The sequence below is a fragment of the Roseobacter sp. HKCCA2468 genome (assembly GCF_037805105.1).
Classification (GTDB): domain Bacteria; phylum Pseudomonadota; class Alphaproteobacteria; order Rhodobacterales; family Rhodobacteraceae; genus M30B80.
Genome location: NZ_JBBLYN010000001.1, coordinates 505275 through 620617 on the forward strand (window position 1 = coordinate 505275; position 115343 = coordinate 620617).

110 protein-coding genes, 2 tRNA genes and 1 pseudogene (1 of these 113 only partly in view) are annotated in these 115343 nt (G+C 55.6%); 69 read left to right on the forward strand and 44 right to left on the reverse strand.

Annotated elements, in window-relative coordinates; all coding sequences use genetic code 11:
* Positions 1-252: 252 nt before the first annotated feature.
* The 4 genes from AAC620_RS02585 (at position 253) to AAC620_RS02600 (ending at position 3458) form a co-directional block, all read left to right on the forward strand.
* Complete coding sequence (locus AAC620_RS02585; RefSeq protein WP_340242679.1) at positions 253-924, forward strand: hypothetical protein; 672 nt, start codon at positions 253-255, stop codon at positions 922-924.
* Between the two features lie 13 nt (positions 925-937).
* Positions 938-2302: a PQQ-like beta-propeller repeat protein gene (locus AAC620_RS02590; RefSeq protein ID WP_340242680.1), complete on the forward strand. Its 1365-nt coding sequence runs from the start codon at positions 938-940 to the stop codon at positions 2300-2302.
* A 74-nt stretch (positions 2303-2376) separates the two neighbouring features.
* Positions 2377-2988 carry a holin-associated N-acetylmuramidase gene (locus AAC620_RS02595; protein ID WP_340242681.1) on the forward strand — a complete coding sequence of 204 codons (612 nt, stop codon included), beginning with the start codon at positions 2377-2379 and terminating at the stop codon, positions 2986-2988.
* Complete coding sequence (locus AAC620_RS02600) at positions 2979-3458, forward strand: holin family protein (RefSeq protein WP_340242682.1); 480 nt, start codon at positions 2979-2981, stop codon at positions 3456-3458. The genes AAC620_RS02595 and AAC620_RS02600 overlap by 10 nt, the downstream gene beginning before the upstream one ends.
* Here AAC620_RS02600 and AAC620_RS02605 read toward each other — a convergent pair.
* From AAC620_RS02605 to AAC620_RS02615, 3 genes are all read right to left on the reverse strand, one after another.
* Entirely contained in the window at positions 3455-5875 is a 2421-nt protein-coding gene (locus tag AAC620_RS02605) for a GcvT family protein (protein ID WP_340242683.1), read from the reverse strand. The genes AAC620_RS02600 and AAC620_RS02605 overlap by 4 nt on opposite strands.
* Before the next feature lie 130 nt (positions 5876-6005).
* Complete coding sequence (xth, locus tag AAC620_RS02610) at positions 6006-6785, reverse strand: exodeoxyribonuclease III (RefSeq protein WP_340242684.1); 780 nt, start codon at positions 6783-6785, stop codon at positions 6006-6008.
* A gap of 26 nt (positions 6786-6811) precedes the next feature.
* Positions 6812-7150: a HesB/IscA family protein gene (locus tag AAC620_RS02615; RefSeq protein ID WP_340243585.1), complete on the reverse strand. Its 339-nt coding sequence runs from the start codon at positions 7148-7150 to the stop codon at positions 6812-6814.
* A 94-nt stretch (positions 7151-7244) separates the two neighbouring features.
* Between AAC620_RS02615 and AAC620_RS02620 the strand changes: the two genes are divergently transcribed.
* From AAC620_RS02620 to AAC620_RS02650, 7 genes are all read left to right on the forward strand, one after another.
* Positions 7245-8408 (forward strand): deoxyguanosinetriphosphate triphosphohydrolase, encoded by a 1164-nt coding sequence (locus tag AAC620_RS02620; RefSeq protein WP_340242685.1) that lies wholly within the window; start codon positions 7245-7247, stop codon positions 8406-8408.
* A 70-nt stretch (positions 8409-8478) separates the two neighbouring features.
* Positions 8479-10206: an arginine--tRNA ligase gene (gene argS / locus AAC620_RS02625; protein WP_340242686.1), complete on the forward strand. Its 1728-nt coding sequence runs from the start codon at positions 8479-8481 to the stop codon at positions 10204-10206.
* A 188-nt stretch (positions 10207-10394) separates the two neighbouring features.
* The gene (locus AAC620_RS02630) at positions 10395-11459 is read left to right on the forward strand and encodes an SPOR domain-containing protein (RefSeq protein WP_340242687.1); all 1065 of its coding nucleotides are present in this window, start codon (positions 10395-10397) and stop codon (positions 11457-11459) included.
* A gap of 12 nt (positions 11460-11471) precedes the next feature.
* Positions 11472-12485, forward strand: a complete 1014-nt coding sequence (locus AAC620_RS02635) for a glycoside hydrolase family 3 N-terminal domain-containing protein (protein ID WP_340242688.1) — start codon at positions 11472-11474, stop codon at positions 12483-12485.
* Complete coding sequence (locus tag AAC620_RS02640; RefSeq protein WP_340242689.1) at positions 12482-13312, forward strand: segregation and condensation protein A; 831 nt, start codon at positions 12482-12484, stop codon at positions 13310-13312. The genes AAC620_RS02635 and AAC620_RS02640 overlap by 4 nt, the downstream gene beginning before the upstream one ends.
* Positions 13309-14046 carry an SMC-Scp complex subunit ScpB gene (gene scpB / locus AAC620_RS02645; RefSeq protein WP_340242690.1) on the forward strand — a complete coding sequence of 246 codons (738 nt, stop codon included), beginning with the start codon at positions 13309-13311 and terminating at the stop codon, positions 14044-14046. Before AAC620_RS02640 ends, scpB begins: the two co-directional genes overlap by 4 nt.
* Before the next feature lie 80 nt (positions 14047-14126).
* Positions 14127-14309, forward strand: a complete 183-nt coding sequence (locus AAC620_RS02650; protein ID WP_317654670.1) for a hypothetical protein — start codon at positions 14127-14129, stop codon at positions 14307-14309.
* Positions 14310-14361: 52 nt separating this feature from the next.
* Here AAC620_RS02650 and glnA read toward each other — a convergent pair whose 3' ends face one another.
* The 3 genes from glnA to AAC620_RS02665 all read right to left on the reverse strand — a co-directional run bounded on the left by glnA (position 14362) and on the right by AAC620_RS02665 (position 16835).
* Positions 14362-15768, reverse strand: coding sequence for a type I glutamate--ammonia ligase (glnA, locus tag AAC620_RS02655; RefSeq protein WP_340242691.1), 1407 nt, complete (start codon positions 15766-15768; stop codon positions 14362-14364).
* 77 nt (positions 15769-15845) lie between these two features.
* Positions 15846-16184 carry a P-II family nitrogen regulator gene (locus AAC620_RS02660; protein ID WP_317654668.1) on the reverse strand — a complete coding sequence of 113 codons (339 nt, stop codon included), beginning with the start codon at positions 16182-16184 and terminating at the stop codon, positions 15846-15848.
* 165 nt (positions 16185-16349) lie between these two features.
* Positions 16350-16835 carry a hypothetical protein gene (locus tag AAC620_RS02665; RefSeq protein WP_340242692.1) on the reverse strand — a complete coding sequence of 162 codons (486 nt, stop codon included), beginning with the start codon at positions 16833-16835 and terminating at the stop codon, positions 16350-16352.
* 184 nt (positions 16836-17019) lie between these two features.
* On the opposite strand from AAC620_RS02665, the gene AAC620_RS02670 reads away from it, so the two are divergent.
* Positions 17020-17104: transfer RNA gene (locus AAC620_RS02670), tRNA-Leu, on the forward strand.
* A 189-nt stretch (positions 17105-17293) separates the two neighbouring features.
* Here AAC620_RS02670 and AAC620_RS02675 read toward each other — a convergent pair.
* Entirely contained in the window at positions 17294-18988 is a 1695-nt protein-coding gene (locus AAC620_RS02675) for a peptidoglycan-binding domain-containing protein (protein ID WP_340242693.1), read from the reverse strand.
* A gap of 162 nt (positions 18989-19150) precedes the next feature.
* Complete coding sequence (locus AAC620_RS02680) at positions 19151-20095, reverse strand: GlxA family transcriptional regulator (protein ID WP_340242694.1); 945 nt, start codon at positions 20093-20095, stop codon at positions 19151-19153.
* 83 nt (positions 20096-20178) lie between these two features.
* Between AAC620_RS02680 and AAC620_RS02685 the strand changes: the two genes are divergently transcribed.
* The 4 genes from AAC620_RS02685 to AAC620_RS02700 are packed head-to-tail and all read left to right on the forward strand — an operon-like array spanning position 20179 to position 24641.
* Complete coding sequence (locus tag AAC620_RS02685) at positions 20179-20880, forward strand: GntR family transcriptional regulator (RefSeq protein WP_340242695.1); 702 nt, start codon at positions 20179-20181, stop codon at positions 20878-20880.
* A 10-nt stretch (positions 20881-20890) separates the two neighbouring features.
* The gene (locus tag AAC620_RS02690) at positions 20891-21811 is read left to right on the forward strand and encodes a dihydrodipicolinate synthase family protein (RefSeq protein WP_340242696.1); all 921 of its coding nucleotides are present in this window, start codon (positions 20891-20893) and stop codon (positions 21809-21811) included.
* On the forward strand, positions 21808-23304 hold the full coding sequence (locus tag AAC620_RS02695) for an aldehyde dehydrogenase (protein WP_340242697.1): 1497 nt from the start codon (positions 21808-21810) through the stop codon (positions 23302-23304). Before AAC620_RS02690 ends, AAC620_RS02695 begins: the two co-directional genes overlap by 4 nt.
* Positions 23301-24641 (forward strand): NAD(P)/FAD-dependent oxidoreductase, encoded by a 1341-nt coding sequence (locus tag AAC620_RS02700; protein WP_340242698.1) that lies wholly within the window; start codon positions 23301-23303, stop codon positions 24639-24641. Before AAC620_RS02695 ends, AAC620_RS02700 begins: the two co-directional genes overlap by 4 nt.
* 864 nt (positions 24642-25505) lie before the next feature.
* Here the strand turns inward: AAC620_RS02700 and AAC620_RS02705 are convergent.
* From AAC620_RS02705 to AAC620_RS02715, 3 genes are all read right to left on the reverse strand, one after another.
* Complete coding sequence (locus tag AAC620_RS02705; protein ID WP_340242699.1) at positions 25506-26087, reverse strand: hypothetical protein; 582 nt, start codon at positions 26085-26087, stop codon at positions 25506-25508.
* 5 nt (positions 26088-26092) lie between these two features.
* Entirely contained in the window at positions 26093-26824 is a 732-nt protein-coding gene (locus AAC620_RS02710) for a hypothetical protein (RefSeq protein ID WP_340242700.1), read from the reverse strand.
* Positions 26825-27096: 272 nt separating this feature from the next.
* Entirely contained in the window at positions 27097-27501 is a 405-nt protein-coding gene (locus AAC620_RS02715) for a hypothetical protein (protein ID WP_340242702.1), read from the reverse strand.
* Between the two features lie 152 nt (positions 27502-27653).
* Between AAC620_RS02715 and AAC620_RS02720 the strand changes: the two genes are divergently transcribed.
* Positions 27654-28160 carry a helix-turn-helix transcriptional regulator gene (locus AAC620_RS02720; protein WP_340242703.1) on the forward strand — a complete coding sequence of 169 codons (507 nt, stop codon included), beginning with the start codon at positions 27654-27656 and terminating at the stop codon, positions 28158-28160.
* A 101-nt stretch (positions 28161-28261) separates the two neighbouring features.
* On the opposite strand, the gene AAC620_RS02725 is transcribed toward AAC620_RS02720, so the two are convergent.
* Positions 28262-28717: a c-type cytochrome gene (locus AAC620_RS02725; protein ID WP_340242705.1), complete on the reverse strand. Its 456-nt coding sequence runs from the start codon at positions 28715-28717 to the stop codon at positions 28262-28264.
* A gap of 176 nt (positions 28718-28893) precedes the next feature.
* On the opposite strand from AAC620_RS02725, the gene AAC620_RS02730 reads away from it, so the two are divergent.
* From AAC620_RS02730 to AAC620_RS02745, 4 genes are all read left to right on the forward strand, one after another.
* Positions 28894-30423, forward strand: coding sequence for an aldehyde dehydrogenase (NADP(+)) (locus tag AAC620_RS02730; RefSeq protein ID WP_340242706.1), 1530 nt, complete (start codon positions 28894-28896; stop codon positions 30421-30423).
* A 9-nt stretch (positions 30424-30432) separates the two neighbouring features.
* Positions 30433-31290 (forward strand): SMP-30/gluconolactonase/LRE family protein, encoded by an 858-nt coding sequence (locus AAC620_RS02735; RefSeq protein WP_340242707.1) that lies wholly within the window; start codon positions 30433-30435, stop codon positions 31288-31290.
* A 141-nt stretch (positions 31291-31431) separates the two neighbouring features.
* Positions 31432-32757 (forward strand): trigger factor, encoded by a 1326-nt coding sequence (gene tig / locus AAC620_RS02740; protein ID WP_340242708.1) that lies wholly within the window; start codon positions 31432-31434, stop codon positions 32755-32757.
* A 170-nt stretch (positions 32758-32927) separates the two neighbouring features.
* Positions 32928-33818 (forward strand): hypothetical protein, encoded by an 891-nt coding sequence (locus tag AAC620_RS02745; RefSeq protein ID WP_340242709.1) that lies wholly within the window; start codon positions 32928-32930, stop codon positions 33816-33818.
* Positions 33819-33898: 80 nt separating this feature from the next.
* Here the strand turns inward: AAC620_RS02745 and rplI are convergent, their stop codons facing one another.
* From rplI to rpsF, 3 genes are read right to left on the reverse strand one after another with little or no spacing between them, the layout of a single operon-like run.
* Complete coding sequence (gene rplI / locus AAC620_RS02750; protein WP_340242710.1) at positions 33899-34525, reverse strand: 50S ribosomal protein L9; 627 nt, start codon at positions 34523-34525, stop codon at positions 33899-33901.
* Between the two features lie 12 nt (positions 34526-34537).
* Entirely contained in the window at positions 34538-34765 is a 228-nt protein-coding gene (gene rpsR, locus AAC620_RS02755; RefSeq protein ID WP_213675305.1) for a 30S ribosomal protein S18, read from the reverse strand.
* Between the two features lie 20 nt (positions 34766-34785).
* On the reverse strand, positions 34786-35139 hold the full coding sequence (rpsF, locus tag AAC620_RS02760) for a 30S ribosomal protein S6 (RefSeq protein WP_340242711.1): 354 nt from the start codon (positions 35137-35139) through the stop codon (positions 34786-34788).
* Between the two features lie 247 nt (positions 35140-35386).
* Here rpsF and fabD point away from each other — a divergent pair, with 247 nt between their 5' ends.
* From fabD to mltG, 5 genes are all read left to right on the forward strand, one after another.
* Positions 35387-36319 (forward strand): ACP S-malonyltransferase, encoded by a 933-nt coding sequence (gene fabD / locus AAC620_RS02765; RefSeq protein ID WP_340242712.1) that lies wholly within the window; start codon positions 35387-35389, stop codon positions 36317-36319.
* Positions 36320-36330: 11 nt separating this feature from the next.
* On the forward strand, positions 36331-37068 hold the full coding sequence (gene fabG / locus AAC620_RS02770) for a 3-oxoacyl-[acyl-carrier-protein] reductase (protein ID WP_317654653.1): 738 nt from the start codon (positions 36331-36333) through the stop codon (positions 37066-37068).
* Positions 37069-37281: 213 nt separating this feature from the next.
* On the forward strand, positions 37282-37515 hold the full coding sequence (locus AAC620_RS02775; RefSeq protein WP_317654652.1) for an acyl carrier protein: 234 nt from the start codon (positions 37282-37284) through the stop codon (positions 37513-37515).
* A gap of 189 nt (positions 37516-37704) precedes the next feature.
* Complete coding sequence (gene fabF, locus AAC620_RS02780; protein ID WP_340242713.1) at positions 37705-38961, forward strand: beta-ketoacyl-ACP synthase II; 1257 nt, start codon at positions 37705-37707, stop codon at positions 38959-38961.
* A 3-nt stretch (positions 38962-38964) separates the two neighbouring features.
* Positions 38965-40131, forward strand: coding sequence for an endolytic transglycosylase MltG (mltG, locus tag AAC620_RS02785; RefSeq protein WP_340242714.1), 1167 nt, complete (start codon positions 38965-38967; stop codon positions 40129-40131).
* Here mltG and bchJ read toward each other — a convergent pair.
* The 3 genes from bchJ to AAC620_RS02800 all read right to left on the reverse strand — a co-directional run bounded on the left by bchJ (position 40128) and on the right by AAC620_RS02800 (position 42630).
* Positions 40128-40700 (reverse strand): bacteriochlorophyll 4-vinyl reductase, encoded by a 573-nt coding sequence (bchJ, locus tag AAC620_RS02790; protein WP_340242715.1) that lies wholly within the window; start codon positions 40698-40700, stop codon positions 40128-40130. The genes mltG and bchJ overlap by 4 nt on opposite strands.
* Positions 40701-42311, reverse strand: coding sequence for a magnesium-protoporphyrin IX monomethyl ester anaerobic oxidative cyclase (gene bchE, locus AAC620_RS02795; protein ID WP_340242716.1), 1611 nt, complete (start codon positions 42309-42311; stop codon positions 40701-40703).
* A 106-nt stretch (positions 42312-42417) separates the two neighbouring features.
* Positions 42418-42630, reverse strand: coding sequence for a hypothetical protein (locus AAC620_RS02800; RefSeq protein ID WP_340242717.1), 213 nt, complete (start codon positions 42628-42630; stop codon positions 42418-42420).
* Positions 42631-42820: 190 nt separating this feature from the next.
* Between AAC620_RS02800 and cysE the strand changes: the two genes are divergently transcribed.
* Positions 42821-43636: a serine O-acetyltransferase gene (gene cysE / locus AAC620_RS02805; protein ID WP_340242718.1), complete on the forward strand. Its 816-nt coding sequence runs from the start codon at positions 42821-42823 to the stop codon at positions 43634-43636.
* A gap of 36 nt (positions 43637-43672) precedes the next feature.
* Here cysE and typA read toward each other — a convergent pair whose 3' ends face one another.
* Both typA and AAC620_RS02815 read right to left on the reverse strand, forming a co-directional pair.
* A complete protein-coding gene (typA, locus tag AAC620_RS02810) occupies positions 43673-45490 on the reverse strand; it encodes a translational GTPase TypA (RefSeq protein WP_340242719.1) in 1818 nt (605 codons plus the stop codon).
* Between the two features lie 107 nt (positions 45491-45597).
* Positions 45598-45687 (reverse strand) — tRNA-Ser (locus AAC620_RS02815).
* Positions 45688-46009: 322 nt separating this feature from the next.
* Here AAC620_RS02815 and rplU point away from each other — a divergent pair.
* The 7 genes from rplU to AAC620_RS02850 all read left to right on the forward strand — a co-directional run bounded on the left by rplU (position 46010) and on the right by AAC620_RS02850 (position 52255).
* Positions 46010-46645, forward strand: coding sequence for a 50S ribosomal protein L21 (rplU, locus tag AAC620_RS02820; RefSeq protein WP_340242720.1), 636 nt, complete (start codon positions 46010-46012; stop codon positions 46643-46645).
* 12 nt (positions 46646-46657) lie between these two features.
* Entirely contained in the window at positions 46658-46927 is a 270-nt protein-coding gene (gene rpmA / locus AAC620_RS02825) for a 50S ribosomal protein L27 (RefSeq protein WP_340242721.1), read from the forward strand.
* A gap of 96 nt (positions 46928-47023) precedes the next feature.
* Positions 47024-47563, forward strand: a complete 540-nt coding sequence (locus AAC620_RS02830; protein ID WP_340242722.1) for a GNAT family N-acetyltransferase — start codon at positions 47024-47026, stop codon at positions 47561-47563.
* Positions 47564-47634: 71 nt separating this feature from the next.
* A complete protein-coding gene (obgE, locus tag AAC620_RS02835; protein ID WP_317654642.1) occupies positions 47635-48675 on the forward strand; it encodes a GTPase ObgE in 1041 nt (346 codons plus the stop codon).
* A 17-nt stretch (positions 48676-48692) separates the two neighbouring features.
* Positions 48693-49799 carry a glutamate 5-kinase gene (proB, locus tag AAC620_RS02840; protein WP_340243587.1) on the forward strand — a complete coding sequence of 369 codons (1107 nt, stop codon included), beginning with the start codon at positions 48693-48695 and terminating at the stop codon, positions 49797-49799.
* A 39-nt stretch (positions 49800-49838) separates the two neighbouring features.
* Positions 49839-51074 (forward strand): glutamate-5-semialdehyde dehydrogenase, encoded by a 1236-nt coding sequence (locus AAC620_RS02845; RefSeq protein WP_340243589.1) that lies wholly within the window; start codon positions 49839-49841, stop codon positions 51072-51074.
* Positions 51071-52255, forward strand: coding sequence for a trans-sulfuration enzyme family protein (locus AAC620_RS02850; protein WP_445322423.1), 1185 nt, complete (start codon positions 51071-51073; stop codon positions 52253-52255). The genes AAC620_RS02845 and AAC620_RS02850 overlap by 4 nt, the downstream gene beginning before the upstream one ends.
* 8 nt (positions 52256-52263) lie before the next feature.
* On the opposite strand, the gene AAC620_RS02855 is transcribed toward AAC620_RS02850, so the two are convergent.
* Positions 52264-52638, reverse strand: coding sequence for a hypothetical protein (locus AAC620_RS02855; protein WP_317654641.1), 375 nt, complete (start codon positions 52636-52638; stop codon positions 52264-52266).
* A 188-nt stretch (positions 52639-52826) separates the two neighbouring features.
* Between AAC620_RS02855 and AAC620_RS02860 the strand changes: the two genes are divergently transcribed.
* From AAC620_RS02860 to AAC620_RS02895, 8 genes are all read left to right on the forward strand, one after another.
* Entirely contained in the window at positions 52827-53882 is a 1056-nt protein-coding gene (locus AAC620_RS02860; protein ID WP_340242723.1) for an ATP-binding protein, read from the forward strand.
* A 209-nt stretch (positions 53883-54091) separates the two neighbouring features.
* Entirely contained in the window at positions 54092-55111 is a 1020-nt protein-coding gene (locus AAC620_RS02865; RefSeq protein WP_340242724.1) for a PstS family phosphate ABC transporter substrate-binding protein, read from the forward strand.
* A 96-nt stretch (positions 55112-55207) separates the two neighbouring features.
* A complete protein-coding gene (pstC, locus tag AAC620_RS02870) occupies positions 55208-56776 on the forward strand; it encodes a phosphate ABC transporter permease subunit PstC (RefSeq protein ID WP_340242725.1) in 1569 nt (522 codons plus the stop codon).
* Complete coding sequence (gene pstA / locus AAC620_RS02875) at positions 56776-58545, forward strand: phosphate ABC transporter permease PstA (RefSeq protein ID WP_340242726.1); 1770 nt, start codon at positions 56776-56778, stop codon at positions 58543-58545. The genes pstC and pstA overlap by 1 nt, the downstream gene beginning before the upstream one ends.
* 3 nt (positions 58546-58548) lie before the next feature.
* Positions 58549-59358: a phosphate ABC transporter ATP-binding protein PstB gene (gene pstB, locus AAC620_RS02880; protein ID WP_445322424.1), complete on the forward strand. Its 810-nt coding sequence runs from the start codon at positions 58549-58551 to the stop codon at positions 59356-59358.
* A gap of 22 nt (positions 59359-59380) precedes the next feature.
* Positions 59381-60094: a phosphate signaling complex protein PhoU gene (phoU, locus tag AAC620_RS02885; protein ID WP_340242727.1), complete on the forward strand. Its 714-nt coding sequence runs from the start codon at positions 59381-59383 to the stop codon at positions 60092-60094.
* A 22-nt stretch (positions 60095-60116) separates the two neighbouring features.
* Positions 60117-60803 carry a phosphate regulon transcriptional regulator PhoB gene (gene phoB / locus AAC620_RS02890; RefSeq protein WP_317654635.1) on the forward strand — a complete coding sequence of 229 codons (687 nt, stop codon included), beginning with the start codon at positions 60117-60119 and terminating at the stop codon, positions 60801-60803.
* Positions 60804-60996: 193 nt separating this feature from the next.
* A complete protein-coding gene (locus tag AAC620_RS02895) occupies positions 60997-61746 on the forward strand; it encodes an autoinducer binding domain-containing protein (RefSeq protein WP_340242728.1) in 750 nt (249 codons plus the stop codon).
* Between the two features lie 310 nt (positions 61747-62056).
* Here AAC620_RS02895 and tsf read toward each other — a convergent pair whose 3' ends face one another.
* On the reverse strand, positions 62057-62932 hold the full coding sequence (tsf, locus tag AAC620_RS02900) for a translation elongation factor Ts (RefSeq protein ID WP_340242729.1): 876 nt from the start codon (positions 62930-62932) through the stop codon (positions 62057-62059).
* 109 nt (positions 62933-63041) lie between these two features.
* Complete coding sequence (gene rpsB / locus AAC620_RS02905; RefSeq protein WP_340242730.1) at positions 63042-63833, reverse strand: 30S ribosomal protein S2; 792 nt, start codon at positions 63831-63833, stop codon at positions 63042-63044.
* A gap of 220 nt (positions 63834-64053) precedes the next feature.
* On the opposite strand from rpsB, the gene AAC620_RS02910 reads away from it, so the two are divergent.
* The 3 genes from AAC620_RS02910 (at position 64054) to AAC620_RS02920 (ending at position 66666) form a co-directional block, all read left to right on the forward strand.
* A complete protein-coding gene (locus tag AAC620_RS02910) occupies positions 64054-64944 on the forward strand; it encodes a PfkB family carbohydrate kinase (RefSeq protein WP_340242731.1) in 891 nt (296 codons plus the stop codon).
* A 2-nt stretch (positions 64945-64946) separates the two neighbouring features.
* Entirely contained in the window at positions 64947-65858 is a 912-nt protein-coding gene (locus tag AAC620_RS02915) for a pseudouridine-5'-phosphate glycosidase (protein ID WP_340242732.1), read from the forward strand.
* A gap of 94 nt (positions 65859-65952) precedes the next feature.
* A complete protein-coding gene (locus AAC620_RS02920; RefSeq protein ID WP_340242733.1) occupies positions 65953-66666 on the forward strand; it encodes a DUF502 domain-containing protein in 714 nt (237 codons plus the stop codon).
* A 62-nt stretch (positions 66667-66728) separates the two neighbouring features.
* On the opposite strand, the gene AAC620_RS02925 is transcribed toward AAC620_RS02920, so the two are convergent.
* Positions 66729-68540, reverse strand: coding sequence for an extracellular solute-binding protein (locus tag AAC620_RS02925; RefSeq protein WP_340242734.1), 1812 nt, complete (start codon positions 68538-68540; stop codon positions 66729-66731).
* 256 nt (positions 68541-68796) lie between these two features.
* Here AAC620_RS02925 and AAC620_RS02930 point away from each other — a divergent pair, with 256 nt between their 5' ends.
* The 3 genes from AAC620_RS02930 to AAC620_RS02940 are packed head-to-tail and all read left to right on the forward strand — an operon-like array spanning position 68797 to position 71440.
* On the forward strand, positions 68797-69582 hold the full coding sequence (locus tag AAC620_RS02930) for a 3-hydroxybutyrate dehydrogenase (protein WP_340242735.1): 786 nt from the start codon (positions 68797-68799) through the stop codon (positions 69580-69582).
* Entirely contained in the window at positions 69579-70232 is a 654-nt protein-coding gene (locus tag AAC620_RS02935; protein ID WP_340242736.1) for a DsbA family oxidoreductase, read from the forward strand. Before AAC620_RS02930 ends, AAC620_RS02935 begins: the two co-directional genes overlap by 4 nt.
* A complete protein-coding gene (locus AAC620_RS02940; RefSeq protein ID WP_340242737.1) occupies positions 70229-71440 on the forward strand; it encodes a multidrug effflux MFS transporter in 1212 nt (403 codons plus the stop codon). The genes AAC620_RS02935 and AAC620_RS02940 overlap by 4 nt, the downstream gene beginning before the upstream one ends.
* Here the strand turns inward: AAC620_RS02940 and mfd are convergent.
* Both mfd and AAC620_RS02950 read right to left on the reverse strand, forming a co-directional pair.
* Positions 71437-74892 (reverse strand): transcription-repair coupling factor, encoded by a 3456-nt coding sequence (mfd, locus tag AAC620_RS02945; protein WP_340242738.1) that lies wholly within the window; start codon positions 74890-74892, stop codon positions 71437-71439. The genes AAC620_RS02940 and mfd overlap by 4 nt on opposite strands.
* A 38-nt stretch (positions 74893-74930) precedes the next feature.
* The gene (locus AAC620_RS02950; RefSeq protein ID WP_340242739.1) at positions 74931-75452 is read right to left on the reverse strand and encodes a hypothetical protein; all 522 of its coding nucleotides are present in this window, start codon (positions 75450-75452) and stop codon (positions 74931-74933) included.
* A gap of 119 nt (positions 75453-75571) precedes the next feature.
* Here AAC620_RS02950 and hemB point away from each other — a divergent pair, with 119 nt between their 5' ends.
* From hemB to AAC620_RS02965, 3 genes are all read left to right on the forward strand, one after another.
* Positions 75572-76570, forward strand: a complete 999-nt coding sequence (gene hemB / locus AAC620_RS02955; RefSeq protein ID WP_340243595.1) for a porphobilinogen synthase — start codon at positions 75572-75574, stop codon at positions 76568-76570.
* A 114-nt stretch (positions 76571-76684) separates the two neighbouring features.
* On the forward strand, positions 76685-77272 hold the full coding sequence (locus AAC620_RS02960; protein ID WP_340242740.1) for a lipid-binding SYLF domain-containing protein: 588 nt from the start codon (positions 76685-76687) through the stop codon (positions 77270-77272).
* Positions 77273-77283: 11 nt separating this feature from the next.
* Complete coding sequence (locus tag AAC620_RS02965) at positions 77284-79758, forward strand: penicillin acylase family protein (RefSeq protein ID WP_340242741.1); 2475 nt, start codon at positions 77284-77286, stop codon at positions 79756-79758.
* Here the strand turns inward: AAC620_RS02965 and hflX are convergent.
* The 9 genes from hflX to dusB form a co-directional block, all read right to left on the reverse strand.
* On the reverse strand, positions 79755-81005 hold the full coding sequence (hflX, locus tag AAC620_RS02970; protein WP_340243597.1) for a GTPase HflX: 1251 nt from the start codon (positions 81003-81005) through the stop codon (positions 79755-79757). The two genes, AAC620_RS02965 and hflX, sit on opposite strands and share 4 nt — an antisense overlap.
* A gap of 44 nt (positions 81006-81049) precedes the next feature.
* The gene (gene hfq, locus AAC620_RS02975; protein WP_317654620.1) at positions 81050-81283 is read right to left on the reverse strand and encodes an RNA chaperone Hfq; all 234 of its coding nucleotides are present in this window, start codon (positions 81281-81283) and stop codon (positions 81050-81052) included.
* 132 nt (positions 81284-81415) lie between these two features.
* Positions 81416-82924, reverse strand: coding sequence for a TrkH family potassium uptake protein (locus AAC620_RS02980; protein ID WP_340242742.1), 1509 nt, complete (start codon positions 82922-82924; stop codon positions 81416-81418).
* A 59-nt stretch (positions 82925-82983) separates the two neighbouring features.
* Entirely contained in the window at positions 82984-84360 is a 1377-nt protein-coding gene (trkA, locus tag AAC620_RS02985) for a Trk system potassium transporter TrkA (RefSeq protein WP_317654618.1), read from the reverse strand.
* Positions 84361-84468: 108 nt separating this feature from the next.
* Positions 84469-85857 (reverse strand): nitrogen assimilation response regulator NtrX, encoded by a 1389-nt coding sequence (gene ntrX / locus AAC620_RS02990; RefSeq protein WP_340242743.1) that lies wholly within the window; start codon positions 85855-85857, stop codon positions 84469-84471.
* 13 nt (positions 85858-85870) lie between these two features.
* The gene (locus tag AAC620_RS02995) at positions 85871-88123 is read right to left on the reverse strand and encodes an ATP-binding protein (RefSeq protein WP_445322425.1); all 2253 of its coding nucleotides are present in this window, start codon (positions 88121-88123) and stop codon (positions 85871-85873) included.
* A gap of 96 nt (positions 88124-88219) precedes the next feature.
* Positions 88220-89614, reverse strand: a complete 1395-nt coding sequence (locus AAC620_RS03000; RefSeq protein WP_340242744.1) for a response regulator — start codon at positions 89612-89614, stop codon at positions 88220-88222.
* A 15-nt stretch (positions 89615-89629) separates the two neighbouring features.
* Complete coding sequence (locus AAC620_RS03005) at positions 89630-90697, reverse strand: two-component system sensor histidine kinase NtrB (RefSeq protein WP_340242745.1); 1068 nt, start codon at positions 90695-90697, stop codon at positions 89630-89632.
* Positions 90694-91698, reverse strand: coding sequence for a tRNA dihydrouridine synthase DusB (gene dusB / locus AAC620_RS03010; RefSeq protein ID WP_340242746.1), 1005 nt, complete (start codon positions 91696-91698; stop codon positions 90694-90696). Before dusB ends, AAC620_RS03005 begins: the two co-directional genes overlap by 4 nt.
* Before the next feature lie 192 nt (positions 91699-91890).
* Here dusB and AAC620_RS03015 point away from each other — a divergent pair, with 192 nt between their 5' ends.
* The 4 genes from AAC620_RS03015 to AAC620_RS03030 all read left to right on the forward strand — a co-directional run bounded on the left by AAC620_RS03015 (position 91891) and on the right by AAC620_RS03030 (position 95373).
* On the forward strand, positions 91891-93090 hold the full coding sequence (locus AAC620_RS03015) for a bifunctional 2-C-methyl-D-erythritol 4-phosphate cytidylyltransferase/2-C-methyl-D-erythritol 2,4-cyclodiphosphate synthase (protein WP_340242747.1): 1200 nt from the start codon (positions 91891-91893) through the stop codon (positions 93088-93090).
* The gene (locus AAC620_RS03020; RefSeq protein WP_340242748.1) at positions 93087-93575 is read left to right on the forward strand and encodes a phosphatidylglycerophosphatase A family protein; all 489 of its coding nucleotides are present in this window, start codon (positions 93087-93089) and stop codon (positions 93573-93575) included. Before AAC620_RS03015 ends, AAC620_RS03020 begins: the two co-directional genes overlap by 4 nt.
* On the forward strand, positions 93563-94042 hold the full coding sequence (locus tag AAC620_RS03025; protein ID WP_340242749.1) for a CinA family protein: 480 nt from the start codon (positions 93563-93565) through the stop codon (positions 94040-94042). Before AAC620_RS03020 ends, AAC620_RS03025 begins: the two co-directional genes overlap by 13 nt.
* Before the next feature lie 149 nt (positions 94043-94191).
* Positions 94192-95373, forward strand: coding sequence for an ammonium transporter (locus AAC620_RS03030; protein WP_340242750.1), 1182 nt, complete (start codon positions 94192-94194; stop codon positions 95371-95373).
* 48 nt (positions 95374-95421) lie between these two features.
* Here AAC620_RS03030 and AAC620_RS03035 read toward each other — a convergent pair whose 3' ends face one another.
* Positions 95422-95874, reverse strand: a complete 453-nt coding sequence (locus AAC620_RS03035) for a type II toxin-antitoxin system RatA family toxin (RefSeq protein ID WP_317654608.1) — start codon at positions 95872-95874, stop codon at positions 95422-95424.
* 78 nt (positions 95875-95952) lie between these two features.
* Between AAC620_RS03035 and hpt the strand changes: the two genes are divergently transcribed.
* From hpt to AAC620_RS03055, 4 genes are all read left to right on the forward strand, one after another.
* The gene (gene hpt, locus AAC620_RS03040; RefSeq protein WP_340242751.1) at positions 95953-96489 is read left to right on the forward strand and encodes a hypoxanthine phosphoribosyltransferase; all 537 of its coding nucleotides are present in this window, start codon (positions 95953-95955) and stop codon (positions 96487-96489) included.
* 66 nt (positions 96490-96555) lie between these two features.
* A complete protein-coding gene (locus tag AAC620_RS03045) occupies positions 96556-96717 on the forward strand; it encodes a hypothetical protein (RefSeq protein ID WP_317654606.1) in 162 nt (53 codons plus the stop codon).
* A gap of 185 nt (positions 96718-96902) precedes the next feature.
* Entirely contained in the window at positions 96903-97370 is a 468-nt protein-coding gene (locus AAC620_RS03050; protein ID WP_340242752.1) for a c-type cytochrome, read from the forward strand.
* 22 nt (positions 97371-97392) lie between these two features.
* The gene (locus AAC620_RS03055; RefSeq protein ID WP_340242753.1) at positions 97393-98280 is read left to right on the forward strand and encodes a cytochrome c; all 888 of its coding nucleotides are present in this window, start codon (positions 97393-97395) and stop codon (positions 98278-98280) included.
* Here AAC620_RS03055 and lipA read toward each other — a convergent pair.
* Positions 98277-99227, reverse strand: a complete 951-nt coding sequence (gene lipA / locus AAC620_RS03060; RefSeq protein WP_317654603.1) for a lipoyl synthase — start codon at positions 99225-99227, stop codon at positions 98277-98279. The genes AAC620_RS03055 and lipA overlap by 4 nt on opposite strands.
* A gap of 76 nt (positions 99228-99303) precedes the next feature.
* The gene (locus AAC620_RS03065; protein ID WP_340242754.1) at positions 99304-100437 is read right to left on the reverse strand and encodes a DUF6456 domain-containing protein; all 1134 of its coding nucleotides are present in this window, start codon (positions 100435-100437) and stop codon (positions 99304-99306) included.
* 231 nt (positions 100438-100668) lie between these two features.
* Here AAC620_RS03065 and AAC620_RS03070 point away from each other — a divergent pair, with 231 nt between their 5' ends.
* Entirely contained in the window at positions 100669-101007 is a 339-nt protein-coding gene (locus tag AAC620_RS03070) for a DUF6477 family protein (RefSeq protein ID WP_340242755.1), read from the forward strand.
* Here the strand turns inward: AAC620_RS03070 and AAC620_RS03075 are convergent.
* The gene (locus tag AAC620_RS03075) at positions 100962-102509 is read right to left on the reverse strand and encodes a trimethylamine methyltransferase family protein (RefSeq protein WP_340242756.1); all 1548 of its coding nucleotides are present in this window, start codon (positions 102507-102509) and stop codon (positions 100962-100964) included. The genes AAC620_RS03070 and AAC620_RS03075 overlap by 46 nt on opposite strands.
* Before the next feature lie 173 nt (positions 102510-102682).
* Here AAC620_RS03075 and guaA point away from each other — a divergent pair, with 173 nt between their 5' ends.
* Complete coding sequence (gene guaA / locus AAC620_RS03080) at positions 102683-104266, forward strand: glutamine-hydrolyzing GMP synthase (RefSeq protein ID WP_340242757.1); 1584 nt, start codon at positions 102683-102685, stop codon at positions 104264-104266.
* 10 nt (positions 104267-104276) lie between these two features.
* Here the strand turns inward: guaA and ccmE are convergent, their stop codons facing one another.
* Genes ccmE through speB form a run of 5 tightly spaced genes read right to left on the reverse strand, consistent with a single transcriptional unit; the run spans position 104277 to position 108513 of the window.
* Entirely contained in the window at positions 104277-104720 is a 444-nt protein-coding gene (ccmE, locus tag AAC620_RS03085; RefSeq protein WP_340242758.1) for a cytochrome c maturation protein CcmE, read from the reverse strand.
* Between the two features lie 39 nt (positions 104721-104759).
* Positions 104760-105788, reverse strand: a complete 1029-nt coding sequence (gene argC, locus AAC620_RS03090) for an N-acetyl-gamma-glutamyl-phosphate reductase (protein ID WP_340242759.1) — start codon at positions 105786-105788, stop codon at positions 104760-104762.
* A 10-nt stretch (positions 105789-105798) separates the two neighbouring features.
* Positions 105799-106626: a glutamate racemase gene (locus AAC620_RS03095; protein WP_340242760.1), complete on the reverse strand. Its 828-nt coding sequence runs from the start codon at positions 106624-106626 to the stop codon at positions 105799-105801.
* The gene (locus AAC620_RS03100) at positions 106607-107545 is read right to left on the reverse strand and encodes a lysophospholipid acyltransferase family protein (RefSeq protein ID WP_340242761.1); all 939 of its coding nucleotides are present in this window, start codon (positions 107543-107545) and stop codon (positions 106607-106609) included. Before AAC620_RS03100 ends, AAC620_RS03095 begins: the two co-directional genes overlap by 20 nt.
* Positions 107542-108513: an agmatinase gene (gene speB, locus AAC620_RS03105; RefSeq protein WP_340242762.1), complete on the reverse strand. Its 972-nt coding sequence runs from the start codon at positions 108511-108513 to the stop codon at positions 107542-107544. The genes AAC620_RS03100 and speB overlap by 4 nt, the downstream gene beginning before the upstream one ends.
* A gap of 136 nt (positions 108514-108649) precedes the next feature.
* Between speB and AAC620_RS03110 the strand changes: the two genes are divergently transcribed.
* The 8 genes and pseudogenes from AAC620_RS03110 to AAC620_RS03145 all read left to right on the forward strand — a co-directional run.
* Positions 108650-109177, forward strand: a complete 528-nt coding sequence (locus AAC620_RS03110; RefSeq protein WP_340242763.1) for a flavin reductase family protein — start codon at positions 108650-108652, stop codon at positions 109175-109177.
* A gap of 11 nt (positions 109178-109188) precedes the next feature.
* Positions 109189-110001 carry a nucleoside triphosphate pyrophosphohydrolase gene (gene mazG / locus AAC620_RS03115; RefSeq protein WP_340242764.1) on the forward strand — a complete coding sequence of 271 codons (813 nt, stop codon included), beginning with the start codon at positions 109189-109191 and terminating at the stop codon, positions 109999-110001.
* A gap of 87 nt (positions 110002-110088) precedes the next feature.
* A complete protein-coding gene (locus tag AAC620_RS03120; protein ID WP_340242765.1) occupies positions 110089-110985 on the forward strand; it encodes a DMT family transporter in 897 nt (298 codons plus the stop codon).
* 93 nt (positions 110986-111078) lie between these two features.
* Positions 111079-112212 carry an outer membrane protein transport protein gene (locus tag AAC620_RS03125; RefSeq protein WP_340242766.1) on the forward strand — a complete coding sequence of 378 codons (1134 nt, stop codon included), beginning with the start codon at positions 111079-111081 and terminating at the stop codon, positions 112210-112212.
* Positions 112213-112304: 92 nt separating this feature from the next.
* Positions 112305-113177, forward strand: coding sequence for an ATPase (locus AAC620_RS03130; protein WP_340243600.1), 873 nt, complete (start codon positions 112305-112307; stop codon positions 113175-113177).
* 34 nt (positions 113178-113211) lie between these two features.
* On the forward strand, positions 113212-114159 hold the full coding sequence (locus AAC620_RS03135; RefSeq protein ID WP_317654589.1) for a homoserine O-succinyltransferase: 948 nt from the start codon (positions 113212-113214) through the stop codon (positions 114157-114159).
* Positions 114160-114216: 57 nt separating this feature from the next.
* Positions 114217-115107 (forward strand): annotated as a pseudogene (gene ppk2 / locus AAC620_RS03140) (polyphosphate kinase 2).
* On the forward strand, positions 115100-115343 hold the 5' portion of the coding sequence (locus tag AAC620_RS03145) for a TetR/AcrR family transcriptional regulator (protein WP_317654587.1). 371 nt of this gene lie beyond the right edge of the window; 244 of the gene's 615 nt are visible here — the first part of the coding sequence; the start codon lies at positions 115100-115102; its stop codon lies beyond the right edge, outside the window. Before ppk2 ends, AAC620_RS03145 begins: the two are co-directional and overlap by 8 nt.

Here is a 115343-nt window from a genome sequence, read left to right on the forward strand (position 1 = left end):
CCGCTGATCTTTTGTGTTCTGCGTTTGGTTGGGTAACGCTTTGTGACTCATACGAGTGAACTGTTGCGTTTAGATTAGTCTTTTATACCTACGTCCGCAAGAATGAACGGAATGGTTTAGTTTTTATTTTGTGACAGAATTTGACCATCTGTTGCGAATACACCGTTTGGGTGCGGTTGCACTTGGCAAAGCTCTGTGCTTCGCGTTAAGTGAGGCACGTGGGTTTTGATTTCAAAGAGAGAACGGCACAGCATGAGCCAAAGCGACAGTTTCATTGATGAAGTCACCGAAGAATTGCGCCGCGATCAGCTGTTTCGCGCGTTTAAAAGGTGGGGCTGGATTGGCGTTTTGGCTGTTGTCGCATTGGTCGGGGCCGCGACCTATCGCGAGATCAGCACAAATCGCGACCTTGCGGCAGCGCGTGATTTTGGGGATGCGGTGATTGCCGCCCTTGATCTGCCCGATGCAGAGGCTCGCGCTGCGGCCCTCGCTGAGATCACCCCAAGCCGCAGCAATCAAGAGGTTCTGCTGGCTTTCATTCGTGCCTCAGACCTCAGCGAAAGCGACCCGGTGGCCGCTGCAGCGGCGTTGCGCGCGATTGCAGATGCACCCGATCTCTTGCCACGTTATCGCGATCTGGCCCTGTTACGCGCCCATATCCTTGCCCCCTTGGAGGATCAGGGATTGGTCGATGCAACATTGGCGCGTTTGGCTGAGGATGGTGCGCCTTTCGCAGGCATCGCGCGTGAAATGCAGGCGCTGGAACTCTTGAAGGCGGGCGATAAAGAGGGGGCGATTGAAGCACTTGAGGCCTTGTCTGAACAATCGGTTGTGACCCTGTCACAGCGTCAGCGGATCAGCGCCTTGATTTTCGCGCTGCAAAGTGGCGCTACGATCACGGGCCAAAGCGCGTCATCTGAATAAAGGGACAGGTTTCATGCACAATACCGTTTCTTACGCAAAACCTGTGGCGCGGCTCTGCGGTGTCAGCTTCATTGCATTGGCCCTTTTTGCGGGCTGTGAGCGCGAGCCGATCTTGCAAGGTGAACGGTTCGGGACACGCGTGCCTTTGGCGCAAACCCTGCCAAGCGAGGAAGGGGTGGATGCCACCGCTGAGGCGGCGGATGCGGCCTTCGTGCCTTTCGCGCAACCAACAGCGCAGCGTTTGACGGATTGGCCATTGCGCGGTGCGAATGCCGCCAATGCGATCCCTGCGCTTGGGTTCTCGCAATCAGCAAGCCTGCTGTGGTCAACGGATATTGGCCAAGGCAATGGCAGACGCACCCGTCTGACCGCGGACCCAATTTTTACAAATGGCGCGATTTTTACGCTTGATAGTGATGCAGGGCTTCAGGCGACTTCGCCCGAGGGGGCCGTGATTTGGCGCATTGATTTGACCCCTGCAAGCGAACGTGACGGCGGTGTCTCTGGTGGCGGGATTGGCGCCGCAGGGGATCAGATTTTTGCAACCACTGGCTATGGTGAATTGCTGGCCATTGATGCAGCAAGCGGTGCTATTTCATGGCGTCAACGTCTTGGGGCAACGCTTGGCGCACCGACTGTGGCGGGCGGTGTTGTTTATGTGACGGGCCGTGATGATCAGGCCTATGCCGTGGATGCGGCCACGGGGCGTGTGCGGTGGGAAATCCCCGCAACTGGGGCCGCCGCGGTCTTGTCAGGCAGCCCATCCCCTGCGCTGACCTCGCGCTTGGTCGTGTTTCCCTTTGGCTCGGGCGAGTTGACGGGTGTTTTGCGCCAATCGGGCGTGCGGGTCTGGTCGGGTGCCATCGCGGGCGAGCGGATCGGTGTGGCTTATAATTATATCAACGATATCACCTCAGACCCCGTTGTGGTGGGGGGCAGGCTTTATGCAGGCAATCTGTCTGGCCGCGTTGTCGCGATCGATGCGGGATCGGGCGAGCGTCTTTGGACAGCGACAGAAGGGGCCTATTCGGGCCTGATCGTTGCAGGAAATTCCGTGTTTTTCGTATCTGACCGCAATGCATTGATCCGTCTTGATCAAGCGACTGGTGAGATGATTTGGGAAACCGAATTGCCCCTTTACGAGGCCCGCCGCGAGCGCCGCCGCAAGGCCGTGTTTACCTATTACGGGCCGATTTTGGCAGGTGGTCATTTGATCTTGGCCACGGGCGATGGGGAAATTCTGCGTTTTGACCCTGAAACAGGTGCCGCGCTTGATGGCAGCCTTACCCTGCGGGGCGGGGCGGCAAGCCAACCCATCGTGGTCAATGACACGCTTTATGTGGTCAGCGCAGATGGTCGCCTGCATGCCTATCGTTGAGCCGTTAAGCCTGTTTTAACCATAGTCTGATAGACCCTCCCCGTCATTAACCGCAGAGCAGGGAGGGCGTGCCCATGCTTTCGCTTCGGGCGATTTCACACCAGATCCTAAGCCATGAGGGCGGCTTTTCCGATGATCCCGATGATCCGGGCGGCCCCACAAATTTTGGCATCACCTTGGCCGCCCTGCGAAATGCAGGGCGCGATTTAGATGGCGATGGTGATATCGACCGTGATGATATCCTGCGCCTCACACGCGCTATTGCCATCGAAATCTTCGAAGAAGATTACTATCGCGCCCCGCGCATATATTTGCTGCCTGAGGCGTTGCAGCCTGTGGTTTACGATATGCAGGTGAATGCGGGGGCGCAGGCGATCATTTTGCTGCAACGACTGCTGCGCGATATGGGGTTTGATATCGCGGTTTATGGGGTGATTGGCCCCATCACCGCACGGGCGGCTCAGGCCGCAAGCAGCCGAAATGAGCGCGCGTTGATTGGTGCCTATGCCATTGCGCGGCGCAATTTCTATTACAGCTTGGGGGAGAGACGCCCCAGTTTGCGGAAATTTGCGCGCAAGCGCGATGGGGGAAAGGGCGGTTGGATCACGCGGGCAGAAACATTCTTGTCGCCCAAATATCATTTAAGCGCGGCAGAGCATAACGAAAGGGTTAAATCATGGCGGTGATTGGGGCGCTTGGCGGGCTCACGGCCCTTGGCCAGACTGTTGAAAATATATCAGAGGTCTTTGCCGGCAATGCGGCCGCGCGCGAGGCCGCAGATGCAGAATTTCGCGCAGAAATCTTGCGCAGCTATGCGGCCGAATTCACCCATAGTGGCAGCACGGGGTTTGACCGCGCGATTAATGGGCTAAACCGCCTGCCGCGTCCTTTGATGGCGCTGTCGGTCATTGGCCTATTCGCCTTTGCCATGATCGACCCTGTGGCTTTTGCCGCGCGCATGACGGGTTTGGCGGCCATCCCCGAGCCGCTTTGGTGGCTTTTGGGGGCGGTGGTGAGTTTCTATTTCGGCGCGCGCGAAATGTATTATGCCCGCATACCCGACACACCGCCGCAAAGATCAGCACGCCGATGGTGGCCCTTTGGCCAAAGCCGCAGTCGCGAAAATCCCGCGCTTGAGGAATGGCGCGCCAATTAAGGCGCGCGCATCACTTTGGCCTCTGGATCGAACAGGGGCTGGGGCAGGGGCGTGGCCTTTAGGGCATGGCCCAAAACCTCGATGGTGAAGCCATCCGCCTGATCGGCATATTCCTTCGGCACATATCCCATCGCAACCGATGTCGCGCTGGCATGGGCATAGCCGCCAGATGTAACCCAACCGATGGTTTTCCCCTGAAAATCAATTGGCTCATCCCCGATCACATCGGCATCATGTGCGTCAATCGCGAAACTCATTAGGCGTAAAGCGCCGCCCGTCTCCCGCTCGGCCAAGGCTGCGGCTTTGCCGATAAAATCAGCGGGTTTATTATAAGCCACAAACCGATCAAGACGGGCCTCAAGCGGGCCATAGACAGGGCGATATTCGCGCGCCCATCCGCCAAAGTTCTTTTCCAAACGCAAAGAATTGAGCGCCCGCAGACCAATAGGACGCAGCCCGTGATCCGCTCCAACGCGCAACAAGGCCTCAAAAACTTGGCGCTGGAATTCTGGGCGCATCCAAATCTCATAGCCCAAATCCCCCGTAAAGCTGACCCGCCCAACATAGGCGGGGGCCATGGACACATCCATTTTCGCAAAATCCATGAAGCGCATCTTCGCCATATCAGGGGCAATTTGCGCAAGGATGTCGCGCGCCTTTGGCCCTGCAATATGCAGCCCGCAAAGGCCTAACCCGATCACCTCAATGGTGACGTCTTCGGTGCTCAATTTTTGGGCCTCGAACCAACGGGCATAGAAATTTTCAGCCATGCCAGAGCCAAACAGCATATAAGTCTCAGGATCTAGGCAGGCGCAGGTGAGATCACCTTGCAGCTTGCCATTTTCCTTTAACATTGGCGCCAACGTCATCCGACCAGGTTTGGGCAGGGCACAGGCCAAAACGCGGTCAAGAAACGCCCCTGCATCCGCGCCCGCGATCCGAAATTTCGAATAGCCTGAGATTTCCAACAGGCCCGCAGCCTCGCGCAGGTTGCGCGCCTCGGCCCCAACATGGGCAAAATCACTGGACCGCCGCCATGAGAATTGATCCCGCACGCCTTCGGGCGCGAACCAAAGCGGCACTTCAAGCCCCCAAGATTCACCCATCTGCGCGCCAAGCCCGACCATGCGATCATAAATTGGCGTGGTCTTATGGGGGCGGGCGGCCTGCAATTCCTCGTTCGGAAATTTGATGGAGAAGCGGCGCGAATAGTTTTCTTGCACTTTCGGGTTGGTGTAGCTGAGTGTCGTCCAATCGCCATAGCGCGCCACATCCATGGCCCATACGTCAAAGCCAGGATCCCCTTGGGTGATCCAATTGGCCAGCGCCAGACCGACACCGCCCCCTTGGCTGAAGCCCGCCATAACCCCGCAGGCTGACCACATCCCCTCAACCCCACGGATAGGTCCGATCAGCGGGTTGCCATCGGGGGCAAAGGTGAAGGGGCCATTGATGATTTGTTTGATGCCCGCATTGGCAAAGGCGGGGAAATGTTCAAACCCCACCTCAAGGCTTGGCGCGATGCGGTCAATATCGGGTTGCAGTAACTCATGCCCGAATTCCCACGGCGTGTTGCGGGTCGACCATGGAACACAGGCCTTCTCATAGGTGCCCATAAGCATCCCGCCACGTTCTTGGCGCAAATACAGCTCGCCATCGAAATCGACCGCATGGATCACTTCGCGACCTGTTTTCGCGTTGATCTCGGCCACTTCGGGCATGTCTTCGGTGATCAGATACATATGTTCCATCGCCAAGATGGGCAGTTCTAGGCCCACCATACGCCCCACTTCGCGCGCCCAAAGACCGCCTGCATTGACCACGTGTTCGCAGGCGATATCGCCTTTGTCGGTTTGCACGATCCAACCACCATCGCGCGCACGCAGGATGCCCGTCACCATGCGGTGGGTCTGATAGCTCGCCCCAAGAATTTTGGCAGATTTGGCATAGGCATAGGTCACACCCGAAGGGTCAAGATGGCCATCGACAACGGTGCGCAGAGCGCCCTTAAATTGCCTCGGATCCAGAAGCGGCATCAGCTCATGCGCCTCTTCGGGGGTGATCACTTCGGTTTCAATGCCCTGATAGCGCCCTTTGGCAGAGATGGATTTCAACCAATCAAACCGCTCAGGCGTAGAGGCCAACATCACCCCACCTGTCATGTGAAAGCCTGTGGCCTGACCTGACAGCTCCTCAATTTCTTTATAAAGATCAATCGTGTATTTCTGAAGCTTGGCAACATTTGGATCACCGTTGATGGTGTGGCACCCGCCCGCTGCGTGCCATGTGCTGCCCGAGGTCAGTTCAGACCGTTCGATCAAAAGGCTATCTGTCCAACCCGCTTTGGCGAGGTGGTAGAGAACGGATGCCCCCACAACACCACCCCCGATAATCACGACCCGCGTTGTTTCAGACATCCATACCTCCCGTTGAGATGATCTTCACCTTGACCAAACCTAGACCGCCAAATGGCGGCTGAGGTGCTTAAATTCGACCAAATTGGGGGGGCAAATGCCGCGAATAGGCTAAATCGCGGGGCGTGGGAAATCAGGCGGCCAGTTCAACCCAAACCGGCACGTGATCTGATGGTTTTTCACGCGCGCGGATTTCGCGATCTATTCCAACATCTTGCAAAAGATCAGCCGCGTAGGGGCACAGCAAAATGTGATCAATGCGGATCCCATCATTGCGGTTCCACGCCCCCGCTTGGTAATCCCAGAACGAATAATTGTCGCCACCTTGCACCCGTGCGCGAAACGCATCCGTCAGGCCAAGGTTCACGATTTTGCGAAACGCCTCGCGACTGGTTTGACGCGCCAATGCATCCTCACGCCATGCATCGGGGCGGGCGGCATCTTCGTCTTGGGGGATGATATTGTAATCCCCCGCAAACAAAACGGGGGTTTCTTCCGCCAAAAGTTCGGCAACACGCGCCTGCATCCGCGCCATCCACGCCAATTTATACTCATATTTCGGGCCGGGGCAGGGATTTCCATTGGGCAGATAAAGCCCGCAAATCCGCAGCGCCTTTTGACCGACCACTGTGGCCTCAATCCAACGTGCCTGCTCATCCTCTGCGTCACCGGGTAGGCCACGGATCACATCTTCGAGCGGATATTTTGACAAAATGGCCACGCCGTTGAAACTTTTTTGACCATGGGTTTCCACGTTATACCCCCGCTCCTGGAAAATTTCGCGGGGGAAGGCCTCGTCAACCGATTTGATCTCTTGCAATAGCGCCACGTCAGGGGCCGCCTCATCCAACCATTGCGGCAGGGCATCTATGCGCGCTTTGATCCCATTGATGTTGAATGTGGCTATTTTCATAAGCGCAGGCCTTTTTAATCAATGGGTTAAAGAGAAAAGCTAATCCCGCAGCCGCAGGATGACGCGGCATTTGGATTGTCGATCACAAAGCGCGCGCCGATCAATTCTTCGGAAAAATCAATCACGGCATTGGCCAAAAACGGCAGCGAGGTTTCATCAACCACAACCTTTTGGCCTGCATCCTCCAAGATCAGATCACCATCGGCGGGATCATCAAGCCGAATATCATATTGAAAGCCAGAACACCCGCCCCCCTCAACGGCCACGCGCAGCGCCTTCGGGGCAGGTGTATCTGCGTTAATCTCAGCCAGACGCGCAAAGGCGCGGGGGGTTACTTTGGGAGGTAGGTTCAAATCCATCGCCATCTCGCTTGGGCAAAAATTGCTGTGATTGCGGGCTGTTAGAACAGTGTTTTTTCCAATATAAGACTGCCAAATTGAAACGGCAAGGATAGGGATCATGCCCGCAAACTATGCCTGCACTCCGAGCGACAGTCGCGGCAGGCTCTACCCCGAGGCGGAAAGTGGGCACAGGTCTTGCTTTCAACGTGACCGCGACCGCATCATCCATGCCTCTAGTTTTCGCCGCCTCAAGCATAAAACTCAAGTTTTTGTCGAGCATGAGGGCGATTATTTTCGCACCCGTCTGACCCATTCAATCGAGGTCGCGCAAGTGGCCCGCACGATTGCCCGCGCCCTTGGGGCGAACGAGGATTTGACCGAGGCGATTGCGCTGGCCCATGATCTGGGCCACACGCCCTTTGGCCATACGGGCGAGGATGCGCTTTGCGATTTGATGGCGCCCTATGGCGGGTTCGATCATAATGCGCAGGCCATTCGCATCGTCACCAATCTCGAACGCCATTATGCCGATTTTAACGGGCTAAACCTGACATGGGAAAGCCTTGAGGGGATTGCGAAACATAACGGGCCCGTGGCCGCCCCATATCCTTGGGCCTTGGCCGAATATAATGCGCGCCATGATCTAGAATTGACCACCTATGCCAGCCTTGAGGCGCAGATTGCTGCAATTGCGGATGATATCGCCTATAATCACCATGATCTGCATGATGGGCTAAGGGCAGGGCTATTTGAGGTGGCCGATATTATGGCGCTGCCCCTTGTGGGCCCGTGTTTTGGCGAGGTGGATACGGCCTATCCCGATATTGACCCAACCCGCCGCAGGCACGAGGCGCTGCGCCGCTTTTTCGGGGTATTGGTTGAGGATGTGATTGCCTATGCCACCACAGCCCTCGGCGCGCTTGATCCTGCTTCGCCGCAAGATATCCGCCACGCAGGGCGCTCAATGGTGCGGTTTTCGGACCAGGTTTTTGCTGATCTCAAAGAGGTGCGCGCGTTTTTGTTCACCCGCATGTATCGTGCGCCGAGGGTGGTCGAGACACGCGCAATCGTCACGAATGTCGTGAATGATTTATTCCCGCATATGATGGCCCACCCTGAGCAACTGCCCCGCCAATGGCAGGCCGAAGTGCGCGCAGCGCAAGATGACACCACGCTTGCGCGCTTGGTTTGCGATTATATCGCGGGCATGACGGATCGGTTCGCACTGCAAACCCATCGGCGTATCTTCAACCGTGATTTGGGTCTGGGGGCCGTCTTCTAAGGGCCCTGCGGCATTGACCTTGCCCTGCAACCTGATAGAGCAGGGCGCAAGACAATCAGGATGATAAAACATGATGCTTTTTGCCGATATTCGCGCCTTGGTGATTGACGCTTTGGGTCAGATGGAGGCCGCAGGCACGTTGCCCGCAGGGCTTGATTTCGCCAATGTCGCGGTTGAACCCCCGCGCGATGCCGCCCATGGCGATATGGCAACGAATGCGGCCATGGTTCTGGCAAAACCTGCAGGACTAAAGCCACGTGATATCGCCGATGCATTGGCCCCGATCCTGATGGCCGACCCGCGGATTGAGACTGCCGATGTGGCGGGGCCAGGCTTTCTGAACCTTCGCCTTTCTGCGCAGACATGGCGCGAGATGCTGCGCGGCATTGCGCAGGCGCGCGCTGCCTATGGCCGCGTCAATATCGGGCAGGGGCGTAAGGTGAATATCGAATATGTGTCGGCCAACCCGACAGGGCCCTTGCATGTGGGGCATACGCGCGGCGCGGTCTTTGGCGATGCTTTGGCCAGCCTGTTGGATTACGCAGGATATGACGTGACGCGCGAATATTACATCAATGATGGCGGGGCGCAGGTCGATGTTTTGGCGCGTTCTGTGTATTTGCGCTATCTCGAGGCGCATGGTCAGGCTGTGTCCTTTGAGGATGGCACCTATCCAGGCGATTACCTGATCGAGGTGGGTCAGGCCCTTAAATCCGAGGTTGGAGATGCATATCTTGGTCGCCCCGAGGGGGAATGGCTTGCCCCCGTGCGTGAGTTCGCCATCGCGGCCATGATGCAGCTGATTGAGGCTGATCTCGATAGTCTTGGCGTGAAAATGGATCACTTCTTTAGTGAAAAATCCCTCTATGGCACGGGGCGGATTGAAGCCGCGATTGAAGACCTCAAGGGTAAGGGCCTGATTTATCGCGGTGTGTTAGAGCCACCAAAGGGCAAAACCCCAGAGGATTGGGAGCCGCGCGAACAAACCTTGTTCAAATCCACCGAGCATGGCGATGATGTGGATCGCCCGATTATGAAATCGGATGGCGCATGGACATATTTTGCCCCGGACATCGCCTATCATTATGACAAGGTCACTCGTGGCTATGATGAATTGATTGACGTCTTTGGCGCCGATCATGGCGGCTATGTCAAACGGATGAAGGCCGCCGTGGCGGCGCTGTCTGAAAACAAGGTGCCGCTTGATATTAAGCTGACGCAATTGGTGCGCCTCTTCAAAGGCGGCGAGCCGTTTAAGATGTCAAAACGCGCAGGCACGTTCGTCATGTTGTCTGATGTGGTCGAGGCGGTCGGGCGCGATGTTACGCGCTTTATCATGCTGACCCGCAAGAACGATGCGCCTTTGGATTTTGATATCGACAAGGTTTTAGAGCAATCCAAAGACAACCCCGTCTTCTATGTTCAATACGCCCATGCCCGCATTCAATCGGTGCTGCGCAAGGCGGGTGAATTGGGCATCGGGATAGATCACAAAAATCTGGACGCGATCAACGATCCGGCTGAATTCGCGCTTGTGGCAAAACTCGCGGAATGGCCGCGTGTGGTCGAGATCGCGGCACAATCGCACGAGCCGCATCGCATTGCGTTTTTCCTCTATGATCTGGCCGCTGAATTCCACGCTCTGTGGAATAAGGGCAATGCCGCACCCCATCTGCGCTTTTTGCAAGAAGATGATTTGGCCACGACTTCGGCAAAATTGGCCCTTATTGATGCAGTAGCCGTTGTTATTTCCAACGGTCTTGGTATCTTAGGGGTAACACCTGCGGATAAAATGTAGGGCGATAAACGTCTTCACCCTCCGCAGGCCAGAGGCAGAGCAGGATAGTGTCGTGACATAAGCCCATAAAACAAAGGGCATCACGGCGGAAAAGGGCAGGCATGGCGGCTTATGAAAAAGAACCTCCCGCGCAAAGACCGTTTCAGCGCATAGCGAACTCTGCGCAGGCCAGACGGCCTGTCGGGGGGATGGCGGTTGATCCGGCGCGTCTTTTTGCCAACCCGCCGCAAAGATTTGATCCCCCATCCGCGCGCGCGCCACAGATGCCGCAGGCGGGGTGGGATCCTCTCATCGCCACAGCCGCGCCCGACCTTCAGGCCTCCGCCGATCAGATCACCGCGAGCCTTGCCGAGGTCGAACGCACGCAGTCCGTGCGCAAACTCGGTCTTGGGGTCATGGGGCTGATGTCGGTCGCCATGGTGGCGCTTGGGGGGTATTGGGGATATGAGGCGCTGAAGCGGCAAACCCTCGGTGTGCCCGTGATTGCCGCACCATCCGAGCCGTTTCGCGTGCCGCCAGATGACCCGGGCGGGGTTGAGGCGGATCATATGGGCCTTGCCGTGAATGAGATCGCCGCAGGGCGTGAGGCGGGGCCAGCAGCCGCGCAAATCATCCTGGCGCCGCCGCCTGTTGAATTGATCGAGGATGTGACCCTTTTGGTAACGCCTGAGGCTGAAATGCCCCAAGCCGCGCCGGAAGTGGACATTATCGCGCCTGACAGTTTTGACTTGATCGGGCCGCCTGCGCCGCCTGTCGCGGAGGTCCCGCAGGCGACCGAAGATTTGATCACCGCCCTTTTAGCAGAGGCTTTGGGGGAAAGCCCGAATGCGCCTCAGCCTGATCTTACGCCTGAGGTCGACAGAATTCCTGCCTCTGTCGCGGGCGTGGCTGTATCACTTATTCCAACGCCGCGACCCTTTACGATGGATCTGAGCCTTGCACAGGTGCCCAGTGATGCTAGCCGTGGTGACGCCATTGAAATTGATCCTTCAACCCTTGCTGCGGGGGACATGGTTGTGCAGCTTGGCGCCTTTGACAGCCCCGATGCGGCGCGGCGTGAATGGGATCGGCTTGCTGCGCAATATGATGGCTTTTTCGAAGGGCGTGGCCGCGTGATTATGGCGGCCAGTTCGGGCGGTCAGGAATTCTTCCGTCTGCGCGTTGCGGGGTTTGACGGGGTGGATGATGCACGCCGTTTCTGCACGGCGCTCTTGGCATTGGGTCAGGCCTGTATCCCTGCGACCATTCGGTGAGGGGGCAGGGCTATGTCTATCCCTTATTCTGCCACAATCCTTGGCCTACAGGGCTTAAGTTTGTCGGCGGATGAGGCGCAGTTTTTTCGTGCAGCCAACCCTTGGGGATTTATTCTTTTTGCGCGCAACATCGATACCCCCGACCAACTGCGGGCCTTAACCGATAGCTTGCGCGATTGTGTTGGGTGGGATGCGCCGATTTTGATTGACCAAGAGGGCGGGCGTGTGCAGCGCATGGGGCCACCGTATTGGCGGCACTGGACACCGCCCCTTGATATGATCGCAGGCCGTGATCCGCACTCGGCTGCGCGCGCCTTATATTTGCGCGCGGCCTATATTGGGCTTGAAATGCGCGCCGTGGGGCTTGACGTTAATTGCGCGCCTTTGGCGGATGTCGCGCGGCCTGAAACCCATGCAGTGTTAAAAAATCGCCTTTACGGGTTTGAGCCTGACACAGTTGCAACCTTTGCCCGCGCCTATGCCCAAGGGTTGATGGATGCGGGCGTGGCCCCGATTTTGAAACATCTGCCCGGATATGGTCTTGGTCAGGTGGATAGCCATCTCATCTGCCCCCGTGTCAATGCCGCGCGCAGTGAATTGGAGGCGGTTGATTTTGCGGCCTTTCGGCCCCTGATTGATCTGCCAATGGGGATGAGCGCGCATATCATTTATAAGGCAGTTGACCCCGACCTGCCTGCATCCCTGTCGCCTTTTCTGATGCGGATGATCCGCGAGGATATCGGGTATCAAGGGTTGATGATGACCGATGATATCTCGATGGGGGCGCTTGGGGGCAGTTTGGCAGAACGCAGCACGCAGGCCCGCGCGGCGGGCTGTGATGTGATTTTGCATTGCAACGGCAAGCTGCCCGAAATGGAGGAGGTCGTTGCCCATTCTGGTCAGTTGGACGGGATCGCGGCAAAACGCGCGCAGGCGGCACTTTTGGCCCGCAAATCCGCGACATCGCTTGACTTATATGCGATAGATGCCGAACTTCGCAGCCTAAGCGAAAAAGGCCCAATATGAGCGATACACCTGCGCTGCCCCCTGAGGCGGCAAATGACAATCTTCTCGCCGATCCCGGTGAATGGGATAGCGTGGCCGAACGCCGCGCGGCCGAGGCGTTGATTGTCGATGTCGATGGGTTTGAAGGGCCGCTTGACCTATTGCTGACATTGTCGCGCACGCAAAAGGTGGATTTGCGCAAAATATCGGTTTTGCGATTGGCCGAACAATATTTGGCCTTCGTGGAAGAAGCGCGCAAATTGCGGATTGAATTGGCAGCGGATTACTTGGTTATGGCCGCATGGTTGGCCTATCTCAAATCGCGCCTCTTATTGCCGCCTGATCCCGAAGAAGAGGGCCCCTCAGGCGAAGAATTGGCGGCGCATTTGGCCTTCCAGTTGGAGCGATTAAGCGCCATGCGTGAATGCGCGGCCAAGTTGATGGCGCGGGATCGTTTGGGACGGGATCGTTTCGTGCGTGGCATTCCCGAGGCCGTTACCCATGCCCGCAAGGTCAAATATACCGCAAACCTTCTTGATTTGATGCAAGGTTATGCGCGGATAAGAACCCGTGATGATTTTCGCCCCTTTGTCATGGATCGCGACAGCGTCTTTACCATGGAGCAAGCCCTAGAGCGGATGCGCGGCCTGATCGGATATGCGGGCGAGTGGACGGATATCTTGACCTATCTGCCCGATGGGTGGGGCATGGATCCAAAAAAACGCCGCTCGGCCACTGCGGCCACATTTGCGGCGAGTTTGGAATTGGTAAAGGCGGGAAAATTGGTCATTCGCCAAGCGGAAACATTCGCGCCAATTGAAGTGAAACGAAGGGATGATGAAAGATGAGCGGCGTGGCGGATACACCTGAAACTTCCCCCGAAACACCTGCTGAAGCACCCTCAAGCACGCCTGAGAAGAGCCTGTTTCAAGCGCCCCCTTTGGCAGAACAGGAACGCATGATTGAGGCCTTGCTTTTTGCCAGTGCCGAGCCTGTCTCGATCCGCGAGATGGAAGCACGCCTTCCGCATGGTTGTGATCCTGCTGAAGCCTTGCAACTGCTGCGCCGCCGCTATGAGGGGCGCGGTGTGAATGTGGTCAAAGTGGGGGATGCATGGGCGATGCGCACCAGTGCTGATCTGGGCTTTCTGATGAGTCGCGAAACGGTCGAGACACGGAAACTGTCCCGCGCGGCAATCGAAACCTTGGCAATCGTAGCCTATCATCAACCTGTGACACGCGCCGAGATTGAAGAAATCCGCGGCGTGTCGGTCAATCGGGGCACGATTGATCAATTGATTGAAATGGAATGGATCAAATTTGGCCGCCGCAAGATGACGCCCGGGCGGCCCGTCACATTCGTGGTAACGCCCGCATTTTTGGATCATTTCGGTTTGGAATCTGCCCGCGATTTGCCGGGCGTGAAGGAATTGCGCGATGCAGGGCTGCTCGACAATCGCCCGCGCGGCTTGAACCTGTCTGAGGAGGGCGCAGAAGCCCCAGAGGAGGAGGAGGGCGGTCTTCCCTTCGATATGGATGACGCAGATGAGGATGGCGCCTTGTTCGAGGATGACGCGCCCTGATTTTGCCCCAATATCCTGTTATCTTCTCACATGGCCCGCGTTCTGCGGGTCTTGTTTTATGGGCTGCAATTGAGGGTGAGATGAGTAACCTTATTTCGGCACTGATCCGTATGGTGATAAGGCGGATGGTTTGGCGTGGGGTGAATAAAGCAACCGACCATGTCGCGCGGCGGGGCGCGCGCGGTGATCCTGCACAGGCCCGCGCGACTGAGCGCCGTCTGCGCCAGACTACGGGTCTTATGCGGCGGTTTATGCGGTTTTGAATAAAAAAAGGCGCAAGCAATGCTTGCGCCTTTCTTGTTTGATTTCTGCTGCTTAGCAGGAGAAATACATCTTGTATTCCACAGGGTGTGGGGTGTGTTCGAAGGCATAGACCTCCTGCCACTTAAGCGCGGCATAGGCATCGATTTGATCCTTCGTGAACACATCGCCTTTGAGCAGGAAGTCGTGATCTTTTTCCAGCTCTTCCAATGCCTCGCGCAAGGATGCGCAAACAGTTGGGATTTCGGCCAATTCTTCTGGGGGCAGATCGTACAGATCTTTGTCAGAAGGCTCACCTGGGTGGATTTTGTTCTGAATGCCGTCCAGACCCGCCATCAACAAGGCCGAGAAGGCCAAGTAGGGGTTTGCGGATGGATCGGGGAAGCGGGCCTCAACGCGCTTGGCTTTGGGGCTTTCTGTCCATGGAATACGCACGCAGCCCGAACGGTTCCGTGCAGAATAAGCGCGCAGAACGGGGGCTTCGAAGCCAGGGATCAGACGCTTATAGCTGTTGGTCGATGGGTTGGTGAACGCGTTCAACGCTTTGGCGTGCTTGAGGATGCCGCCGATGAAGTAAAGCGCCTCATCTGACAGATCCGCGTATTTGTCGCCTGCAAACAAGGGCTTGCCATCTTTCCAGATCGACATGTTCACATGCATCCCCGTGCCGTTATCGCCTGCCATAGGCTTGGGCATGAAGGTGGCTGTTTTGCCATAGGCATGGGCCACGTTCTGGATGATGTATTTATATTTCAGGATGTTGTCGCCCTGTTCGGTCAATGTCCCGAAAATCAGGCCCAATTCATGCTGACAGGTCGCCACTTCGTGGTGATGCTTGTCCACTTTCATCCCGATGGATTTCATGGTCGACAGCATTTCAGACCGCAGGTCTTGGGCTTCGTCAATTGGGTTCACAGGGAAGTAGCCGCCCTTGTGGCCCGCGCGATGGCCCATATTGCCCATCTCGAACTCAGCATCGGTGTTCCATGCGGCTGCGACCGCGTCAATTTCGTAGCCCACTTTGTTCGGGGCGACCGAGTAACGCACATCATCAAAGATGAAGAATTCGGCCTCTGGGCCGAAATAGGCCACATCGCCAATCCCTGTGGATTTCAGATAGGCCTCTGCCTTAACGGCGGTGCCGCGTGGGTCACGCTCGTAAGGCTCGCCCGTGTCAGGCTCGACCACGTTACAATGCACGCACAGGGTTTTCTCTGCGTAGAACGGATCAATATAAGCGCTGTCTGTGTCTACCATCAATTTCATGTCGGAGGCTTCGATGCCTTTCCAACCAGAAATTGAGGAGCCGTCAAACATGAAGCCCTCATCGAGGAAATCTTCATCAACCAGATCAGACATCACGGTAACGTGCTGGATCTTGCCGCGCGGGTCTGTGAAACGAATATCGACATATGCGATGTCTTCGTCTTTGATCAGTTTAAGAACCTTGTCTTTGCTCATCGTGACCTTCCCTTACATTTTGGTCTTTGGGGAGTGAGATAGGGCCAAAGCGACCCTGGCTATTTTGGCCTCATGCCTTAGAGCGCGTCTTCACCAGACTCGCCTGTGCGGATGCGGATCGCTTGCTCGATGGTGGAGACGAAAATCTTACCGTCCCCAATCTTATCGGTCTTCGCCGCGTCAATGATCGCCTCAATCGCGCCATCGACCATATCATCGGAAAGAACAACTTCGATTTTCACCTTAGGCAAGAAATCAACCACATATTCCGCGCCGCGATAAAGCTCTGTATGACCTTTTTGACGGCCAAACCCTTTGACTTCGGTCACCGACAAACCTTGAATGCCGATTTCCTGAAGCGCTTCTTTAACTTCATCAAGCTTGAATGGTTTGATGATCGCTTCGATTTTTTTCATGTGGCCCTCGCCTTCCTGCGTGCATTGCGCCTTTCTGACACCATGTTGTGCGGGGCGGGGCAATCTGATTGCCCGCTCGCGCTGCTCTCTCTCAAGGGAAATTTGGGGACTTGCAACATATTTGTGCGCTGCGCACAAAATTTAATCAGTTTGAAAACTGTGACTTTAGGCTGCGGCCTGATCGACTGAACGGGCCGCCTGTAGGATCAGCCCATTGGCAAAAATCTGGACATCGCGCACAAAATGCAAGGTCAACAAGCGCGCCTGTGGCAGATTGCGATACCTCACGCCCCGCTGCCCGATGAAATCCCGCGCAAAGGCCATGTCTCCTTGGCGCGTTTTCAACAATTGACTGGGAAAGAGATCACAAGGCTGCGTCTGGTCAGAGCCAAGCGCATAGGCCTCAAGATGCACCACGCGCAGGGGTTGGGCGATATACACAGGCATCAGCGCCTGAAGGGGCAGGGCGCCAATACTGGTGACGACACGATCCCCCACATAGAGATGTTCTGCGGGCAAGGCCCCCTCAAGGGTGAGAATGGGCAAATCTGCCATAATGAGCTGCGTCTCCAACGCGGGCTTTGCGTCAATTGGGCTTTGCACCAAATCGCGCAACCCCATAAACAGCGCAGGGCTAATGGGAATTGTCATTTGTTTTGCTCGCATTTGACGCGGGTCTTTGCCCGCTTTTGCCTCTGTGGTGAGGTAACATCAGAAATAAGGCGAAATTGTGGCGCAGCCTTTGGTGCAGGGCGATGCGGCCTCTGAGAAATTGCAAAAAGGGTAATTTTCCCCCTCGCACTCCGCAAAAGCCTCTGCTAAGGACAGCGCCGTTGCGGGTGTGGCGAAATTGGTAGACGCACCAGATTTAGGTTCTGGCGCCGCAAGGCGTGGGGGTTCAAGTCCCTCCACCCGCACCAAATCATGATAAATTTATAATAAATATCATTTTCTTAGCGACTGATGTACGCGGGCCATCCACCCTATTATCCACCTTTTTTGTTGCGCGTCCCACGCGCGCGTGGCTGCGTGTTTGCTCCCGCGCGCGCGCGCGTTGCTCCCGCTGGTCTGAACAGTTTAGACCTGCAACATCCATATTTAGGCCGAATTTATCTGAGGGTATGAAGGTAGAAATTGGCACCCCATGTTTGATGCGGTTGCTGATTGTATCTGCCATGAAGATCGTGGCTGATTACCGCTGGCTCACCTGACGGCCCAAAATTCCCTGCTATTGGGCCGCGGAAGTTGTAATCTCTACCGCCAGAAACCCATCGAGGATCGAGTGGACGAAAAAAACCATTTCCTATGTTGATAGCGATTTGGGCAATCGCATCATCAAGATTGGAAGACATCATAGCTGGATTGAGCGAGCGAGTTACTAAATCCAAATCTCCATCGCCATCTAAGTCGATAACCTCCGTTTCATCAGCGAATGCAATGTTGTTCTGAGGCGTTCTGTATCCTTGGTTCCACATGCGTGATGCAGTTTGATCGACAAACACACCGGGGTCTGTTTGCATTAAGATTTGCAAGAAATGGCCTTGCCACATTCCATCGCGAGTGGATTGGGTGAGTATAAGGTCTACAAGGCCGTTGCCATCTAAATCAATGCCGTCAGCATCGTTTGTGAAGGTGTAGTAATCCCACCTATTGGTGGGCAAATCCGTTGGAGTGCCGCCGTTAAAAGTTCCGTTGCCTTCGTTCCATAGGATGTGACTGAAAGTGTTCGCATTGTTTTGTTGTTGGTCGCAGCGAAGCAAAAGTAACTCAGGGGCATCGTCATTGTTTAGATCAATCAACCGTAAGCTTGAGTATTGGTTGTATGCTCTGTTTCGGTATAGATGTATAAGGTTCGGGTTAGTGATGTAATCAGCGAGTTCGCGTTTTTCAAAAACGCCCTGCCCATTATTCAGAAGCACATAGGGTTCGTACTGATTAGAAGACCTATGGGTGGAAACGACGATATCTATGTCTCCGTCATTATCAATATCGCCCCCATCAGCCCCGTGAGACATGTCATCTATTTGGGGGATATTCGTCTCGGTGACATCGATTGGGCCGATAGGGCTGGATAGTACGAGCATGTTTTGCGCGCCAGGAAACGGATTTCGATCCAAACCATGATCGGCGATAAAAAAGTCGTCTATTCCGTCACCGTTGAAGTCTGCTATCACGGCTTCCCTTTCGTGTACCCCGGCCAGGTTATGGGGGCCATTTGCGAACTCAAGCTCGGTAACTACGCCCGGCTGATCAGACAGGTCCAAAATCAAGAGCCGAGAGTTCTGCTCGACGGCAAAACCGTTGTTCGAAAGGTCAATAATATGTTGACCCACTATCACTTCATCGATGTTGTCATTATCAAAATCGCCTGCCCCCAGTACCATTGACACGACGCCTGTGCATTCAGGGCAATCGTAATTGGAGCCACGTATATCGCTCGTGAATATTCTGCGTGTGTTTAAGGTATTGGGTGGAGTGATAATCTGAGTTTGATCATAGAATGGGTCACCAAACCAGCTTTCCTCAACCTCCTGCATTAGGGCAAGCAATGTTTGGACAGATTTTTGTTCATCCGGATTTGCGTACTGATTAAAAAAAGCGTCAATTGCGCCTTCAGTTCGGCGACCCCATAATCCATCAGCTGCACCCGCGTTGAAACCGAGGTTGTTTAATTGCGATTGCACATTCTGTGTAAGTCCTCGGTCGGCTCTGAAGTCCGCGGACAAATCTTGTGTATGCGATGCAGACGCCATTGAACAAAAAAAGGCGGCTAAAGTAAGCCTATGGAGCGTGTAGGTAGGCATCGCGTTTCCCTCGCCCAATGTTGGAATAATTGTTGGATTAAAGCATCACAGTTTAGCCTGTGTCAAATTATGGTGGCCCAACGTTTTGCGCGCGTGGCTGCGTGTTTGCTCCCGCGCGCGTGCGCGTTGCTGCCTTGATGATACAAAAGTTAATTTGGAGATTTACATTGCCCGCTGTTCACGCGGAGCAATTCCAAAAGATCGACGATACAACCGCGCAAAATGGCTTGTGTTTTCGAAACCACAAGCAAGCGTGATTTCCGTGACAGACATCTCTGTCTGTTGCAGCAGCTGTCGCGCTTTGGCCAATCTTACGCCAAGCAAGTGCTTTTTGGGCGTCGTGTTTAGATACCGCTTAAATAATCGTTCGAGCTGGCGGCTCGAGATGCCAGCGTATTGGCATATTTCTGCCACTGATTTGATTTCGTCAGGTTTCTCTTCGATGGCTGATATCGCGCGGGCGAGCTTATCGCTTCGCACGCCATATCTTGCTTGTATCGATATGCGCTGTAGGGAGGCCTCAGTGCGAACTGAGTTATACAACATTTGATCTGACACGCTTGTTGCAAGCTCCTGTCCGTGTTCCCGCCGCAGCAGGTCCAGAACAAGATCCGCTGATGCATGGCCCCCAGCTGCCGTCATTACTGTGCCATCGCGGACATAAACACCTGAGGCCAGATGCACCTTTGGATAAGCTTCGCGGAACGGAACGTGGAATTCCCAATGCAGCGCAGCGTCTTGATCATCAAGAAAACCCGCAGCTGCGAAAGCAAATGCCCCTGAGCAAAAAGTGGCCATTTGCGCACCGCTGACGCGCGCTTTGCGCAGGAAGGCTAATAATTGCCGATCTATATGTTCTCGAACATCATTTCCTGTGATGAGGAACAAAAGGTCGAATTTTGGTAAGTCGGCGTAGCATGTGTCGACCATCATTCTTGCGCCATTGGATGCAACTACTGGCGCGCCGTCTCTAGATGCAAAGGTCCATGTGTAAAGATCGCGCTCGGTGAGGCGATTGGCAAGCCGCAGTGGCTCAATCGCATTCGAAAACGCGAGATGCGTAAATTCGCCCACAAATGCGAACAAAACGTGTTGAGGTCGATCCATTCTGCAACTTTCGCTTTACATCAAGCTCGATTGTATTCTATTAAAATACAAATTGTATTTCAACTGTATTATTGGGAAGCATAATGACTGCTCGCGATCGTAAGGCCGCACTTGTTGCGCATATCAAAGAGGCGGTAATGACATGTCTCTATGCACCTGGTGCAGATTTGGATGAGGTCGCGCTGTGCGAGGAATTCAGCTTGTCTCGCACGCCCGTGAGGGAAGTGTTTCGTGAGCTTGATGGCGAAGGCTACTTGAATTGGCGAGATGGCCGCGGTGTTCGAGTATCTGAGTTGTCACATAAAACCCTGCGCGATTTTTTCTTGGCCGCACCGATGATATACGGAGCCGTCTTACGCCTGGCCGCGATGAATGCGCTGCCACAGCAAATTGAACGCTTAAAATTAGCTCAGTCGCGGTATCGCGAAGCGCTAAAGACAGGCTCACCCGCTGAGCGAAGCTTGGCAAACAACAATTTCCACTTGGTAACGGGCGAAATGGCGGCAAACACTTATTTAATGCCATCTTTCCAGCGTCTCCTGATAGACCATGCGCGCATTGGGATGACGTTTTATCAGCCTACAAACAACCTCATGGCGGCGAATGTATCAGAAGCGGCTGACCAACACGATGAGATGATTTCCGCGATTATTGCACGTGATTGCGAACTTGCAGCAGGTTTGGCTGAAGCTCATTGGGAACTTTCTCGCAAGCAAATTGAAACCTTCGTAATGCCCGCATCATTGGATGTGCCGCTGGGGCAAATTGCACCTCAAGCCTCGTAAAGGACCGCCAATGACTGTTTTTACTTTCAAGGGAATTTACACGCCCCTTGTCACCCCTCTTAATGATGATGGCTCCGTTCGCTGGGACGGTTTGGCAGACGTTATTGAATATCTCATTTCAAAAAACGTTCATGGCCTGATTACTGGCGGGTCAACTGGTGAAAACTATGCGCAAACCGTTGCTGAGCGTGTCGAGATTGCGCAGTTTACGAAAGACCGAATAAACGGACGGCTTCCTTTAGTGGTTGGCACAGGCGCAATGCTCACAAGCGACAGCATTGCCCTTGCAACGGCAGCTCGCGATATGAAAGCTGACTGTATCTTGCTTGCAAGTCCACCATACTCCGTTCCAACTGATCGTGAAAATGCCTTGAATGCGCTGGCCATCGATAAGGCCGCAAACCTACCAATCATGTTGTATAACTACCCCCACCGCACTGGCACTATGATGGGGGAGGAATTTCTGGATAGGGTTTGCCGCAGTCGGAATTTCTGCGGCATCAAAGAAAGCTCTGGTGACATCAATCGAGTTCACCTTCTTGCACGCGATTATCCGCATATCCAGCTCGGCTGCGGAATGGATGATCAGGCTTTAGAATTTTTTGCGTGGGGCGCGCCATTCTGGGTATGTGGCGGGTCCAATTTCCTGCCTGAAGAGCATGTGGCTCTCTATGACGCATGCGTGGTGGAGGGCGACTTTGCAAAAGGTCGCCGCATCATGAACGCCATGATGCCGCTTATGCGCGTTTTGGAGCAGGGTGGAAAATTCATTCAGACCATTAAACATGGCGTTACAATGAACGGCATTGAAGCCAGCCATGTGCGTGAGCCTTTAAGGCCTTTGAACAAGGACGATAAGCGAGAACTAGAGCAAGTTGTGCGTGTGCTGCGTAAAACAATTGCTGACATTCAGGCGGAGACAAAATCATGAACTTGCTCACAACTCAAGAATATCACGCGATCGCCAACGGATTGGATTTACCAACGCAAGCCTTCATTGACGGCTCCTTTCGGCCAGCCATCTCAGGGGCAACTTTTCAGACGCTCAACCCTGCGACTGGCGAAGTGCTGGCAGAGATTTCTGCTTGTAAGGTAGAGGACGTCGACTTTGCTGTTCAAAAAGCACGGGACGCTTTCGAAGATGGGCGTTGGTCGCGTCTGCATCCCTCCGAACGTAAGGCTGTATTGATTAAGCTCGCCAAGTTGATAAAGCGAAATGCCCGCGAACTTGCTGTTATGGAAAGTCTCGATAGTGGTAAAACTATTTATGATTGTGAAGGCGTTGACGTCCCAGAAACGATCCATTGCCTGACATGGCACGCAGAGTTGATTGATAAAATATATGATCAGACATCACCTATGTCTGATGACCACATCGCGATGATTGTGCGTGAGCCTGTCGGAGTAGTCGGTCTTGTGCTGCCTTGGAATTTTCCTCTGCTGATGTTGGCGTGGAAAATTGGTCCCGCTTTGGCAGCAGGATGCTCTGTCATTGTAAAACCTGCCGAAGAGACAACACTGACTGCGCTACGTATCGCTGAGCTTGCTTACGAGGCTGGTGTGCCTGCAGGCGTGCTTAATGTTGTTACAGGCTCAGGTCCAGATGTCGGGGAGCCATTAGGGCGGCACATGGATGTTGATGCAATCTCATTTACAGGCTCAACAGCAACAGGCCGAAAATTTCTTGAATATGCGGCGGCGTCAAACCTCAAAGAAGTGACGTTGGAAATGGGCGGTAAAAACCCTGCAATCGTATTGAACGATGTAGAAAACCTCGACCGTGTTGCAGCGCATGTTGTTAACGGCGCATTTTGGAACATGGGGCAAAACTGTTCGGCCACTTCGCGCTTGATTGTGCAGTCGGGAGTAAAAGACGAATTGCTCGGTCGCATCATATCACACGCGCGCGAATGGCCTATGGGCGACCCGCTCGATCCTCATAATCGGGTGGGGGCTTTGGTTTCCACTGCGCATTACAAAAAAGTTTGTGGCTATCTGAAAGATGACGTCAAAATATTAATGGGCGGCAAGTATGAAGGCGGCTTTGTTGAGCCAACCATTATCGATTTGGACAATCCCGCCATGGTTCAGGCGCGCGATGAAATTTTTGGGCCAATATTGTCTGTTTTGACCGTTGATAGCTACGATGAAGCTATCGCGATAGCCAATAACACCGAATATGGTTTGGCAGCCTCAATCTTTACATCGGATATAAAGCGCGCTTTGCGTGGTGCTAAAGCACTGCGTGCAGGCACGGTGACCGTCAATAGCTTTGGTGAGGGCGATAGCTCGACACCCTTTGGGGGTTACAAGGCAAGTGGGTTTGGGGGTCGTGACAACGGCATTCATGCACATGACCAATACACGCAGACTAAAACCATTTGGGTCGATCTTTCTGATGATGCCGATGAGGCTGTTGCTTGACCGTCTACAAGGCACACACTTTTCCACAACTTGCTGGCCCTGCCGCTTGGAATGTAATTCTTGGCGATCCACCCTCATATCCAAAACTTGAGGGGGCGTATAAGGCCGATTTGGTTATTGTCGGCGGTGGCTTTGCGGGACTTTCGGCAGCGCGGAGATATTTGCAACTCAACCCAAATGCCAAAGTGATTGTGCTAGAGGCTCAAGGCATTGCGGATGGATCGTCTGGACGCAACTCTGGCTTTATGATCGATCTGCCACATGATCTGTCCTCCGATGATTACGCAGGAAGTGGAGATGATCGAGCCATCATCGACCTAAATCGAGCTGCGATCAAATTTGGAGGAGAGAGTGTAGCGGAATACGGCATCGACCCAAATTATTTTGACCCAGTAGGCAAGATAAACGGGGCCGCCAGTGAAGCTGCATTATCACACAACAAATCCTACGCTCAGCATCTGACGAGCTTGGGAGAAAAAAGTGAACTCCTTGACCAACAACAAATGCGCGCCATCACTGGCTCCAATCACTATTTGGGCGGATTATTTTGCCCTGGCACTGTCATGTTGCAACCTGCGGGATACATTCGCGGTCTTGCGCGCGGTCTTTCATCCCAAGGGATCAAGATATTTGAACACAGCGCGGTGCATCTGTTCGAAAAAATAGGATCTTCATGGAATGTTGAAACCCATGGGGGGCGGGTCTCAACTTCGCAGGTGATTTTGACTGTGAACGGCCATCTAGAGAGCTTTGGATTTTCAAAAAATCGTCTCATGCAGGTCTTTTTGTATGCCGTCATGACGCCTCAGTTGACGCCAGATCAAATTGTAAAATTGGGCGGCAGAGGCAGATGGGGTGTTACGCCATCTGATCCAATGGGGACGACGGTTAGACGAATTGACAACTCCCAAGGCGGCAACCGTATTGTTACTCGCACCTGTGCCACATTGAAGCCCAACATGAAGATTACCGCAGGTCATTTGGCGCGGGCTAAGCGGGTCATGCAAAAGAAATTTGACCAACGTTTTCCTCAACTCTGCGGTATGCAGATGGAATATGCTTGGGCAGGTCATTTGTGCCTCACCCAAAATGGTGTTTCAGTCGCTCAAAAACTTGATGATGGATTGTTCTCTGGTTGTGTGCAGAACGGCCTTGGGACAACTCGAGGCACCCTCACGGGCATAGCAGCAGCCGAACTGGCGTCTGGTGTCAAAAGTCAGATTTCATCTTTTTTTGAACATGAGGCGGAACCTAAATTATTACCGCCGCAACCATTCCGTGAGGTCGGGGCGAATTTAATCCTTAATTACAAAGAGTGGCGAGCAAAAGCTGATTGAGTGCAATTAACCGATACTGCAATTGCATCGAACTCGCACTGATCGTCTATGCGATGTTAGGGTCGAGCAGTCTCTACACATTTTCGCCATAGTGGTGGCTGGAGGAAGAACTGCTTTCCAATTGCTTCAGAATACCCTTTAATACCAATGAGTTGCAACGCTTCAGAAAAAGCCATGTAAAAGCACGACTGGCTCTACCGTTTCTGCCGAATAGCAAAAATACGCCGTGGCAGAGGGTTGCTCGACCACGGAGCGAGGGGTGTTGACCTTCATCTGCGATACTTAATGCATCACTATTGGGTATGTATCTTTTTGCCAACCTAAGAGATATTTCTGCAGAATATCCTGGGGTTAGAATAACCCTACATTGCCGACATCGGTTAAGAACCTTGCTCCTGCTCCGCGGCTGTCTTGATGTCCATAAAAACCATCCCTTGGACAGTCCTGTGCTTTTCAATGCCATGCCGCTCGACCCGTTGGCTAAATGTCTTGAGCGTTGGCGTCTTCAACAGCTCCACAGAGGCGGACAGCTGTAGAAGGCGCCGCTGCAAGGCTTTACAATGTAGGAGACCCGATTCACCGCGTTTCCGACTTGGTGAGCGAGTATAGTTTCGCCTACCTCGTATGAGGCATCAGTTTGGTCGGTTAGCCAAGTGCGAAGGGTAGAGCGAAAGCCATCGGGGCGTGCTTCGAGTTCGCGCTGTTCCATGAGCCGAGACATTGTCGCATCGCTGATGACACCCTTGCGCGTGCCAGGAAACAGATAGCCGTCCCGCGCAAATTGCGTGGCTCTCTGCCACACAGAAAGGGCTTCGTTCGACATGGGGATGTGAAAGTCACGTGCTTTGCCAATATTGGCGCAGCTCACTTTGGCCAAAGGCCACCCAAAGCGCGCAAGTAGCGCTTGTGCCGTGGGAAGCCCCAGATAAACAAACCTGAAAATCCAAAAATAATCAGCGCCCAAGCAGTTATATCCGCTAAAATTGTGCCAAAGCGTGTATCGACCCAACCCAGATTGTGAAAGGTTGATAAAAATCGACCCCAATAGATTTTGCGATGCAATCGGGTGCCATCAGGCGCAAAGGTTGTGCGGGTGAGGCGGGTTTTGTGGTAGAAATGCGCTGTATCAGCGGCGACAATCACCTGTTCCCGGTCACCCAAAAACTGATAAGCGCGAAAGCCATGATAGGTGGTTTGCTTGGCATCTGTGATGACAAGATCGGGAAAGTGATCTTCCACCACGGCCAGCGCCTGCGCCGCTGATAGCGGTGCGTCAAGCATGGCTTCGGAGAGGGCGGTCTCGTCATATCCACCCGAGGGCAGCATATTTAACACCGCTTGTTGGTGATTGAAATAAAACCCCGAAAACCCAAACAAGATGATCCACGGCAAAATCAGCAACCCAAGCCAACTGTGTAGAGTTCGAATGAAGCGAAAAACGCGCATTGGATTTACCCCTCTAGGGTTTCAGAGTGGAAATTCGTCAGCGATTTCGAGATTGAAAAGGCTTTGATCCGCGTCAAGAGTTGCGTCAAGGGAACCGGCGCAGGGGTCGGGGTCAGTTCGACAATTTCATCGGGGAAAAAGGCGAAGCCTGCAGGCGCGATGTCAAAAGCATCCCGCCGCGAATAGGCGGTGGATTTGCCCGCGATGAAGCGCTGCCCAAGATCAGTGTCGAGCTTGGGCAGGGGGCGGCGCATCCTGAGCGGCAGACCAAGACAAATGAAGCGATTTTTGCGGCGATCCCAGAGCAGGAGATCATCCGCGAATATGCGATCCCCGCGATAGGCGTGGTGAAAGGATAGGGTGGATTTACCAACGCCCTTTTTGCCGAATGCGATTTGCGTTGTCCCCTTTGTCCCAAATGCGGCGCAATGCAGAAGCGTGGCGTTTGAGGATTGCGCGGCACAGCAATAGGCAAGGTCTAAACAAAGATAATTCAGCGCATCAATCGGGTCTGAGCTTTGGCTGATGATCGTCTGGGTGCGACCAGAAATCTTAAGCACCGCATCACTCTCGGTCACAATGATGTCCAGTCGCGGTGGATTTGTCGCCTCCACGATCTGCCAACCCGTAAGGCAGGTTTCAATTAACTGTAAGAAGGGGGCAGGGCAGCGCAAGTAAAGGCAAAAATCCCCGCCTTTGAGTTGCGCTGTCCTTATCGTGCCCCAGTCTAGTGTCACGGCAGATTATCTCCACTCGCCGCCGCGGATCTTGCAGAAACTTTCGGTGTGAAAGCGGCCTTCCGTTTCGACATTGACAACACGGCAGAGGCGGCGCCCATCTGTTCGCGTGGACACAATCTCAAAGCGTCCCGCGCCTGATGCGAGGGCCCCGCTATAGCCATCAAGTTGGCTGTCCAATGCACTATATAAATTAGGCGTGGCGCCGCGATTAAATGTCGTTGCGACACATGCTGACAGAAGCGCCGCGCCGAGGATCAGAACAGCTGCCCTCATTGGAAATCCGCCAAGACATTGGCCAGATTATCCATCGAAACGGGTTCTAGCCCGTCATCATTTAGGGACTGGTCAATATTTTGCGTCTGTTGAAGGCGCAGAAGATCGTCATTGGACGAACTGCCGCTCAGCGTGTCATCAGGGCCAGAGGGGCTATTTGGCGATGAACCGCCGTTTGAGCCATTGCTGCTGCCCGATGTGCCGTTATCATCATTGCCGCCGAAGCTGCCTGATGAGCTGTTATCATCATTGCCGCCGAAGCTGCCTGACGAACTGCTGTCATTGCCGCCAGAACCGCCGCCGTCATTCGAACTTGCGCGGGCTTGGCCTGCAAGCATGGCGGTCATAGGCAAGGCTGCTGCGCCGCCCAAGAGAAGTTGTAAAGCTGTGCGTCTGATCATTTTGATACCTTGTAAATTGCGTGCCTCGCGGCAAATTGACAGGTATCGAGTTAGAACCCATGTTGAATTTTGTCGTTAAACTTTAGTTCAATGGCGTCTAACTTGGGTTTACTCTAAGCGGAAAAGATCAGCGTGTAATAAGGACGGAACTGATGCAAAGTAGAAAAAGCTTCATTGTCGTATCTTTGGGGCTGATGCTTGTCAGCAGCATCTTTTTCATTTTCGATGTTGCGGCTGATTTGAGTGAGCATTTGGCGGCGGGTGTTTCCTACTCGCAAGTCGAACTGGTGCATCTGGTTTTTGAATTAACCGCGGTTTTGGCCCTCATTCTAGGGATGGTTCAAATGGTGATGCATCTTCGTGGCTTGGAGCGTCTCAGCGATGCGCAAGCGGCCTCTCTCCATCATCTGCGCGAAGATTTTGACGCGTTGATCCGCCAGAAATTTGGCGATTGGGGTCTGTCAAAAACAGAGGCGGATATTGGTCTTTTGATCGTGCGCGGATTGAACAATGAAGAGATCGCAAAGATGCGTGGTGTAAAGTTGGGCACGATCAAGTCACAGACCCATTCGCTGATGGGAAAGGCGGGGGTAAAATCACGCGTTGAGCTGCTTTCGCTGTTTGTGGATGAGTTCATTGACATTGGCGCCACCAAGTAAGCAGCGCCCTAAGATGGCCATCAAGCCATGCGTTACTTTCACGCTTTGAGTTTATCTCGCGCGGATGGCTAAAAGACCATGCCGCGCGAGAATGTTTGGCGTTACTCGGTCGCCAAGGATTGCAGATAGGCGTAAAGGTTGCGGGCATCTTCCTCGCCACGCACACGGAACGACATCGCGCTGCGCGCGCCATTGTCGCCAAGCGCCTCGCGTAGATATGCGGTTGGGTCTTGGACATAGGCCACAAAGGCCTCTTCATCCCAAACATTGCCTGCCTCACCATAGGCTGCAAGGCTGGCGGAATAGCGGAACCCTTCGGCCGCCCCTGCAGGGCCGCCTGCCACGCCGTATAGGTTTGGCCCTGTGCGCCCATTACGCCCCGCAAGCGTGTCGCCTGCTGCGTTTTTAACAACATGGCACGCCACGCATTGGTTGAACGCGCGTTCACCCGCAGCGGCATCACCGCTTGCCCATGCTGCCCCGCCCGAAACTGCAAAAGCCAAGGCTGCGGCCAGTCCGATTTTTTGCGTCAAATCACTTACTCCCTTGTCAGTCATTATTGGCACGAATGACTGAAAATGACGCCGTCACAAGGCTAGTTTTGGCGTTGATTGATCTGATTTCAAGTCAGCCTTGCGCGACAAATCCCCGCAAACCCTGACGCCCCTCCCTTGCAGCATAGCTTGCAGGTCTTTAACGATAGCGCCAACAACAAGTGATAAGGGAGCGCGTTATGGGATCTGAGCCAAAATTTCACCCGCATGGACAGCATTTGATTGCAGGCCACTGGCGTGCCGGAGAGGGGCAGTTTACCTCGGCCCCTGTGGATGGTCAGGGTCACGTGGTTTCAAAGGGCAGCACCGCTTTGGTGGATCAGGCCGTTCAGGCCGCTGAAACTGCATTTTGGGATTATAGCGCCACATCCCGCGCTGCGCGCGCTGCCTTTCTCAACAAAATCGCGGATGAGATTGAATCGCGCGGCGCGATGATCACCGATATTGGAACGCGCGAAACGGGCCTGCCTGCCGCGCGCCTTGAGGGGGAGCGCGGTCGCACCACGGGCCAGTTGCGGATGTTTGCGGCGCATATCCTGAAAAACGACTATCTTGATTTGCGCCATGATGCAGCCCTGCCTGATCGCGCGCCCTTGCCGCGCCCTGATTTGCGCATGATGCAGCGCCCTGTTGGCCCCGTGGCCGTGTTTGGCGCCTCGAATTTCCCACTCGCCTTTTCAACGGCTGGGGGCGATACGGCCAGCGCGTTGGCGGCAGGCTGCCCCGTGGTGGTCAAGGCGCATGAGGCGCATCCAGGAACGGCTGAAATCATCGCTGAAGCTATCTTGGCCGCGATCCGCGCCTGCGAAATGCCTGAGGGCGTGTTCAGCATGATTCATGGCGGGGCCTATGAGGTGGGCGGCGCGCTTGTGCAACATCCATTGATCAGTGCGGTTGGCTTTACGGGATCGCTCAAAGGCGGTCGCGCCTTGTTTGATCTTTGCGCAGCACGCCCAACCCCAATTCCATTTTTTGGCGAATTGGGCAGCGTGAACCCTATGTTCTTGATGCCTGCCGCGATGGCCGCGCGTGGCGCGGCGATTGGCACGGCGTGGGCGGGGTCCTTGACCATGGGCGTGGGGCAGTTTTGCACTAATCCAGGGATCGCCGTGGTAATTGACGGGGCTGAGGCCGATGCATTTGTTGTGGCCGCAAGTGAGGCGCTCACTGCAACCGCGCCGCAGGTGATGCTAACCACAGGCATTGCCGAGGCCTATCGTAATGGGGTCAAAACCATCGGCGCCCAAAACGCAGTGCGTGAGGTTTTGGGAACCATGTGCGACAACCGCGATGCAGCTCCCTATCTCTACGAGGTGAGCGGTGCAGATTGGTTGGCCAATGATGCGCTTGGTCACGAGGTATTTGGCCCAATGGGGATGGTTGTGCGCGCCCGTGATCTTGCACAGATGCGCGAAATTGCCCTCAGTCTTGAGGGGCAGTTGACCTGCACGTTGCATATGGATGACGGCGATCTGGCAGAGGCCCGCGCGTTCTTACCGATCCTTGAGCGCAAAGCAGGTCGCGTTTTGGCCAATGGTTTCCCCACTGGGGTCGAGGTCTGCGATGCCATGGTGCATGGCGGGCCTTATCCTGCTTCTACAAATTTTGGGGCGACATCCGTGGGTTCTTTGGCAATCCGCCGCTTTTTGCGGCCTGTCTGCTATCAAAACATGCCTGAGGGTCTGTTGCCCAGTGAATTGGCCGAGTGAGGTTAGATCATGGGTGTGCATGCAAGCGCGATAACGACACAGCCTAATTTTCTAGGTGAGGGGCCTTTGTGGCATCCGTTGCGTGGCGAATTGCTGTGGTTCGATATTATGAACAAAACCCTTTTTGCGCTGAAAGATGGCGCTCAGCGCGAATATGGGTTCCCAGATTTGGTTTCGGCGGCGGGATGGGTTGATGAGACCCGTATCGTCATCGCCTCTGAACGCGCGCTGTTTGTGTTTGATTTGGACACAGGCACCGCCACGCCATTGTGTGATCTTGAGGCGGATAACCACGTGACACGATCAAATGATGGCCGCGCGGATCATCAGGGCGGGTTCTGGATTGGGACGATGGGCAAGAAGTTCGAAGAGGGGGCAGGAGCGATTTATCGCTACTATAAGGGTGAATTGCGTAAATTATTCGCCGTCGTGACCATACCCAATTCGATTTGCTTTTCGCCTGATGGCAAGATCGCCTATTTCTGCTCGACCCCAGATCAGCAGATTATGCAGGTCGGCCTTAATGCCGATGGATGGCCCGATGGGCCAATTTCGGTGTTTCTTGACCTGCGGGGGGAAGATTTGAACCCTGACGGGTCTGTGGTGGATGCTGAAGGCTATGTTTGGAATGCGCAATGGGGCAGGGGCCGTGTTGCGCGTTATGCCCCCGATGGCAGGCTTGAGCGCGTGGTCACGCTTGACGGGCGGCATTCCAGTTGTCCCGCCTTTGGGGGCCGTGATCTTCAAGACCTCTACATCACCTCCGCACAGGAGGGGATGGACGTGCCAGATGCGCCGCAAGGATTGCTCTATCATGCACGACTGGAGGTCAAAGGCGTGGCTGAACCACGGGTTATTTTGCCCTAATTTATGTGAATGCAGGGGCCAAGCGCCGCTTGGCCCGCATTTCGGGGTTGAACGCCCCCCTGCCTGTCAATAGTAAGGCGCAAATTCCCTTTTTGCGGGTCGCCTTTGGGTGACCACCGTTTTCGATTGCGAGGAAAGCAGATGAACGTCACGGAAACCCTAAACGAAGGCCTAAAGCGCGCCTATGAGATCACCATCACGGGTGCGGAACTCGAAGCCAAGGTCAATGAGAAACTGGCCAAAGCGCAGCCTGAGATTGAGATGAAAGGCTTTCGCAAGGGGAAAGTGCCGATGGCGCTTTTGAAAAAGCAATTCGGCCCCCGTGTCATGGGCGAAGCGATGCAAGACGCTGTTGATAGCGCAATGCAAAACCACCTTGGAACATCTGGCGACCGCCCTGCGATGCAGCCTGAGGTCAAGATGGTGAACGAGGATTGGAAAGAAGGCGATGATGTCATCGTCTCGATGTCCTATGAGCGTCTGCCAGAAATCCCTGACGTGGATTACAAGAAACTGAAGCTTGAGCGCATGGTTGTGCCTGCATCAGACAAAGAGATTGACGAGACACTGGCGAAACTGGCTGAGACAGCCCAGAATTTCGAAACCAAGAAGGGTAAAGCCGCCAAAGATGATCAGGTCGTCTTTGATTTCGTGGGCAAGGTCGATGGCGAGGCGTTTGAAGGCGGCAGCGCCGAAGATTACCCACTGGTTTTGGGCTCGAATAGCTTTATCCCCGGGTTCGAAGATCAGTTGATCGGCGTAAAAGCAGGCGAAGAAAAGCAGGTTTCTGTCACCTTCCCTGAGGAATACGGCGCAGAGCATCTGGCAGGGAAAGCAGCAACCTTTGATTGCACAATCAAAGAGGTCAAAAAGCCCGTTCCTGCGGCAATTGATGATGAGCTTGCCAAGAAATACGGCGCAGAAAGCCTTGAGGCCCTGAAGGGTCAAGTGTCGGAGCGTTTGCAGGCCGAATATGCGGGGGCCGCGCGCCAGATCACCAAGCGCGCTTTGCTCGATCAGTTGGACAAGCAAGTTAAGTTTGATCTGCCCCCAAGCCTTGTCGAGGCAGAAGCCGCGCAGATCGCGCATCAGCTTTGGCATGAAGAAAACCCTGAGCATCAGGGTCACGACCATGGTGAGATCAAACCAACCAAAGAGCACACAAAACTGGCCGAGCGCCGTGTGAAGTTGGGCTTGCTCTTGGCGGAATTGGGTCAGAAGAACGAGGTTCAAGTGACCGATGCGGAGTTTACCCAAGCGGTCATGAACCAAGCGCGTCAATACCCTGGTCAAGAGCGCGCCTTCTTTGAATTCATTCAGAAAAATCAACAAGCGCAGCAGCAGCTTCGCGCACCATTGTTCGAGGATAAGGTCGTTGACTATATCTTTGAGCAAGCTGAAGTGAAGGATGTTGAAACCACCAAAGCCAAGCTTGAAAAAGCTGTTGAGGCCTTGGACGAAGAGTAATCTTCGAAAGACTTATTACAGCATTACGAAAGGCCCCCAATGAAGATTGGGGGCTTTTTTTGTGGTGTTTTGGGGATTTCGGCGTAAGCTAGAGGCGGGGTGAAATGCACATATGGGTCGCGCGTGCCATTCGCGACTTGGGGATAAACCAAAAAATGAGGGACTAAGTCATGCTACGCGTTTTACTATCAGCCTGTGCCGTGTTGTTTGTGTCTGTGGTCACGGCAGCCGCCTGTCCAACCTTTGCCAAAAGCGGCACTTATCTGAGTTTTACCGGAGATCAGCTTTATTCACCGCAAAGCTATTCGACCATGGCAACAGGCGGGGCGATGCTCAGCAGTTGCGGCATATCGGGTGCAGGATCGGTCTCGGCAAGCCCGCAATATACGCTAAACCTGTCAGGAATGCAGGGTTATGATCTTGAGATCCAAGTGAACAGCAGTTGCGATGCTACGCTACTGGTGAATTCAGCGAATGGAATTTGGTATTTTGACGATGACAGCAACGGCAATCTTGATCCGATGCTGCGTATGTCGGGCAGTGATGCGCTGAATGGGCAAGTGGATGTCTGGGTTGGCACCTTAGGATCAAATTGTTCGGCTACGATTGAATTTGAAACATGGACGGCGAGCACCGCAGCGCCTAGCAATTCGGGCAATTGTCCGACCATCGGCCTGACGGGGCCAAGCTATGATTTGAACGGGCCGCAGCTATATTCACCCACCAATTTCTCAGCATCGGCCTATGGCAGCGGCGAGATTTCTGGATGTGGTTTGCCGGGTCATGGCTGGTTCACGCCTGCACCGCAATTTTCCTTCAACCTCAGCCAGATGCAGGGGTATCGGTTGGAATTGCAGGTCAATGCGAGTTGCGACACCGTGATGTTGGTCAATACTGCGGATGGAACATGGCTGTTTGATGATGACAGCAATGGCAACCTTGATCCTTTGATCAATGTCTATGGCCCATCGGCGCTAAACGGGCGTGTTGATGTTTGGCTTGGCACATATAATGGTCAAAGCTGTCCCGCCAATTTGGAATTGGAGACTTGGACGAACTGATCCAAGCGAGGGTGGTAAACAGAAAAAACCGCGCCCTGTTTGGGGCGCGGTTTTCTTTTGGTTTGCAGTCTGAGAAACGCTTATGCGTTTTCTTCACCTTCTTCTGCTGCCTCAGCCGCAGGGGCAGGGGCGTCTTCGTCATCGTCCAGCTGGGCTGCGCCGATATCGTCAAAGAGTTCTGCAATTTCGAATTCTGCAGCAGCTTCTTCTTCGGCGGCCAGTTCTTGGATTGACTTACCAGAGGCTTGCAATTCTGCCTCTTCGGTCGAACGTGCCACGTTGAGGGTGATGGTCACATCCACCTCAGGGTGCAGAACGACAGACACAACGTGAAGGCCAAGCTCTTTGATCGGCGCGGTCAGTGCAACCTGCTTGCGATCAATGCTGAACCCTGCATCGGTGGCCGCATCAGCCGCGTCACGGGTGGTGACGGAGCCGTAAAGCGCACCAGAATCAGAGGCCGAGCGGATCACAACGAATTGCTGACCACCCAAGCGGGCTGCCAAATCCTCGGCTTCTTTCTTTGTCTCAAGGTTGCGCGCTTCAAGCTGGGCTTTTTGCGCTTCGAAGGCCTTGAGGTTGTTGTCATTCGCACGCATCGCCTTGCGCTGTGGCAAGAGATAGTTGCGCGCATAGCCGTCTTTTACCGAAACGACATCGCCCATCTGGCCAAGTTTGGCCACGCGTTCAAGAAGGATCACATCCATATCGGTTTCTCCTTACTTCACTGCATAGGGCAACAGCGCGAGGAAACGAGCGCGCTTGATGGCCTGTGCCAGCTTGCGCTGGTTTTTTGCGGATACGGCAGTGATACGTGCAGGCACGATCTTGCCACGCTCAGAGATGTAACGCTGAAGCAAGCGCACATCTTTGTAATCGATTTTTGGCGCGTCTTCCCCGTCAAACGGGTCGGACTTGCGGCGGCGGAAAAACGGTTTTGCTGCCATGATTCTATCCTTCCCTTAAATTAACGGCGCTCGCGGCGTTCGCCGCGTTCTTCGCGTTTTTGCATTTGAACCGAAGGGCCTTCTTCGTGAGCGTCCACCTTGATGGTCAAGACGCGCATCACGTCATCATGCAAGCGCATCAAACGCTCCATCTCATGCACGGCGGCCGAGGGGGCATCGCTGCGCAAGAACGCATAATGGCCTTTGCGGTTCTTGTTAATTTTGTAGGCCATGGTCTTGATACCCCAATATTCGGCATCAACCACGGAACCACCATTGTCCTTGAGGACGGTGCTGAAATGCTCGATCAAGCTTTCAGCTTGCGCGTTGGACAAGTCCTGACGCGAGATCATAACATGCTCGTAAAGGGGCATGTGAACTCCGATACTGTTCGGGCGCGTTTCAAAGACCGATGCGTTCCACTTTCGCCCCATCAGTCACGAGGGATCACGCCGTTGCATTTATATTAGGCGAAAGTTGCCTGCCTTATACACAGATCACGGCAGGGTGCAAGCTGTAGCGGGCTTGCCGTAAAATCAGGGCAAAATTGCGGTTATGAATTGCCCTTGCCCCCTATATCTTGTAGCCATAAACCCAAGACAAACAAGTGGGAGAGGCAATATGAGCCGTGCTTTTATCTTTCCAGGCCAAGGGGCGCAGACCATTGGAATGGGCCGTGATTTGGCTGACAGCTATGCCGCGGCGCGCGCGGTGTTTGAAGAGGTGGATGAAGCACTGGGTCAAAACCTGTCGCATTTGATTTGGGAGGGGGATCAGGACGAATTGACCCTGACCGCCAATGCGCAACCTGCGTTGATGGCAACGTCAATGGCGGCCGTGCGCGCGCTTGAGGCCGAAGGGTTTGTCCTTAAAGATTACGCGAGTTTTGTGGCGGGACATTCCTTGGGCGAATATTCCGCGCTTTGTGCGGCAGGTAGCCTGTCGGTGGCGGATACGGCCAAGTTGTTGCGCATTCGTGGCGATGCAATGCAAAAAGCTACGCCAAAAGGGCAGGGCGCGATGGCCGCAATCTTGGGCCTAGATTTTGATACGGTGACGGATTTGGCCTCTGAAGCGGCTGCAGGGGATGTTTGCCAAGCGGCCAATGACAATGACCCCGCGCAAGTTGTGATTTCGGGTCATGCGGCGGCGGTAGAGCGCGCCGTTGAGCTTGCCAAAGCACGCGGGGCCAAGCGCGCTGTGATGCTGCCTGTCTCTGCCCCCTTTCATTGCGCATTGATGCAACCTGCGGCTGATGCAATGGCGGAGGCCTTGGCCGCCGTCACCTTGAACGCGCCGGTTGTGCCACTGGTCGGCAACGTGATGGCGGGCCCAAGCGATGACCCTGCGCTGATCCGCGGCAATCTGATCACGCAGGTCACAGGCCGCGTGCGGTGGCGCGAATCCGTGATGTGGATGGCGCAAAATGATGTAACCGAGGCGTGGGAGGTTGGCGCGGGCAAAGCGCTGTCTGGGATGGTCAAGCGCATTGCGCGCGAGATGGAGACAAAAGCAATCGGAACGGCCGCGGATATTGCCGCGCTTAAGGGATAAGGACGGGCTTTATGTTTGATTTGACAGGAAAATCTGCGCTTGTGACGGGCGCATCTGGGGGGATTGGGGCGGATATTGCACGCGCGCTGCACAGCGCGGGGGCGGTGGTTGCCCTATCTGGCACGCGGGTTGAGCCGCTTGAGGCCCTCGCCGCTGAACTGGGTGAGCGCAGCCATGTTCTGCCGTGTAATTTGTCCGATGCTGAGGCGGTTGAAGCCCTGCCAAAACAAGCCATCGAGGCCATGGGTGCGATGGATATTTTGGTCAATAATGCGGGCATTACACGCGATAATCTGTTCATGCGCATGTCAGACGAGGAATGGGCGCAGGTGTTGGAGGTTAATCTGACCTCAACCATGCGGCTGTGCCGCGGCGCGTTGCGCGGTATGATGAAATCGCGCTGGGGTCGGATCATCAATATCAGCTCTATCGTGGGGGCAACGGGCAATCCAGGGCAGGGGAATTATGCAGCCGCGAAAGCGGGCATGGTGGGTATGTCAAAAAGCCTTGCCTATGAGGTGGCGAGCCGTGGCGTGACTGTGAACTGTGTCGCGCCAGGTTTCATTGCAACACCGATGACAGATAAGCTGAATGATGATCAAAAAGCGGCCATCAATGTCAAAATCCCCGCAGGGCGGATGGGAACGCCCGAGGAGATCGCGGCAGCCGTGCTGTATCTGGCATCAAATGAAGCGGGATATGTTACTGGGGCCACGTTGCATGTGAATGGCGGCATGGCGATGCTGTAACAGTTGTGCCGTTATGGTGGGATTGAGGCATTGCCTTATTTCGCAAACATGCTATAGCGGCGCTGATTTTCACCGAAAGGCTTTGCTTTTCGGCGGCTCTGGTTCTGACATTTCTCTGGTTGAGTCGGTTAGGATCGGGATTGAGCGGCCAAAATCGGCCCAGTGAAACAGTGCAGGGGATAAACCCACGCACGAAACGGATGAGGAAAGAACATGAGCGATATCGCAGGTCGCGTGAAGAAAATTGTTGTCGAGCATCTGAGCGTAGATGAAGACAAAGTGACTGAAAACGCGTCTTTCATTGACGATCTGGGCGCGGATTCGCTCGATACAGTCGAGTTGGTAATGGCGTTCGAGGAAGAATTTGGCATCGAGATCCCCGATGATGCGGCGGAAACGATCCAGACTTTCGGCGATGCGGTCAAGTTCATCACTGACGCGCAATAAGTCATTCCCCCACAGTCCGCCTAGTGGCTGAGGGATAGGTTATGAAAACGGCATCGTTGCGGCGGTGCCGTTTTTTTGTGCCAAAATGGCAAGGGAATCTGCCTGATTTCTGCGAGAGGGATTGCCCATCTTGGCACCCCTAGGCTATCAACGTGCAAGCTTTCGCGAAACGAGAGAAGGGCAGTGAAGATGCGGCGCGTTGTTGTGACAGGATTGGGACTGGTGACACCTCTGGCCACAGGGGTGGAGGAGACATGGTCGCGGCTTTTGGCGGGCCAATCAGGGGCGGGAACCATCACCCGTTTTGACGCAAGCCATCTGGCAACGACCTATGCCTGCGAAGTGAAGCGCGGCGATGGGTCGGATGGAACCTTTAACCCTGATCTTTACATGGAACCGAAAGAACAGCGCAAAGTGGATGAATTCATCCTCTATGGCGTTGCGGCGGCCGAGCAGGCCATCAAAGACGCAGGATGGGAACCCGAAGATCGCGATGCGCTTGAGCGCACAGGTGTTTTGATTGGGTCGGGCATTGGTGGCTTGGCCTCGATTGCGGAAACATCCATCACGCTGAAGGAAAAAGGGCCGCGCCGCGTATCGCCTTTCTTTGTGCCAGGTGCGCTGATCAACCTGATCTCTGGGCAAGTGTCGATCAAATACGGCTTCCGTGGGCCAAACCATGCGGTTGTAACGGCCTGTTCCACGGGCGCACATGCCATTGGGGACGCAGCGCGTCTGATCCAATGGGGTGACGCGGATGTGATGATTGCAGGCGGTGCAGAAAGCCCGATTTGTGAAATTGGTATTGCGGGCTTTAACGCGTGTAAGGCGCTGTCGACCAAGCGGGGCGGTGAACCTCAAAAGGCAAGCCGTCCATGGGATAGCGACAGTGACGGGTTCGTCATGGGCGAAGGCGCGGGCGTGGTTGTGTTGGAGGAATATGAACACGCCAAAGCGCGCGGCGCAAAAATCTATGCGGAGATTTTAGGCTATGGCCTGTCGGGCGATGCCCATCACATCACGGCCCCACCGCCTGACCATGAAGGGGCCGAGCGCGCGATGCGTGCCGCGCTTAAGCGTGCAGGGCTAGCGCCGTCAGATGTGGATTATGTCAATGCGCATGGCACCTCGACCATGGCCGATACCATTGAATTGGGCGCAGTTGAGCGGTTGATGGGGGATCATGCGAAAAATCTGCTGATGTCCTCAACAAAATCCGCAACAGGGCATTTGTTGGGTGCAGCGGGCGCGATTGAGGCTATTTTCTCAATCTTGGCCATTCGTGACCAAATCGCCCCCCCAACAATTAACCTTGATACGCCTGCGGCAGAAACGGCCATCAATCTTTGCGCCAATCAGGCTGTGAAGGGCGAGATCAATGTGGTGCAGAGCAATTCCTTTGGCTTTGGTGGGACAAATGCCTGTCTGATTATGGGGAAAGTCTGACATATGTGGAAAAGCGTGGCTGCGAATGCGTTCAGCCTGCTGATTGTGCTATGTATCGCCGTGGCTGGCGCGATCGGGTGGGGTCAGCGGGAATTTACCAAGGAAGGGCCGCTTGAGGGACCGATCTTTTTCGAGGTGCCGCGCGGTGCGGGCCTGTCGCAAGTGGCGGCCCGTTTGGCCGAAGCGGGGGCTGTGACGCATCCTGCTATTTTTCGTTTGGGCGCAGAATATAGTGACATGGCAGGCGCTATTCGTGCAGGGTCTTTTGAAATCCCTGCGCGCGCCTCTATGGAGGAGATTTTGGGGGTCATCACCCAAAATGCCGCCCCCGTTTATCGTTATGTTGCAACCTATGTTCTGCGCATAGATGGCACGGGCGAGCAGCGTCTGGTCGAGCGGGTGCCTGGCACGGGCGAGGTCATTGAATTGGCTGAATTTGCCTATGATGCGGAAATCCCAACGATTTACAGCGAAATCACCGAAAGCGGCGCAAGCATTGCCTATCGCGTGTCGATCCCAGAAGGTTTGACATCGTGGCAGATTGTTGAAGAGCTGAAATCAGCAGAATTCCTAACCGGTGAGGTAGCGGAGATCCCTGCCGAAGGGGTATTGGCCCCAGACACCTACGAGGCCACGCGTGGCATGGAGCGGTCGGAGCTGTTGGTTCAGATGCAAGCCCGCCAAGAGGCCATTTTGATGGAGGCGTGGGCCAATCGCGCGGAAAACCTGCCAATCAGCACGCCGCAAGAGGCGTTGATCTTGGCCTCGATCATCGAAAAGGAAACGGGGCAGGCCGAAGAGCGCGGGGTTGTTGCCAGTGTCTTCACCAATCGTCTGCGGCAGGGAATGCGTTTGCAGACCGACCCGACTGTGATTTACGGCGTCACAGAGGGACAAGGTGTGTTGGGGCGCGGTTTGCGGCGAAGTGAGCTTGACCGCGTAACCCCTTGGAACACATATCAAATTGACGGCCTGCCGCCAACACCGATTGCAAATCCAGGGCGCGCTTCTATTGAAGCGGCGTTGAACCCTGACGACACGAAATACATCTTTTTCGTGGCAGATGGCACGGGCGGTCATGCCTTTGCGGAAACATTGGCCGAGCATAACCGAAATGTCGCGCGCTGGCGCGAGATTGAGGCGGATGCACGAGCCAATTCTGGAAATTAACCGCGGCGCAGAACGAAACGGCAGGCGTCCGCGCCTGCAGCAGCGCAAGCTGTTTCACGGCAGATTACATCAGGACTGACGAGGCGGCGATAGAGCCGTTCAAAAACCGCGCAGTGCCAGTGGCACAGGGGGTGGTCTGAGCTTTCGCCGCCAATCACGGGGTTGTCCGCAATTTCAAATTCCCAAGGTGATATCACGCGAAAGCGGCCCGAGCCTGCAAATGTCCACGCATTGCGCGCAATCGCATGAGACAGGGCGCGTGCGGCGAAATTTGCGGGCAAAAACCCCATCAATATTTGTGCCTTTGCGGGGATGCGATGGGTGATGATGTAATCGGCCGTTGCCCGCCCTGCCTGTGCGCAGAGCCCGGCGGCCTGTTGCGGGAAAGCCGCGCGCAGGCCTTGGTGGATGCGGGCGGCATCGCCTTCGGGGATCATGCGATCACCTGAGGGAATTTCGGTTTGTGTTCGCAAAAACAACGCCTTGCGGGCCTGCTCACCCACCGAATGATCAAGAACGGGGATTAATTGCAGGATTGCATTGGGGCCGATGAGGGCGGCATCGGCCATTTAGACATCCTCCGCCGCTTTGCCCCGTTCGGCGCTGCGGGCCTTCATTTGATCACGCACTGCTTCGCGGCGTTCTTTTGCGCGGGCCGCGCGGTCTGCTGCGGCCTCCCAATCTGCGACTTGAGCAGGGGCTAGGGTGCGGCTTTCGTCAAATTGGAAATCCACGGATTTCTTGGTTTGCGGGCCCCAATAGCCTGCCTTGCCCAAGTCATAGAAACTGCGCTGCACACCCGCCTTGAGAAAGGCCTTGAGACAGCCAAGCAGGTAACGCCGCCGGTATCCTGTGCCGCGCCATGGGTAATGGAAAAGCGCCTTTCGCATATAGAAGCGGCGGTAGTTTTTCATCACCCCGTCAAGCAATTCGCCCCGCTCCATCGCGGCGGGTTTCATGATCGGGGTGACAAAGTTGTATTTGGAAAAGTCGTAGATCTCGACCTGATCCTTCAATTCCTGAAACAGGGGGGTGAAGGGCCAAGGCGTATACATAGCCCAATTTGCCAAATCAGGCTGCCAATCCCACGCCATTTGGAAAGTTTCCTCAAGCGTTTCAGGGGTTTCATTGTCGAGCCCTACGATGAATTGCGCCTCAGTAAAGATGTCGGCCTCACGCAAGAGACGAATGGCCGTCTTGTTCTCTTCGACCTTGGTTTCTTTGTTGAAGCGGTCGAGTTTCATCTGTGCTGCGGCCTCTGTCCCGAGGCTGACATGGACAAGACCCGCTTTGCGGTAGAATTTCAGCAATTCTCGGTCACGGTAGATATCGGTTACACGCGTGTTGATGCCCCATTGCACACGCCGCGGCAGGTCGCGCTTAATCAATTCCTCGCAAAATTCGATGAATTTACGGCGATTGATCGTGGGTTCCTCATCGGCAAGAATAAAGAAGCCAACCCCATGATTTTCAACCAAATCTTCGATTTCATCGACCACGGATTTGGGGTCACGCACGCGGTAGTCGCGCCAGAATTTCCATTGACTGCAAAAGGAGCATGTGAAGGGGCAACCGCGCGCCATGTTGGGAATGGCGACCCGCGTGCCAAGGGGGATGTAGATATATTTGGGCCAATCGAGAATTGTCCAATCGGGTTTAATCGCGTCTAGGTTCTTGATTGTGGGCGCGGCCTGGGTGGCGACAATTTCATCGCCGTCTCTGAAGGCCAGCCCATGGATGCGGGCGCGATCTTCCGGATAGCGGTCTGTGGCGATGGCCTGCATCAGGTTGACCACGATTTCTTCGCCCTCACCACGGACGATGACGTCAATCCACGGGGCCTCGGAGAGCACCTGCTTAAACATAAATGTGGCATGGATGCCGCCCAGAATGCGAACGGCATTTGGGGCCACCTCAGCCGCGCGGCGTAAGATTTCCTCGGCCTTGTAAATTGAGGGGGTGATAGAGGTGACACCGATCGCATCAGGAGAGATGGCCGCGATTTTTTCTGCGACAGTCTCATCGCTGAGGTCATCCGTCATTGCATCAATGAAGTGAATATCCTCAAACCCTGCTTGGCGCAGGTGGCCCGTGAGATAGGCCACCCATGCAGGCGGCCAATTTCCCGCAATTTCAGCCCCGCCTGAACGATAATTGGGATGGATAAACAAAATGCGCATGATCTGACCCCTGCGGTTATTTTGGGTCAGCGTGACATTAGTGCTGTCAAATAAAATTGACACATATCAAGTCAGATGAAGAATTCTTTAATCAGATCGCATCCCGTTAACCATTTGTTATACAGAAATATTTTGACAGAGCGCGCGGTCTGATGTAGTGATTATGACATGCTGGACGAATTGGGTAAACGGTCTGCCACTGCTGTGGTTTGACCGTTTTTTTATTTTCGCATTCTCGGGGGGCTTTTTCATTCAAGCCATTTTCGGGAATTTTCATGTCACAAAAATTAGATGCAAGCGCCGCTTGTTTATTGGTCACCAACTGCCCTTACCCTGACGGCAGAAGGCGGAGTGTTTTCAGGTGGAACGGTGCGATTGGTGGCGCATTATATTCAATTAAGCCTGCCCGATTGGGTCTAACCCGCCGCAAATTTTGAAAGCGCATTGGGTTTTCAAATATGCTATACCTGCTATATCGGTCGCTTGAATTGACGTGATGGAGGCAGAATATGGCCCAAACACACCCCAAACCATCGAAGCTGGATCCCGTATGGGATCGTATCTTGCGCGAGGCGGAGGAGGCCATTTTGGCCGAGCCTCTGCTGGGTGGTGTGATCCATGGCTGCGTGCTGCATCATAAATCGCTAGAGGCGGCATTGGCCTATCGGATGTCGCAAAAGTTGGCCTCAAGCGAGATGAGTGAACAAATCCTGCGTGAGATTGCAGATGAGGCCTATCGCAGCGACCCATCTCTTGGGGCAGCGGCCCGTGCAGATATTGTTGCCGTGACGGATCGCGACCCTGCCTGCCATCGTTTCATCCAACCGCTTCTCTATTTTAAAGGATTTCAAGCGGTGCAGGCCTATCGTTTGGGTCATTGGCTGTGGCAGCAGGGACGGCGCGATTTCGCATATTTCATCCAAATGCGCACCTCTGAGCTATTCGGCGTGGATATCCACCCCAATGCGCGGATCGGGCAGGGCATCATGATCGACCACGCGCATTCTATCGTGATCGGTGAAACGGCCGTGGTCGGCGACAATGTCTCGATGCTGCATTCGGTGACCTTAGGCGGCACAGGCAAAGAGGAAGAAGATCGGCATCCCAAAATTGGCGATGGCGTGTTGATCGGCGCAGGCGCCAAAGTTTTGGGCAATATCCGTGTTGGTCACTGCTCGCGCATTGCTGCTGGTTCTGTGGTCCTGCACGAGGTGCCTGATTGCACCACAGTTGCGGGGGTGCCTGCAAAAGTTGTAGGCGAGGCGGGATGCGCACAGCCCTCTATCAGCATGGATCAACTTTTACCGACTGGCAAAAACGAATAAGGAAAAGCCCGCCAAAATGGCGGGCTTTTTTCTTTATCAGCTTGCCGCGCGCGATTGGCGTTTGCGCTCGTGCGGATCAAGGAAGCGCTTGCGCAAACGGATCGAATTTGGCGTCACTTCAACCAGTTCATCATCATCAACATAGGCGATGGCCTCTTCGAGGCTGAATTGAACATGCGGGGTCAGGCGAACTGCCTCATCAGAGCCAGAGGCGCGCACATTGGTCAATTTCTTGCCCTTAAGCGGGTTCACTTCTAGATCATTATCGCGGCTATGTTCGCCAATGATCATGCCTTGATAGACCTTTTCCTGCGGGCCGATGAACATGCGGCCACGCTCTTCAAGGTTCCACAGGGCATAGGCCACGGCCTCGCCATCTTCCATCGAGATCAAAACGCCTGCGCGCCGACCGGGAATTGGCCCTTTATGGGGTGCCCATTCGTGAAAGACGCGGTTCAGAACGCCAGTGCCGCGCGTATCGGTCAAGAATTCCCCGTGATAGCCAATCAAACCACGCGATGGCACATGTGCCACAATACGGGTCTTGCCGCCATTTTGCTTCATCTCGACCAGATCGCCCTTGCGCGGGCCTGTGATTTTCTCAATCACCGCCCCTGCATATTCATCATCCACATCGACAGTTACTTCTTCGATGGGTTCTAGACGTTGGCCGCCTTCCTCATGGAACAACACTTGCGGGCGGGAAATCGACAATTCAAACCCCTCGCGGCGCATATTCTCGATCAAGACACCCATCTGCAATTCGCCGCGCCCTGCGACCTCAAACGCCTCGCCGCCAGGTGTATCCGTGACCTTGATGGCCACATTCGATTCCGCCTCTTTCATCAGACGCTCACGGATCACGCGGCTTTGAACCTTTTTGCCATCGCGGCCTGCAAGAGGGCTGTCATTGATGCCGAAGGTCACAGTAATCGTAGGCGGGTCAATCGGTTGCGCGGGGATCGCCTCGGTGACTTGGGGCGCGCAGATTGTATCTGCCACGGTGGCCTTGGTCATACCCGCAAGGGTCACAATATCCCCCGCTTCAGCTGCATCGATGGGTTGCTGGCCTAAGCCGCGGAAGGCCAAGATTTTGCTCACCCGAAAGCTTTCGATCTGGGTGCCATCACGCGACAGCGCCTTGACGGTTTCATTTGGCTTTAATGTGCCGCTTTCAACGCGCCCCGTCAGGATGCGCCCAATAAACGGGTCAGAGCCAAGCGTTGTGGCCAGCATCCGAAACGGCGCGCCGCGTTCTGCAATCTGACGCGGGGCAGGGACATGGCGCATCACCAATTCAAACAGCGCCGTCAAATCCTTGCGCGGCCCTTCTAGGGATGTATCCGCCCAGCCAGAGCGCCCCGATGCATAGAGATGCGGGAAATCAAGCTGCTCATCACTTGCACCAAGCGAAGCAAACAGATCAAAACATTCGTTCAAGGCGCGATCAGGCTCGGCATCTGGTTTATCCACCTTGTTCAGCACAACAATGGGGCGCAGGCCTAGCGCCAGTGCCTTGGACGTTACGAATTTCGTCTGCGGCATGGGCCCTTCTGCGGCATCCACCAACAACACCACGCCATCCACCATGCTCAAAATGCGCTCCACCTCACCGCCGAAATCGGCGTGCCCGGGAGTGTCCACAATATTAATGCGCGCGCCATTCCATTCCACGCTGGTGGCTTTCGCCAGAATAGTGATCCCGCGCTCGCGCTCTAGGTCATTGCTGTCCATCGCGCGCTCAGCCACGGCTTGGTTCTCGCGGAAGGCGCCCGATTGCTTGAGCAGCTCATCAACAAGGGTTGTTTTGCCATGGTCGACATGGGCGATAATCGCGATATTACGCAGTTCCATCGGAATTCCTTATCCGCAAAGGGGGAGAGTTTCGCAGGCCCATAACGGCAAAGCCCGACAAAAGCCAGAAGCAAATGCGCGGGACAGGGATTGGTTGTGAAGGGATGTGGCGGAGAGACAGGGATTCGAACCCTGGGTGGAGTCACCCCCACAACGGTTTTCGAGACCGCCCCGTTCGACCACTCCGGCACCTCTCCGCGCTTTGGGTCAGGGTGGTGGGGGAATAGCGGCAGGTGGCAGGGCGCGCAAGGGGGTGTGGGCAGCTGCTTGCAAGATTTTTTGCGGCCTTGAATGCATAGCCCTATTTGCCATGATTTGGCTCTGACTTCACCTTGACAGCCAAGCGCCCTTGGGGCATACGCAGCGCACAGGCCGCGCGAGGTGACTCGGGCGGTTTCTGATTTTTGCGATGAACGCCCTGAAAACAGGGTGCGCAGCCAGAGGCGCAGGTGGGTCAAACCCTTGCATCAACACCCTAAGGCGGGGGCCACACGGCGCGGAACTGGAAAGGAAAGACCCATGTTCGCGGTCCTAAAGACAGGCGGCAAACAGTACAAGGTGCAGGCGGGTGACGTTCTGCGCGTTGAAAAACTGGCGGCTGCAGCGGGTGAAACCGTTCAATTCAACGAAATTCTGATGGTCGGTGGTGACAAGCCTGTGCTTGGTGCGCCGCTTGTGTCTGGTGCTGCTGTTCAGGCCACTGTGATCGACCAGATCAAAGGCGAAAAGCTGATCCACTTCGTCAAGCGCCGCCGTAAGCACAGCTCTAAGCGCACGAAGGGCCATCGTCAGCAACTGACCCTGTTGCGCGTGACAGAGATCCTTGCCTCGGGCGCGGATAAATCTGGCGTTAAAGCGGCTGTTGGCGCGGGTTCTGTTTCTGCGGCTGAAATGGCGGCCTTGGTTGCAGCAACCCCTGCAAAAGCCCCTGCCAAGAAGGCAGCGGCGCCGAAGGCGGCAGATGCGGCAGAGAAGCCTGCAAAGGCAGCCGCGAAAAAGCCTGCGGCCGCAAAGGCAGAGGATGCAAAGGCAGACGCCCCTAAAAAGGCCCCTGCCAAGAAAGCAGCCCCCAAGAAGGACGCCGCCGAGAAGAAAGCCGCAGCACCTAAAAAGGCAGCTGCGAAACCCAAAGCCGCGAAAGCGGACAAGGCATAAGGAGAGAGACACATGGCACATAAAAAAGCAGGTGGCTCGTCCCGCAACGGTCGCGACAGTGCTGGTCGCCGCCTTGGCATTAAGAAATTCGGTGGCGAAGCCGTAATTCCGGGTAACATCATCTGCCGTCAGCGCGGCACAAAATGGTGGCCGGGTGAAGGTGTTGGCATTGGCAAAGATCACACGATCTTCGCAACCGCAGAGGGCAATGTCAGCTTCCGCAAGGGCTTTAAGGGCCGCACATTTATCTCCGTGTTGCCGACAGCAGACGCTGCTGAGTAACGCCACGCTTTTCGCGATGATATCGAAAAGGGGCCGGCGTTTCAGCCGGCCCTTTTTTCGTTGGTTAAGCCCCAAGCTGGGGCAATAGGTGCGATCATGAAGCAAGACAAAATCACCGCGCAATCTGTCATCACGACAGATCGCTTTCAGCTGCGCCCCTTAAGCATGGCGGATACAGGGTTGATGTCGCTTTACGCATCCGACAAACGCGTGGCCGAGATGACACCCAATATCCCGCATCCGCTGCCACCAGGCGCAGTTGAAGCCATGATTGAACGCGCCTTGGCGGATCAATCCCAAGATGTGATTTGGGCCATTGATGCCAGCCCTTCAGGTGGGGCGGAATTGGTTGGCGTGATCGAATTGCACCAAATGGATCGCGGGCAGTCGGAAATCCGCTATTGGGTGGCCCCCACAATGTGGAACACGGGTATCGCCTCTGAAGTGGTGCGCGCCCTCATTGCTGCCAATCCGCTGGCCAATGACACAATTTTCGCAAGCGTCTTTCAAGACAACCCAAGCTCGGCGCGGGTTTTGGTGAATGCAGGCTTTGAATACTTAGGCGATGCAGAAAGCTATTCAGTCGCGCGCAGCGCGGCATTGCCCACATGGACATATTTGAAAAAACTGATCTAAGGCGCTAAGGCAGGTCAGACATTCCGAATTTGGCAAGGGAGCGCCATAAGCTGCCCGCGAAAGGTGAAGTTATGAAATTCCTTGATCTTGCCAAAGTTTATATCCGCTCGGGCGCGGGAGGCTCTGGCTGCGTCAGCTTTCGCCGCGAAAAATTCATTGAATATGGCGGCCCCGATGGCGGCGATGGCGGGCGCGGCGGTGATGTCTGGGCGGTTGCGGTTGATGGGCTAAACACCCTCATTGATTTTCGCTATCAGCAGCATTTCTTTGCCAAAAACGGGCAGCCCGGCATGGGGCGCCAGCGCACGGGTAAAGATGGTGACGAGATCATTTTGCGCGTGCCTGCGGGCACAGAAATCCTAGACGAGGATATGGAAACCGTCATCGCTGATCTGACCGAGGTTGGCCAACGCGTGCTATTGGCCAAGGGGGGAAATGGTGGTTTTGGGAATTTACATTTCAAATCTGCCACCAATCAGGCCCCCCGCCGTGCAAATCCTGGACAAGAGGCGGTCGAGCGCACTATTTGGCTGCGCCTTAAACTGATTGCGGATGCGGGGCTTTTGGGTTTGCCAAATGCGGGAAAATCGACATTTCTCGCAGCAACGTCCAATGCCCGCCCGAAAATCGCGGATTATCCCTTTACCACCCTGCACCCGAATTTGGGGGTTGTTGGGGTCGATGGGGTTGAATTTGTGGTTGCTGATATTCCTGGTTTGATCGAAGGCGCATCTGAGGGCAGGGGTCTTGGCGATCTCTTCTTGGGTCATATCGAACGCTGCGCGATCTTGTTGCATCTCATTGATGGCACATCCGAGGATGTCGTGGGTGATTGTGAAACCATTCTGACCGAGCTAGAGGCCTATTCAGACGCGCTATATGACAAGCCCCGCGTTACAGTTCTCAATAAAATTGACGCGCTCAGCGATGAAGAAATCGCCGAAAAGCGCGAGGCTTTGCAAAAGGCGATTGGCGGTAAAGTCATGTTGATGTCAGGGGTCGCAAAAACAGGCGTGACCGAGGTGTTACGGGTCTTGCGCGCGGGGATTGATGACAGCAATCTGCGCCAAAAGAAATTGGACGCAAAGGAAGACGAAGCGTGGCGGCCATAACACAGCCCCAGCAGGCGGTGCCAAAACTGGCACAGGCACGGCGATTGGTGGTTAAAATCGGCTCGGCCCTTTTGGTCGATGGTGTATCGGGCCAATTGCGCGAGGCATGGTTGCAAGATTTGACCGCAGATATCGCGCGGCTGCGCAATCGCGGCACGGATGTGATCGTGGTGTCCTCTGGCTCAATCGCGCTTGGTCGCGGCGTGCTTGGATTTGGCGCTAAGGCGCTCTCCCTTGACGAGGCGCAGGCCGCCGCCGCCGTGGGGCAAATCCGTTTGGCCCGCGCCTATGAAGAATATCTCGCCCCGCATGGGATCACGGCCGCGCAAATTCTGCTGACCTTGGATGATAGCGAAGATCGGCGGCGCTATTTGAACACACGCGCAACCTTTGCAACCCTTCTTGCACAGGGTGCTGTTCCCATCGTCAACGAAAATGACACTATCGCCACTGATGAAATCCGTTATGGTGACAATGATCGTCTGGCGGCGAATGTGGCCGCCATGGCGGGCGCGGATCAATGTATTTTGTTGTCAGATGTGGATGGGCTTTATTCCGCCAACCCTTCACAAGACCCACGCGCCATACATTTCCCCGTGATCCATGACATCACCCCTGAGATCGAGGCGATGGCCGGCGATGCAGGGACGGGTCTGTCAAAAGGTGGCATGAAAACCAAACTGATGGCCGCGCGCAATGCCATGAGTGCAGGATGCGCCATGGCGATTGCCCAAGGGGCGGTGCGTGCGCCCCTTGCGGCGATTGAGGGCGGCGCGCGGGTGACATGGTTTATTCCAACACTCGACCCCCAAGATGCGCGCAAGCGTTGGATTTTGGGAATGAAGCCCAAAGGTAGCCTGACCTTGGACGCAGGCGCGTTGCGCGCGCTCAATCTGGGAAAGTCTCTGCTGCCTGCTGGGGTGCATCAGGTTTCAGGCAGTTTCTTGCGCGGCGATCCTGTAGAACTGCTTGGCCAAGACGGCGCGCATATCGGAATTGGCCTGTCGCGCTATAGTGCCGATGAAACCAAGATTATTGCAGGCCATCATTCTGATCAGATTGAAGAATTACTTGGCTATCCAGGGCGTGCGGCCTTGGTGCATCGCGATGACATGGCCTTATAAGGGAGGGCTGCGCCAGTGACAGAGGATATCACAGGATTGATGAACGGCCTATGCGCGGGCGCGAAAACTGCGGCGCGCGCCTTGGCCACAGAATCGGCTGAACGCAAACATGCAGCCCTGATTGGCGCGGCAGACTATGTGTGGAAATTCCGCGCGGATATTCTGGCCGCGAATGCGCAAGATCTGGATTACGGACGTGAAAAAGGGCTGACAACGGCGATGATGGATCGCCTCACCCTGACCGAGGATCGACTGCGCGATATCGTGGGTGGCCTGCGGACGATTGCAGAACAGCCCGATCCGATTGGCGCCACGATTGCAGAATGGGACAGGCCCACAGGGTTGCATATCGCCCGCGTGCGCACCCCGCTTGGCGTGATTGGCGTCATTTATGAAAGCCGCCCCAACGTGACTGCGGATGCAGCGGCGCTCTGCCTCAAATCTGGCAATGCCGTGATCTTGCGGGGGGGATCGGAAAGCTTTCAGTCTTCGCGCGCCATCCATGCCGCGATTGTGCGTGGCATTACTGAGGCAGGCCTGCCCGCAGAGGCCGTGCAAATCGTGCCGACACGGGATCGCGCGGCCGTCAGCGCCATGTTGAATGCACAAGGACAGATTGATGTCATCGTGCCGCGCGGTGGCAAGGCCTTGGTCGGTTTGGTGCAGGCTGAGGCCCGCGTGCCTGTCTTTGCCCATCTTGAAGGCATCTGCCACATCTATATCGACAAGGATGCCGATTTGGATAAGGCGCTGCGCGTGGTATTAAATGCAAAAACCCGCCGCACGGGTATTTGTGGCGCGGCGGAATGTTTGCTGATCCATCAAGACGCGATCAATAGCCATGCGGAACCCATCATTGGCGCACTTGTTGCCGCAGGGGTTGAGGTGCGCGCCGATGGGGCCTTGGCCGATATCGCAGGCACAAAGCGCGCCGCACCAGACGATTTTGGCAAGGAATTCTTGGATATGATCATTGCCGCCAAGCCCGTGGAAAACCTATCGGCTGCGATGGATCATATTGCCCAGTTTGGCTCGGGCCATACGGATGCGATCCTGACGGAAAACCCTAAGGCCGCACAGATTTTTGCCGCGAATGTCGACAGCGCGATTGTGATGGTCAACGCCTCAACCCAATTCGCCGATGGTGGGGAATTTGGAATGGGCGCTGAAATCGGTATCGCCACAGGCAAAATGCACGCCCGCGGGCCCGTAGGCGCAGAGCAGCTGACCTCATTCAAATACATCGTCAAAGGAAATGGGACGACCCGCGCATGAGTAAAGATCCCAAAACCACCAGTCAGATCATCCGCCGCCAAGCCATGGATATTGGTGCGGCACGGCCAGTGGCCACGCCTTTGCACCAATCTGTGGTCTATGCCGCAGGCAGCCCTGACCAACTCGATGCGCAATATAGTGGGCAATTGGCGGGCTATACCTATGCGCGCGAAGGTCATCCTAACGCAACCGCATTAGCCGCGCGTATTGATGCGCTAGAAGGCGCAGAGGGCGGCCTGATCACGGGCTCTGGCATGGCCGCAATCACCGCCGCACTTCTGGGGCTTTTGAAGGTGGGCGATCACATGATCGGCGCTGACCAGCTATATGGCCGCTCCTTGCGCTTGATGTCGCAAGACCTGCCGCGTTTTGGAATTGAGACGGGTCAGTTTGATCCGACCGATGCGCCAAGCCTCAAACGCGCCCTTCGCCCCAACACGAAATTGGTTCTGGTCGAAGCCCTCTCAAACCCCACCTTGCGTGTGGCCGATATGGCAGGCATTGCCGAGATTTGCGCCCAACATGGTGTGATCATGGTCTTGGACAACACCTTTACAACGCCCGCAATGATGCGCAGCTATCAGGTCGGGGCAGATATCATCATCCATTCCGTGACCAAACTTTTGGCGGGCCATGCCGATGTGACCTTGGGCTATGTTGCCGCGAAAAACCCAGACCATCGCAAAGCGATCTATGATTTTGCCGTCACCACGGGCATGACGCCTGCACCCTATGAATGTTGGCTCGCAGAACGGGGTCTGTTCACCTTTGATCTGCGCTATGCGCGGGCCCAAGAAAATGCAGCCGCCTTGGCTGAATTTTTGGCCGATCATCCAAAGGTAAAGCGTGTGCTATATCCAACGCGTCCCGATCACCCTGATCACAACCGCGCCATGGCGCTATTTGAGGGGCAGGGGGGCAATATGCTGTCCTTTGAGATTGAGGGCGGTCGCGAGGCGGCCAATCGCTTTGTGCAAGCGGCCCCCAATATCGCCTTTGCACCCACATTGGGGGATGTGGCCTGCTCTCTCAGCCATCCCGCCTCGAGCAGTCACCGCGCTTTGACCCCTGAGGGGCGCGCGGCCCTTGGCATCAGCGAAGGCTTTTTCCGCCTGTCAGTCGGGATTGAAGATGTCACGCAACTGAAATCCGATTTCACAACGGCATTGGCGGCGGTCTAAACCCTGATCTACCTGTCCTTATCGCCCAAAACCAACAGGCTAACCGTGAACCCCAAGGCCTGATTTTCCAGTTCTTGTCGGATCAAAGAGGGGTCAGGCAGCTTATCGCAAATGACCACCAACCGCCCCCGAAATGCGGCCTTGCGCAGTTGAACCGCCAATTCAATCGCGTCAAATTTCGGGCCAATCAAGGGTGAGATCACCATATCAGGGCGCTCAGTGGCCAAAATTTCGGGCATTTTATCAATATTCGCCGCCATAACCATTTCCGCGGCATCAACCACCATACGCGGCAAACGAGAGGCGAGATTTGGGGGAACATCCACCAAAACCAAGTTGCGCATCTGACGCAACGCGGTGTCGTTATTCGAAGCCGATGACATCGTGCCGCACTCTCAATTCGGACATCTAAGCCCTGACGCCTAATCTATTATCCGCCGCAAAATCGTTACAGATGCAACGAATTAGGATGAAAAAGCACAAAAAAAAGGGGCGGTCGACATTTTCTGAAACTTGGCGAAGCTAAGGGGCGTATTGATTCGACCCTTTACCCCCCGAAAAGGCCCAGAAAATGAGCAACACCCATTCCTTTGAGGCAATTGTGACAGCCATGTTCGATTGCGTGCCTGACCCAATGGTGCGCTTGGGGCCAAATGGTATTTTGCTCGAACAAAACGAAGAAGCCGAGGCCATGTTTGGAACATGGGCGCAAGGCCGCTCGTATGTGACACTGTTTCGCCAGCCCACTTTGGCACAGGCGATTGAGCAGGTTTTGCAATCTGGCGTCTCATCCGAGGCGGAATTTATCCAAACCAGCACCGCAGGGGCCGAGCGGTTTATCGTGCGCATCACGGCCTTGCCCGAGGCAAAGCTTGGCATTGTCTTGCATTTCGAAGATGTCACCCATCTGACCGAGGTCGAAGAAATGCGCCGCGATTTTGTGGCCAATGTCAGCCATGAATTGCGCAGCCCGCTTACGGCAATTCTTGGGTTTATCGAAACATTGCGCGGGCCTGCCGCCAAAGACCCCGCAGCGCAATCGCGTTTCTTGCAGATCATGCAGGATGAAGCACAACGGATGAACCGCCTGATCGGGGATCTTTTGTCGCTGTCACGGGTTGAATCGCAACAGCGTCAGCGCCCCGATCAAGTGATTGACGTGATGCATGTTGTCTCGCGCGTGCAGGCAGCCTTGCGCCCCTTGGTCGAAGAAAGCGGCTGTCAGGTGATGATACAGCGCCCCGATGATGTCAGCACCGAATTGCGCGGCGACAGCGATCAACTGACACAGGTTTTCCGAAACCTTATTGAAAACGCCCTGAAATATGGCGGACAAAACAAGACCGTAACAATCAAGATGCGCCACGAGACGGGGCAGGGCAGCCTTAAGGGCAGTCTTTTATGTGTTGATGTCATCGATCAGGGCGAAGGAATTGATCCCTTGCACATCCCGCGCCTGACAGAGCGATTCTATCGCGTGGACAATCACCGCAGTCGCGCCATGGGGGGAACGGGTTTGGGCCTTGCGATTGTAAAACACATCGTCCAGCGCCATCGCGGGCGTTTGAAAATCACTTCGGAACAGGGGAAAGGCAGCTGCTTTTCCGTGATTCTTCCGAGCGAATAACCATCGGAATTCGCCGTTTTCCTAAAGTAATGCTCTAAATTTCGGAATTTCGCAGAATTTTCACAAAATTTGGGCGATCCGAGGGCATTGTCATATAACTGTTACGTTTCTGTCACAAAAGCTTGGCGAACCACGCATAGGCAGGCCCACAAGAGCGCGGCACTGGTGCCCGTTCTGCCAACCCGAAAACCACTTGGAGTGACAGAAGAATGTCTTTCACAAAATTGACCGTTTCCGCCCTGGCCTTGGCGGCATTGTCCGCAACGGGCGCAGCCGCGCAAAGCCGTGACTATGTCAGCATCGCGGGCTCATCCACGGTTCTGCCTTATGCAAATATCGTTGCCGAAGCGTTTGGCGCTGAAACCGATTTCGCAACCCCCGTTGTTGAGGGTGGCGGTTCGTCCACTGGTCGCCGTATGCTGTGCGAAGGCGTTGGCGAAGGCACAATCGATATCGCGAACTCCTCTAGCTTGATGAAAGACTCCGAGCGCGAAGTATGCGCAGGCAACGGCGTAACCCCAATCGAAGTTCGTATTGGCTATGACGGCATCGTATTCGCCTCTGACATCAATGGCCCTTCCTTCGCTTTCACACCTGCAGATATCTACTTGGCGCTTGCCGCTGAGTTGCCTGTTGATGGCGCAATGGTTGCCAACCCAAACACCAACTGGGCTGACGTAAATGGCGATCTTCCTTCTCAGGAAATCAACATGTTCGTTCCTGGCACGAACCACGGCACACGCGAAGTTTTCGAAGAAAACGTGATCCTCGCAGGCTGTGAGGAAACTGGCGCAGCAGAAGCAATGGCTGCTATGGGCATGGACGAAGATGCAGTTGAAGAAGCCTGCATGACCCTGCGCACCGATGGCCGTTCGGTTGATATCGAAGGCGACTATACACAGACGCTTGCAAATCTCGACAGCACCCCAACAGGTATTGGCGTATTCGGTCTGTCTTTCTATGAAAACAACACCGACCGTCTTCAGGTTGCGACTATGTCTGGCGTGACCCCAACCGTTGATGCAATCGCATCTGGCGAATACCCCGTATCGCGCCCTCTGCAGTTCTACGTCAAGCAAGAGCATATTGGCGTGATCCCAGGTTTGAAGGAATATGTTGAGTTCTTCATCTCTGACGAAATCGCAGGCCCTGGTGGCCCATTGGCTGAATACGGCCTTGTTCCTGATCCAGAATTGGCAGCGACCCAAGCAATGGTTGCAGGCCTCTAAGATCTGACGATCTTCTAAATTCGGTCTGGGCGGTTCCACCGCCCAGATCCACCCCGCCCAAAGGGCAAAACTTACAAGAGCAGAGCGGACGACCAAATGCCCCTGACAATCAGCATTTCGCTTGTTTTGGCCCTAATCGCAGTGCTTGCGACTGTGGGCTTTTTTATCGGGCGCGCCCGCGCGATTTCTGTCGCAAACGGGGTTGAGTCGAGCCTGCATTCGCTTCCGAAACAACATGGCATGCATGTGGCCCTTGCAGCCTTTGTGCCAGCACTGATTTTCATTATTCTCTGGTCGATTGGATCAGGGATTGCTTCGAACAGCTACACCGCCTCGATCATTGATCCCAATGCACCTGAATTGCAGTTATCCGCTGACGTCACCGATGGCTTGCCGCAGGACGAGATAGATGTCCGCCTTGCCGCGCAGCGCGATCTCTTCGTTGCGAATGTCAAAGGGTTGGCCGTTGCGATTGATGGCTATATCGCCAATGGCAACGCAACCGAAGCCGATGTTGAGGGCTGGCGTGTAGATTTCACCCCGTTGGCGCAGCGTTTGCGTGATGACGGGCAAATTATTGGCGCGAATATCTCGCAAAAAATGTTTGAGACCGCTTTGCGCCTACGCGGCTTTAACGCCACGGTCGAACTGATAGGGCGGCTCGGCGCAGTATTTTTGGCCATCGGCGGGTTTCTCTATGGTCTAAAATTGATCAACCGCGATTTCCGCGCGCGCATCTCGGTCGAGCGTTGGATCCTTGCCTTTTTGATCTTTGCCTCCACCATCGCCATTTTGACGACTATTGGCATTCTATCGGCCATCACATTCCCCACCTTGGCCTTTTTCAAGGAATATGGGATTTTCAATTTCCTCTTTGGGATGGAGTGGGCCCCTGCAGGCGATGTTGCGGGCGCGCCTGAGGGGCCAGATGGCAGCTATGTCTCTGCGCTTGGGTTTTTGCCTTTGATCTGGGGCACGCTTTACATTGCGCTTGTGGCACTTTTGGTCGCGGTTCCCTTGGGCCTCTCTGCGGCAATCTACCTGTCGGAATTCGCCCCAAGCGCGCTGCGCGTCACGATCAAACCCGCGCTAGAGATCCTCGCGGGGATCCCGACAATTGTCTATGGTATCTTCGCCCTTGTGACAGTCGGCCCCTTTTTGCAGGCGGTCGTGGGATCAACAATTATGCCCAACACGGTCTCGGTTCTGACCGCAGGCGTGGTGATGGGGATGATGTTGGTGCCGTTCGTCTCGTCTTTGTCCGATGACGTGATCAACGCCGTGCCACAGGCGATGCGGGATGGCTCGCTTGGTCTGGGCGCGACACCCGCGGAAACGGTGACCAAGGTGATCTTGCCTGCCGCGCTGCCTGGCATTGTGGGCGCCATCGTTTTGGCCGCATCCCGCGCCATCGGGGAAACCATGATTGTGGTTCTGGCTGCTGGCGCATTGTCCTCGGTCACAGGGTTGGAGCCAAACCCATTCGGGGCGGTTGTGACTGTGACAACCCGCATCGTGGCCGTCCTCACGGGCGAGGGGTCAGGGTTCGACTCGATCGATGTTCTGGCGGTTTTCGCGCTGGCCTTCACACTCTTCTTCGTCACGCTGGGGTTGAACCTGCTCGCACAGCGGATTGTTGCCAAATATCGGGAGCAGTATGACTGATGACTGATCTGTCCAACCCCTCTGATCTGCCAAAGCGCAAGATACAATCGCTATATGCGCGCTCAGAACAGGTGCAAAAGCGCCACCAAAAGGGTCTTGCGCTGCGCATTCTTGGCATCTCAGCCATCACAGTGGTTTTGTTTTTCCTATGTGTGCTTCTGTGGTCAATCGTCTCGCGCGGCATTCCCGCGCTCTGGCAATATCAAGCCGAGATTGAACTCTATTACGACCCTGCAATTCTGAATGAAAACGGGGGCGAAGTTACGCCAGAGGAAATCGCTGATGTCAGCCTGCGCTCGGGGTTTGAGCGCGGGATTTACGCAAACTCTCTCAAGGCCACAATTGAGGCCGCAGGGATTGACGTCATGGCCACTGTGACCGCGCGCTATGCTGACCGCGCGGAGGCAATTCTTGCCCAAGCAGGGCTCATGGATGGGGCAGGGGTGCTTTTGTCGGATCTGCGAAACGGCGCTGTCGCAGGCGGTGATGTCGCCCGTATCTTCGGCCAAGCGGGCAGCGCCTTGCGCGGGGCACAATCTGCCCTTGAGGGCGATGATATCGCGGCCGCAAATACCGCGCTTGAGGCTGCCGTTACGGCCCTTTCTGGGGCGGGCTTTGCATCTGCCGCGTCACAGGTTCAGGCCATTGCCGATGGGATCACAGCTGACGCCATGCCCGCTGCCGCCGCGGCATTGGCGCAAACAGGCCTGCAATCCGCCTTACTCGATGCCGCAGGTCTGATGCGCCAACCCGCAGAATTTGATGATGCGGCCTTGGCCTCGATGATCTATGCCGCCAATCGCCGTGATACGCGTGATTACCTCGTAGCTAATCCCAATCTGGTCGGCGAAACTGAATTCACAGGCGTGCCTGTTGCAATCTCACTCACCCGCTATCTGACGGGTGAATTGCAAGGCCGCGGTCAGGCCGATATGCCACCTGGTTTTGAATTGGGTCATCTGGCCATGGCGGATGCAATGGTTGAGGCCGACATCATCAATCGCCATTTCCATTGGAAATTCTTCACCAATCTTTACTCGCAAAGCGGTGAGATCACGGGGATTGGCCCTGCCTTGATGGGCTCGCTCTATATGATGCTGGTGGTCTTGGTGTTCTCGCTGATTTTTGGGGTCGCAGCCTCGATTTATCTTGAGGAATTCGCGCCCAAAAACAAATTCACCGATTTCATCGAGATCAACATTGCCAACCTTGCGGCGGTGCCGTCCATCGTGTTCGGTATCCTTGGGGCCGCAATTTTGTTCGCGCTGACGGATCTTGGCATTACGACCTCCATTCGCGGCACGGCTTTGCTTGGTGGCTTTGTTCTGTCTTTGATGACCCTGCCCACCATTGTGATCGCCACCCGCGCGGCCCTCAAGGCGGTGCCGCCTTCAATCCGCGAAGCAGCCCTTGGGGTAGGGGCCTCGAAGGTGCAGGCCATGTCCCACCATATTCTGCCCCTCGCAGCGCCTGGCATTCTAACGGGCACGATTATCGGTATCGCGCAGGCCCTTGGGGAAACTGCACCTTTGCTGTTGATTGGTCTGTCTGTATCAACGGGCGCGGATCTGCTATCCTCGCCCTTCAGCGGGGGTCTGTTGGAGCAGGCACAATCAATGCCAACGGTTGTTTACCTTTTGGCACAAAATGAAGATGCGCCTGTCCGCGAAGGTTTGGCACAATCCGCGATTATCGTGATGCTGGCCCTTCTGTTCTTGTTGAACTTCCTCGCCATTATCCTGCGCCGTAAATTCGAGCGGAGGTGGTAAGTCATGGAGACGAAAGTGAATAATATGCAACTCGACACCCGTATTGCAGGCGAGGATGCCATCAAGATCGCCGCGCGCAATGTGCAGGTCTATTATGGCGACACCCATGCGATTAAGGATGTGAATGTCGACATTCTCGATAAAACTGTGACCGCCTTTATTGGGCCGTCAGGCTGTGGGAAATCGACCTTTCTGCGCTGTTTGAACCGCATGAATGACACCATCTCGATTGCGCGTATTGAGGGCGATATTCGCATTGATGGAGAGGATATTTACGACCGCCGCGTTGACCCTGTGCAATTGCGTGCCAAGGTGGGGATGGTGTTCCAAAAACCAAACCCGTTTCCAAAATCCATTTACGAAAACGTGGCCTATGGCCCGCGGATTCACGGCTTGGCCCGCAGCAAGGCTGATCTAGACGAGATTGTCGAAAAAAGTTTGCGCCGTGCGGCCCTGTGGGATGAGGTGAAAGACCGCCTTGATGCCCCGGGAACGGGTCTATCTGGCGGGCAGCAGCAGCGCCTTTGTATCGGGCGGGCTGTGGCCACCAACCCTGAGATTTTGTTGATGGACGAGCCTTGTTCAGCGCTTGACCCTATCGCGACCGCGCAGGTGGAAGAATTGATTGACGAGCTGCGCAGCAATTTTTCGGTCGTGATTGTCACCCATTCGATGCAACAGGCCGCACGCGTCAGCCAAAAGACCGCGTTTTTCCACCTAGGAAACTTGGTTGAATTTGACGACACCTCAAAGATTTTCACCAATCCCGAAGACCCGCGCACCGAAAGCTATATCACGGGCCGTATCGGTTAATTCTCGGCTTGGAAGGGCTGCCATGAACACGAATGAACATATCGTTTCCTCATTTGACCGCGACCTAGAGAGCATTCAGGCGGGGATCATGAAGATGGGCGGGTTGGTCGAGGACTCGATCCATAAATCGGTCTTGGCTTTGGACACGCGCGACCCTGAACTGGCCGATCTGGTGCGGGCAGGGGACGCGGCCATTGATGCCTTGGAAACCCAAGTGAACGAGGAAGCCGCGCGCATTTTGGCCTTGCGCTCGCCTACAGCGTCCGATTTGCGCACGGTGCTTTCTGTTTTCCGCGTTTCGACCAATTTGGAACGGATTGGGGATTATTCGAAAAACATCGCCAAGCGCAGCCATGCGGTGATGGCGCAGCCCCCGATTGAGGGCGCAACTGCTTCACTGCGCCGAATGGCGCGCGAGGTGGAACTGATGCTAAAAGATGTGCTTGATGCCTATATCCAACGGGATCTGGGCTTGGCCGAAGATGTGCGCGAGCGCGATCTCGAAATTGATCAGATTTATTCTGCACTTTTCCGCGAATATCTGACCTTTATGATGGAAGATCCAAGATCAATTACGGCCTGTATGCATCTGCATTTTATGGCAAAAAACATTGAACGCATGGGGGATCATGTCACCTCGATTGCAGAGCAGGTGGTCTATCTCGTAACAGGCTCGATGCCCGAGGATATCCGCCCCAAGCAAGATGTGATCTCTGAAGCCTCTAACAAGTCGTAATCCAACAAAAAAGTAGCGTAACATGGCACATTCCCCCGTAATTTTGGTTGTCGAAGACGAACCCGCACAGCGCGAGGTTTTGGCCTATAATATCGCGGCTGAAGGGTTTGACGTGCTGACCGCCGATAGCGGTGATGAGGCATTGCTTATCGCGCGCGAAACACCGCCCGATTTGATTATCTTGGATTGGATGCTGCCCAATGTGTCAGGCATCGAAGTGTGTCGTCAGTTAAAGTCAGGCACGCAAACGGCGCGGATACCTGTGATCATGCTTTCTGCGCGATCCGAAGAGGTCGACAAAATTCGCGGCCTTGAGACGGGCGCAGATGACTATGTCACGAAACCTTATTCCTTGGCCGAACTTTTGGCCCGCACCCGCAGCCAGTTGCGCCGCACACGGCCATCTTCGGTGGGGGAGACATTGGAATATGAGGATATCAAACTCGACACCAGCGCACATCGCGCATTCCGCGGTGAAGCACAGATTAATCTTGGGCCGACTGAGTTTCGTTTGCTGACCGCCTTCATGGAACGCCCAGGTCGCGTTTGGAGCCGTGAACAATTACTCGACCGCGTCTGGGGCCGCGATATCTATGTCGACAGTCGCACAGTCGATGTTCATGTTGGCCGTCTGCGCAAGGCGCTGCGAGGCGGGGGCGAGGGTGACCCAATTCGCACTGTGCGCGGCGCTGGATACGCTCTTGGGTGATCATGGGGGCGCGAGATTTTGCGCATATCTATTTGTCCGATAATCATGATTATGTTAAATTTATAATGAGGCAGGATACAGCCTTACTTCAATAAATTTTAGCAACCACCTGATTTAAAAAATTTTTATATTATTCGCTCGACAGCCATCCCCCCGCGCAGATACATTCAATTCGCTAAACTTGGGGGTTGTTATGGTTGATGCACAAACTGCGCGTTACTTAGCCTGCGCTGATGCCGAGAGCTTGGTCAGGCTTCATCAAGAGATGCTGACGTCTTACGGCTTTCGCTGTTTCATATATGCCACCAACCCGATCGCTGCTGAATTTGGCAAGACGGGTCACGCGCATGACAATCGTATCCTGCACAACTGTCCTAAAACGTTGATTGCGGGCTATGTTGGCGAAAATCTCTATCGCGTCTGTCCTATCGTCAAATGGGCTATGTCCAACACTGGTGCAGAACCTTGGACGCATTTGTCATCAGCGCCACCTGATGGAACTGCGTTATCTCGTGCCGAGCGCGAATTATATGAGCTTTTTACGGCTCATGCGATCACAGCGGGATATACAGTTTCGCTGCCACGGCGCCACCATGCGGCAAATGCGGAATTCGGATTGATCGGCGCGGAACATATGACCCAAGAGGCGCTTATCGAGATGTGGGATGAGCACGGTGAAATTATCTTTGCCTATTGTCACCTGTTCCACCTATGCGCCACTGCACTGCCCGTCTCGCCACATTTGCGAATCCTAACGGAACGACAGCGCGAAGCGTTGGAATTGGTAATCAAGGGGCGCACCATGCGCGAGATAGCCTTTGCCATGGAGATAAATGTAACAACGGTTGAGAAACATCTACGCGGCGCACGAGATGTGCTACAGGCTGACACAACTGCGCAAGCCGCCGCTAAAGCACTGGTTTTAAATCAAATTTTTATTTGAAATTGATCGCAGAATAATTTTATTAACCAATTATTAACCTATCTCACAGTTGCGTGACCATGGTCAGCCGTGAGGAATTCCTCAGTGTCGAATGTTCTTAAATTGAATATAATAACGCTATGTGTCGCGCGGTGTCCCCCGCAGGCACATACAGGTTGTACCTAGAGCAACCTGTCAGTCCCGCGTCCCCAAATAAAAAGCGGGCTGTTGGCGGCGTCATTCATGTCCCTGAGTGACGCCGTTTTCATTTACCAAGAAAAAAGGCAGGAGTTGCCCCCTGCCCTTCATTGTTTCGCAATTTGGCGCAGACTTAGCCTTGAACGGCCTTCGCAACCTCTGCGGCGAAATCTTCTTTTTCCACCACAATGCCTTCACCAACCTCAAGGCGCACAAACCCTGTCAGCTCAACACCCGCTTCTTTCGCTGCAGCCGCGACAGTCAAGTCTGGGTTGATGACGAAGGCTTGGTTCACCAAGGTTACTTCGGAGAGGAATTTCTGCATACGGCCTTCGATCATCTTCTCGATGACGGCCTCTGGCTTGCCAGATTCACGCGCGATGTCGATTTGCACCTGACGCTCTTTTTCCACAATCGCAGGATCCAGATCATCCACAGACAAGGATGCAGGGTTCACCGCTGCAACATGCATTGCCACCTGACGGGCAAAACCCTCATCGGTGCCATTGAACGCGACAAGAACGCCGATCTTGCCCATGCCATCAGCCGCGGCGTTGTGCACATAAGACACAACCGTCTGGCCCGACAATTTTGCCATGCGGCGCAGCGCCATGTTTTCACCGATTTTCGCAATCGCATCGGTGATCACTGTTTCAACAGGCTTGCCGCCCATATCCGCAGCTTTCAACGCATCTACATCATCCACGCCAAGCGCCGCTTGCGCGATACCTGCAACCATGGATTGGAATTCAGCGTTTTTCGCAACGAAATCGGTTTCCGAGTTCACTTCAACCGCAACCGCGCTGCCGTTTGAGACTGCAACAGCAACCAAACCTTCGGCCGCAGTGCGACCAGATTTCTTGGCCGCTTTCGCCAAACCTTTGGTGCGCAACCAGTCAATCGCGGCGTCAAAATCGCCATCGGTTTCGGTCAGCGCTTTTTTTGCGTCCATCATGCCTGCGCCAGTTGCTTCGCGCAGGTCTTTTACCATTGCAGCAGTGATTGCCATGGTGAGAATCTCCTGATTTGTAAGTCAGGCGGGGATATGCCCCGCCGATATGTCACAGATATGTCAGTCGAGCGGGAAAGGCGCGCTTTCCCGCCAAACTTAGAACCCCTTAGGCAGAAGCGTCTTCTGCGGCTTCTTCAGCAGGTGCTGCTTCGGCCAAGGTTTCTTCGACAGTCTCTTCCATTGCGCCAAGATCAACGCCCGCTGCATCCATCTGCACGCTCATCCCATCAAGGGCTGCGCGCGAAATCAGATCACAGTAAAGGCTGATGGCACGCGCCGCGTCATCATTTCCAGGAATGACGTAATCCACGCCTGCGGGCGAACAGTTGCTATCAACAACCGCCACAACAGGAATGCCCAGCTTGTTGGCTTCGGCAATGGCGAGGTCTTCTTTGTTAACGTCAATCACAAAGATCAGATCAGGCAGGCCGCCCATTTCGCGGATACCGCCAAGCGAGGCTTGCAGCTTCGCCTGATCGCGTTCCATGCCAAGACGCTCTTTCTTGGTCAGGCCCTCAATACCATTTTGCATCGCTTCATCAATCTCGTTCAAACGCTTGATCGAGTTGGAAACAGTCTGCCAGTTGGTCAGCGTGCCGCCCAACCAACGGTGGTTCATGTAATACTGTGCGCAACGCTCTGCCGCCTCGGCAATGGGGCGCTGTGCCTGACGCTTGGTGCCTACGAACAAGATGCTGCCGCCTTTGGCAACAGTTTCGCGCACTGCAACCAAAGCCTGCTCAAGCAGGTCAACAGTCTGGGTCAGGTCAAGAATGTGAATCCCATTGCGGTCGCCGTAGATATACGGGGCCATGCGAGGGTTCCAACGATGGGTCTGGTGACCAAAGTGAACGCCAGCTTCCAAAAGCTGACGCAAAGAAAAATCAGGAAGCGCCATAATAGTTTCCTTTCCGGTTTGCGCCTGAGCGAGGGATCAGGGGCCGTGCCCCAACCGGTGGATCGATAAGGATGTCTCCCCTATGCGACCCGCCCTCGCCTGTGAATTGCCCTTTCGGACAGGCGCGCTTTAGGGCATTTTCCCCCTGCCCGCAAGGGCCATCTGCAACAGCACCGCTGGGGCATAGACGCAGGCCCTTAGGCGGGATAGAGACGCAGCCATGACAAAGAATAGCATTATCTGCATCGGATCGGTTCTGTGGGACGTGATTGGTCGCACAGATACGGCAATGGCCCTTGGCGATGATGTTGCGGGGCGTATTACGCGCATCCCTGGCGGGGTGGCGTTGAATATTGCCATCGGGCTTGCCGCCTATGGGATGCAGCCCGTTTTGCTGACCATGATCGGGCGTGATGCCGAAGGCGCGGATTTGCTGGCCTTTTGCGAAAAGCGCGGCATGAATTGCGACCACATTTTTCGCAGCTCTGAATGGCCGACCGACCACTACATGGCGATTGAGGCGCAAGGCCAAGTGATGGCTGCCATCGCCGATGCACATGGCCTTGAGGCCGCAGGCGCGCAGATTTTAGCCCCCCTAGAGCATGGCCCCTTGGGGGATGCCGCGGCCCCCTATCAAGGCGTAATGGCGCTTGATGGCAATTTGACCGAAGCGCTTTTGGCTTATATCGCGGATGCCCCTGCCTTTCAGGCGGCGGATTTACGCATTGCGCCCGCATCACCCGGCAAGGCCACGCGTCTTTGCCCGCTTTTGCATCACCCAATGGCAAGCCTTTATGTCAATCGCCGTGAGGCCTGTTTGATCGCAGGGCAAGCGCCTGACCTCTCGGCCACAGAAGCCGCAGATGCGCTGATCACGGCGGGGGCTGCGCGCGTGATCGTGACCGATGGTGCGGGCCTGACTGTAGACGCCAAGGCGGGTGCCGAAACAGTGACGGGCACGCCACCACAGGTCACCGCCGCCCGCGCGACAGGTGCAGGGGATCGGTTCATGGCCGCCCATATCGCCGCCGAAACCGGTGGTGCATCGCGTGAAGAAGCGCAAATTTTTGCACTCAACGAAGCCGCCGCTTATGTGGCGGGAAAGGATTAAGCATGCTTCCCCTCACCATCGCCCCGGATGTTGCACATGCCCTAAAGACAGGCGGCGCTGTGGTTGCCCTTGAAAGCACCATCATCACCCATGGCATGCCCTACCCCGCCAATTTTGAAACCGCACAGGCCGTTGAGGCCGAAATTCGAGATCAGGGCGCGGTGCCTGCCACAATCGCCGTGGTTCAGGGGGAAATTAAAATTGGGCTTTCCGAGACACAGTTGCGCAACCTTGCGCAGGTCACGGGGGCCGCGAAACTTTCGCGGGCTGATTTGGCGGCGGCGCTTGTTCTTGGCCAGACAGGTGGCACTACAGTGGCCGCAACCATGATCTGCGCCCATCTTGCGGGCATTCGCGTGTTTGCTACGGGGGGCATTGGGGGCGTGCATCGCGGGGCGGAGCACAGTTTTGACATCTCTGCCGATTTGCCAGAACTGGCCGAAACGGCTGTGACGGTGGTCTGTGCGGGGGCAAAGGCCATTCTGGATTTGCCCAAAACATTTGAAACGCTCGAAACATTGGGCGTGCCTGTCATTGCCTATGGCCAAGAGATGATCCCTGCCTTTTGGTCACGCGACAGTGGCATTCGCGCGCCCCTGCAAATAAACAGCCCCCAAGAGATCGCCCGCGCCCATCTGATGCGCAGGACATTGGGGCTGAAGGGTGGGCAATTGGTTACAAACCCAATCCCTCAGGCGGATGAAATCGCCGCCGAAACTCTTGCGCCTGTGATCGAAAATGCGGTGCGCAAGGCCGATGCACAGAACATCACGGCAAAGGCACTGACCCCGTTTCTTCTCGCTGAAATTCTAGAGGCCACCCAAGGGGCAAGCCTTGCAGCCAATATTGCCCTGATCCGTAACAATGCCCGCCTTGGCGCCCAGATTGCGCTGGCCATGGCAATGGAACCCTGACGACCCCGCCGCCCCTTGCCTCTTGTAAGGTTAACGAAACCCCCTTACATCTGATCGAGACAGGTTTAACGGTTCCCCAACGCGCCCCCGCATCATGCAATTGCCCGAAAATCCCAAACCCCCACGCCGCGGCATCTTGGCCGCCCTACGCAATAATTTCTTTACAGGCGTGGTGGTCATTGCCCCGATTGCGGTGACCATTTGGTTGGTCTGGACGCTGATCGGATGGATCGACAGTTGGGTTTTGCCCTTTATTCCAGGCCGCTATAACCCGCTGCTTTTGATCCAACACTATACGGGCCTTCAGGTTGATATTCGCGGCCTTGGCGTGGCGACCTTCCTCGTTTTTGCGGTGATTGTTGGCTGGATTGCCAAGGGCCTCATTGGCCGCTCGCTGATCCGTTGGGCCGAAAGTTTGGTTTTGTCGATCCCGCTTGTGCGCTCTGTCTATTCAGGGCTGAAACAAATTGTCGAAACTGTTTTGGCACAAGGTGAGCAGAATTTTGACCGCGCCTGCATGGTCGAATATCCGCGCAAAGGTATCTGGGCCATCGCCTTTGTCTCAACCAAGGCCAAAGGCGAAGTGGCCGAAAAGCTTGGCGATGATCTGATTTCCGTGTTTTTGCCCACCACACCAAATCCGACATCGGGCTTTTTGCTGTTTGTGCCTCGCAAGGACACGATTGAACTGGATATGACTGTCGAGGACGCAGCAAAGCTGATCATTTCCGCGGGGCTTGTCTACCCTAATGGCAAGGATGCGAAAAAGGCGGTCGAGGCTATGGCCGCGTCCAAGACCGCGAAATAGCCCCGTGACCGCATCGGCCTAAATCCCAATAAAAAGGGCGGCCCTTCGACCGCCCTTTTTCTTTATTGCGGCTCTACCCACCAGACATCGGGCTGCCATCCGATCCAATCGCCATAAATCGGGATGTAGTCGGGGAATTTCAGCTCGACATTATGCGCCAAGCGGCTGATTGGCGAATACCAAAATGGGATTACATAACGCTCGCTCATCAGCACGCGATCCAAGGCGTGGACAGCCGCGCGGTAATCCTCTTGGCTTGCCGAGGTCAACATTTGGTCAATCATCGCCTCAATCGCAGGATGGCAGGCCCCCATCAAATTACGTGATCCTGTGGTTTCCGCCAAATCACAGCCCCAATAAAGCCGCTGCTCATTGCCCGGGCTTAGCGACAGACCACGGGTGATATCGGTCATATCAAAGTCGAAATTATCAATCCGTTCGCGATATTGCGCGCTGTCAACAGTGGTGACTGTGGGAACAATCCCAAGCCGTACCAAAGCCTCGACATAGATATTCACGATGGATTGCATATCGGTCGACCCTTGGGAGAGCAGAATATCAAACGTAAAAGGCGCCCCTTCGGGCGTCTGCATCACCCCGTTTTCAACGCGATATCCTGCCTCCTCAAGCAGGGCCATTGCGCGGCGAATTCCTGCGCGATTAGCCTCGGTGCCATCGGTTTGTGGCAGGGCATAGCCCTCAAGCGCCCCTTGCAGCAAATCCGCCTCAAACGGCGCAAGGAACTCGGCCACACGGCCCGTGGCCGCCCCATCGCGCATCCCCAAGGGCGAGTTCGAGAAATAGGAGGTAATCCGCGGCTCGACCCCGCCATTCAAGGTGAGATTGATATATTCGAAATTAAAGGCTTGGATCATCGCCTCGCGGACGCGCCAATCGGAAAAGGCCGCGCGGCGCGTGTTCATCACCAACCCATTCATTCCAGAGGGGCGCTGGTGCGGCACTTCGGAAAGAATAACCTCGCCCGATTGCACACGGGGGAATTGATAGTTTTCAGCCCAATTTGCCGCGTTTGTTTCGCGCATTGTCGTCACGATACCCGCTTTGAACGCCTCAAACATCGCATTGCCATCTGCAAAGAATTCCAAGCGGATTTCATCAATCACATTGGTGCCACGGCGCACGGGCAAGTCCGCCCCCCAATAATCAGGATTGCGGCGTAAGGACACAAAACGCCCCGCCTCGAAATCATCAACCACATAAGGGGCCGAAGCGATGGGGATCACATCCAAACCTGAGGCTTGAAAATCTTGCCCGTCCCATTGCGCCTTTTTCAAAATGGGGCGCAGGCCCATGATCAGCGCCATTTCACGATCAGCTTCCTTGAACATGATCCGCAAGCGGCGCTCATCAAGCTCCTCGATTGTGTCGACATTCTGCCACGCATTCAGATAGCGCGGATGCCCTTCAGTGCCCAAAGTCTCGTATGACCAAATCACATCTTCCATTGTGACAGGGCTATTATCCGAGAATCGCGCCGCAGGGTTAAGCGTGAACTCAACCCAAAACCCCGCAGGATCAACCTCAACCGATTCGGCCAACAGGCCGTAAAGCGTGAACGGTTCGTCCCAAGAGCGGATCAAAAGCGATTCATATGCCAAGAACCGCAATTGCCATGGCGTGCTGCCCAAACGGATATGCGGGTTGAGGCTGTCAAAGCCCCCAACCTCGCCTGTCACGATCCGCCCGCCTGTCGGCGCATCTGGATTTGCATAGGGCAAATGCACAAAATCTGGTGGGAGGGCAGGCTCGCCATACATAGCGATGCCATGTTGCGGTTCGGCATGTGCGGTTGACACAGCGACAATCGCGGCCCCCACCCATACCCCAAAACGTCTGAAACAAACTCGTGCCATTTTGATAACAATCCCCGTTTTCTTCTTAATTATAGGAACAATGCTAGGGGCTTGGCGCAAGAAGCGCAAACTTTTCTCTTGGAACTCTACCGCAAACATGGTTATACATAAGGCACTGCTCGATAGGTTTCTTGCCTGTATGAAACCTGCCTCAATAACTTGCGCCGGCCTTGTGCCGGCGTTTTTTTTGGGGTTTTCTCTGCGGCAGCGGGTCTAGGCCCCCTCCCCCATATTCGAGCCGCAGGAGATTCTTACCATGGCATTACAGACTGATCTTTCAGGAAAAACCGCTGTTATCACGGGTTCAAACTCGGGGATTGGGCTGGGCGTGGCTGAGATACTGGCGCAGGCGGGCGCGGATGTTGTTCTCAATTCCTTTACAGACCGCCCCGAAGACCATGATCTGGCGGCTGATTTAGGCAAACGTCATGGCATCAGCGCGCGCTATATCGCGGCAGATATGTCGAAGCCCGATCAATGCCGCGCCCTGATTGAGGCGGCAGGGCGATGTGATATTCTTGTGAACAATGCGGGCATTCAACATGTCGCCCCGATTGAGGGCTTCGCGCCCGAAAAATGGGACGCGATCATCGCGATCAATCTCTCCTCCGCGTTTCATACCACGGCTGTGGTGCTGCCGATGATGCGCAAGGCGGGTTGGGGGCGCGTGGTCAATATTGCCTCGGCGCATGGATTGACCGCCTCGCCCTATAAATCGGCCTATGTGGCGGCAAAGCACGGGGTCGTTGGCCTGACCAAGGTGACCGCCCTTGAAACCGCCGAAGACCCCATCACAGCAAACGCCATTTGCCCGGGCTATGTCTTGACCCCGTTGGTCGAAGCGCAAATCCCCGATCAAATGAAAACGCATAATATGAGCCGTGACCAAGTTGTGCGGGATGTGATGTTGGCCCGCCAACCTTCCAAAGAATTCGCCACAGTCGAACAATTGGGCGGCACAGTTGCGTTTCTGTGCAGCGCCGCCGCCGATCAGATCACAGGAACAACCGTGTCCGTTGATGGCGGCTGGACAGCCCTATGAGCATCAAACTCGACATCCTATCCGATCCGATTTGCCCGTGGTGCTATATTGGTTGGACAAACCTTGCCCGCGCAATGGAACAGCGCGCAGACCACCCCTTTGTGGTCGAATGGCATCCGTTCCAATTGAACCCCGATATGCCGCCCCAAGGGATGGATCGTGCCACCTATCTTGAGACAAAATTCGGCGGGCGGGCCAATGCCGCCTCCGCCTATGCCCCCGTTCTGGAACATGCCGAAAAAGCGGGTTTATCGATAGATTTTGCGGCCATCCCCCGCACGCCCAATACATTAAACGCGCACCGCCTCATCCATTGGGCGGGGCTAGAGGGGCGCCAAACCGCGGCTGCGGTGGCAATTTTCAAGGCCTATTTCATCAGCCACCGCGATATCGGTGCCGCAGATGTTCTAGAGGGTATCGCAAGCGAGATCGGTCTTGACCGCGCAATGATCGCGCGCCTCTTAGCGGGTGATGTGGATCAGGCCGACATTACCGCACGCGACCAACATGCCCGCACCCGTGGGGTGACGGGGGTGCCCTGTTTTATTATCGCCAATCAACACGTTGTTACCGGCGCACAGCCTAGCGATTTCTGGCTCAATGTGATTGATGAGCTGAACCAACAAGTCCAAGAAACGGCCCCCGAATGACCCCTGCCTCAAAATCCCCCTCAAAGCTTGAATTTACGGCAATGATGGGGATGCTCTTTGCAACCATCGCTTTTTCGATGGATGCAATGCTGCCTGCCCTGCCCCAAATCGCGGCCGAGCTTTCGCCAGATGACATCAACCGCGCGCAATTGATCCTGACCTCATTTATCTTTGGCATGGGGATTGGAATTTTCATCGCTGGCCCAATTTCAGACGCTTTGGGACGCAAGCCCGTGATTTATCTCGGCGCAGGGTTCTACGCGCTTGGGGCGATCTTGGCCCATTATGCCCCCTCTCTCGAGCTTGTTTTGGCGGCGCGCGTTTTGCAGGGCATTGGTGCCGCAGGCCCCCGTGTTGTGACCTTGGCAATGGTGCGCGACCTTTATCAGGGCCGCGCGATGGCGCAGATTGTGTCCTATGCCATGTTGGTTTTCACCATTTTCCCCGCCATCGCCCCGTTAATCGGTGCGGCGATTATCGCGGGCTTTGGCTGGCGGGCGATCTTTGTGGCGTTTTTGGTCTTTATCCTTTTATCAGTCTCATGGCTGGGTCTGCGGCAACCCGAAACCCTACCGCCCGAGCGGCGGCAAAAGCCAAATCTTGCCGCCCTCAAATCCGCCATTTCGACCGCCCTTGGAATGCGCCAAATGCAGCTTTCCATTCTTGTGCAAACCTGCATCTTCGGGGCGCTGTTTGGGGTGATTTCCTCCATTCAGCAGGTGTTTGACCTCAGCTTTGGACGCGGCGCTGAATTTCCATTCTGGTTTTGTGCGATTGCATTGATGGCTGCCCCTTCAGGGCCAATCAACGGCAAAATGGTTATGCGATTTGGTATGCGCGCTATGGTGCGAGGCACGTTATTTGTGGTGCTGTTCAACAGCAGCATCGCGCTATTGGCCTTTGGCCTGATCTTTGAGGCGGGGCAAGGCTTTGCGCTTTATATTGCATGGACTTTGACAATCTTTGCCGCTGCAGCCTTTACCTTGGGCAATCTGAACGCCCTCGCGCTAGAGTCTTTGGGCCATATCGCGGGCACGGCCAGTTCGGTGATGGGCGCCATCGCAACCATCGGCGGCGCGGTTCTGGGGGCGATTGTGGGCCAGTTTTTTGACGGCACGCCCCTGCCCCTGATCTCATTCGCGCTGATCTTTGCCGCAATCGCCGTGGGGCTGATGCAAATGATGCCAAAATCCGAACAGGCAGGCTAGCCCTTCGCCTGTTCGGCCAGATCGCGGGCAATTGCGAAGGCCCCTTTGATCTTATCGGCATCCTTGGCCCAGTCACGGCGAATGACGATTTTATTATCTTTGATCTTAGCCAGCCCGCGCTGATTTTCGACAAAGGCAACAAGGCCCGCAGGGTTTGGGAATTTGTCATTGTGGAATTGCAAAGTCGCCCCTTTGGGCCCTGCATCCATCTTGGCGATATGGGCGCGTTTGCACATAGCCTTGATCCGCATGACCAAAAGCAGCGTGTTCACTTCGCGCGGCAGCGGGCCGAAGCGGTCAATCATCTCGGCGGCAAACCCTTCGAGATCGACCTTGCTTTCCAATTGCGACAGGCGGCGATAGAGGCCAAGCCGCACATCCAAATCGGGGATATAGGCCTCGGGGATCATGACGGGCACGCCCAAATTGATCTGCGGCGACCATTGCCCGTCACTTACGGTGCTTTCCGCCGCACCAGAGCGGATGGCGGCAATCGCCTCCTCCAACATGGATTGATACAGCTCGAACCCCACCTCGCGGACATGGCCCGATTGCTCCTCACCCACGATATTGCCTGCCCCGCGAATATCGAGGTCTTGGGATGCAATGGTGAAGCCTGCGCCAAGACTGTCGAGGCTGCCCAACACCCTGAGGCGTTTTTCAGCGGCGGGGGTCAATTTCCCGCGGGGCTTGGTCGTGAAATAGGCGTAAGCGCGGGTTTTCGCGCGTCCAACACGGCCCCTGATCTGATACAACTGCGCCAGACCGAACATATCCGCGCGGTGAATGACCATCGTATTGGCGGTCGGGATATCAATCCCCGATTCAATGATCGTTGTGGCAAGCAGAACATCGTATTTGCCATCGTAAAATGCATTCATGCGATCATCGAGATCACCTGCGGCCATCTGGCCATGCGCCACCACGAAACTGACCTCTGGCACATGATCCCGCAGGAAGGTTTCAATCTCGGGCAAGTCTTCAATGCGCGGCACAACATAAAAGGACTGACCACCGCGATAATGTTCGCGCAACAGCGCCTCGCGGATGGTGGCCGCGTCAAATTCGCTGACATAAGACCGAATAGCCAACCGATCAACTGGCGGCGTTCCAATCAGGCTAAGGTCACGCACACCAGAAAGCGACATCTGCAATGTGCGCGGAATAGGCGTGGCCGATAGGGTCAGCACATGAACCTCAGAGCGGAATTCTTTGAGCCGCTCTTTGTGGTTCACGCCAAAGCGTTGCTCTTCATCAATCACCAAAAGCCCAAGATTGGCAAAGCGCACCCCTTTGGCCAAGAGCGCGTGGGTGCCGATGACAATATCAACCGTCCCATCCGCCAACCCTGCGCGGGTTTCTGCGGCTTCTTTCGCAGACACAAAGCGAGACAATTGCGCAACTTTAAGCGGGAAGCCACGAAACCGCTCGGCAAAGGTGCGGGCGTGTTGACGCGCAAGCAATGTCGTGGGGGCGATCACCGCCACCTGCAGGCCAGAGGCCGCCGCGATAAAGGCCGCGCGCATGGCGACTTCGGTTTTGCCAAACCCAACATCGCCAACGATCAAACGATCCATGGGGCGGCCACGGGCCAAATCTTCCACCACATCCGCGATGGCAGACAGCTGATCCTCGGTTTCCTCATAGGGGAAGCGGGCGCAGAAATTCTCCCACATGTCATCAGGCGTGCCCAAAATCGGCGCTTGGCGCAATTCGCGTTCGGCGGCGATACGGATCAACTTATCCGCGATCAGGCGGATGCGCTCTTTCATCCGCGCCTTTTTCGCCTGCCATGCGCCACCGCCAAGTTTATCAAGCAGACCCTCATCATGGCCATAGCGACTGAGAAGTTCGATATTCTCAACGGGCAAGAACAGACGATCCCCGCCCGCATATTCAAGGGCCAAACATTCATGCGGGGCGCCCGCGGCGGTGATGGTTTCAAGCCCCTTAAACCGCCCGATGCCGTGATCAACATGCACCACCAAATCACCCGCTGACAGGCTTTGCGCCTCGGTCAGGTAATTCTCGGCACGTTTGGTTTTACGGCGCGGACGGATCAGGCGGTCGCCCAACACATCTTGCTCTGAGATCACCGCCAGATTGGGGGCGGTAAACCCCTCCTCAAGCGGCCAGATCACGCAGGAGATGCTGCCTTTGGGCAGATCAGGCGTGAAATGTTCGAGCTTGACCAAACCAGACAAGCCTTGATCGGTCAAAATCTGCATCAGGCGTTGCCGCGCCCCTTCTGACCAAGAGGCCAAAATCACCGCGCGCGATTGGCGCATATCGCGGATATGATCGCAAAGCGCCTCAAATATATTGATATTCTCTTGCTGCCGTTCAGGCGCGAAATTGCGCCCGACACGCCCACCTGCATCAATCACATTCGGGCCCGTGGCGGCAGGCAGCGGTGAGAAATGCAAAACCCGATGCGGCGCCAAGGCGGCAGCAAACCGCGTCTCGTCAAGATAGAGCAAGCCAGGCGGCACAGGTTTATAGACACTGTCCAAGCGGCCCTTTTGCGTCAATGCCGTTTTGCGCGTGTCATATTGGTCGCTGATCGTCTCCCATCGTGCGGCGTGCTGCGGCACGGTCTGGTCATCCATCGTGACCACGGCATCGGGCAGATAATCAAACAAAGTCTCAAGCTTGGGGTGAAAATAGGGCAGCCAATGTTCCACGCCTTGATATTTGCGCCCCGCACTGACCGCCTCATAGAGCGGATCATCATTTCCCGCAGCCCCAAATTCGATGCGGTAATTCTGTCGAAACCGCGTGATTGCGGCCTCGTCCATCACAACCTCGGAGACGGGCGAAAGCGATAAATGGGTCAGGGTTTCAAGACTGCGCTGCGTGACAGGGTCAAAACTGCGCAGCCCATCAAGAACATCGCCAAAAAGGTCAAGCCGATAGGGTTGCGGTGTTCCCGCAGGCCAAATGTCAATAATCCCGCCGCGCAGGGCATAATCCCCCGCCTCGGTCACAGTGGGGGTTTGCGTGAACCCCATGCGCACCAAAAAGGCGCGCAAGGCGTCTTCGTCTATGCGCTGGCCCACTGTGGCGTGAAAGGCCGCCTCGCGCAGCAAATCGCGCGGGGGCAAAAATTGCGTGGCCGCATTAAGCGTGGTTAAAACAACCGCTGGCCCAACCCCGCCCTGCACCAACCGCGCCAAGGTCGCCATGCGCCGCGCTGAAATCTCGGCATTGGGGGAGATGCGATCATAGGGCAGACAGTCCCAGCCGGGAAAGCGCAGAAGGGTCAGGTCAGGGGCAAAGAATTGCAGCGCAGCGGCAATGCTTTCAGCACGTTTGTCATCACGCGCAATATGCAGCACCATTGCCTCATCAGACCCCGCGCGCTCTAATTCGCGCAGGATCATCTGCGCGTCATATCCTTCGGGCACGCCAGAGGCGCGAATATGGGCGGGTTGGGGTTTTGCGTGTGACATGGAAGCGTCAGGTAAAGGGGCAGCCCCGCGTGTCAAGATCAAAGCGGTGATTGCGGGACACGTTGAAGGAAAAACACGCCCCAAATCGCCGTGAAAAAAATCAACACGCTGCCAAAGAATTGCAAACGGCGGCGATGGCGCATCAATGCGCGGATCTGATCCTGTGGCGGGATCTGCGGCCAAGCCTGCGCCAAACGATTGCGCAAATAGCCGACACCTACGGCGGGCATGACAAGAAAGAACACCGACTGCGCCAAAGGACTGTCATAATAAAAGCCAAGCGCAGCCAGAAACCCCAAGATCAGCCCTAAAAGCGTCACCAAGATTGGCCCAAGCTGTGCATCGAGGCCGCGCAAATCACGCGCGGTGATCTCGGCCAATTGCAGCGCATCGCTTCGCGCGGTTTCATCCCCCAATTCGGCACGGCGGATCATAGCAAAGGGCACACCAAGCGTGGTTTGTGTCCAATGTGACCACAAAAGCGCAAACAACACCCAATACCACACCGCCTCAAAAGCGGAGAAATCCAAAACCGTGATGATATGATCGAGAAACTGCACTGATTTTCTTGGCCCTATTTTCGCACCCCACCCCCTTCTACGCGGCAATTATGGCCTTTTCTAGCCTTGAGAAATCTCCTGTGACCTGTCAGAAATTTGAGACAGATAGGATCAAGGAGATCAGCGTGACCCAAGCCCCGTTTCCCCTCGCCCGTCATCGCCGCACCCGCGCAAGCGCCGCTTTGCGCAATCTGACCCGCGAGGTGGAATTAAGCGTCAATGATCTCATTTGGCCCGTGTTTTTGCGCGATGGCGAAGGGGTTTGCGAACCTGTCGCCTCCATGCCTGGGGTCAATCGTTTGTCGCTTGATCTGGTGGTCAAAGCCGCGCAGGAGGCCGAGGCGCTTGGCATTCCCGCGATCTGCCTGTTCCCCTACACGGATCCCTTGCTGAAAACCGAGGACTGCGCCGAGGCGTGGAACCCTAAAAACCTGACCAATCGCGCGATTGCCGCGATTAAAAAGACCGCCCCCAATATTGCGGTTATGACCGATATTGCCCTCGATCCTTATAATATCAACGGGCATGACGGCTATGTGCGCGATGGTCAAATCATCAATGACGAAACCATTGAGGCATTGGTGAAAATGGCATTGGCGCAGGCCGAGGCAGGCGCAGATATCTTGGGGCCATCGGATATGATGGATGGCCGCATCCGCGCCATTCGCAGCGCGCTTGAAGGGGCAAACCACCGCAATGTGACAATTATGTCCTACGCCGCCAAATTCGCCTCAAGCTATTACGGGCCATTTCGTGATGCGGTAGGTGCGTCTGGTGCGCTGAAAGGTGATAAAAAAACCTATCAAATTGATCCCGCCAATCGCAACGAGGCCTTGGCCTGCGTTGAGCGCGATTTGATGGAAGGGGCGGATATGGTTATGGTGAAACCAGGCCAACCCTATCTGGACATTGCGCGCGCGGTCAAAGACCGCTTTGGCGCGCCGACCTATGCCTATCAGGTTTCAGGCGAATACGCGATGATCGAGGCCGCCGCGGCGAACGGGTGGATAGACGGCGAAAAAGTCATGCTTGAAAGCCTGATGTGTTTCCGCCGCGCGGGCTGTGATGGTGTGTTGACCTATTTCGCCCCAAGGGTTGCGGCCATCCTACAGGGCTAGGCAAAAACACCTCAAACCTGCGTCAATTGATAAAATTGCGCCGCTTTGCTCATGACAAACCACGCGCAACCCCGTAAAAGATGGGCAGAGACATTACAGGGAATGAGGTCACATATGAGCAGTGAAACAAAACAATCTCATTCGCCCCAAATTCTGACCCGCCGCAATTTCGTGCTTGGCGGGACAGCGGTGCCGTTCTTGGCGGCCTGCGGCAATGGGGTGAATTCGCAAGCCTCGCAGCGTCTGGATGCACGCGTGGACAGCGCGCAGGAATTCATGTTCCAAGAAGTTCCAGGAACAGAAGAACTGGCCTATAACGCGGCGGGTGTTCTGATCATGCCATTGGTCACCGAGGCTGGCTTTGGCTTTGGCGCATCTTATGGGCGCGGCGCATTGCGTATCAATGGCGCAACGGTTGATTATTACAACGCAATCAGCGGATCTTTCGGATTTCAGATCGGCGCGCAGCAATATGCACATGCGCTGTTTTTCATGACCGAAGAGGCGCTCAGCTCGTTCCGTGGCTCGCCGGGTTGGGCGGTTGGTGCCGATGTGCGCTATGCCTTTAACGCAAGCGGTGCATCTTTAGGCATCGACAGCAACACCCTGACAAATCCCGTGATTGCGGTCGTGTTTGGTCAGGCGGGGCTGATTGCGGGCGCCACGCTTGAAGGCACGCGCTACTCGCGCATCATCCCGTAACTGACAGGGCAATGGGGTCGCTGCTGCGTTGGTTTGTGCGGATCACCTCAGTGGTGATCTTTGTGGTCGTGGTTGCAACCACGATTGCCTATTGGTTTGCCGCGCGATCCCTGCCCCAATATAACGCCACATGGCGCATGGCAGGCTTGGAAAACGGCGCAGAGATTGTGCGCGCCCAAGGGGCAATCCCGCATATTTTTGGGACGACTGACCAAGATGTGTTCTACGGCCTTGGCGTTGCGCATGCGCAAGACAGGCTGTGGCAGATGTTGGTTTTGCGCCGCACGGCACAAGGCCGCCTTTCTGAAATATTCGGAGGTCGCAGCCTGCGCAGCGATGACCTCATGCGCCGCCTTGATCTCGAGGCCTATGCAGAAGCATCCTATGCCAATTACTCGGCCGCCGCCCGCAACGATCTCGAGGCCTATGCCGCAGGGGTCAATGGGTGGTTGGATCAAATCGCGCGCGAGGCCTTAGGGCGTGGGGCGCCCGAATTGTTCTTGTTCGAGCCCGATATCGCCCCATGGCGGCCGCAAGACAGTATCGCAATCTCAATGTTGATGGCCCTCACCTTGAGTGACCAAGCGCAAAGCGATGTCTTACGGGCCCGCGCGATTTTGGCCCTAGATCGCCCTGAACGCATTCGTGATTTGCTGCCCGATGCCCCGGGTGCGGGCATTGCGGCGCTGCCGCAATATGCAAGCCTATTCAACGCAGATCCCAGTGATTTTGCTGAAATCACAACCACGCCCCGCATTGAGGACCCGCTCTATCCTGTGGCGCCCCGCGGCCTTGCGGGGGCGTCCAACGCATGGGCCGCAGCCCCGTTTCGCGCGACAAGCGGCGCGACCCTTCTGGCCAATGATCCCCATTTGGGTTTAAGCGCCCCATCGATTTGGTATCTGGCGCGGCTTGAACTGGCTTCAGGCGGGGTGATTGGGGCGACCATTCCTGGTATGCCCATCGTGGCCGTTGGGCGGTCTGATCGTTTGGCATGGGGCATGACCTCGGCCTATATCGATGATATGGATCTCTTCGTTGAAGAACTTGATCCAAACGATCCCACGCTTTACCGCGCGGGGGCGGAGTTTATCCCCTTTGAGACGCGCCAAGAAATCATTCAGGTCGCAGATAGTGCGCCTGTAACCATCACTCTGCGCAACAGCCGAAATGGCCCTGTCATCCCTGCGACCCATTGGGAATTGGGCACGGTCACGCCTGAAAACCATGTCATGGCTTTGGCATGGACGGCGCTCAACCCCCGCAATACCAGTTTGCAAGCGGGGCTTGCCTTGATGCGTGCGCAATCCGTGGATGCAGCCATTCGCGCCACGCGCGCTCATATCGCGCCCTCGCAAAACCTGACCTTGGCCGATAGTGCAGACAATATTGCGCTGCAGGTCATTGGCCGCCAACCCCGCCGCAATCCCGAGATGATTGGTCAGGGGCGCATCCCTGCGCAAGGATGGCTTGACCAGAACCGATGGCGCGGCATGATGCCCGCTGAGGCCAATCCAAGCTTTGTGAACCCAGAGGGCGGCATCGTTGGCAACACCAATAACAAAACGATAGATCGTGCCTTTCCAGATCATTTGAGCTATAATTGGGGCGATACGCAACGCGTGTTGCGCTGGCAGCGGTTGATGCAAATGCGCGAAGTGCATACGCGCGATAGTTTCATCGAAGCGCAGCTTGATCCCGTCTCTGCAGCGGCTGTGAATATTCTACCTTTGGTTGGGGCGGAGTTGTGGTTCACAAGCACAACCGCCCCCGAAGGCACGCCCGAGCGGATGCGCGCCCGCGCCTTGGAGCGTTTGGCGGATTGGGACGGCAATATGAACGAGCATATGCCCGAGCCTTTGATCTACATCGCGTGGATGCGCGCGCTGCAACAGCGGCTGATCCGTGACGATATCGGCCCCTTGGCAGATCAATTTTACGCGGTTGAGCCAATTTTTATCGAGCGCGTGTTCCGAAACATCGATGGCGCAGCGGTTTGGTGTGATCTGCGAACGACATCGCGCGTTGAGACCTGCCCTGAAATCGCAGAGGCCGCGCTTGACGATGCCTTGCTTGAATTGCGCGAGACATATGGCGCGAATTTGGACAGTTGGCGGTGGGGCGCGGCACATGAGGCGGTGCATCGCCATCCCGTCTTGGGCCAAACCGATCTTTTTTCGTGGATTGTAAACATCCGCCAATCCACATCGGGCGGGCCGCATAGCCTGATGCGCGGGGCTATTTCATGGGAGGGGGATGCGCCCTATGAAAATCGTCACGCGGCAGGCTATCGCGGGGTGTATGACTTTGCCGATCTCGACAGCAGTGTCTTTGTCATTTCCACGGGCCAATCGGGGCACCCGTTGAGCCGTCATTATGATGACTTATCCGAATTGTGGCGGCGCGGCGAATACCTTCCCATGAGCCTTGACCCAACCCTTGCACGGGCAGGAAACCTTGGGATCACAACCTTGATCCCGCGCTAAAGCTTTGAAAACCGCGCACTTTGGGTGGCAGTCCATTCGACTGTGAAATGCTGGCCCTGATCATCAACCCGCTCTTCGCGCACCACGCCCTGCTCAAACAGCCATGCGCGCGCGCGGCCTGCGGAATGGGGCAGATGCAGGGTTTCGGTGATCTTTGGCGGGGCCAGTTGCGCGGCGATCATGCGGTGCAGGTGATCTACCCCCTCGCCTGTCAATGCCGACATTGCGACAACATCAGTGCGCCGCGCGGCTAACACGCGCGAACTGTCCTGCGCCTCAGGGCTAAGTCGGTCGATCTTATTCCATACTTCGATCTGCGGCACATCCTTGGACACCCCCAATTGCTCAAGGATCAAATGCACTTCGGCCGCCTGTTCCTCGGTTTGCGGGTGCGAAATGTCGCGCATATGCAAAATAAGATCCGCGTCCAAAACCTCCTCCAAGGTGGCACGAAAGGCCGCCACCAATTGGGTCGGCAAATCCGAGATAAAGCCAACCGTATCGGACAAGATCACCTCTGACCCATCAGCCAAATGAATGGCGCGCATGGTCGGATCAAGCGTGGCAAAAAGCATATCTTGCGCCAAAACATCCGCGCCGGTTGCGCGATTGAACAGCGTGGATTTCCCCGCATTGGTATATCCCACCAAGGCCACAACGGGATAAGGCACTTTGGCGCGCGCCGCGCGATGCAAAGATCGGGTTTTGACCACCTTTTCCAATTGCCGCTTCAGGCGCACCATTTGCGCGTCAATGGCACGGCGGTCTGCCTCAATTTGGGTTTCGCCAGGGCCGCCCACGAACCCCAAACCACCCCGCTGACGTTCAAGATGCGTCCATGCACGCACAAGGCGGGTGCGCTGATAGGATAGGGCCGCCAAGTCGACCTGCAACACCCCCTCGCGGGTGGCGGCGCGGGCTGCAAAAATCTCAAGGATCAGGCCTGTGCGATCCAGCAGCTTAACCCCCCAATCCTTTTCCAAATTGCGCTGCTGCACGGGCGTAACGGCGCCATTGATCAAGACAAGACCCACATCATGGTCTTTGATCTGATCTTTCAACTCCGCCAATTTGCCCGTGCCAAACAAACGCCCCGGCTTGGCCGCAGGCAGACGCACCACCTGAGACAGGGCCACCTCAAGATCAGGCAGCGCCATGGCAAGTGACACCGCCTCCTCAAGGGCTGCGGTGGGTTCGGGACGGTTTTTATCGCTCAGGATGTCAGGGTGGAGAACAAAGGCGCGCATATCCGCGCCCTTGGTCAGACCTTCATCACGGCCCTTATTTGGCGTCACTCTTCGCCTTCATAGAGACTGATTGGTTGCGCGGGCATAATCGTGGAGATCGCATGCTTATAGACAAGCTGCGACTGGCCATCGCGGCGCAGAAGCACGCAGAAATTATCAAACCAAGTGATGACGCCTTGCAGCTTCACCCCGTTAATCAAGAAAATTGTCACAGGCACTTTTGCCTTGCGCACATGGTTCAGGAAAGAATCCTGCAAGTTTGTTTTCGTGTCGGCCATTTTAGTTTCGCCTTATCGTTGTGCTGTTTGGTTGGCTCCAAACACTGTCAGATTGCGTCAAGTATGAAGATAATTTTGGGAAAATTAAACCCCGATTCCAAACTGCCAAAATAAAACGTGAAAAAATATATATTAACCGCGCCAGAACCGTGGCGAGATCAATGCGACCAGCACCAATGTCTCCATCCGCCCCACAATCATCGCAAAGGCCAGTAACATTTTGGCAAGGTCATTCAAACCCGTGAAGCTGATCGCCGTTTCACCCCCAACAGAGGCCAAAGGCCCTGTGGTGGTGAGCGCAGAGATGGTCAAAATCATGGCTGTCTCAAAATCGAGGCCCGTGGCTGCCAAAAGACACATGAACAGCGCCATGGAGAGGGTTAAAAGCATGAAAAACACCCATGCGATATAGGCCCCCTCACGGCGAATACGCCGCCCCAAGCGGCCTGCGCCCGCGACCGAATGCGGGTGGATCAGTTTCTCGACCTCTCGCAACCCGTGCTTATAGAGCGCGTAAACTCGCAGCAACTTCACCCCGCCCGCCGTGGTCGCAACCCCACCCCCCATCAGGGCCAGACCGATCAACACCATGCCCGGCGCATCAATGCCCGACCATTGGCTTGCAGCATCCCAGCCTTGGCTGACAAAGCCCGTTGTGGTCAGGAAAGAGGCCACGGTGAATATGCCCCCCCATAGGGATGTTACCGCATCTGAAAACTGCGCTGTTTCCGTCTCAACGGCACCAAACCAATGGCGCAGGAATAACAGCGCAGGCACGATCACAATCGCGGCTAAGGCCAAACGCACTTCGCGATCTTTTAACATGCGGCGCGGGTATTCGCGGTTCAACGCATGGGTAAAGCTGCGGCGTGACAGGGCGAAGATAAAAAAGATCAAAACCATCGCCTCGGCCCCAACAGATCCGATTTGACCATTCAAACTGATCCCCGATGTGGACAAGGTTGACATTGCATGGATCAGCGCGGGCAAGCTTTCCGACCCTGTGATCATCAGCAAAACCCACAAGATAATCGTTAAGGCGATATAGGTCGGGGCCAAGCGGCGTGCATGTTTCACAAGGCGCTGCTCTGGCGTAGCGGCGCGCATCTGCCCTGCTGATCGGGTCTGAAGCCCCTGCACCTGCGCCTCGGATGTCACCTCATAGCCGCCCAAATTCAGCGGTGCCAAAATCGCAATCGCAGAGAGCCAGATTAAGAAACCGCCAAACCACGCCACTGTCGCGCGCCACATCACCAACGGATCGCTGAGGCGTTCTGCATCAAAGAAACTGGCGCCTGTCGTGGTCAGGCTCGAAACCATATCGATATAGCAGGTGAAAAAGCGGGCATCCTCCATGGAGGCATCCATAGGAAAGGCCAAGATCAGCGGCAAAAGCAGATAGGCCAAAAGCAAGGTGATCAGCTGTGTCCACCCCGTTTGCACCCGCGCGGAATTGGTGGTTACAAACCCAAGAAGCATTGCCAGAATGAAGAATAAAATTGCGCTGTAAAAGAAGACGCGGCTTGTTGGCATGTCGTCTTGCCCCAAAGCCACGATTGAGGGCAATAACATCGCCCCTGCCGAAATCCCGATGAGGATCACGAACAGCGGCAGTTTAGCGATGCTTTGACCAATGCTCATACTGACTTCATGGGCTGACTTCACGGGCTGACTAGACGGGCGGGCCGCGGCGGCGGCGCTTAAAAGAAATCGACCGAGACTTGTAACAGCGCCTCGACCGCAGGCACATCTTTCGACAAGGCGAACATCACGATAATATCGCCCTCATCCAAACGGGTCGAGCCTGCAGGGCGGATCACATCCCCCGCTTTCAGCAGCGCCCCAACCAAAACGCCCTCGGGGAATTCGATATCGCGGATTTGCTTACCCGCAAGCGGCGAGGTCGACATTACTTCGGCCTCGATGATCTCGGCCTCGGCATCGCCAATTGAATAAACCCCTTGCACACGGCCATGGCGGATATGGCGCAGGATGCTCGACACTGTGGTTGCACGCGGGTTGACATAGGCATCAATGTCCAATGGGCCCATCATCGGCACCATAGTAGGATCATTCACAAGCGCAATCGCCATCCCTGCCCCTTCGGCCTTAGCGCGCACAGAGGCGAGAAGGTTGGTTTTATCATCATCCGTGACGCAAAGAACGGCGTCTGATTTATCAATCCCCGCCTCGCGCAGAATCTCGATATCCATGCCATCGCCATAAAGCACGATGGAGCGTTCCAACGCATCTGCCGCCCGTTCAGCGCGGGCGCGATTGGCCTCGATCAGACGCACGCGGGGACGATGTGCAGCACTTTCCAATTTGCGCGCAACAGCAAGCCCCACATTGCCCCCGCCAATGATCACAACACGCTCTTGGCGCGATTGCGTTTTGCCAAAAATCTCAAGGGTGCGCGCCGCATCATCCGTATGGGTAAAGACGTAAATCTGATCTCCTGCAAAGAGCTGATCGCGAGGTTCAGGGGCAAAAAGCGTGCCGTCACGGCGCACCCCCACGACCATCGCGCGCAAGGTCGAGAACAATTCCGTCAACTGGCGCAACGGGGTTTCCAAGACGGGGCTGTCATCCTCAAGCTGAATGCCAAGCAGCTGCACCTTACCGCTGAGGAATACCTCGGACTCAAAACTTGCGGGTTGTGACAAGCGGCGCAATGCGGCCTCGGCCACCTCGCGTTCGGGAGAAATTACAACATCAATGGGCAGGTGATCCCTACGATAGAGATCGGAATAATCCGCCTTGAGGTAGGATTGAGCACGCAATCGCGCGATTTTGCGCGGAACCCCAAAGACCGAGTGCGCCACTTGACAGGTGACCATGTTCACCTCGTCAGAATAAGTAGCTGCGATAACCATATCGGCATCGCGCGCGCCTGCGCGCTCTAGCACATCGGGGTGGCTGGCAAACCCCGTGAGGCCCTGCACATCCAACGTATCGGTCGCACGGCGCACCAATTCGGGGTTATTATCCACCACCGTTACATCGTTGCTTTCGCCTGAAAGATGTCGCGCAATTTGCCAACCCACTTGGCCCGCGCCACAAATGATGACTTTCATCTTTCCCGTATCCTTACGCGATAACGTTCAGTGCGCCTTCAAGGGGATCAGGATTGGCAGAAACCCAGCACGGGGTCAATTGCCAATACCCACCCGCATGATCGTGGCTTACTCCACCTCTTCGCCTGCTTGTGTCTTACCAGATGTCACCACGCCAAGCGATTTCAGCTTGCGGTGCAGCGCGCTGCGCTCCATCCCGACAAAGCCCGCAGTTCGGCTGATATTGCCGCCAAAGCGGTTGATCTGGGCCATCAGATATTGCCGTTCGAACAATTCACGCGCCTCTCGCAAGGGCAGCATGGTCAAACCCGGTGAGAGGCTCGCCTCACTGGTGCCTGATTTTCCTTCATCGCTCATAGGAAGATCATCCAAGCTGATCGGGCCTGTCCCTTCGCCCAGGATCAAGACGCGCTCAATCAAGTTGCGCAATTGGCGCACATTGCCTGGCCAGCGCATGGTTTGCAAAGTTGCCATCGCATCATCGGCAATTTTGCGCAAAGCCAGACCTTGCTCGCGGTGGAACATCTCGATGAAATATTCAGCCAAGATCGGAATATCTTCGCTGCGCGCCTCAAGGCTTGGCACCTCAATCGGCACAACATTGAGGCGGTGATACAGCTCCTCGCGGAAGCGACCTTCGGAAATTTCGTTTGGCAGATGTTTTGTCGTTGAGGAAATCACCCGCAAATCCACATGCACCTTTGAAGCACCGCCAACGCGGGTAAAGGCCTGATCGACCAAAACCCGCAAGATTTTCGACTGCGTGCCAAGGGGCATATCCGCCACTTCATCAAGCAGCAAAACACCGCCATTTGCCTGCTCAAGCAACCCCTGCTCAACCCCGCGTTCGGGGCTTTCGCGGCCAAACAGCACCACCTCCATCTGATCAGGTGCAATCGCGGCACAGGCCACAGTGACAAAAGGCCCGTCCGAACGGTTGGAATGCGCATGAATATAGCGCGCGGCCATCTCCTTGCCGCTGCCCGCAGGGCCTGTCAGCATCACGCGACCATTGGATTTCGTGACCTTATCCAATTGCGATTTGAGATTGCGGAAGGTGGCAGATTGCCCAAGCATTTCGCCAACCCGCGTCTCGCCACGTTTCAGTGCCGAATTCTCGCGGCGCAGTTTGGACGTCTCCATCGCGCGGCGAATGACCACCAAGAGTTGATCAATATTGAAGGGCTTTTCAATAAAATCATAAGCCCCCTGTTTTATCGCAGCCACCGCGATTTCGATATTCCCATGACCGGAAATGATGACCACAGGCACTTCAGGCATATCGCGCTTGACCGTTTTGAGGATATCAATCCCATCCATATGGCTGTCTTTAAGCCAAATATCGAGGATGATCAGCGCGGGCAGCTCTTGCTGCAATTGCGCCATGCATTCATCGGAATTTCCCGCCATGCGCGTGGAAAACCCCTCATCCTGCAGAATATCGCAAACCAATTCGCGAATATCACGCTCATCATCGACAACAAGTATATCAGCCATGAATACCCCTCATTTAGCCAATCATTAACGGCAGGTGGATAACCGCCTGCGCTCCTTGATGCGCGCCATCCCCAAATGGCGGCGCATCTCTCAATTCTAGGCTTGCGCCATGTTCTTCGATTATTTTTTTCACAATCGGCAGGCCAAGCCCCGTCCCCTTTTCACGGGTGGTGACGTACGGCTCAAAGAGGCGCGCGCGGTCTTCGGGCAGGCCTATTCCATTGTCGCTGATTGTAATTTTCAGCACGGGCTGCGCGGCACCAGTCTCGACCCCCAAAGCCACGCGGATCTCGCCGTGATGGGGCGTTTGTGGATGTTTCTCGCAATATGTTTCGATGGCCTCGCCCGCGTTTTTGATCAAATTGGTAAAAGCTTGCCCAATCATAGTTGCGTCAATCTCCGCCCAAATCTCGCCTTCGGGCTTTGTCAGGGTGATCTCCACCTCAGGCTGACCTGCGCGTTGAAGGGTCACAACCCCCTCCAACAGCTTGGCGATATCCTCACGGCGGCGGCTTGGTTCAGGCATACGCGCAAAGCGCGAGAACTCATCCACAATATGGGCCAGATCATTGGTCTGGCGCACAATCACATCGGTCAACTCTTTCAGGCTTTGTCCGTCTTCTTCAGGCAAAATCTTAGTAAATTTACGGGCCGCACGTTCCGCTGACAAACGAATAGGGGTGAGTGGATTTTTGATCTCATGTGCAATGCGCCGCGCGACATCACCCCATGCGGCCATGCGCTGTGCCGCGACCAAATCGCTGACATCATCAAATGCAACCACATATCCCTCAATCGCGCCATCACTGCGCCCCCGCACTGCGATGCGCACCAAAAGCGTCTCTTGCGCCCCATTTCGGGTGAGGCGCAATTCCTCTTGCAACGTATCGCTGCCCCGTTCCCGCAAGCGCGAGGGCAGATCAGCAAATTCTGGCACAAGCGCCGCCAAGGCACCGTGATGCTGCAATTCATCCTCAGACAGGCTCAAAAGCCGCTGCGCAGAGCGGTTGATAAACTCAACATCGCCCTCTGCTGTGACACCAATCACGCCAGCCGTAACCGACCCAAGCACACTATCAAAGAGGCGTCTTTGACCCTCGGTTCTGTCATTTTGTTCAACCAAGCGATCGCGCTGCGCCTTAAGTTGCAAGGTCATCTGGTTGAACACGCGACCAAGCGTTGCGATTTCATCGCCGCTTTTTTCTTCAGGCACGCGCGCCTCAAGATCACCGTCACCGATCCGTTCGGCGGCGGCGGCCAACCGCCCCACGGGACGCGACAGACGTTCGGCAAACCACAGCCCCAACCAAATGGCCGCCATGATCACAATCAGCGCAAAGCCAATATAGAGCAGGCCAAATTCGAATAACACGCGCCCGCGCTCATTTTCCAATTGTCTGTAAAGCTGCACAGTTTGTTGGGTTTCATCGAGCAGCGACATAATCTGCCCATCCACCTCGCGGCTGACATAGAGATAGCGGTCAAGATATTGCGAGAGCTTCAGCAGGGCGCGGAACTCGTTTTGGGCGCGATCTTCGATCAACACCACCTCACCCTCAGCCGCACGGATAAGATCAGCGTCACTGGGTTGATCATAATCAAATAAATACGAGCGTTCGCCGCGCGCGCGAATTTCGCCTGTTGCACTGATCACATAAGCTTCGCGCAGACCACGCTGGATAAGGCCCTGCCCTTGCCCCAAAAGGCGGCGAAGGTCGCCATCGGTGGCAGCCCCATCATTGCGTGCGGCATTGTCCAAAAAGGCCGCAAGGGCGCGCGCATCTTCGTCTAAATCCGTGCGATGTTCTTGTTGATAAGCAATGGCCGCATCCACCGAATTGCCAAGCGCGCCTGAAACACGGGTCGAAAACCATCCTTCAAGTCCCATGTTCAGGGTAATGGTTGCAAAGACCGCGACCAGAATGGTCGGCAAAAGTGCAACAATCGCAAAGACACCTGTCAGGCGCATATGCAATCGCGATCCTTGCGAGCGGCTGCGCCGTGCTGCGATCATCCGCACCACTTGGCGCGCCACGAGCGCGGCAATTACAAGAATATAGACCAAATCCGCCAACAAGATCAGGCGCAAGGCAGGCGAAGAGGCTAAATCGCCAAGCGGGCCAAGCACCAAAAAGGTCAAAAGCGCCAATACAGGCCCGAGCGTTACAAGCCCCAATGTGCCCGCATTACGCAAGCGCTTGGTGCTTTGTAACAGGATCAATCGGCGCCAAGCCGATATCGCCTTATCATTTGATGGCTTTGCCACCTGCCCCGCCTGTCTTTTACGCGACCCGCAAACGCGGCCACGAATTTCGCCTGACGCGCGCCATATGTCGCCCATATGTCACGCCCTGTGGCGGGTTTACATCAATTTGCGCCGCCGTGTCACGCGTATATCGAGATCAGAGACTTTCTTTCTGAGGGTATTTCGGTTGATCCCGAGCAAATCGGCACATTTCGCCTGATTGCCGCCCGTGGCCTCAAGCGCGATTTCCAAAAGTGGCGTTTCCACTTCGCGCAGGATTCGTGCGTGCAAGCCTGGGGGGGGCAAAACACTGCCGTGAAGATCAAAATAACGCCGCAAATGCTTGGCCACAGAGGCGGATAAACGGTCCCCATCGCCGCCGCCTGTTAATGGCTCCATCGCGGGCTGGTTGCCAAGCACAATTTGCAATTCGGCACGCGCGATTTCTTCGCCCTGTCCTGTGACCACCAAACGGCGAATGGTGTTTTCCAATTGCCGCACATTTCCCGGCCATGAATAGGCGCGCATCAATTCAACCGCATCATCGGACAAGCGGCGCAAGGGCATGCCATCGCGTTCAGCGCGGATCAAGAAATGCTCGGCCAAAAGCGCAATATCATCCACCCTTTCGCGCAAGGAGGGCACAGAAATCGACACACCCCCAAGGCGGTAGAATAAATCTTGGCGGAAATCGCCTGCATCCATTTTTTCGGACAGATCGCGCTGGCTTGTGGCCATCACACGGGCATCATTCTCGCGCATCGTGTCAAGCAGACGCACGATACGGGCCTGCGCCTCATCGCTGAGATCAGACACCTCATCAAACAGGATCGAGCCGCCCTTGGCCCGCGCAAGCAGCGTGGAGGGGCCATCGACCCCCTCAAGATCATCGGCGCTCGCCACAACAAAAGGCAGCGTGCGGCGGTCTGAGAAATCATGGATCGCCCGCGCAATCAGGCTTTTGCCCGTGCCGCTTTCGCCAGAAATCAGAACGGGCAGATCGGTGTTCATTACCCGCGCAACCAATCGATAGAGCGCCTGCATCGCAGCCGTGCGCCCCACAAGCGGCAGATCATGCTGCGCGACAGTGGCGCGGGCCTCACCATCGGCGCCAGTATCCCGCGCAGGCGGCGCAACAGCCGCCCGCCGCTTTTGATCCAGCGCGCGGGCCGCGCGTTTCATCAAATCTGGCAAGTCAAAGGGTTTGGGCAAATAATCATAGGCATCTTTTTCGGTGGCTTGGATCGCCGTCATGATCGTATTTTGGGCCGATATGATGATGACCGGCAGGCCGGGGCGCGTTTCGGTGATCTTCGGCAATGTCTCAAGGCCGTTGCCATCTGGCATGACCACATCAGAGATCACCAGATCGCCCTTGCCCTCTTCGACCCACCGCATCAGCGTCATCAAGCTAGAGGTTGCGTGAACCTTGCACCCTGCCCGCGTCAACGCCTGCGTCAATACAGTGCGGATTGTGCGGTCATCATCTGCAACCAGAACGGTGCCATCCATCGTCTCAACTCCTACTCACACGCCGCGCGGCGCGATTGGCAAAGATATCCGAAACACTGTTCGGCCTGGCACGCTGTCCAACGCGATCCAGCCATCGTGGTCGGAAATGATTTTAGAAACCAAGGCAAGGCCAAGCCCCGTGCCATTTTCGCGCCCCGATACGAAGGGTTCAAAAATTTCGCTTTGACGCTCGGGCGCAATGCCTGGGCCATCGTCAATGATCTCGACCTGCAGGGGCATAGATGCGGCGCTGCCATCGCGTTTGCGCAGTCGCAAGCCCGCCTCGTAAAAACTGCGAATGGTGATTGTGCCCCCTTCACGGCCCGCTTCGGCGGCGTTTTTCAAAAGGTTCAAGAACACCTGCAAAATCTGATCCGAGTCCACCCAAGTCGGCGGCAAAGACGGGTCATATTGATCCAAAATGCGCATATGCGCAGCAAACCCCACCGCCGCAGATTTGCGCGCGCGATCAAGGATGTCGTGGATATTGACCGCCTTACATTCAGGCGGGCGCAGATTTCCGAATTCTTCGACCTGCTCAAGCAGTTTTACGATACGCCGCGTTTCCTCTACGATGAGATCGGTCAACTCACGGTCTTCGCCGCTGGCATTCATCGATATCAACTGCGCGGCACCCGTGATGCCCGCAAGCGGGTTTTTGATCTCATGGGCCAGCATCTCGGCCATACCAATGGCTGACCGCGCGGCGGATTTACTGACCAAGCCCCGATCAAGCCGCCCCGCCAATTCGCGGCTTTCAAGCAGCATCATCACCTGATCGCCCCCCTCGCTCACAGGGGCAAGCTGCACATCACAAGATACTGGTTTTTTGGATCCCGTGCCAACATCCACACCGCCCACAAAAAGCGCGGATTGACCTTGACGCACGCGGGCCAATGCCTCCTCCATCGGGGCATCCACAAAGACGCGATCCCAGACAGGGTTGCCTGTCAAACTGCGTTCGGATGCGTTCAGAAATGTCTCAGCCGCAGGATTGACCGATAGGATCAAATCGCCCCCGTCAATGATCAGCGCGGGGATTGGCAAGGATGACCAGATCATGTCGGATGTGACAGGGCTCATGCGGCGCAGCCCGTTTGTGCGTGCCCATCGGTTAGCGCCGCACGCAGCAGGCGCAACACCTGTTCGGGGTCATCTGTGGTCAGCACGGCACGCCGTGGCGCATCCCCAACTCCAGCCGCATCCAGATACCAACCCAGATGCTTGCGGGCGACCTTTGCCCCCAGTGTTTTGCCGTAAAAGGACAGCATATCCTCGTAATGGCGCGCGATGATCTGAAAAAGAGCCGCACCTTTGGGGGTATCAGCGCGCGTCTGGCCCGATAGACCCGCCGCGATATCGCGCAGCACCCAAGGCCGCCCTTGCGCACCGCGCCCGACCATGACGCCATTTGCCCCCGATTGCGCCATCGCCCGCGTGGCGCTTTGCGCATCCACGATATCGCCATTGGCAATCAGCGGAATATCAACCACCTCACGAAAGGCGCGAATGGCCTGCCAATTGGCATGGCCTTTATAGAACTGTGCGCGTGTGCGGCCATGCACGGTTAGCATGGCAATCCCCAAATCTTGGGCCATACGGGCGACCTGTGGTGCGTTTTCGCAGGCATCATCCCAACCAAGGCGCATCTTAAGGGTGACGGGAACCGAAACTGCACATGTCACCGCCTCAAGCACGGCGCGGGCATGAGACAGATCACGCAGCAAAGCCGCCCCACAGGCCCCCGCACCTGAGCCAGATGTGACCTTTTTCGCAGGGCAGCCCATATTGATATCAATGATCCTTGCCCCTTCGGCCTCTGCCATGCGGGCGGCCTCCCCCATCCAATGGGGATTACGGCCAGCCAATTGAACGGCTGAGGCCGCAATGCCGAACCCAAGCTCGGCCTTCGCGCGGGCGGCGGGCTTGGCGTTAACCATATCTTGGCTTGCAACCATCTCTGAGACGACCAACCCCGCCCCGAAAGACGCAACCAATTTGCGATACGGCAAATCGGTGATCCCCGCCATCGGGGCCAGAAAGACGGGCGGGTCAAGAGTGATATCGCCAAGTTGGATGGGCATGTGCGCTGTGCTGCCTATTCTTTGTGCAGATGGGTTTGGCCTAATCTGCTTTGGGGCGGGAGATCAAAAGAAACGCGACCTTATACTGGGGCAATTTACACAAATGCACAATATTTAATCACCACGACCAAAAAATGTGCAGGACGCTGATCCGTATTGTGCGTCATAGGCTTAGCCCCTATCACCTGATCCATGGATAAATCTGGCCCATCCCACACCGCACACTGTTTGACGGCTGCACCGCTCGTGGCGCTGGTTGTGGCCGCGGGTCGGGGCACGCGCGCAGGCGGCGGTTTGCCCAAACAATATCGCAGCTTGGGGGGCGTCCCCGTTTTACGCCGCGCCGTTCAGGCGCTCTGGGATGCTGCGGATTTCGCGCAAACCATCGTGGTTATTCACCCCGATGATGAGGCGCTCGCCCGTGAGGCGCTTGGCGCGGATGCCGAGCTACTCACATTCGCCCTCGGCGGGGCCACGCGCAGCGCCTCGGTGCAGGCGGGTTTGGCCGCCGTGAGTGATAAATCCGCCCATGTCTTGATCCATGATGCCGCGCGCCCCTTTGTAGCGACCCGCATCGTGCAAGATGTGATTGCCGCGCTGCGCGAACCCGGCTGTTTTGCTGCCGCACCTGCCCTGCCCATGACCGATGCCCTGTGGCGCGCGGGCGAAGGCCACGTTTCACAAATTCAATCTCGAGATGGGTTGTTTCGCGCACAAACGCCACAAGCCTTTCATTATTCCACCATTTCACAAGCCTATGCCGCCGCAGGCGAAGACGCCGCAGATGATGTCGCAATTGCCCTAGCGCATGGCGTGAAAATTAAGGTGGTTGCGGGGGATGAACAAAATTTTAAACTGACCACAGCGGCGGATTTTATCCGCGCGGGCCATGTCATAGGGGCAAGCGGCGCAATGGATATTCGGATTGGTAATGGCTTTGATGTTCATGCGTTTTGCGCGGGGGATCACGTGATCCTATGCGGGGTGAAAATTCCGCATGATCGCGCGCTCAAAGGGCATTCGGACGCGGATGTTGGGTTGCACACGGTAACAGATGCGATTTACGGGGCCTTGGCCGAAGGGGATATTGGCACCCATTTCCCGCCATCCGACCCGCAATGGAAAGGCGCGCAAAGCGACATTTTCCTCATTCATGCAGTCAAACTGGCAGCATCGCGTGGCTATGGGATCAGTAATGTTGATCTGACCTTCATGTGCGAGGCCCCAAAGATCGGGCCCGTCTCAGCCGCGATGCGTGCGCGTTTGGCAGAATTGCTGAGCATCGACCTAGATCGCGTATCGGTCAAAGCCACAACAACCGAAAAACTGGGCTTTACAGGCCGCAAAGAAGGGATCGCCGCAATGGCCACAGTCACATTGGTGAAACCATGACATATTGGATTGCAACTGTTTTTGGCGTGGGTCGCCTGCGCCCTGCCCCTGGCACATGGGGCAGCTTGGCCGCGCTGCCGCTTGCATGGGCCTTACATGAATTGGGCGGGTTTTGGCTGCTTGCCACGGCGACAATCGCCGTCTTTGCCCTTGGATCATGGGCGATTGAAACAGAAATCCGCAGTGGCGCCGAAGATGACCCATCGGAATTCGTGATTGACGAGGTCGCAGGACAATGGATCGCGCTCTGGCCCGTCTCTTATGGGGCGATCTTCGCAGATGTCTCTATCTTGGCGCTGTGGCCAGGCATTCTGACGGCCTTTATCGCGTTTCGTCTTTTCGACATTTGGAAACCCGCCCCCGTGGCTTGGGCAGATGCCAAGCGCGGCGGGGTTTGGGTGATGATGGATGATGTGATTGCAGGCTGGCTTGCCGCGCTTGTGGTCGCAATTCTGGCCGCTATTGCGCATCTATGGCTGATTTAAGCGCGGATATCATCCAGACGGCCCGCGACAAGGGGCTGCGCATCGCGACTGCCGAAAGCTGCACGGGCGGGATGGTCAGTGCCGCGCTGACCGATATTGCAGGATCAAGCGCCGTATTTGAGCGCGGCTTTGTTACCTATTCCAATCAGGCCAAAATTGACCTTCTCGGTGTCTCGCCTGAGACGCTTGCGGCGTTCGGCGCGGTTTCAAACGAGGTTGCGCGTGAAATGGCCCTTGGCGCGAAAACCCGTGCGGGGGTTGAGATGGCCGTGTCAATTACCGGCATCGCAGGGCCTGGGGGTAGCGCACATAAACCTGAGGGCCGCATTTGCTTTGGCCTTGCAAGCCCTGCAGGCGTGGCGGTCGAGCAAGTTGATTTTGGTGCGCTTGGACGCGCGAATGTGCGCATCGCCGCGCGCGATTACGCCTTGCGCCTGCTGCACGACGCCATTTCGCAAAGCGATTAAAATTTAAGCATAGCGTGTAATTTGCGCATTAATTTCGCGCCAATTTGAAGATTGACCAAGATTTCATCGCCCATTTCACAGCTTGCCTCTTTTTTCGTCAGATGAATCCCGCTTTGAGGCGGGCAAATGACAAAAGAAGGGACGATGCAATGAATGCTGCCGATACAGCGTGGATCATAGTCGCCACAGCGTTGGTTCTGTTCATGACCTTGCCAGGCTTGGCGCTTTTCTATGGGGGGTTGGTGCGTGCGCGCAACGTGCTTAGCGTGTTTATGCATTGCTACGCAATCGCCTGTTTGATGTCGATTTTATGGCTCGCTTTTGGCTACTCCATCGCCTTTGGGTCTGGCACCTCGGGGTTTTGGGGCGGGTTGGACAAGGCATTTCTCAACGGGGTCACCGCAGATAGCCTGTCTGGCAGCCTGCCGGAAATCCTGTTTTTTGCGTTCCAAATGACCTTTGCCATTATCACGCCCGCCTTGATTGTGGGCGCCTATGTGGAACGGGTTGGGTTTGGCTTTGTGCTTTTGTTTTCTGCGCTTTGGATGCTGATCGTTTATGCGCCTGTCGTGCATTGGATCTGGGGCGGCGGCATGATGTCGGATGGTGGCATCTTTGGCGAGACAGGCGTGCGCGATTTCGCGGGCGGGATTGTCGTGCATGAAACCGCAGGCCTTGCGGCTTTGGTGATCGCAGTTTTCTTGGGCGCACGGAAAAATCAAACCACGCCCCCCCATAATCCGGGCTTTGTGATGATCGGGGCTGCGATGCTGTGGGTGGGTTGGTTCGGCTTTAACGGCGGCAGTCAGCTTGCGGCGGATGGCGGCGCGGCAATGGCGCTGACGGTCACACATATTTCTGCCGCAGCAGCCTCGCTCAGCTGGGGCCTGTGGGAGCGCGTAAAATACGGCAAGACCTCGCTTGTGGGTGTCGTCACGGGCACAATTGCAGGTTTGGCCTCTATCACCCCTGCCTCTGGCTTTGTCGGGCCTGTGGCGGCGCTGATCATCGGGACAATTGCGGGCGTTCTTTGCCAAGAGGCGGTGAATTTGATCCGTAACAAGGTCAAGATTGACGACACATTGGATGTCTTCGCTGTGCATGGTGTGGGCGGGATTTTCGGCACCATCATGATTGCCGTCTTTGGACAGGGTGCATGGGTGGCGCAGCTTGGTGCCTTAGCGGTGGTGGGCGCATACACCATCGTCTTGACCGTGGCCCTTGTAAAACTCGTTGGCATGATCACGCCGCTGCGCGTGGATGCGGAGACCGAAGTAAATGGCCTTGATCTCAGCGTCCATGGCGAACGCGCCTATGATATGAGCAGCTAAATCAAAGATTTACCTGACGATATGAAAGCGGGCTGTCAGGCCCGCTTTTTATTTTTTCCCATATAACGCCTCTGCGCGGGCCTCAAAGGCGCGCACAATCCGCGTCATCGCCTCATGGAAAAACATGCCTGCCGCCCCTTGCAGCAGGCGGTTTTTGAACTCGAAATCCACATCAAAGCTGACCTCGCACCCGCCTTCGGGCAAATCGCGCATGCGCCAATTGGAAATCATGTGGTGAAACGGCCCATCAATATAGGCGGTTTCAATCCGCATTTCTGCATCGAACAGGCGCACGCGGCTGCCAAATTTTTCGCGGAACATCTTAAAACCCACGATTAAATCCGCCAACATTTCGCGATGGTCGCCCTGATCTGTCACACTGCGCACGCGTGCGGCCACGGCCCAAGGGATGAATTCAGGATAGCGCGCCACATCCGCCACAAGATCATAGATCTCATGGGCGCGATAGGGCAGCGTGCGCGTCTCGGAATGGGAGGGCATAGACAGCCTTTCATCTTTCTTTGCACCTTGTGATGTCTTAGATATAGCGGCGGAATTCAAGGTAATGAGCGCAAGAAAATGACAGATCGCCCCTATGAAATTGACGTTTTAATCTCGGCCAAGGTTATTGCCGCGCGGATCGAGGAATTGGCACGCGAGATTGAAGCGCGATTTGAGGATACCGATAAGCTGGTGGTTGTGGGGCTTTTGCGCGGATCATTCATGTTTATCGCGGATCTGTTGCGCGAATTGAACTTGCCTGTTGAAGTCGATTTCTTAGAGGCGTCCTCCTACGGGAATGAAATGACCTCCTCGCGGGAGGTGCGAATTCTCAAGGATTTGCGCGGCGAAATCGGGGGGCGCGATGTGTTGGTTGTCGAGGATATCGTGGATACGGGTTTTACCCTGAGCCATGTTCTGTCGCTGTTAAAATCGCGTGATCCGAAGCGGTTGGAAACCATCGCACTTTTGGATAAACCCGTGCGCCGCGAGGTGGACATCAGCGCCACATGGACGGGGTTCGAAATTCCCGATCATTTTGTTGTGGGCTATGGCATTGATTACGCGCAACGAAATCGCAATTTGCCCTATATCGGCGCCGTGCGGTTCACCTAAGCCAATTGCAGCCAAGGCGATTCTGCCCCCATATGACAGGGGCTAAATCGGTTTTGGGGGTGTAAGATGGGGCCAATATGGTTGATGCGGGCGGCCAAATGGGCGCGCAACCCGCCATCGGCGCAGCAGGTGAAGCGCCTGTTGGTGATTTTCGCGATTGTATTTGCAATCTTTATTGCCGAGCGTTTGGGATTTTGGCCCGATGCCCTAACCTTACCGCCGCGTTAGGGCCGGTCATGTCTCTCACAATCTTGTGACCTTAGCGCGCTATGGCACAAGTCTTGTGCAAAATTTGCATATAAATTTCGTGCCATTCGTACTTGAATGTCGCGATACTGCTGGTGGTGACCTGATGCTGGACGGGTCATTTGGGACGACCGATTAACAATCCCGCATGAAACGGAGGGTTTCACATGACGTTTTCTGCAAGTTTCACGATCAAATCCACCCTACTGGCTGCTGCTCTTGCTATAGCGGGCCTGCCTGCTATTGCCAATGAAGGGGCGATTGGTGCGCGTCAGGGGCAGTTCAAAATTATGGCGCTGAATATTGGGGTCTTGGGCGGTATGGCACGCGGCACAGTAGACTATGATGCGGTACAGGCGCAAATTGCGGCAGATAATCTGGCGGCAATTTCGCAATTGAACCAAGCCTTTAACTGGCCCGAAGGCAGCGACATGATGGCCGCAACGACCAATCGCGCCTTGCCTGCCATTTGGGAAAATCAGGATGATTTTCTTGCAAAATGGGCGGCCTTTGGCACAGCCGCGACAGGGTTGCAGGCCGCAGCGGGCAACGGCCTTGAGGCGATGCAAGCGGCGCTTGGCCCTGTGGGGGGCAGCTGCGGCGCCTGCCACGATGCCTATCGCCAGCCCCAATAAGACATAGGATACGGGGCCGCCCATGTGGAAGAAACTGATCCTCAGCGCCAGTTTGGCCGCTTTTGGCGGATTTCTTTTGATATGGGCGGTCTTTCCGCGCAGCCCAATCACGGCAAGCACAATGGCGGCCCTCGCTGACCCCAATCTAGAGAACGGCGCGCGGGTGTTTTGGGCCGGGGGATGTGCCTCATGCCACGCAGCAAACGGGGCCGAGGGTGAGGCGCGGTTGATCTTGGCAGGTGGGCGCGCCTTTGAAACGGAATTTGGCACATTTTACGCGCCAAATATCAGCCCTGATCCGAATGCAGGCATAGGCGATTGGACAATGGCGCAGTTCCTACACGCCATGCAACATGGCCGCGAGCCGAATGGGTTGCCCCTTTATCCTGCCTTTCCTTACACAGCTTATCGTTTGGCTGACCCTCAAGATATGGCTGATCTATATGGCTATCTGCAAAGCCTGCCTGCCGACCCAAGCCTGTCGCGCGACCATGATCTGAGCTTTCCCTTCAACATCCGCCCCGCCCTATTCTTCTGGCAGGCCCTCTACCTTGAGCGGGGATATGCGGTTACGGCCCCCTTGAGTGACGAAGCCCTACGGGGCCGTTATCTGGTTGAGGCGCTCGCGCATTGCGGTGAATGCCACACCTCCCGCGGCGCGCTTGGCGCAGTGGATCATGGCGCGTGGTTGAGAGGTGCGCCAAACCCTTCGGGACAGGGGCGCATCCCCCCCCTCACCCCAGACGAATTGACATGGCCAAAGGATGAGATCGCAGCCTATCTCAATGATGGCTTCACCCCAAGCTTTGACAGTGCAGGCGGTCATATGGTCGATGTGATCCGAAACATGGCCATGCTGCAGCCCGATGATCGGGCCGCAATTGCGCAATATCTCAAAGAATTGCCTTAAGCGCCTAATTTTGCCAAACGCGCCGCTTTGAGGCGGGCAAAATCATCGCCCGCATGATAGCTAGACCGCGTCAAAGGTGTGGCCGAAACCATCAAGAACCCTTTGCCAAAGGCCGCCTTTTCATAGGCCTTGAATTCCTCGGGCGTCACAAAACGATCCACCGCGTGATGTTTTGGGGTTGGCTGAAGATATTGGCCAATGGTCAAAAAGTCGATATCGGCGGCACGCATGTCATCCATCACCTGCAACACGGCTTGGCGATCTTCCCCAAGGCCAACCATGATACCAGATTTGGTGAACATGGTTGGATCCATCTCCTTGACCCGCTGCAGCAGGCGCAGGCTATGGAAATAGCGCGCACCAGGGCGCACCTCAGGGTAAAGCCCCGGCACAGTTTCGAGGTTATGATTGAACACATCAGGCTTTGCACGCACCACGATTTCCAAAACACTTGGGTCGCATTTCAAAAAATCAGGGGTTAGAATCTCGATGGTCGTGTCCGGGGATTGACGGCGAATAGCGCGAATGGTCTGGGCAAAATGTTCTGCCCCACCATCCTCAATGTCATCGCGATCCACCGAAGTGATGACAACGTGGTTCAGGCCAAGTTTCTTGACCGCATCGGCCACGCGGCCCGGTTCGAAGACATCCAAGGCCTCGGGCGGTTTACCGGTTGCGATATTACAAAAGGTGCAGGCACGGGTGCAAACCTCGCCCATAATCATCATTGTGGCGTGACCTTGGCTCCAACATTCGCCGACATTGGGGCAACCCGCCTCCTCGCAAACGGTGGTCAATTTATGCTCGCGCATAATTTTATGCGTGGCCTTATAGCCTTCCCCAACAGGGGCCTTCACCCTTATCCAAGAGGGTTTTTTCGGCTGTGCCTGATCGGGACGATGCGCCTTTTCTGGGTGACGCTGCTCGGGCAATTTAAGGTCGCGCATGGGTCTGGCTCCGTGACGTTGCGGGGGTAATTTAATCCCTTTGCCACACGATTGTAACCCCGCAGATCACTTTGCCTCACTCGATCATGGCGGGCACCAAGCCGTGATGCGTTTGATAAAATTCCAAAAGGCGTTGCAGCCCAATTTTCAGAACAACCTTTCCTGACCGCGCCGACCATCCCAAGCGGCGCTCGGCCGATTCCATCCCCTCAAGGAAACAACAGACCCGCATCACCACATCGGACAGACCCGGCCCTAAATGATCCATTGCATCCAAGACACGTTTGCGCGCCGCGGCAGGCCCTTCGCCGATCCCACCATCGCCAAACACGCCGCGATCTGCCGAGGTCAAAAACCGATCCCAATTTTGCGCCACGCGCGGCCCCAATTGGGCGCGCTCAAAATCTTCGCGCAGGCGTTCAGCAGCCTGCACCAAAGGCGCGCTGAGAAACGGCTTGCCATCGGCGCCCTTGCGCCGCGCCAAGCCTGACAGGGGAGACTCGTTAAGGTTAACGCGCATCTGCGTATGGCTGCCATTGGCAAAATTTTCGCGCTTGATGCCATAATCAGCATGCTGCGCGGCAAAGACATTTGGCCCCTGCCCCAAATCCCCATCCGATTTGCGGCGGCGGCGATCTTCTTCGATCAGGCGTTTCAAGGCCAAACGCCCCGTTGGCGTAATCCGATAGGAGGCCACCCGCCCCTTGCGCGTGGCACATATCCAATCCTTCAGCACAAAAGATTGCGCGTGGCTGCGATCCATCACCGCCGTGCGGGTTTGCCCCCCTTCAAGATTTGGGCGCAAAACAACCGCGCGATCCATATCTTGAGCCACAACCAAAACCGCGTCTTTCTCGCAAAGACGGCGCAAGATACGCCGCGCCTCACCATCGCTATTAGGGGGAGATTTTTGCGCCTGCTTTGACGCATGAGCATTCGGAATTGAGGGCATAGGGGAAACATCCTTGGGAGGGAGAGGATCATCGAGATCGGCCAAAGCCTGATCTAAAAGCGGATCATCACGGGCATCTTCGATTTGGCGCACATGGCGCAATATCGTGCTGGGATGGCTGTGATAGGCCGCGGCGATTTTGGTGAAGGTCAGCCCGTAATGAACGTGGCAAATGTAGTGCTGCACTGGGTCTGAAAACTCCGTCAGCCGATCTGGGTCGGGAAGATCAATCTGATAGGTCAGATCATCATCAGTCATGGATGGAGCCCCCCAGATCAAACAACCATAGCGGTCAAGTTGTTAAAGATTTCCCGCAAAGGGTTACTGAAGGGTTAATTTTTGCGAATATGGGGAAAACTCTTTAAATTTCGTAAAGAAAAACGGGCCGCGCGCGCGCTGTACGCGGAATTCTGCAAGCCTTTGATATGCGAGTGCATTCTTGGGGGGTAAATCTTTATCAGAGAAAGACCCCTCCCCATGGCTGATTTGATGACCACCCTTCAAGATATGCGCCGCCCGCCTTCTCTTGTGCGCGCGGCGCGCTTTGCCGCCGCAGGTCAAAAACCCTTGCGCCAATCAAGCCAAGATCTTTTGGCACGCGAAGAAGCCCTCAATACTGCGCGCTTAAGCGGGGCCGCCCATTACTCGCCCACCCAACATATCACGACCCTTGCTGCGCTGATCCAACTGGCTGAGCGCAAAAGCACAGATGCATCTGCCGCAAAAGAAAACCGCCCCAGGCTTGTGGCATGGGGCGGCGAAAGATCGTGTGACCTAGACGCTCAGATAAAGGCGTCTGGCATCCCAGATTTGCGTTGCGCGATATAGGCCTTGAGGGCCTCGTCAACCGCAGGGTCTAGCGCGGGCTGGACATACTCCGACAGCATTTTGTCCACCCGCGCAGCCGCCAAGGCCACACTGTCACGGCTGCCCTCATCAACCCATGTTTCATAGGGCTTGTAATCAAGCACATTGGTTTTCCAGAAGGCGGTTTTGAAATTCGCCTGTGTATGCGCACAGCCCAAGAAATGCCCGCCCGGGCCAACTTCGCGCAACGCATCCATCGCTTGGGCATTCTCGTCAATCGGCACACCCGCCGCCAGATGGTGCAACACGCCAAGCTGATCCGCATCAAGCACGAATTTCTCAGGGCTTGCGGCCAAGCCGCCCTCAAGCCAACCGCAAGCATGCAGCATGAAATTCACGCCAGACAGCAAACCCATATTCAGCGAATTTGACGTCTCATAGGCTGCCTGCGCATCGGGCAATTTCGAGCCGTTAAACGACCCCGCCGAGCGGTAAGGCAAGTTCAAACGCCGCGCCAATTGGCCTGCACCATATGTGATTTGCGCAGCTTCTGGCGTGCCAAATGTGGGTGCGCCTGAATTCATATCAATTGATGTCACAAAGGCCCCGAATATCACAGGCGCGCCTTTGCGGATCATTTGGCTATAGGCGACAGCCACCATCACCTCGGCCAACACTTGGGTCAGCGTGCCCATAACCGAAACAGGCGCCATCGCGCCCCCCACGATAAAGGGCGAGACGATGCAAGCCTGATTATTCGCGGCATAAACCTCCAATGCGCCCATCATGGTTGCATCGAAAGTCAGCGGGGAATTGATATTGATCAGCGATGTCATGACCGTGTTATTGGTCGCGAAATCTTCGCCGAACAGGATTTTGCACATATCAACCGAGTCTTGCGCCCGCGATGGTTCGGTCACCGACCCCATAAAGGGCTTATCGCTCAGGCTCATATGCGCGTAAAGCATATCAAAATGGCGCTTGTTGACGGGAATATCGGTAGGTTCGCACACTGTGCCACCCGAATGGTGCAGCCATTTCGACATATAGCCCAGTTTCACGAATTTCTGAAAATCAGCCATAGTCGCATAACGGCGGCCACCGACACTGTCCCAAACGAAGGGAGGGCCGTAAACAGGGGCCAGCACCAAAGATTTGCCGCCGATCTCAACACTGCGCTCTGGGTTACGGGCGTGTTGGATAAACGAGGACGGCGCGGTTTTAATCAGGCTGCGCAGCAGTCCCTTGGGAAAGCGCACGCGCTCGCCGTTTACATCGGCCCCGACATCTTTCCACCGCTTCAGCGCCTCGGGATTTTCTACGAAATTGACACCGATCTCTTCGAGAACAGTTTCCGCGTTCGCCTCGATGATCTCCAGCGCCTCATCCGAGAGAATTTCGAGATTGGGGATTTTGCGTTCGATATATTTCGCCGCTTCAAGTTTGGGCGCGCTGCGCTCCGCACGGCGGGCGGCTCCGCCACCCCCTCTGCCCCGACGTCGATCTGCTGCTGCTTCGCTCATGATTTTGCCCTCTAGAAGTGACATAAATTTCAATCCCGCAAAAATTGCGGGGCAGGTGTGTTGCCGCTTTTATCTTGCGAAACAATGGGGGCGATGGCGATTTGCGCCATTTGCGAGGGGAAAGCGACATTCGCGCTCTTGCGCGCGCGCAAAGCCTCGCCTATGCGAAGCACATGACGATAGAACCCATTGCCCAATCCCATGAGCGGCTTCTGATCATTGATTTCGGCAGCCAAGTGACGCAACTGATTGCCCGCCGCCTGCGCGAGCAAAATGTGTATTGCGAAATTCACCCCTATCAAAATGTCGATGCCGCGTTTTTGGCGGAATTCGACCCCAAGGCGGTGATTTTCTCTGGCGGGCCAGATTCGGTGATGCGCGAAGGATCCCCGCGCCCGCCGCGCGCCGTGTATGATCTGGGCGTGCCGATCATGGGCATCTGCTATGGCCAGCAGGTGATGATGCAGGATCTCGGTGGCACGGTTGAGGCAGGCGAACACGCCACCGCCGAATTTGGACGCGCCTATGTGACAAAAACCACCGCCCAATCAGATTTTGTGGATGGATGGTTCAGCGCGGAAGATGGCCGCGAACAGGTTTGGATGAGCCACGGCGACCATGTCAGCAAAATTGCCGATGGGTTCGAAGTGCTTGGCACTTCCCCAGGCGCGCCTTTTGCGATCACCGCCGATGTGAACCGCCGTTTTTACGCGGTGCAATTCCACCCCGAGGTGCATCACACCCCCAATGGCGCGCAGCTCTATAAGAATTTTCTCTCCATCGCAGGTTTCCGCGGCGATTGGACAATGGCGGGCTATCGTGACCAAGCGGTCGCCGCCATTCGCGAACAGGTCGGCGATGCTAAGGTGATTTGCGGCCTGTCAGGCGGGGTTGATAGTTCGGTCGCGGCGGCCCTCATCCATGAGGCCATTGGGGATCAGCTCACTTGCGTCTTTGTGGATCATGGCCTGCTGCGCATGGGCGAGGCCGAGGAAGTGGTCACGATGTTCCGCGACCACATGAACCTGTCCGTGATCCACGCGCAAGAACAGGATTTGTTCCTTGGTGCGCTCGAAGGGATCAGTGACCCCGAAGTAAAGCGCAAAACCATCGGCAAATTGTTCATCGATGTGTTCCAGAAATATGCCGATGGCATTGAAGGTGCCGCCTTTTTGGCGCAGGGCACGCTTTACCCCGATGTCATTGAAAGCGTCAGCTTTTCTGGCGGGCCTAGCGTCACGATCAAAAGCCATCACAATGTGGGTGGCCTGCCCGAAAAGATGGGGCTGAAACTGGTCGAACCCTTGCGTGAATTGTTCAAGGACGAGGTGCGCGCCTTGGGGCGTGAACTGGGTCTGCCCGCACATTTCATCGGCCGCCACCCCTTCCCTGGGCCTGGTCTTGCGATCCGTTGCCCCGGTGAGATCACGCGCGAAAAGCTAGAAATCCTGCGCAAGGCCGATGCTGTTTATATCGACCAAATCCGTAAGCATGGGCTTTATGATGAGATTTGGCAGGCCTTTGTCGCGATCCTGCCCGTGCGCACCGTGGGTGTGATGGGCGATGGCCGCACCTATGACTACGCCTGCGCCCTGCGTGCTGTGACATCAGTTGATGGGATGACAGCGGATTACTACCCCTTTAGCCATGATTTCTTGGGCGAAACCGCAACGCGTATCATCAATGAGGTCAAGGGCATCAACCGCGTGACCTATGACATCACCTCGAAACCGCCCGGAACCATTGAGTGGGAGTGAGGCGCGAGCCTTAACTCTCGGGCGCTTGATACACACCTTGTTCCTTCAGAGCGTCAATCACCTCTTCGGGCATATAGGTCTCGTCATGGCGGGCGAGGATTTCGGTTGCTTCAAACACGCCATTAATCAGGCGGCCTGTGCCAACCATGCCTTCGCCCTCGCCAAACAGATCTGGCAAAACACCCGTGTAAGACACAGGGATGGACGCCGCGCCATCGGTGACGTTGAAGGTGATGGTCGCCCCTTGGCCGCGGCGCAAGGTCCCCTCCTCGACTAAACCGCCAATGCGGAAGGTTTTATTCGCTGCGGGCGGGTTTTCGGCCACCTCGGCGGGCGGCATGAAGAAATTGATGCCATCACGAAACCCATACCCAACCAGCGCGGTCATGCCCCCAAGGAAAAACACAGCCAGCATCACAATTTGAATACGGCGTCTTTTTTTCAATGTTTGCATCGTCTTACACCTATCATTCCATCACGCCGTCACGCGGGATCATGGGAAAAGCGCGAGGTTTTCTAACCCTTGCTTTTCGTCAAACCCAAGCATCAGATTGGCGTTTTGCATCGCTTGACCCGATGACCCTTTGCACAGGTTATCAAGCGCGGCAAAAACAATCGCGCGGCCCGCGCGCCGATCTTTTGCCACCCCTATATAGGCATGGTTCGAGCCGCGCACATCATGCGTTGAGGGGGCTGCGCCAAAGGGTAGCACATGCACGAAAGGCTCGGATGCATAGGTCGCGGCCAATGTGTCGTAAATCGCCTCAGCCTCGCCTTTGACATAAACTGTGGCCAAGATCCCGCGGTTAAAAGGGGCGAGATGGGGGGTAAATTGCACCTCAACCTTGCGCCCTGCGAGGGCTGAGAATTCTTGATCGAATTCCCCCAAATGGCGATGCGTGCCGCCCACCCCATAGGGATTTGTGCCTTCGGAGAGTTCAGCATGAAGCAGGTTCTCTTTAAGGCTACGCCCTGCCCCCGACACGCCAACCACCATGTTAATGATGATCTCGTCAAGATCAATCAGCCCCGCCGAAATCAAAGGCCGCAAGGCATATTGCCCCGTGGCCGCGTTGCAGCCTGTGCCTGCGACAAGGCGCGCCGCTGATATCTCATCGCGGTAAAATTCAGTCAGGCCATAGACCGCTTCGGCCTGCAATTCTGGGGCGGCATGGGGTTGGCCATACCATTTTTCATAGGCTGCAGGATCGCGCAGACGAAAATCCGCGGAGAGATCCACAATTTTCAAATCGCGCGGCAGATCTTTAATCACCGCCTGAGAGGTCGCATGGGGCAGCGCGCAAAAGGCCAGATCAATATTCGTGAAATCAATGTCTTCGATTTTCTGAAGAACGGGCAAATCTAAATGACGCAAAAAGGGAAACACATCCCCCATCGCCATGCCCGCCTTGCGCTCGCCCGACAGGGCCACGATGCCCATGCCCCCATGCCCATGGATCAGCCGCACCAATTCCGCGCCCGTATATCCAGAGGCCCCTAGGATCGCGATATTCTTTGTCATTCCATCTCTTTCATGCATCAGGAAGCTCTGCCTGTTCAAAGGCAATCTTGCGGCGCAAAAACTGTGTAGCTTTATTCGATACTTTTTGCGGGTCGCCTGTTGTCAAAAACTTCGTCACGGCCCCCGCACCTGCCATTTCAGGGCGGCGGGTCAGATAATCGGCCAAACTTTCGGCAACCAGATTGGGCTGGCTGTAAACGGCCACATCAGGGCCAAGGGCCGTGCGGAAATGCTCTTCAACCAGCGGGTAATGGGTGCAGCCCAAAATGGCCGCCTCGGGGCGCGGCATACGGCGCAACAGCGCCTCAACATGGCTGCGCACCATCGCCTCGGCCAAGATCATATCGCCCATCTCAATCGCATCCACCAAGCCGCCGCAGGGCTGTGCTTCGACATCAACGCCAATGGCGCGAAAGGCCAATTCACGTTGAAACGCTCGGCTTGAGACAGTTGCAGGCGTAGCAAAAAGCGCCACATGTTTTACCGCAACTTCGCGGGGGGGCGAGTTATCCCCCCATTGCCGCTCGGTCAGCGCCTCAATCAGGGGCACAAACACGCCAAGGACGCGCTTGTCTTTCGGAACCCATCCCTCCTGCATGCGCCGCAACGCGGCCGCAGAGGCGGTGTTACAGGCTAAAATCACCAGATCACAGCCTTGATCAAACAGGCATTGCACCCCGCGCGTGGTCAGGTGGTAGATATCTTCTGCATCCCGCACCCCATAGGGCGTGTGTGCGTTATCGCCAAAATACACCAACGGCAAATCGGGCAATCGCCGCGTGACCGCATCCAACACTGTCAGCCCGCCAAGGCCTGAGTCAAATATGCCGACCGCCATCTTCCTGCCTTTCATGCCGCTTGGCGAGACGCTTTTGATCAAATTCAAACCCGCGCAGGCGGGGGTCAATCGGCGTTTGGCTCAAGCGATAGGTTTCGCTGCGTAGAAAATCCATCAATGCGGGCGGATTGTCCAGATGAGCTGCCATATCTTGCCGCGAAATTGGCCTGCCCACAATCACCTCAAGCGGCACTTTCATCCGTTTGCGAAATTCACGGATCAGCAACCCCATGCGCAAGGTGACATGGATATGGCTCATGATCTGGAAAAGACGCGAATTCTGCCCTTCAAAGAAAATCGGGATCACGGTTGCCCCTGAACGCGCGACCATGCGCGCGGTAAAGACCCGCCAATCTGGATCCATCGGAACGCCAAAGGGCTTGGCCGCAGTCGAAACTGTGCCGCCAGGAAAAATGCCAATCGCGCCCCCTTGATCGAGATAGGAAAACGCGGCCTTGCGTGTGGTGATGTTTTGCGCAACCGCCTCTTTGGTTTCATCGAAAGAGACGGGCAGAATGATGCGCTCAAGATCGGGGGCCTTGCGGAAAATTTGATGCGCGAGAATGCGAAAATCCCCGCCACGGCGCTGCGATAAGATATGACCCATAATCAGCCCATCCAAAATGCCAAACGGATGGTTCGCAATCAAAATCAGTGGCCCCGCCTCGGGGATGCCCTCTAGCCCTGCCCCGTGATAGTTGATCTTCAGGCCGTAGCGATCGCACATCACCTGCCAAAAATCATGACCTGCCGCCACTTGATCCTCATAGCCTTCGGCACGGCGGATCAAGGACAGGCGCCCTGTCGTGTTTTCCAACAGGCGTATCACCGCACGCCCCATTCGGGTCTGCGCCGATGTCGCATAGGTGATATCACGCGCCACCTGATAGCGCTTTAATTTGCGGGGATGTTCTGTCATCCACGCCCCCGCTTCGGCCAACCCCAAAGGCAGATCAGCTCTAGCGCAACATGGGCGGCAGCTACCGCCGTGATCTCGCCCGTGTCATAGGGGGGGGAAACCTCAACCACATCGCCGCCGATTAGGTTAATCCCCGCCAATCCGCGCAGGATCAAGGCAACCTCACGGCTGCTCAAGCCCCCCCAGACAGGCGTGCCTGTTCCAGGGGCATGGGCCGGATCAAGGGCATCAATATCAAAGGAAAGATAGACAGGCGCATCACCAAGCCGCGTGCGAATTGCTGAAACCACATCCGCCACACCGCGCCGCGCCACATCTTGGGCACTGATGATTTCGATGCCCAGATTGTCGTCCACCACTGTGCGAATACCCACATGGATTGACCGCTGAACATCAATCAAACCTTCCTTCACCGCCTTGTAGCAGAAAGTTCCATGATCCACCCGCGCAGGTGCATCATCAGGCCATGTGTCGGTATGAGCATCGAATTGCAGCAGCGCCACGGGCCCGAATTTGGCCACATGGGCGCGCAAAATCGGCAGGGTGATCGAATGATCCCCGCCCAAGCTGATCACATTCGCCCCTTGGGCCAAAATGCCTGCGATATGCGCCTCAATTGCGGCGGGCGTCTGCGCGGGTTGCGCATAATCCAGTGCCATATCGCCGTAATCGGCAATCGCAAATTCCTCAAGCGGTGAGAAACCATCCCACCCAAAGGGCGGATCAAAAGGTTGCAAACTTGAGGCGGCGCGGATGGCGCGCGGGCCAAATCGGGTGCCTGCGCGATGCGTTACCGCCTGATCAAAGGGAATGCCCGTAATAGCCAGATCCACCCCCGATAGGTCTTTAGACAGTTTGCGGCGCAAAAAAGAAGGCACCCCAGAAAACGCATTCTCAAATGAAAGCCCTTTGAACGATCCCGCCGTAATGGCCAGATCAATTTGGCTTTTGGCATCTTCCAGCGCCATTTCGCGCCTCTCCCTTACTGTCCTTGATCCGTTCTGTTCCAGCTTTGGGAAAAACTCAAGCCAAACCCGCCGCGGCGACTGGCCTCAAGGGTTAAATTCGACTAGATCTACCCCAAAGATCAAAAAGGATGGGCAGATGACCGAGCAGACCGATAAATTGCGCCAAGATTTTATTGACGCGATGAGCCTTTGCGCGAATTCCGTCTGCGTGGTCAGCACCGATGGTGTTGCAGGTTTGGGCGGCTTGACCGTCTCAGCCATGAGTTCCGTTTCTGCAGACCCAGACACCCAAGCCGATGGCCCAACCATGTTGATTTGCGTTCATGCCAATTCGACATCTCTGCCTGTCATTCTGGAAAATGGCGTATTTTGCATCAATATCATCGGCCAAGGATCTGATAAGATAGCAGAAATTTTTGCAGGCCGGCATGGCCTCACAGGAGCTGTGCGCTTTGACGGGGTGGCCTATGCCCCGCTTGCCACGGGCGCGCCTGTTTTCTCAGATGCTTTGGCCGCCTTTGATTGCAGCATCTTAAAATCAGACACCATCGGGACGCATCATGTGATTTTCGGCGTGGTGCGCGCCGTGACCCTCTCCGATCAGACCGACCCGCTGATTTACCACAAACGCCGCTTTCGCGCCCTTGCGCCGGAAACCAAATAAAGGGATGCGCCATGTATGATCGTGATCTGATTGAAAATGGCGGCGGCTCTATGGCCCGCCTTCTCGAGATCATGCGCGCCTTGCGCGACCCAGAGGCGGGCTGCCCTTGGGATATCGAGCAAGATTTCGACAGCATCGCCCCCTACACGATTGAAGAGGCCTATGAGGTGGCCGATGCAATTTCGCGCCGTTCATGGGGCGAATTGCGCGGCGAATTGGGGGATCTGGTTCTGCAATCGGTCTATCATGCGCAAATGGCGGAAGAAGCGGGATATTTCACCTTTGACGATGTTCTGCGCGACATTTCCGACAAGATGGTCGCGCGCCACCCACATGTGTTTGGCGCAGAAAATCGCGACAAATCCGCAGACCAACAGGTCGAAGATTGGGAAAAGATCAAAGCCCGCGAGCGCGCCGCCCGTGCGAAAACGGGGGTTTTGGCCGATGTCGCACTCGGCTTGCCCGCCTTGATGCGGGCGGAAAAACTACAAAAACGGGCAGCACGCGTGGGGTTTGATTGGCCACAGATAGATCAGGTGATCGATAAAATCGCCGAAGAATCCGCTGAATTGGCCGAGGCGCGCGCGACCCTCCCCCAAGAGAAAATTGCCGAAGAAATGGGGGATTTGCTGTTTGTGATGGCCAATCTGGCGCGCCATCTCAAGGTCGACCCTGAAACGGCCTTGCGCAAAGCGAATGAAAAATTCACCCGCCGTTTCAATTATATAGAAAAAGAACTTCGGGCTGTTGGTCGCAGCGCAGATCAGTCCAACCTCGAAGAGATGGAAGCCCTGTGGCAAGAGGCCAAGACCAAGGGGCTGTAACGCCGCCATCTTGCCAAGCCTGTGATTTTAGCTACCTTCCTGCCTTGGCGCGATTTTGGGGCGCCTAACCTAGGAAAGCGTGCACTGATGAGCCAAGCAAACCAACAGCGCCCCGCATTGGCGGCGCTCTGGATGACGGGAGCAATTGTCGCCTTTACCCTAATGGCCATCGCAGGGCGCGCTGTCTCCTTTGAATTGGACACATTCGAGATCATGACCTATCGCTCGGCTGTGGGGGTTGTGGTGGTTGCGATCCTTGCCACGGTCTTTGGCAAATGGGGCGAGGTCAAACGCGACAAGCTGCCGATGCATATGGGGCGCAATATCTTTCATTTTGCGGGGCAAAATCTGTGGTTTTACGCGATCACTGTGATCCCACTTGCGCAGGTCTTCGCGCTTGAATTCACCTCGCCGCTTTGGGTCATGCTTTTGGCCGCCCTGTTTTTGGGCGAGCGTTTGACGCGACTCAAGCTATTTGTCGCGGTTGTGGGGTTCATCGGCATCCTTCTTGTCGTGCGCCCTTGGGTGGCGCCCCCCTCTGCGGGAATGATCATTGCCGCAGCGGCGGCGCTTTGTTTTGCCAGCACCGCGATTTTCACCAAGCGCCTGACGCAGAGCCAAACCATCACCTGCATCATGTTTTACCTCACCATCATGCAACTGGTCTTTGGACTGGTGTGCAGCCTTGCCGATGGGGATATGGCCTTGCCGACAGGGGGCAATGTCGCTTGGATTGTTTTGATCGGCTTTGCGGGGCTCGTGGCGCATTTTTGCCTAACATCCGCCCTCAGTGTCGCGCCCGCCTCGGTGGTGATGCCACTGGATTTTGTGCGCCTGCCTGTGATTGCCCTGATTGGGGTCATGCTCTATGCCGAACCCCTTGACGCCATGGTTCTTTTGGGGGCAGCCCTTATTTTTGGGGCGAATTACCTCAATATTACAGGCGCCGCGCGGTTAGAACGCCGCAATTCCGCTACCAGCTAAATGTAACTTTTTAGGTATTTTTTATATATGCAAGACGGGTGTGCTTGCGCTTAATGATCACCAAGGGGGATCATTGTAGGAGGGACACCCATCATGACCCGTAAGCGTTGGTTGCTTGCTCCCGTTTATTTACTTTTATGCAGCCTATGCATTGGCCAAGTCGCCCATGCAGGGGGCCTAGATCAAACCACATTCTCACCTCTCATCCTGTTCGAGGATGGCGGTTATGCCGAAATCAGCGCACAGCGCCGCGATATTACTGTGTCAGGCGCACTTGTCGCCACGCCAAACGTGGGCGCACAAAATGTCCTGCAAAACCGCACCACGCTGAATTTAGGATATAAGCAAGATTTGGGTGATCGCATGGGCGTGGCCTTGCAAATCACCACCCCCTATGCTGCCAACACCGCCTATAATGCGGCGGGCTATCCGCTGAACGGCACCGCTGCCACATTGGAAAGCCGTGCCATCACGGCGCTTTTGTCCTATGACATCGGCCAAAACGCCTTTGCTTATGGTGGTCTGCGCCTGTTGCAATCGGATGGTGATATTTACGTTTCGCTGAATGCAGGCTTGCCGAATGTCTTTTCCTACCGCTTTGATGGCGAAAGCGATACGGGCCTTGGCTATGTTCTAGGGCTTGCCTATAGCCGCCCTGAATTCGGCACCCGCCTTGCCCTTAGCTATACCAGCCCGATTGATTTGACGTTTTCAGGCCAAGAGGGGCGGGTATTAGGCGCGGCAGGCGCGACCCCTGCCCTCAGCGACACGCGGTTTGGCGTTGAGATGCCCGCAACCCTCAGCCTTGATTTTCAACAGGGCATTGCGACCAACACCGCCCTTTTTGGCCGCATTCAACAAAGCCGTTGGGGGGGATTTGAGATCAGGCCAAACCTTTACCCTGCGGGGGCATTGGTCACATATCGTGATGATGTCATGCGCTATGATTTGGGCGTCAAGCATCGCCTCAGCGCGGAATGGGGTATATCGGCCCTGTATTCGCAAGAACCGCAAACGGGCGGGCTATCTAGCAACCTTGCCCCCGTTGATGGCCTACGCGCCTTCACGCTTGGGGCCGAATATACGCGCGGCGGCGCGGCCATCGGGTTTGCCCTCTCTGAGGTGCGATTTGACGACACAACAACGGGGCTTGGAACCACGCCCTTTGCGCGGTTCAACGGAAACAGGGCAAGGCTTGTCACGATCAGTCTCAGCCATCGCTTTTAAGGCGGCGCGCAAAATCGCCATTGGAATTTGGCAGGTTTTCGGGATAGACCTGCCAAAACAAGGCTTTGGCAAAGGCGGCAGGCCCAATGGAAATGCTTTATAAATCCGCAAGCGATTGGCGTGCAGCGGCGCAAAAACAGGTTCTTTTTTTCGGGATGTCAGGCCTTGGCAAGACACGGCTTGCCAATTTGTTACGCGATGCTGGGGATTGGTTCCACTATTCCATCGATTACCGCATTGGCACCGCCTATATGGGCGAGCATATTGTCGACAATCTCAAACGTCAGGCAATGCAAGTGCCGTTTCTGGCAGATTTGCTGAAGTCGGATTCGATTTATATCGGCTCAAACATCACGTTTAACAACCTCGCGCCGCTCTCTACCTTCCTCGGAAAACCTGGTGATCCTGCCAAGGGTGGGGTCGGGTTTGAAGAATATATGCGCCGTCAGGCGCTGCATCGGCGCGCTGAGATCAACGCCCTTTTGGACACGCCCAGCTTTATCAGCCGCGCGCGCGACCTTTATGGATATGCCAATTTCGTCTGCGACACCGGCGGCTCTATTTGCGAGGTGGTTGACCCCAATGACCCGCAAGACGAAGTGCTGCGCACGCTTGCGCAAAATTGCCTGATGATTTGGATTGAAGGCAGCGAAGATCATACCGAGGAATTGATCCGCCGTTTCACCCGTGCGCCAAAGCCCATGTATTACCAACCGCAATTTCTGAATGCGCGATGGGCTGACTATTTGGCCGAAACGGGGCTGTCGCCCGATGCGGTCAATCCAGATGACTTTATCCGCAACACCTATGCGGCAGCCTTGCATCATCGCGCGCCGCTCTATCGCGACATGGCGAAGAACTGGGGCCTGAGGGTCAGCGCCGAGGATGTGGCGCGTGTGTCCGATGCACAAGATGTGATTGCTTTGATCGCCACAGCCCTTGAGGTGCGCGGCGAGATCACCTAAATCCCCTTTTCGCGCTGAAGATACGGATCAACAAATGCCGATAACCCTGCCAACCAGCCTGCCTGCATTCTCCATCCTTCGGGATGAGGGGGTGATGGTCATGGGGCGCAGCGCGGCAGAAAGCCAAGATATTCGGCCATTGAAAATTGGGCTTTTGAACCTGATGCCCAAGAAAATTCAGACCGAGACGCAATTTGCCCGCCTGATTGGCGCATCGCCCTTGCAGACGGAATTCTCGCTGATCCGCATGAGCGAACATGAAACAAAGAACACCGCCGCGGAACATATGGCCGAATTTTATCAGCCATTTCGTGATGTGCGCGACCAAAAATTTGATGGCCTAATCATCACAGGCGCGCCGATTGAGCATCTGGATTTCGAAGATGTGACCTATTGGTCTGAGCTGTGCGAAATCTTCGAATGGACGCAAACCAATGTCCATTCCACCTTTGGCATTTGCTGGGGCGGGATGGCGATGATCAATTATTTCCACGGCGTCAAAAAACATATGCTGCCCGCAAAGCAATTCGGGTGCTATCGGCATCGCAATCTGCAATCAGACAGCCCCTATTTGCGCGGGTTCTCCGATGATTTGGTGATGCCCGTCAGCCGTTGGACGGAAATGCGCCGCCCCGAGATCGAGGCCGCGGGTCTGCCCGTTTTGCTCGACAGTCCCGAGGTGGGCCCTGCCTTGGTCGAAGATAGCGCACATCGCGCGCTCTATATCTTCAATCATCTTGAATATGATAGCACCACCTTGGCCGAAGAATATCAACGTGATCTGGGCAATGTGCAGGTGGACGGGGCCAGTATCGCCCTGCCCGTCAATTACTTCCCTCACGATGATCCAAGCCAAAAGCCGCTCAACCGCTGGCGCAGCCATGCCCATCTTCTATTCGGCAATTGGATTTCGGAAATCTACCTGACGACACCCTTTGATATGGCGCGCATTGGTCAAGACAGCACCGATCTGCGGCGGTGATAGACGGGCGCAAGATGCGTCCCTATATTCATCCCAGTCTGCACTGGGAAATTGGCCATGATTGATAGAAAACCATTTGATGGCGCCATTACGCGCTATTTTGAAGACGATGCGCCCGAGGCGATCCGCGCGGCCCTAAAGACAGCCGAGACGTCCGACATTTTTGATCCGACTTATCCCTATGCTGCGCGGATGCAAAACAGTCTCTACATGGCTGAAATGACCGCATTACAAATCGAACTGGCAAAATTTCACGCATAGGTGCGCGAAACAGGGCAACGGATTGCCGTTATTTTCGAGGGGCGCGATGCCGCAGGCAAGGGTGGCGCGATTGCGCGCGTCATGGAAAACCTAAACCCGCGGGTGGCGCAAATTGTGGCCTTGTCGAAACCCAGCGAAACCGAAGCGGGGCAATGGTATTTCCAACGCTATATTCAGCATCTGCCAAGCCGCGGGCAAATTCGGCTCTTTGATCGCTCATGGTATAATCGGGGCGTTGTGGAACATGTGTTTGGGTTTTGCACCCCCACGCAACGCGAGGCCTTTTTTGCCCAAGCCCCACGGTTCGAGGATATGCTGCTTGAGGATGGGATCAGCCTGACGAAAATCTGGCTTAATCTGGGCCGTGCCGAACAACTGCGCCGCTTTTTGGCGCGTGAGAATGACCCGCTCAAACATTGGAAACTGTCGCGTATCGATGTCGATGGTCTGGCGAAATGGCACGAATACAGCGCCGCGATCCGCGAAACCCTGACCCGCACCCATACCGCGACAGCGCCGTGGCATGTGATCCGTGCCGATGATAAACGCCGCGCGCGTTTGGCGGTGATCCGACAGATTCTCAGCCAGTATGACTATCCAGAAAAAGACCCCAACCTTGCGTCTGCCCCCGATCCTGCCATAAGTGGCGGGCCTGAGGCTTGGACAGATCAAGGGGACAATGCGTAAACAGGGCTATCATCACGGCAATTTGCGTCAAGCCTTGGTTGAGGCCGCTTTGCGGTTGATCACCGAAAAAGGCCCTGCAGGTTTTACCTTGGCCGAGGCGGCCAAGGATGCGGGCGTGACCCCTGCCGCCGTGTATCGCCATTTTCAAGGCCGTGAAGAATTGATCACCGAGGCAGCCTTGCAAGGTCATGCGATCTTTCGCGAGGCGATGGAGGCCGCGTTCAACAGCAAATCTG

Coding starts and splice junctions, on each gene's coding strand:
- AAC620_RS02635 (WP_340242688.1), top strand. CDS start 11,472: ATGTCTATCCCTTATTCTGCCACAATCCTTGGCCTACAGGGCTTAAGT.
- AAC620_RS03135 (WP_317654589.1), top strand. CDS start 113,212: ATGCCGATAACCCTGCCAACCAGCCTGCCTGCATTCTCCATCCTTCGG.
- AAC620_RS02725 (WP_340242705.1), bottom strand. CDS start 28,717: ATGACTGACAAGGGAGTAAGTGATTTGACGCAAAAAATCGGACTGGCC.
- mltG (WP_340242714.1), top strand. CDS start 38,965: ATGTGGAAAAGCGTGGCTGCGAATGCGTTCAGCCTGCTGATTGTGCTA.
- AAC620_RS03020 (WP_340242748.1), top strand. CDS start 93,087: ATGACATATTGGATTGCAACTGTTTTTGGCGTGGGTCGCCTGCGCCCT.
- rpsF (WP_340242711.1), bottom strand. CDS start 35,139: ATGCCCCTTTACGAGCATGTTATGATCTCGCGTCAGGACTTGTCCAAC.
- AAC620_RS02865 (WP_340242724.1), top strand. CDS start 54,092: ATGTCTTTCACAAAATTGACCGTTTCCGCCCTGGCCTTGGCGGCATTG.
- rpsB (WP_340242730.1), bottom strand. CDS start 63,833: ATGGCGCTTCCTGATTTTTCTTTGCGTCAGCTTTTGGAAGCTGGCGTT.
- AAC620_RS02745 (WP_340242709.1), top strand. CDS start 32,928: ATGCTACGCGTTTTACTATCAGCCTGTGCCGTGTTGTTTGTGTCTGTG.
- AAC620_RS03120 (WP_340242765.1), top strand. CDS start 110,089: ATGAGCCAAGCAAACCAACAGCGCCCCGCATTGGCGGCGCTCTGGATG.
- xth (WP_340242684.1), bottom strand. CDS start 6,785: ATGAAAATAGCCACATTCAACATCAATGGGATCAAAGCGCGCATAGAT.
- AAC620_RS02680 (WP_340242694.1), bottom strand. CDS start 20,095: ATGGATCGACCTCAACACGTTTTGTTCGCATTTGTGGGCGAATTTACG.
- AAC620_RS02675 (WP_340242693.1), bottom strand. CDS start 18,988: ATGCCTACCTACACGCTCCATAGGCTTACTTTAGCCGCCTTTTTTTGT.
- bchJ (WP_340242715.1), bottom strand. CDS start 40,700: ATGGCCGATGCCGCCCTCATCGGCCCCAATGCAATCCTGCAATTAATC.
- AAC620_RS02695 (WP_340242697.1), top strand. CDS start 21,808: ATGAACTTGCTCACAACTCAAGAATATCACGCGATCGCCAACGGATTG.
- AAC620_RS02665 (WP_340242692.1), bottom strand. CDS start 16,835: ATGACAATTCCCATTAGCCCTGCGCTGTTTATGGGGTTGCGCGATTTG.
- AAC620_RS02630 (WP_340242687.1), top strand. CDS start 10,395: ATGGCGGTTGATCCGGCGCGTCTTTTTGCCAACCCGCCGCAAAGATTT.
- tig (WP_340242708.1), top strand. CDS start 31,432: ATGAACGTCACGGAAACCCTAAACGAAGGCCTAAAGCGCGCCTATGAG.
- dusB (WP_340242746.1), bottom strand. CDS start 91,698: ATGCCCATCCAACTTGGCGATATCACTCTTGACCCGCCCGTCTTTCTG.
- AAC620_RS02600 (WP_340242682.1), top strand. CDS start 2,979: ATGGCGGTGATTGGGGCGCTTGGCGGGCTCACGGCCCTTGGCCAGACT.
- AAC620_RS02730 (WP_340242706.1), top strand. CDS start 28,894: ATGGGATCTGAGCCAAAATTTCACCCGCATGGACAGCATTTGATTGCA.
- AAC620_RS02715 (WP_340242702.1), bottom strand. CDS start 27,501: ATGATCAGACGCACAGCTTTACAACTTCTCTTGGGCGGCGCAGCAGCC.
- AAC620_RS02775 (WP_317654652.1), top strand. CDS start 37,282: ATGAGCGATATCGCAGGTCGCGTGAAGAAAATTGTTGTCGAGCATCTG.
- obgE (WP_317654642.1), top strand. CDS start 47,635: ATGAAATTCCTTGATCTTGCCAAAGTTTATATCCGCTCGGGCGCGGGA.
- AAC620_RS02845 (WP_340243589.1), top strand. CDS start 49,839: ATGAACGGCCTATGCGCGGGCGCGAAAACTGCGGCGCGCGCCTTGGCC.
- fabD (WP_340242712.1), top strand. CDS start 35,387: ATGAGCCGTGCTTTTATCTTTCCAGGCCAAGGGGCGCAGACCATTGGA.
- AAC620_RS03130 (WP_340243600.1), top strand. CDS start 112,305: ATGCTTTATAAATCCGCAAGCGATTGGCGTGCAGCGGCGCAAAAACAG.
- mfd (WP_340242738.1), bottom strand. CDS start 74,892: ATGTCACACGCAAAACCCCAACCCGCCCATATTCGCGCCTCTGGCGTG.
- fabG (WP_317654653.1), top strand. CDS start 36,331: ATGTTTGATTTGACAGGAAAATCTGCGCTTGTGACGGGCGCATCTGGG.
- ccmE (WP_340242758.1), bottom strand. CDS start 104,720: ATGCAAACATTGAAAAAAAGACGCCGTATTCAAATTGTGATGCTGGCT.
- rpmA (WP_340242721.1), top strand. CDS start 46,658: ATGGCACATAAAAAAGCAGGTGGCTCGTCCCGCAACGGTCGCGACAGT.
- AAC620_RS03045 (WP_317654606.1), top strand. CDS start 96,556: ATGGGGCCAATATGGTTGATGCGGGCGGCCAAATGGGCGCGCAACCCG.
- glnA (WP_340242691.1), bottom strand. CDS start 15,768: ATGAGCAAAGACAAGGTTCTTAAACTGATCAAAGACGAAGACATCGCA.
- AAC620_RS03095 (WP_340242760.1), bottom strand. CDS start 106,626: ATGGCGGTCGGCATATTTGACTCAGGCCTTGGCGGGCTGACAGTGTTG.
- AAC620_RS03070 (WP_340242755.1), top strand. CDS start 100,669: ATGACCACCCTTCAAGATATGCGCCGCCCGCCTTCTCTTGTGCGCGCG.
- AAC620_RS03075 (WP_340242756.1), bottom strand. CDS start 102,509: ATGAGCGAAGCAGCAGCAGATCGACGTCGGGGCAGAGGGGGTGGCGGA.
- argC (WP_340242759.1), bottom strand. CDS start 105,788: ATGACAAAGAATATCGCGATCCTAGGGGCCTCTGGATATACGGGCGCG.
- AAC620_RS03030 (WP_340242750.1), top strand. CDS start 94,192: ATGAATGCTGCCGATACAGCGTGGATCATAGTCGCCACAGCGTTGGTT.
- AAC620_RS02590 (WP_340242680.1), top strand. CDS start 938: ATGCACAATACCGTTTCTTACGCAAAACCTGTGGCGCGGCTCTGCGGT.
- AAC620_RS03065 (WP_340242754.1), bottom strand. CDS start 100,437: ATGACTGATGATGATCTGACCTATCAGATTGATCTTCCCGACCCAGAT.
- lipA (WP_317654603.1), bottom strand. CDS start 99,227: ATGCGCGACCTTAAATTGCCCGAGCAGCGTCACCCAGAAAAGGCGCAT.
- hflX (WP_340243597.1), bottom strand. CDS start 81,005: ATGCGCGCCTTTGTTCTCCACCCTGACATCCTGAGCGATAAAAACCGT.
- AAC620_RS02640 (WP_340242689.1), top strand. CDS start 12,482: ATGAGCGATACACCTGCGCTGCCCCCTGAGGCGGCAAATGACAATCTT.
- mazG (WP_340242764.1), top strand. CDS start 109,189: ATGTATGATCGTGATCTGATTGAAAATGGCGGCGGCTCTATGGCCCGC.
- AAC620_RS02940 (WP_340242737.1), top strand. CDS start 70,229: ATGACCCCTGCCTCAAAATCCCCCTCAAAGCTTGAATTTACGGCAATG.
- AAC620_RS02830 (WP_340242722.1), top strand. CDS start 47,024: ATGAAGCAAGACAAAATCACCGCGCAATCTGTCATCACGACAGATCGC.
- AAC620_RS02965 (WP_340242741.1), top strand. CDS start 77,284: ATGGGGTCGCTGCTGCGTTGGTTTGTGCGGATCACCTCAGTGGTGATC.
- AAC620_RS02605 (WP_340242683.1), bottom strand. CDS start 5,875: ATGTCTGAAACAACGCGGGTCGTGATTATCGGGGGTGGTGTTGTGGGG.
- AAC620_RS03025 (WP_340242749.1), top strand. CDS start 93,563: ATGGCTGATTTAAGCGCGGATATCATCCAGACGGCCCGCGACAAGGGG.
- trkA (WP_317654618.1), bottom strand. CDS start 84,360: ATGAAAGTCATCATTTGTGGCGCGGGCCAAGTGGGTTGGCAAATTGCG.
- AAC620_RS02720 (WP_340242703.1), top strand. CDS start 27,654: ATGCAAAGTAGAAAAAGCTTCATTGTCGTATCTTTGGGGCTGATGCTT.
- pstB (WP_445322424.1), top strand. CDS start 58,549: ATGGAGACGAAAGTGAATAATATGCAACTCGACACCCGTATTGCAGGC.
- guaA (WP_340242757.1), top strand. CDS start 102,683: ATGACGATAGAACCCATTGCCCAATCCCATGAGCGGCTTCTGATCATT.
- AAC620_RS03055 (WP_340242753.1), top strand. CDS start 97,393: ATGTGGAAGAAACTGATCCTCAGCGCCAGTTTGGCCGCTTTTGGCGGA.
- rplU (WP_340242720.1), top strand. CDS start 46,010: ATGTTCGCGGTCCTAAAGACAGGCGGCAAACAGTACAAGGTGCAGGCG.
- AAC620_RS03125 (WP_340242766.1), top strand. CDS start 111,079: ATGACCCGTAAGCGTTGGTTGCTTGCTCCCGTTTATTTACTTTTATGC.
- AAC620_RS02660 (WP_317654668.1), bottom strand. CDS start 16,184: ATGAAAAAAATCGAAGCGATCATCAAACCATTCAAGCTTGATGAAGTT.
- rplI (WP_340242710.1), bottom strand. CDS start 34,525: ATGGATGTGATCCTTCTTGAACGCGTGGCCAAACTTGGCCAGATGGGC.
- AAC620_RS02925 (WP_340242734.1), bottom strand. CDS start 68,540: ATGGCACGAGTTTGTTTCAGACGTTTTGGGGTATGGGTGGGGGCCGCG.
- AAC620_RS03000 (WP_340242744.1), bottom strand. CDS start 89,614: ATGGATGGCACCGTTCTGGTTGCAGATGATGACCGCACAATCCGCACT.
- AAC620_RS03015 (WP_340242747.1), top strand. CDS start 91,891: ATGGATAAATCTGGCCCATCCCACACCGCACACTGTTTGACGGCTGCA.
- AAC620_RS02735 (WP_340242707.1), top strand. CDS start 30,433: ATGGGTGTGCATGCAAGCGCGATAACGACACAGCCTAATTTTCTAGGT.
- AAC620_RS02960 (WP_340242740.1), top strand. CDS start 76,685: ATGAGCAGTGAAACAAAACAATCTCATTCGCCCCAAATTCTGACCCGC.
- AAC620_RS02935 (WP_340242736.1), top strand. CDS start 69,579: ATGAGCATCAAACTCGACATCCTATCCGATCCGATTTGCCCGTGGTGC.
- AAC620_RS02595 (WP_340242681.1), top strand. CDS start 2,377: ATGCTTTCGCTTCGGGCGATTTCACACCAGATCCTAAGCCATGAGGGC.
- fabF (WP_340242713.1), top strand. CDS start 37,705: ATGCGGCGCGTTGTTGTGACAGGATTGGGACTGGTGACACCTCTGGCC.
- AAC620_RS02910 (WP_340242731.1), top strand. CDS start 64,054: ATGACAAAGAATAGCATTATCTGCATCGGATCGGTTCTGTGGGACGTG.
- typA (WP_340242719.1), bottom strand. CDS start 45,490: ATGGAACTGCGTAATATCGCGATTATCGCCCATGTCGACCATGGCAAA.
- AAC620_RS02920 (WP_340242733.1), top strand. CDS start 65,953: ATGCAATTGCCCGAAAATCCCAAACCCCCACGCCGCGGCATCTTGGCC.
- ntrX (WP_340242743.1), bottom strand. CDS start 85,857: ATGGCTGATATACTTGTTGTCGATGATGAGCGTGATATTCGCGAATTG.
- AAC620_RS02855 (WP_317654641.1), bottom strand. CDS start 52,638: ATGTCATCGGCTTCGAATAACGACACCGCGTTGCGTCAGATGCGCAAC.
- AAC620_RS02915 (WP_340242732.1), top strand. CDS start 64,947: ATGCTTCCCCTCACCATCGCCCCGGATGTTGCACATGCCCTAAAGACA.
- AAC620_RS02980 (WP_340242742.1), bottom strand. CDS start 82,924: ATGAGCATTGGTCAAAGCATCGCTAAACTGCCGCTGTTCGTGATCCTC.
- AAC620_RS02850 (WP_445322423.1), top strand. CDS start 51,071: ATGAGTAAAGATCCCAAAACCACCAGTCAGATCATCCGCCGCCAAGCC.
- scpB (WP_340242690.1), top strand. CDS start 13,309: ATGAGCGGCGTGGCGGATACACCTGAAACTTCCCCCGAAACACCTGCT.
- AAC620_RS02860 (WP_340242723.1), top strand. CDS start 52,827: ATGAGCAACACCCATTCCTTTGAGGCAATTGTGACAGCCATGTTCGAT.
- rpsR (WP_213675305.1), bottom strand. CDS start 34,765: ATGGCAGCAAAACCGTTTTTCCGCCGCCGCAAGTCCGACCCGTTTGAC.
- AAC620_RS02705 (WP_340242699.1), bottom strand. CDS start 26,087: ATGCGCGTTTTTCGCTTCATTCGAACTCTACACAGTTGGCTTGGGTTG.
- pstA (WP_340242726.1), top strand. CDS start 56,776: ATGACTGATCTGTCCAACCCCTCTGATCTGCCAAAGCGCAAGATACAA.
- argS (WP_340242686.1), top strand. CDS start 8,479: ATGATGCTTTTTGCCGATATTCGCGCCTTGGTGATTGACGCTTTGGGT.
- AAC620_RS02620 (WP_340242685.1), top strand. CDS start 7,245: ATGCCCGCAAACTATGCCTGCACTCCGAGCGACAGTCGCGGCAGGCTC.
- AAC620_RS02690 (WP_340242696.1), top strand. CDS start 20,891: ATGACTGTTTTTACTTTCAAGGGAATTTACACGCCCCTTGTCACCCCT.
- AAC620_RS02585 (WP_340242679.1), top strand. CDS start 253: ATGAGCCAAAGCGACAGTTTCATTGATGAAGTCACCGAAGAATTGCGC.
- AAC620_RS03100 (WP_340242761.1), bottom strand. CDS start 107,545: ATGACAGAACATCCCCGCAAATTAAAGCGCTATCAGGTGGCGCGTGAT.
- phoU (WP_340242727.1), top strand. CDS start 59,381: ATGAACACGAATGAACATATCGTTTCCTCATTTGACCGCGACCTAGAG.
- AAC620_RS02930 (WP_340242735.1), top strand. CDS start 68,797: ATGGCATTACAGACTGATCTTTCAGGAAAAACCGCTGTTATCACGGGT.
- hfq (WP_317654620.1), bottom strand. CDS start 81,283: ATGGCCGACACGAAAACAAACTTGCAGGATTCTTTCCTGAACCATGTG.
- speB (WP_340242762.1), bottom strand. CDS start 108,513: ATGGCGCTGGAAGATGCCAAAAGCCAAATTGATCTGGCCATTACGGCG.
- AAC620_RS02895 (WP_340242728.1), top strand. CDS start 60,997: ATGGTTGATGCACAAACTGCGCGTTACTTAGCCTGCGCTGATGCCGAG.
- AAC620_RS03035 (WP_317654608.1), bottom strand. CDS start 95,874: ATGCCCTCCCATTCCGAGACGCGCACGCTGCCCTATCGCGCCCATGAG.
- AAC620_RS02650 (WP_317654670.1), top strand. CDS start 14,127: ATGAGTAACCTTATTTCGGCACTGATCCGTATGGTGATAAGGCGGATG.
- tsf (WP_340242729.1), bottom strand. CDS start 62,932: ATGGCAATCACTGCTGCAATGGTAAAAGACCTGCGCGAAGCAACTGGC.
- pstC (WP_340242725.1), top strand. CDS start 55,208: ATGCCCCTGACAATCAGCATTTCGCTTGTTTTGGCCCTAATCGCAGTG.
- AAC620_RS03110 (WP_340242763.1), top strand. CDS start 108,650: ATGACCGAGCAGACCGATAAATTGCGCCAAGATTTTATTGACGCGATG.
- AAC620_RS03005 (WP_340242745.1), bottom strand. CDS start 90,697: ATGAGCCCTGTCACATCCGACATGATCTGGTCATCCTTGCCAATCCCC.
- AAC620_RS02685 (WP_340242695.1), top strand. CDS start 20,179: ATGACTGCTCGCGATCGTAAGGCCGCACTTGTTGCGCATATCAAAGAG.
- hpt (WP_340242751.1), top strand. CDS start 95,953: ATGACAGATCGCCCCTATGAAATTGACGTTTTAATCTCGGCCAAGGTT.
- cysE (WP_340242718.1), top strand. CDS start 42,821: ATGGCCCAAACACACCCCAAACCATCGAAGCTGGATCCCGTATGGGAT.
- phoB (WP_317654635.1), top strand. CDS start 60,117: ATGGCACATTCCCCCGTAATTTTGGTTGTCGAAGACGAACCCGCACAG.
- bchE (WP_340242716.1), bottom strand. CDS start 42,311: ATGCGCATTTTGTTTATCCATCCCAATTATCGTTCAGGCGGGGCTGAA.
- AAC620_RS02615 (WP_340243585.1), bottom strand. CDS start 7,150: ATGGCGATGGATTTGAACCTACCTCCCAAAGTAACCCCCCGCGCCTTT.
- AAC620_RS03050 (WP_340242752.1), top strand. CDS start 96,903: ATGACGTTTTCTGCAAGTTTCACGATCAAATCCACCCTACTGGCTGCT.